The sequence below is a fragment of the Caballeronia sp. LZ065 genome (assembly GCF_031450975.1).
Lineage (GTDB): Bacteria > Pseudomonadota > Gammaproteobacteria > Burkholderiales > Burkholderiaceae > Caballeronia.
The window spans coordinates 2,947,967-3,051,549 of sequence record NZ_JARUXV010000001.1 but is presented as its reverse complement, the minus strand read 5'-3'; the positions used below and the strand labels follow the sequence as shown (position 1 = coordinate 3,051,549).

Below are 103,583 nucleotides of genomic sequence, written 5' to 3'. Positions count from 1 at the left end.
ACAGGACCGTGAAACGACTCCACGCCGATGATAGTGCGGATCACCCGTGTGAAAGTAGGTAATCGTCAGGCTCCTCATGCTACAAACAAAAACCCCACCTCATAAAGGTGGGGTTTTTGCGTTTTGTCTCTCACTAATAGTGAGAGCGTCGTGCTCTGGGTTGTAAGAAACGCTTGACAAGGGCGTGTTGTTACCCCATAATCGATAGTTCTCTGCGGAGGGGTGCCCGAGTGGCTAAAGGGGGCAGACTGTAAATCTGTTGGCTTACGCCTACGTTGGTTCGAATCCAACCTCCTCCACCAGAATTCAAGCGGTAAAGGAATCCAACCCTCGCGGGTGTAGCTCAATGGTAGAGCAGAAGCCTTCCAAGCTTATGACGAGGGTTCGATTCCCTTCACCCGCTCCAGTGTCGGTTTAGCAGTGCCCATGTGGCTCAGTGGTAGAGCACTCCCTTGGTAAGGGAGAGGTCGGCAGTTCGATCCTGCCCATGGGCACCAGCAGTATCTGTCCAGTAAGTTGCGCGCGGCGCAAGGTGCGAAAATCCTGTTAGGAGTCGAAAATGGCCAAAGGTAAATTCGAGCGGACCAAGCCGCACGTGAACGTGGGCACGATCGGTCACGTTGACCATGGCAAGACCACGCTGACGGCAGCGATCACGACGGTGCTGACGAAGAAGTTCGGCGGCGAAGCGAAGGCATACGACCAGATCGACGCGGCACCGGAAGAAAAGGCGCGCGGCATCACGATCAACACCGCGCACGTCGAGTACGAAACGGCTAACCGCCACTACGCACACGTCGACTGCCCGGGCCACGCTGACTATGTGAAGAACATGATCACGGGCGCCGCGCAGATGGACGGCGCGATCCTGGTGTGCTCGGCCGCTGACGGCCCGATGCCGCAAACGCGTGAGCACATCCTGCTGGCGCGTCAGGTCGGTGTGCCGTACATCATCGTGTTCCTGAACAAGTGCGACATGGTCGACGACGCCGAGCTGCTCGAGCTGGTCGAAATGGAAGTGCGCGAGCTTCTGTCGAAGTACGACTTCCCGGGCGACGACACGCCGATCGTGAAGGGTTCGGCCAAGCTGGCGCTGGAAGGCGACACGGGCGAGCTGGGCGAAGTGGCGATCATGAGCCTGGCCGACGCGCTGGACACGTACATCCCGACGCCGGAACGCGCCATTGACGGTTCGTTCCTGATGCCGGTGGAAGACGTGTTCTCGATCTCGGGTCGCGGCACGGTGGTGACGGGTCGTATCGAGCGTGGCGTCGTGAAGGTCGGCGAAGAAATCGAAATCATCGGCATCAAGGCGACGGTGAAGACGACGTGCACGGGCGTGGAAATGTTCCGCAAGCTGCTCGACCAGGGTCAGGCAGGCGACAACGTCGGTATCTTGCTGCGCGGCACGAAGCGTGAAGACGTGGAGCGTGGCCAGGTTCTGGCCAAGCCGGGTTCGATCACGCCGCACACGCACTTCACGGCTGAAGTGTACGTGCTGAGCAAGGACGAAGGCGGCCGTCACACGCCGTTCTTCAACAACTACCGTCCGCAGTTCTACTTCCGTACGACGGACGTGACGGGCTCGATCGAGCTGCCGAAGGACAAGGAAATGGTGATGCCGGGCGACAACGTTTCGATCACGGTCAAGCTGATCGCCCCGATCGCCATGGAAGAAGGTCTGCGTTTCGCTATCCGTGAAGGCGGTCGTACCGTCGGCGCCGGTGTCGTGGCGAAGATTATCGAGTAAGAGCCAGAAATCTTCTCGGTAGTTTGTGGTTTCGGAGTCGTCGGCTTTCGGCGACTCCAAATGGTTTAGGGGTATAGCTCAACTGGCAGAGCGTCGGTCTCCAAAACCGAAGGTTGGGGGTTCGATTCCCTCTGCCCCTGCCAAATTCTTGCGCCTCTTGGCGCTGTATTTAAGGTGTTATGGCGAATCCTTCCGTCGAAACTGTAAATACTTCCGGCGACAAGTTGATGTTGGTGGCTGGCGTATTGTTGGTCTTGGCCGGATTCGTGGGCTTCTTCTGGCTTTCTAGTCAAGAATGGTACTTCCGCGGAGCGGCTCTTGCTGTCGGCGTCATCGCGGGTGTCGCGGTCGGTCTTTTCTCTGCGCCGGGAAAGGGGTTCATCGCGTTCGCAAAGGACTCGTACAAGGAAGTCCGCAAGGTCGTGTGGCCTACTCGCAAAGAGGCAACGCAAACAACCTTGGTGGTCTTCGCATTTGTACTGATCATGGCCATATTCCTTTGGCTTAGCGACAAGTCGATCGAATGGGTGATTTTCTCGGCGATTCTGGGTTGGAAATGATATGAGCGATACTCCGACATCCCCGAGCGGAAAGCGTTGGTACGTTGTGCACGCCTACTCCGGTATGGAGAAGAGCGTGCAACGTGCGCTTCAGGAGCGCATCGATCGGGCAGGTATGCAGGATCAGTTCGGCCAGATCTTGGTGCCGACTGAGGAAGTGGTAGAAGTGAAGGGTGGCCACAAGTCGGTTACCGAACGTCGTTTCTTCCCGGGCTACGTCCTCGTCGAGATGGAAATGACGGACGAAACGTGGCATCTCGTCAAGAATACGGCGAAAGTCACCGGGTTCGTCGGCGGCGCACGCAATCGGCCCAGCCCGATCTCGCCGCGTGAAGTCGAAAAAATCATGTCGCAGATGCAGGAAGGTGTCGAGAAGCCGCGGCCGAAGACACTGTTCGAAGTGGGCGAAATGGTTCGGGTGAAGGAAGGTCCTTTCACCGACTTCAACGGCAACGTCGAGGAAGTCAACTACGAAAAGTCCAAGGTACGTGTCTCAGTGACCATTTTTGGACGATCGACGCCGGTCGAACTCGAGTTCGGCCAAGTCGAGAAGACTTGAAGCACATTCTCGCGCGTGACCTCATGGTCATCGCGCGATTCGCGCTTACAGCCCGCGTCATGGCTGTTGAGGAGCGTCAGTAGGCGTCGAGTCGAACGCGCGCTATCACTCACCGAACGCTCGCGCGTTCAGCAGAGGTTTTCAACATGGCAAAGAAAATCATCGGCTTTATCAAGCTGCAGATTCCTGCAGGTAAAGCCAACCCGTCGCCGCCGGTCGGTCCGGCACTGGGCCAGCGTGGCCTGAACATCATGGAGTTCTGCAAGGCGTTCAACGCGCAGACTCAAGGTATGGAGCCGGGTCTGCCGGTGCCGGTCGTCATCACGGCATTCGCGGACAAGAGCTTCACCTTCATCATGAAGACGCCGCCCGCTACCGTTCTGATCAAGAAGGCAGCAGCAGTGCAGAAGGGTTCGGCCAAGCCGCACACCGACAAAGTCGGTAACATCACCCGCGCTCAAGCGGAAGAAATCGCAAAGACGAAGATGCCGGATCTTACGGCAGCTGATCTGGACGCAGCCGTGCGCACGATCGCCGGCAGCGCGCGTTCGATGGGCATCACCGTGGAGGGCGTGTAAATGGCTAAGCTTTCTAAGCGCCTTCAGGCATTCGCAAGCAAGGTCGATCGTCAGAAGCTGTACGCGATCGACGACGCACTGGCTCTCGTGAAGGAATGCGCGAGCGCGAAGTTCGACGAGTCGATCGACGTTGCCGTGCAACTCGGCATCGACGCGAAGAAGTCGGACCAGGTTGTTCGCGGATCGGTGGTTCTGCCGGCCGGTACGGGCAAGTCGGTTCGCGTCGCGGTGTTTGCACAAGGCGACAAGGCCGAGCAGGCTCGCGCTGCTGGCGCGGACATCGTCGGCATGGAAGACCTGGCCGAGCAAGTCAAGGCCGGTAATCTGAATTTCGACATCGTGATCGCTTCGCCGGACACGATGCGCGTCGTCGGTACGCTGGGTCAGATCCTCGGCCCGCGCGGCCTGATGCCGAACCCGAAGGTCGGCACGGTCACGCCGGATGTGGCGCAAGCCGTCAAGAACGCAAAGGCTGGTCAAGTCCAGTTCCGCGTTGACAAGGCCGGTATCATTCATGGCACGATCGGTCGCGCGTCGTTCGAATCCGCGTCGCTGCGTCAGAACCTGGCCGCGCTGATCGAAGCGCTGCAAAAGGCAAAGCCGGCAACGAGCAAGGGTGTCTACCTGCGCAAGATCGCCGTGTCGAGCACGATGGGTGTCGGCGTTCGCGTGGATCAAGGCACGCTGGCGCAACAGTAAGAATGTCGGGCGCGGTCGGATGATCGCGCTGATAGAGGGCTTTGGGCGGTTGCAGGATTGCACTTTCGAATCTTGCGACCGGTTGTCAAAGACCGTTGGCGGCGATGCAGCAGGCAGGCATCGGCTTAATTCGAACCAACGCAGATGGCGAACCCGAAACAGTTTTGCAGTGGTTGAAGTCGGTTGTCGATCGTCTAACAGGATGGTCACCGATCGATCGAGATACTCCTAACAGTCGGACGCCGTTTTGAACGTGGTGCACCAGGGTTTGTGGCCCGAATGCATCGAATCTGGAGGTTTAACCGTGCCACTGAACAAAGAAGATAAGCAGGCAGTCGTCGCTGAAGTCGCCGCGGAAGTCGCGAAGGCTCAGACGATGGTGCTCGCTGAGTATCGTGGGATCACGGTTGGCGATCTGACCAAGCTGCGCGCGAAAGCGCGTGAGCAACAGGTGTATCTCCGCGTGTTGAAGAACACGCTGGCGCGTCGCGCCGTCGAAGGTACCCCGTTCGCTCCGCTGGCTGAGCAGATGACCGGTCCTCTGATCTACGGCATCTCGGAAGATGCCATTGCCGCTGCCAAGGTCGTCAATGACTTCGGCAAGAGCAATGACAAGTTGATCATCAAGGCTGGTTCCTACGAAGGCAAAGTGATGGACAAGGCAGGCGTGCAAGCGCTGGCCAGCATCCCGAGCCGCGAAGAACTGCTCTCCAAGCTGCTGTTCGTCATGCAGGCGCCTGTTTCCGGCTTTGCGCGCGCTCTCGCCGCGCTGGCTGAAAAGAAGCAGAGCGAAGCTGCGTAACGATCACGCTTGGGCGCTAGTCGCTTAAGTTAGGCAAAGCTAGATCGCTAACTCGATCCGAATTCAATCTAGGAGTATTTCACATGGCAATCGCAAAAGAAGACATCCTCGAAGCCGTTGGCTCGATGTCCGTTCTGGAACTGAACGAGCTGGTCAAGGCGTTCGAAGAGAAGTTTGGCGTGTCGGCAGCTGCTGTTGCAGTCGCTGGCCCGGCAGGTGCAGGCGGCGCTGCTGCAGTTGAAGAGCAAACTGAGTTCACCGTGAACCTCGTCGAAATCGGCGCGAACAAGGTTTCTGTGATTAAGGCTGTTCGCGAACTGACGGGTCTCGGCCTGAAGGAAGCGAAGGATCTGGTCGACGGCGCACCGAAGCCTGTCAAGGAAGCAGTTCCGAAGGCTGCCGCTGAAGAAGCGAAGAAGAAGCTGGAAGAAGCTGGCGCGAAAGCTGAAATCAAGTAAGTTTCAGCGCGCTATGCGAAGGCTGGCGGTTTTCCACCGCCGGCCTTTTTGTGCTTTGTGGGGACGCAGTTTTCGTGCTTGCCAGCAGGTACGAAAGTCCTCATAGAGGCCAAAGATGACAGTCGGATCGGTAGAGTTTTCCGGCAGTTTTCTTTGTCTTCTGAAGCGACTGCAGAAGGCAAGTTTGGTCGGGTAGCGGGAAACACAGGCATCCGCTGCCGTCAGCCAGCGGTTGGTAGCGGCCAACCACCAAGCTTCTAGATTCGCGCGTCCTCCCCGGACAGCTGCGCGGGTCTCAGTCGGTGAACACCGGGCGGTGACGCCGAGGTATCCCGCCTCGGCAACGCCCGCCGTGATTCGGAGATCGTATGCAATATTCCTTCACCGAGAAGAAGCGTATTCGCAAGAGTTTCGCGAAGCGCCCCATCGTTCACCAAGTTCCCTTCTTGCTGGCAACCCAGCTTGAATCATTCCAGACGTTTCTGCAAGCGGATACGTCCTCGTCGCAGCGCAAGGCAGAAGGCTTGCAGGCTGCGTTCAGCTCTGTCTTCCCGATCGTTTCGCACAACGGTTTCGCGCGGCTCGAGTTCGTCAGCTACATGCTGTCGCCGCCCGCCTTCAACATCAAGGAATGCCAGCAGCGTGGCCTGACGTACTGCTCGGCACTGCGCGCGAAAGTGCGCCTGGTCCTGCTCGACAAGGAATCGCCGAGCAAGCCCGTCGTCAAGGAAGTGAAAGAGCAGGAAGTCTACATGGGCGAAATTCCGCTCATGACGCCGACCGGCTCGTTCGTCATCAACGGTACCGAGCGCGTGATCGTCTCGCAGCTCCACCGTTCACCCGGCGTGTTCTTCGAGCACGACAAGGGCAAGACGCACAGCTCCGGCAAGCTGCTGTTCTCGGCGCGCATCATCCCTTACCGTGGTTCGTGGCTCGACTTCGAATTCGATCCGAAGGACGTGCTGTACTTCCGCGTCGACCGCCGTCGCAAGATGCCGGTCACGATCCTGCTGAAGGCCATCGGCCTGTCGCCGGAACAGATCCTCGCGAACTTCTTCGTCTTCGACAACTTCCAGTTGATGAGCGAAGGCGCGCAGATGGAATTCGTTCCCGAGCGTCTGCGCGGTGAAGTCGCGCGCTTCGACATTCAGGATCGCGAAGGCAACGTCATCGTCACGAAGGACAAGCGGATCAACGCGAAGCACATTCGCGACCTCGAAAACGCCAAGACGAAGTTCATCTCGGTGCCCGAGGACTATCTGCTCGGCCGCGTGCTGGCGAAGAACGTGATCGATCCGGAAACGGGCGAAGTGATCGCGAACGCCAACGAGGAAATCACCGAAACGGTCCTCGAAAAGCTGCGCGAAGCGAAGGTCAAGGACATCCAGACGCTCTACACGAACGACCTGGACCAGGGCCCGTACATCTCGTCGACGCTGCGTATCGACGAAACCGCGGACCGTATGGCCGCGCGTATCGCGATCTACCGCATGATGCGTCCGGGCGAGCCGCCGACCGAAGAAGCAGTCGAGGCGCTGTTCAACCGTCTGTTCTACAGCGAAGACGCTTACGACCTGTCGAAGGTCGGCCGCATGAAGTTCAACCGCCGCGTGGGCCGCGATGAAATCATTGGCCCGATGACGCTGCAGGACGACGACATCCTCGCGACCATCAAGATTCTCGTCGAGCTGCGCAACGGCAAGGGCGAAGTGGACGATATCGACCACTTGGGCAATCGTCGCGTGCGTTGCGTCGGCGAACTCGCGGAGAACCAGTTCCGTGCGGGTCTCGTGCGTGTCGAGCGCGCCGTGAAGGAACGTCTCGGCCAGGCAGAAAGCGAAAACCTGATGCCGCACGACCTGATCAACTCGAAGCCGATTTCGTCGGCCATTCGCGAGTTCTTCGGTTCGTCGCAGCTGTCGCAGTTCATGGACCAGACCAACCCGCTCTCGGAAATCACGCACAAGCGCCGTGTTTCCGCACTGGGCCCGGGCGGTCTGACGCGTGAGCGCGCAGGCTTCGAAGTCCGCGACGTGCACCCGACCCACTATGGCCGCGTGTGCCCGATCGAAACGCCGGAAGGTCCGAACATCGGCCTGATCAACTCGCTCGCGCTGTACGCGCACCTGAACGAATACGGCTTCCTCGAAACGCCGTATCGCAAGGTCACGGACAGTAAGGTGACGGATCAGATCGACTATCTGTCGGCGATCGAAGAAGGCCGTTACGTGATCGCCCAGGCGAACGCCGCGGTGGCCGAAGACGGCACGCTGACCGACGAACTCGTGTCGTCGCGTGAAGCCGGCGAAACGCTGATGGTCACGCCGGACCGCATCCAGTACATGGACGTGGCGCCGTCGCAGATCGTCTCGGTGGCGGCATCGCTGATTCCGTTCCTCGAGCACGACGACGCGAACCGCGCATTGATGGGTTCGAACATGCAGCGTCAGGCCGTGCCTTGCCTGCGTCCGGAGAAGCCGGTCGTCGGTACGGGCATCGAGCGCACCGTGGCGGTCGACTCGGGTACGACGGTTCAGGCACTGCGTGGCGGTGTAGTGGATTACGTCGACGCGGGCCGTATCGTGATCCGCGTGAACGACGATGAAGCCGTCGCCGGCGACGTCGGCGTGGACATCTACAACCTGATCAAGTACACGCGTTCGAACCAGAACACGAACATCAACCAGCGTCCGATCGCGAAGGTCGGCGACAAGGTTGCGCGCGGCGACGTGCTGGCCGACGGCGCCTCGACCGATCTGGGCGAGCTCGCGCTCGGCCAGAACATGCTGGTCGCGTTCATGCCGTGGAATGGCTACAACTTCGAAGACTCGATCCTGATCTCGGAAAAGGTCGTGGCGGATGACCGTTACACGTCGATCCACATCGAAGAACTGAACGTCGTGGCTCGCGACACGAAGCTCGGACCGGAAGAAATCACGCGGGACATCTCGAACCTGGCTGAAGTGCAGCTTGGCCGTCTCGACGAGTCGGGCATTGTGTACATCGGCGCGGAAGTCGAAGCGGGCGACGTGCTGGTCGGCAAGGTCACGCCGAAGGGCGAAACCCAGCTGACGCCGGAAGAAAAGCTGCTGCGCGCCATCTTCGGCGAGAAGGCCTCGGACGTGAAGGACACGTCGCTGCGCGTGCCGTCGGGCATGAGCGGCACCGTGATCGACGTGCAGGTGTTCACGCGCGAAGGCATCACGCGTGACAAGCGCGCGCAACAGATCATCGACGATGAACTGAAGCGTTATCGCCTCGACTTGAACGACCAGCTGCGCATCGTGGAAGGCGACGCGTTCTCGCGTCTCGCCCGCATGCTGAATGGCAAGGTCGCGAACGGCGGTCCGAAGAAGCTCGCGAAGGGCACGAAGATCGACCTCGCGTACCTCGAAGATCTCGACCACTACCACTGGTTCGACATCCGCCTCGCGGACGAAGAAGCAGCGGCACAGCTGGAAGCGATCAAGGACTCGATCGAGCAGAAGCGTCACCAGTTCGACCTCGCGTTCGAAGAGAAGCGCAAGAAGCTCACGCAAGGCGACGAACTGCCGCCGGGCGTGCTGAAGATGGTCAAGGTCTATCTCGCCGTGAAGCGTCGTCTGCAGCCTGGCGACAAGATGGCGGGCCGTCACGGCAACAAGGGTGTCGTGTCGAAGATCGTGCCGATCGAAGACATGCCGTACATGGCCGATGGCCGTCCGGCAGATGTGGTGCTGAATCCGCTCGGCGTGCCGTCGCGGATGAACGTGGGTCAGATTCTCGAAGTGCATCTGGGCTGGGCCGCGAAGGGTCTCGGCTGGCGTATCGGCGAGATGATGCAGCGTCAGGCGAAGATCGAAGAGATGCGTCAGTTCCTGACGAAGATCTACAACGAGTCGGGCCGCAAGGAAGAGCTGGAAAACTTCTCCGACGACGAGATCCTCGAACTGGCGAAGAACCTGCGCGAAGGCGTGCCGTTCGCGACCCCGGTGTTCGACGGCGCAACGGAAGACGAAATGTCGCGCGCGCTGGATCTGGCTTACCCGGACGACATCGCCACGAATCTCGGCATGACGCCTTCGAAGAACCAGGTCACGCTGTACGACGGCCGCACGGGCGAAGCATTCGAGCGCACGGTCACGGTTGGCTACATGCACTACCTGAAGCTGCACCACTTGGTCGACGACAAGATGCACGCGCGTTCGACCGGTCCGTACTCGCTCGTCACGCAGCAGCCGCTGGGTGGTAAGGCGCAGTTCGGTGGCCAGCGCTTCGGTGAGATGGAAGTGTGGGCACTCGAGGCGTATGGCGCGTCGTATGTGCTGCAGGAAATGCTGACGGTCAAGTCGGACGATGTGAACGGCCGGACCAAGGTTTATGAGAACCTCGTCAAGGGCGATCACGTGATCGACGCGGGCATGCCGGAATCCTTCAACGTGTTGGTGAAGGAAATCCGCTCGCTCGGCATCGACATCGATCTCGACCGCAACTAATCGGACTACGGAGAGAAAGCAATGAAAGCTCTGCTCGATCTATTCAAGCAAGTCCAACAAGAAGAAGTTTTTGATGCGATCAAGATCGGCCTCGCGTCGCCCGACAAGATTCGTTCTTGGTCGTTCGGCGAAGTGAAGAAGCCGGAGACCATCAACTACCGCACCTTCAAACCGGAGCGGGATGGCCTGTTCTGCGCGAAGATCTTTGGTCCGATCAAGGACTACGAGTGCCTGTGCGGCAAGTACAAGCGCCTCAAGCATCGCGGCGTGATCTGCGAGAAGTGCGGCGTCGAAGTGACGCTGGCGAAGGTGCGTCGTGAACGGATGGGCCATATCGAACTGGCCTCGCCGGTCGCGCACATCTGGTTCCTGAAGTCGCTGCCGTCGCGTCTGGGCATGGTGCTCGACATGACGCTGCGCGACATCGAGCGCGTGCTGTACTTCGAAGCGTATGTGGTGATCGATCCGGGCATGACGCCGCTGAAAGCGCGGCAGATCATGACGGAAGAGGATTACTACAACAAGGTCGAGGAATACGGCGACGAATTCCGTGCCGAAATGGGCGCGGAAGGCGTGCGTGAGCTGCTGCGCGCGATCAACATCGACGAACAGGTCGAGATGCTGCGCACGGAACTGAAGAACACCGGTTCCGAAGCGAAGATCAAGAAGTACGCGAAGCGCCTGAAGGTGCTCGAAGCTTTCCAGCGTTCGGGCATCAAGCCGGACTGGATGGTGCTCGAAGTGCTGCCGGTGCTGCCGCCGGAACTGCGTCCGCTCGTGCCGCTGGACGGCGGCCGTTTCGCGACGTCGGACCTGAACGACCTGTATCGCCGCGTGATCAACCGTAACAACCGGTTGAAGCGGCTGCTCGAGCTGAAGGCGCCTGAAATCATCGTCCGCAACGAAAAGCGGATGCTGCAGGAAGCCGTCGACTCGCTGCTCGACAACGGCCGTCGCGGCAAGGCGATGACCGGCGCGAACAAGCGTCCGCTGAAGTCGCTCGCCGACATGATCAAGGGTAAGGGCGGTCGCTTCCGTCAGAACCTGTTGGGTAAGCGCGTCGACTACTCGGGCCGTTCGGTGATCGTGGTCGGCCCGACGCTCAAGCTGCATCAGTGCGGCCTGCCGAAGCTGATGGCGCTCGAACTGTTCAAGCCGTTCATCTTCAACAAGCTGGAAGTGATGGGTGTTGCCACGACCATCAAGGCTGCGAAGAAGGAAGTCGAGAACCAGACGCCGGTGGTGTGGGACATTCTCGAAGAAGTCATTCGCGAACACCCGGTCATGCTGAACCGCGCGCCTACGCTTCACCGTCTTGGTATCCAGGCGTTCGAGCCGGTGCTGATCGAAGGCAAGGCCATCCAGCTGCACCCGCTCGTCTGCGCGGCGTTCAACGCCGACTTCGACGGTGACCAGATGGCCGTGCACGTGCCGCTGTCGCTGGAAGCGCAGATGGAAGCGCGCACGCTGATGCTGGCGTCGAACAACGTCCTGTTCCCGGCCAACGGCGATCCGTCGATCGTGCCGTCGCAGGATATCGTGCTCGGCCTGTACTACGCGTCGCGTGAAGCGATCAACGGCAAGGGTGAAGGCCTCACGTTCACGGACGTGTCGGAAGCCATCCGCGCGTACGAGAACAAGGAAGTCGAGCTGGCTTCGCGCGTCAACGTGCGTATCACCGAAATGGTGGCGAACGAAGACACGAGCGAAGGCGCGCCGGCGTTCGTGCCGAAGGTCTCGCTGTATGCGACCACGGTCGGACGTTCGATCCTGTCGGAAATCCTGCCGCCGGGCCTGCCGTTCACGGTGCTGAACAAGCCGCTGAAGAAGAAGCAGATTTCGCAGCTGATCAACACGGCGTTCCGCAAGTGCGGTCTGCGCGAAACGGTGATCTTCGCCGACCAGCTGATGCAGATGGGCTTCCGCCTGGCAACGCGCGCCGGTATCTCGATCTGCGTGGACGACATGCTCGTGCCGCCGCAGAAAGAGACCATCGTCGGCGACGCCGCGAAGAAGGTGAAGGAATACGACCGTCAGTACATGTCGGGTCTCGTCACCGCGCAGGAACGCTACAACAACGTGGTCGACATCTGGTCGAACACGTCGGAAGCGGTCGGCAAGGCGATGATGGAGCAACTCTCGACGGAGCCGGTAGTCGATCGCGACGGCAAGGACACGCGTCAGGAATCGTTCAACTCGATCTACATGATGGCCGACTCGGGCGCACGCGGTTCCGCGACGCAGATTCGTCAGCTGGCCGGTATGCGCGGCCTGATGGCGAAGCCGGACGGCTCCATTATCGAGACGCCGATTACCGCGAACTTCCGCGAAGGCCTGAACGTGTTGCAGTACTTCATCTCGACCCACGGCGCACGTAAGGGTCTGGCTGATACGGCACTGAAGACGGCGAACTCGGGTTACCTGACGCGTCGTCTGGTCGACGTGACGCAGGATCTGGTCGTGGTCGAAGAAGATTGCGGCACCTCGAACGGCGTGGCGATGAAGGCGCTGGTCGAAGGCGGTGAAGTCGTGGAAGCCCTGCGTGACCGGATTCTCGGTCGCGTCGCGGTGGCGGACGTCGTTAATCCGGAGACGCAAGAGACGCTGTACGCATCGGGCGATCTGCTCGACGAAGATGCAGTGGAAGAAATCGAGCGCCTGGGTATCGACGAAGTGCGCGTGCGCACGCCGCTGACCTGCGAAACGCGTTATGGCCTGTGCGCCTCGTGCTACGGCCGCGACCTCGGCCGCGGTTCGCGTGTGAACGTGGGTGAAGCTGTCGGCGTGATCGCGGCGCAGTCGATCGGCGAGCCGGGCACGCAGCTGACCATGCGGACGTTCCACATCGGTGGTGCGGCATCGCGTGCGGCGGTTGCTTCGACGGTGGAAGCGAAGTCGAACGGTACGGTGCGCTTCACGGCCACCATGCGTTACGTCACCAACGCGAAGGGCGAGCAGGTTGTCATTTCGCGTTCGGGCGAGGCGATCATTGCTGACGATTTCGGTCGTGAGCGTGAGCGTCACAAGGTGCCGTACGGCGCGACGCTGCTGCAACTCGACGGCGCGCAGATCAAGGCCGGCGCGCAACTCGCGCAATGGGACCCGTTGACGCGTCCGATCATCACCGAGTGGGGCGGTACGGTGAAGTTCGAAAACGTCGAGGAAGGCGTGACCGTGGCGAAGCAGATCGACGACGTGACCGGTCTTTCGACCCTGGTCGTGATCGACGTGAAGCGTCGCGGTTCGCAGGCTTCGAAGAGCGTGCGTCCGCAGGTGAAGCTGCTCGACGCGAACGGCGAGGAAGTGAAGATCCCGAACACCGAGCATTCGGTGCAGATCGGCTTCCAGGTCGGCGCACTGATCACCGTGAAGGATGGTCAGCAGGTGCAGGTCGGTGAAGTGCTGGCGCGTATCCCGGTTGAAGCGCAGAAGACGCGTGACATTACCGGTGGTCTGCCGCGCGTGGCCGAGCTGTTCGAAGCGCGCTCGCCGAAGGACGCCGGCATTCTGGCGGAAGTCACGGGCACGACGTCGTTCGGCAAGGACACGAAGGGCAAGCAGCGTCTCGTCATCACGGACCTCGAGGGCAATCAGCACGAGTTCCTGATCGCGAAGGAAAAGCAGGTGCTGGTGCACGATGGTCAGGTCGTCAACAAGGGCGAAATGATCGTCGACGGTCCTGCCGATCCGCACGACATCCTGCGTCTGCAGGGTATCGAAGCGCTGTCGCGCTACATCGTGGACGAAGTGCAGGACGTGTACCGTCTGCAGGGCGTGAAGATCAACGACAAGCACATTGAAGTGATCGTGCGTCAGATGCTGCGTCGTGTGCAGATCGTCGACAACGGCGATACGCGCTTCATCCCGGGCGAGCAGGTCGAGCGTTCGGACATGCTGGACGAGAACGACAGCATGGTCGCCGACGACAAGCGCCCGGCCTCGTACGACAACGTGCTGCTGGGTATCACGAAGGCTTCTCTGTCGACCGACTCGTTCATCTCGGCGGCGTCGTTCCAGGAAACGACCCGCGTGCTGACCGAAGCGGCGATCATGGGCAAGCGTGATGATCTGCGTGGCCTGAAGGAAAACGTGATCGTTGGCCGTCTGATTCCGGCCGGTACGGGTCTCGCGTTCCACAAGGCGCGCCGTGCGAAGGAGTCGTCGGATCGCGAGCGTTTCGACCAGATCGCAGCCGAAGAGTCGTTCGACTTCGGCACGCCGGAAACACCGGCGGCGGAACAGCAACCGCATACGAACGAGTAAGTCTCTCGCTCGTTGTCACATCAAACCGCCCGGTTCTTGCCGGGCGGTTTTTTTTCGCCCGAAGATTTCGCAGCGCCTCGTCCATTCGGCCAACGATGCTCGACGGGACTCGGAGCACGCCGATGCGTTGGTAGAATTCGTTATCTCTGTTTCGCCGTGCGCGCTTTCTCCATGTCCCGGTCGCTTGAAATACTCAACGAAATCTTCGGCTATCCCGCTTTTCGCGGACAACAGGCGGAGATCGTCGAGCATGTCGCGAACGGCGGCGACTCGCTCGTGCTGATGCCCACGGGCGGCGGCAAATCGCTCTGTTATCAGATTCCATCGCTGGTGCGGCGCGAGGCGGGCTTGGGCGCGGGTATCGTGGTGTCGCCGCTGATCGCGCTGATGCAGGATCAGGTGGCCGCCATGACCGAACTCGGCGTGCGTGCGGCGTATCTCAATTCCACGCTGTCGGGCGCCGAAGCCGCGGCCACGGAGCGCGCGCTGCGCAACGGCGAGATCGACCTGTTGTACGTGGCGCCGGAACGGCTGATGACGTCGCGCTTTCTCGACCTGCTCGACAGCGCGCCAGTCGGTCTGTTTGCCATCGACGAAGCGCACTGCGTGTCGCAGTGGGGGCACGATTTCCGGCCCGAGTACATCCAGCTGTCGGTGCTGCACGAGCGCTTCCCGAACGTGCCGCGCATCGCGCTCACGGCAACGGCGGACGCCATCACGCGCGATGAAATCGTGCACCGTCTCGCCCTGGATGAAGCACGCATCTTCGTGTCGAGCTTCGATCGGCCGAACATTCGCTACCGGATCGTCGAAAAGGACAATGCGCGCTCACAGTTGCTGGATTTCATCCGCGCCGAGCACACGAACAAGGACGGCACCACGGATGCGGGCGTCGTGTATTGCCTGTCGCGCCGCAAGGTCGAAGAGACGGCGGAATGGCTGAAGGGGCAGGGCCTCCACGCGTTGCCGTATCACGCGGGCATGGAGTTCGAGAAGCGCCAGCGTCATCAGGAAATGTTCCAGCGCGAAGAAGGCGTCGTCATGTGCGCGACGATCGCCTTCGGCATGGGCATCGACAAACCGGACGTTCGCTTCGTGGCGCATCTGGATTTGCCGAAGAGCGTCGAAGGCTACTATCAGGAGACCGGACGCGCCGGCCGCGATGGCATGCCTGCGAATGCCTGGATGGCGTATGGTCTCGGCGACGTCGTGCAGCAGCGCAAGATGATCGACGAGTCGGAGGCGGACGACGCTCACAAGCGCGTGCAGACCGGCAAGCTCGACGCCTTGCTGGGCCTGTGTGAAGTCGCGTCATGCCGGCGCGTGCGGCTGCTGGCGTACTTCGGCGAACACAGCACGCCGTGCGGCAACTGCGACACCTGTCTCGAGCCGCCCGCGTCCTTCGACGCCACCCGCGAGGCGCAGATGGCGCTGTCGTGCGTGTATCGCGCGCAGAGGGCGAGCGGCTTCCACTTCGGTGCGGGACATCTGATCGACATTCTGCGAGGCGTGCGCAGCGAAAAGGTGCTGCAGCGGGGGCACGAGAAACTCTCTACCTTTGGCTTGGGCGAAGCCCTTGCAGAGGCCGAATGGCGCGCGGTGTTCCGGCAACTCGTGGCGTTCGGCTACCTGGCCGTGGACCACGACGGCTTCGGCGCGCTCGTGTTGACCGACGCCAGCAAGCCGGTGCTCAAGGGCGAGGAGAGTGTCACGCTGCGCAAGTACGTGAAGCCTCCACGCAGCCGTCAAGGCTCCGCGCGGACCGGTGAACGCGCCGATCCCACTGCAGGCATGTCACCGCGCGAGAAGTCTTGTTGGGAGCGCCTGCGTGCCTGGCGGTCCGAGACGGCCAAAAGCGACGGCGTGCCGGCCTATGTCATCTTCCACGACGCAACCCTGGCGGAAATCGCTCGCAGCGACCCCGATACGATCGACGATCTTCGGCATATCCCCGGCATTGGCGTTCGCAAGCTGGAGCGCTTCGGTGACGAATTGCTCGATGTCATCAGCTCCGCCTGAGTCACGTCCTCTGAAAACCCCCCTGATTTCGGCGCAACGTATTGACCCGATTGGGATTTTCAGAATATCATGCTTGGTTCTCGTTTTCGGAATTCCTCTGGTGCCGCTCGCTGAACGGGCGCTCGGAGTGAAAACCATCGGCGAGAACACAAAAACGCGCAATTTTGTTCGCTTTGCCCGACTGGAATTGCGCTGATTCTGTTCATTTTTAGGATTAAACAATGCCAACCATCAATCAACTGGTTCGCAAAGGCCGCACGTCGGAAACGACGAAGAGCAAGTCGCCGGCCCTGCAGGACTGCCCGCAACGTCGTGGCGTGTGCACTCGCGTGTACACCACGACACCGAAGAAGCCGAACTCGGCACTTCGTAAAGTTGCCAAGGTTCGTCTGACGAACGGTTTCGAAGTCATCTCGTACATCGGCGGTGAAGGCCACAACCTGCAGGAGCACTCGGTCGTGCTGATTCGCGGCGGCCGTGTGAAGGACTTGCCGGGTGTGCGTTACCACATGGTTCGCGGCTCGCTGGATACCCAGGGCGTCAAGGATCGTAAGCAAGCTCGCTCGAAATACGGCGCGAAGCGTGCCAAGGCCGGCAAGTAAGCCGCTGGTCTGCTGCAGGACAATCAGGTCGCCGCAAGGCGGTTAAGGCGGTAGTGCCGGACATGCCGGTGCTGTCGAGTAAGTGGTCACCCGGCCAAGCTGGTTTAGTCGAAGAGATGGATCGGGTTTGTTGGTGGCCGCGGAGCTGGAAACTGCTCCAACTGAAAAAGTAAAGGAAGAATCATGCCGCGTCGTCGCGAAGTCCCCAAGCGGGAAGTGTTGCCGGATCCGAAGTTCGGTAACGTAGATGTAGCCAAGTTCATGAACGTGCTGATGCTCTCCGGCAAGAAGTCGGTTGCCGAGCGTATCGTGTACGGCGCTTTTGAACAGATCCAGACCAAGGGTGGCAAGGACCCGCTGGAAGTGTTCACGGTTGCGCTCAACAACGTGAAGCCGGTGGTCGAAGTGAAGAGCCGTCGCGTTGGTGGTGCCAACTATCAGGTTCCGGTCGAAGTGCGTCCCTCGCGTCGTATGGCATTGGCGATGCGTTGGTTGCGTGAAGCCGCGAAGAAGCGCAGCGAAAAGTCGATGGCCCTGCGTCTTGCAGGCGAACTCTCGGAAGCGGCCGAAGGCCGTGGCGGCGCAATGAAGAAGCGCGACGAAGTTCACCGCATGGCAGAGGCCAACAAGGCATTCTCGCACTTCCGTTTCTAAGCTCCCGCTCCAGGGCATAACGGAAAATCAGGGCGGGTGCGCTACTCCAGGCGCCTCGCCCGTTTGTCTTAGGACGCGGTCGGCAATTGGCCGTCGCGTCGACCCGAAAAAGGATCCAAAGTGGCTCGCAAGACACCTATCGAGCGCTACCGCAATATCGGTATTAGCGCTCACATCGACGCCGGCAAAACGACGACGACCGAGCGCATCCTGTTTTACACGGGCGTGAACCACAAGATTGGTGAAGTTCACGACGGCGCTGCAACGATGGACTGGATGGAGCAGGAGCAGGGGCGCGGCATCACGATCACGTCGGCTGCCACCACCGCTTTCTGGAAGGGCATGGGCGGCAACTATCCCGAGCACCGCATCAACATCATCGACACCCCGGGGCACGTCGACTTCACGATCGAAGTGGAACGCTCGATGCGCGTCCTCGACGGCGCGTGCATGGTCTACTGCGCAGTGGGCGGCGTGCAGCCCCAGTCGGAAACCGTGTGGCGCCAGGCGAACAAGTACAAGGTTCCCCGTCTCGCGTTCGTCAACAAGATGGACCGTACCGGCGCGAACTTCTTCAAGGTCTACGAGCAGCTGAAGACCCGCCTGAAGGCGAATCCGGTTCCCGTCGTCGTGCCGATCGGCGCAGAAGACACGTTCACCGGCGTGGTCGACCTGATCAAGATGAAGGCGATCATTTGGGATGAAGCATCCCAGGGCACCAAGTTCGACTACGTCGACATCCCGGCTGAACTCGTCGACACGTGCAACGAGTGGCGCGAGAAGATGATCGAATCGGCGGCTGAAGCCACCGAAGAGCTGATGGAAAAGTATCTCGGCGGCGAAGAGCTGAGCGAAGCGGAAATCGTCAAGGCGATCCGCGACCGGACCATCGCGTGCGAAATCCAGCCGATGCTGTGCGGCACCGCGTTCAAGAACAAGGGCGTGCAGCGCATGCTGGACGCCGTGATCGACTTCCTGCCGTCGCCGGTTGACATTCCGCCGGTTACGGGCGAACTCGAAAGCGGCGAGAAGGCACAGCGCCGTGCAGCCGACGACGAGAAGTTCTCGGCGCTCGCGTTCAAGATCATGACGGACCCGTTCGTCGGCCAGCTGATCTTCTTCCGCGTGTATTCGGGCATCGTGAATTCGGGTGACACCGTGCTGAACGCGACCAAGGACAAGAAGGAACGTCTTGGCCGTATTCTGCAGATGCACGCGAACCAGCGCGAAGAAATCAAGGAAGTGCGCGCGGGCGACATCGCGGCGGCAGTCGGCCTGAAGGAAGCGACCACGGGCGACACGCTGTGCGATCCGCAGCACCCGATCGTGCTCGAACGCATGATTTTTCCGGAGCCGGTGATCTCGCAGGCCGTCGAGCCGAAGACGAAGCCCGACCAGGAAAAAATGGGTCTGGCGCTGAACCGTCTGGCACAGGAAGATCCGTCGTTCCGCGTTCAAACGGACGAGGAATCGGGCCAAACCATTATTTCGGGCATGGGCGAGCTCCACCTGGAAATTCTGGTCGACCGCATGCGTCGTGAATTCGGCGTGGAAGCGACCGTCGGCAAGCCGCAGGTGGCTTACCGCGAAACGATCCGCAGCAAGGCTGAAGACGTCGACGGCAAGTTCGTCAAGCAGTCGGGTGGTCGCGGCCAGTACGGTCACGCGGTCATCACGCTCGAGCCGAACGAGCAGGGTAAGGGCTACGAGTTCCTGGACGAGATCAAGGGCGGCGTGATTCCGCGCGAATACATCCCGGCCGTGGACAAGGGTATCCAGGAAACGCTGAAGTCGGGCGTGCTGGCTGGCTTCCCGGTGGTGGACGTGAAGGTTCACCTGACGTTCGGTTCGTACCACGACGTGGACTCGAACGAAAACGCGTTCCGCATGGCCGGCTCGATGGCCTTCAAGGAAGCAATGCGCAAGGCAAGCCCGGTCATCCTCGAACCGATGATGGCCGTTGAAGTCGAAACGCCGGAAGACTACATGGGCAACGTGATGGGCGACCTGTCGGGCCGTCGCGGTATTGTCCAGGGCATGGAAGACATGATTGGCGGCGGCAAGATCGTTCGCGCCGAAGTGCCGCTGTCGGAAATGTTCGGCTACTCGACGTCGCTGCGTTCGCTGACGCAAGGCCGCGCAACGTACACGATGGAGTTCAAGCACTACGCCGAAGCTCCGCGTAACGTGTCCGAAGCGATCATCAACGCCAAGGGTAAGTAATACCCGCAAGTCATTCGGCGCAAAGCCACAAGCTTCAACCGACAAACAATCTCTGAAAGAAGGTAATCATGGCAAAAGGTAAATTCGAGCGGACCAAGCCGCACGTGAACGTGGGCACGATCGGTCACGTTGACCATGGCAAGACCACGCTGACGGCAGCGATCACGACGGTGCTGACGAAGAAGTTCGGCGGCGAAGCGAAGGCATACGACCAGATCGACGCGGCACCGGAAGAAAAGGCGCGCGGCATCACGATCAACACCGCGCACGTCGAGTACGAAACGGCTAACCGCCACTACGCACACGTCGACTGCCCGGGCCACGCTGACTATGTGAAGAACATGATCACGGGCGCCGCGCAGATGGACGGCGCGATCCTGGTGTGCTCGGCCGCTGACGGCCCGATGCCGCAAACGCGTGAGCACATCCTGCTGGCGCGTCAGGTCGGTGTGCCGTACATCATCGTGTTCCTGAACAAGTGCGACATGGTCGACGACGCCGAGCTGCTCGAGCTGGTCGAAATGGAAGTGCGCGAGCTTCTGTCGAAGTACGACTTCCCGGGCGACGACACGCCGATCGTGAAGGGTTCGGCCAAGCTGGCGCTGGAAGGCGACACGGGCGAGCTGGGCGAAGTGGCGATCATGAGCCTGGCCGACGCGCTGGACACGTACATCCCGACGCCGGAACGCGCCATTGACGGTTCGTTCCTGATGCCGGTGGAAGACGTGTTCTCGATCTCGGGTCGCGGCACGGTGGTGACGGGTCGTATCGAGCGTGGCGTCGTGAAGGTCGGCGAAGAAATCGAAATCATCGGCATCAAGGCGACGGTGAAGACGACGTGCACGGGCGTGGAAATGTTCCGCAAGCTGCTCGACCAGGGTCAGGCAGGCGACAACGTCGGTATCTTGCTGCGCGGCACGAAGCGTGAAGACGTGGAGCGTGGCCAGGTTCTGGCCAAGCCGGGTTCGATCACGCCGCACACGCACTTCACGGCTGAAGTGTACGTGCTGAGCAAGGACGAAGGCGGCCGTCACACGCCGTTCTTCAACAACTACCGTCCGCAGTTCTACTTCCGTACGACGGACGTGACGGGCTCGATCGAGCTGCCGAAGGACAAGGAAATGGTGATGCCGGGCGACAACGTTTCGATCACGGTCAAGCTGATCGCCCCGATCGCCATGGAAGAAGGTCTGCGTTTCGCTATCCGTGAAGGCGGTCGTACCGTCGGCGCCGGTGTCGTGGCGAAGATTATCGAGTAATATATCGGGCTTGCTCGATTTGAACTCGTAGTAAAGCAGTAACAGACCGGGACCGGATACGCGTCCTCCACGTGTGTCCGGTTCCACGCTCTTTTGCCAATCGGCGGTGCAAGACCGCCTCGCTCTTTCCAAGGAATTGTCATGCAGAACCAAAAAATCCGCATTCGCTTGAAGGCTTTCGACTATCGCCTGATCGATCAATCGGCAGCCGAAATCGTCGATACGGCGAAGCGGACTGGCGCAATCGTCCGTGGCCCGGTGCCGCTGCCGACGCGCATTCAACGTTTTGACATCCTGCGTTCGCCGCACGTCAACAAGACGTCGCGCGACCAGCTCGAAATCCGTACGCACCAGCGCCTGATGGACATCGTCGATCCGACGGACAAGACCGTCGACGCACTGATGAAGCTCGACCTTCCCGCTGGCGTCGACGTCGAAATCAAGCTGCAGTAAGTCTTAAAAAGCTCCGGCGGCGCGTTGTCATCTGAAAAAGGCCGCCGAGACGGAGCTAAGTCTTTGAATTGCTTGCGGGAATCGAAATGCCTTGTTATACTCCAAGGCTTTTCGCGCCTATCCGCACGAAAAATGCGTTTGAAAAGCCGCTCCAGTCTTCCGTGACGCAGGCGGCACTTGTAAATCAGCCCCGACCAATCGCAGTTGGGAATGGAGAAAACGATGAGCCTTGGACTCGTAGGTCGCAAGGTTGGTATGACCCGTATCTTCACGCCTGAAGGGGACTCGATCCCCGTCACCGTGCTGGACGTGTCGGACAACCGCGTGACGCAGATCAAGACCGTTGAAACGGATGGTTATACCGCCGTTCAGGTTGCATTCGGTACTCGCCGCGCATCGCGCGTGACGAGGCCGTTGGCGGGTCACCTCGCCAAAGCCGGCGTTCAAGCCGGTGAAATCCTCAAGGAATTCCCCGTCGATGCAGCCAAGGCAGGTGAACTGTCGAATGGCGCTGTCATCGCAGCGGATATTTTTGAAGTGGGCCAGAAGGTTGATGTGCAAGGCACGTCGATCGGTAAGGGCTACGCCGGCACGATCAAGCGCTACAACTTCGCATCCGGCCGTGCATCGCACGGTAACTCGCGTTCGCACAACGTTCCGGGTTCGATCGGTATGGCGCAGGATCCGGGTCGTGTATTCCCGGGCAAGCGCATGACGGGTCACCTCGGTGACGACACCGTCACGGTTCAAAACCTCGAAATCGCCCGCATCGACGCCGAGCGCAGCCTGCTGCTCGTCCGCGGCGCTGTTCCGGGTGCGAAGGGCGGCAAGGTCTTCGTGACCCCGGCCGTCAAGACGCGCGCTGTGAAAGGAGCGAAATAATGGAACTTAAGCTCCTGAATGCCAATGGTCAGGAAGGCGCTGGCGTGAACGCATCGGACGTCGTGTTCGGTCGCGATTACAACGAAGCCCTGATTCACCAGGTCGTCGTCGCCTATCAGGCGAACGCACGCAGCGGCAACCGCGCGCAGAAGGACCGCGAGCAGGTCAAGCACACCACGAAGAAGCCGTGGCGTCAAAAGGGTACGGGGCGCGCTCGTGCCGGTATGTCGTCGAGCCCGTTGTGGCGCGGCGGTGGCCGTATCTTCCCGAACTCGCCGGAAGAAAACTTCTCGCACAAGGTCAACAAGAAGATGCATCGCGCAGGTCTGCGCTCGATCTTCTCGCAGTTGGCTCGCGAAGGCCGTATCTCGGTGGTTGAAGAGTTCACGCTCGAAGCGCCGAAGACGAAGCTGCTGGCCGAAAAATTCAAGGCCATGGGTCTCGATTCCGTGTTGGTCATTACCGATACGGTCGACGAGAACCTGTACCTCGCGTCGCGCAACCTGGCCCACGTGGCCGTTGTCGAGCCGCGTTACGCCGACCCGCTTTCGCTGATCTACTTCAAGAAGATCCTGATCACGAAGGCTGCGGTCGCTCAGATCGAGGAGTTGCTGTCATGAGCGAAGTTCGCAAAAACGATCATCGTTTGATGCAAGTTCTGCTCGCGCCGGTGATCTCCGAAAAGGCGACGCTGGTTGCCGACAAGAACGAACAAGTCGTGTTCGAAGTCGCACCGGACGCCACGAAGCAGGAAGTCAAGGCTGCTGTCGAGCTGCTGTTCAAGGTCGAAGTCAATTCCGTCAATGTGCTCGTCACGAAAGGCAAGGCAAAGCGCTTTGGCCGTTTCAACGGCAAGCGCAAGGACGTGAAGAAGGCGTACGTCTGCCTGAAGCCCGGCCAGGAAATCAACTTTGAAGCGGAGGCCAAGTAATCATGGCAATCGTGAAAGTTAAGCCGACCTCGCCGGGTCGCCGCGCGATGGTCAAGATCGTCAACAAGGATCTGCATAAGGGCAAGCCGCACGCAGCGCTGCTCGACTCGCAATCCAAGTCGGCGGGCCGTAACAACAACGGCCGTATCACCACGCGTCACCAGGGCGGTGGTCACAAGCAGCAATACCGTATCGTCGATTTCCGTCGCAACAAGGACGGCATCGCGGCAAAGGTCGAGCGTCTCGAGTACGACCCGAACCGTAGCGCAAACATTGCGCTGGTTCTGTACGCAGACGGCGAGCGTCGCTACATCATCGCGCCGAAGGGCGTGGCGGTCGGCACGCAGCTGATGTCCGGTTCGGAAGCGCCGATCCGCGCGGGTAACACCCTGCCGATCCGCAACATCCCGGTCGGTACGACGATTCACTGCATCGAAATGCTGCCGGGCAAGGGCGCGCAGATGGCGCGTTCGGCTGGTACGTCGGCCATGCTGCTGGCTCGTGAAGGCGTGTACGCACAAGTGCGTCTGCGCTCGGGCGAAATCCGCCGCGTGCACGTCGAGTGCCGCGCGACGATCGGTGAAGTGGGCAACGAAGAGCACAGCCTCCGTCAAATCGGCAAGGCAGGCGCGAACCGCTGGCGCGGTATCCGTCCGACGGTGCGCGGCGTTGCAATGAACCCGGTCGATCACCCGCACGGCGGTGGTGAAGGCAAGACGGCTGCAGGTCGCGATCCGGTGAGCCCGTGGGGTACGCCGACGAAGGGCTATCGCACCCGTAGCAACAAGCGCACGACGACGATGATCGTCCAGCGCCGTCACAAGCGTTAAGGAGTAGGCAATGACACGTTCTGCTAAAAAAGGTCCGTTCTGCGACGCTCATTTGCTGAAGAAGGTTGAGTCGGCTGCATCGACGCGTGACAAGAAGCCGATCAAGACCTGGTCGCGTCGTTCGACGATTCTGCCGGACTTCATCGGTCTGACGATCGCTGTTCACAACGGCCGTCAACACGTTCCGGTGTATGTCACGGAAAACATGGTCGGCCACAAGCTTGGCGAGTTCGCACTGACCCGTACGTTCAAGGGTCACGCAGCCGACAAGAAGGCCAAGAAATAAGGGGCTATCAAGATGGAAGTGAAGGCAATTCATCGCGGTGCCCGCATCTCGGCGCAGAAAACGCGCCTTGTGGCTGACCAGATCCGTGGTCTGCCGGTCGACAAGGCGCTGAACGTTCTGACGTTCTCGCCGAAGAAGGCGGCGGGTATCGTCAAGAAGGTCGTGCTGTCTGCGATCGCGAATGCGGAACACAACGAAGGCGCTGATATCGACGAGCTCAAGATCACGAGCATCTTCGTCGACAAGGCTGCTTCGCTAAAGCGTTTCACCGCACGCGCTAAGGGTCGCGGTAATCGCATCGAGAAGCAATCCTGTCACATCACTGTGACGGTCGGGAATTAAGGAGCCATACGATGGGACAGAAAATTCATCCGACTGGCTTCCGTTTGGCCGTCAGCCGCAATTGGGCTTCGCGCTGGTACGCGAATAACAACAATTTCGCGGCGATGTTGCAGGAAGACATCGGTGTTCGTGAATATCTGAAGAAGAAGCTGAAGAACGCTTCGGTCGGCCGCGTCGTCATCGAGCGTCCGGCGAAGAATGCGCGCATCACGATTTACAGCTCGCGTCCGGGCGTCGTCATCGGTAAGAAGGGTGAAGACATCGAACTGCTGAAGTCCGAGCTGCAAAAGCGCATGGGCGTTCCGGTTCACGTCAACATCGAAGAAATCCGCAAGCCGGAGACGGATGCTCAGCTCATCGCTGATTCGATCACGCAACAGCTCGAGCGCCGGATCATGTTCCGCCGCGCGATGAAGCGCGCGATGCAGAACGCGATGCGTCTCGGTGCCCAGGGCATCAAGATCATGAGCGCGGGTCGTCTGAACGGTATCGAAATCGCTCGTACCGAGTGGTATCGCGAAGGTCGCGTGCCCCTCCATACGCTGCGTGCGGATATCGACTACGCAACGTCGGAAGCGAAGACGACGTACGGCATCATCGGCGTGAAGGTGTGGGTCTACAAGGGCGACACCTTGGGCCGCAACGAAGCGCCGGTCGTGGAAGAAGCGGCGGAAGAAAAGCGTCCGCGCCGCAACGCACGTCCGGGTGGCGACCGCCGTCCGCGCCGTGACGGTGAAGGCGCTCCGGCTGGCGCGCGTCGCGGTGCACCCCGTCGCGCTGGCGGTGACGCGAAGACTGGAGAATAACGATGCTGCAACCGAAACGCAGAAAGTATCGCAAAGAGCAGAAGGGTCGTAACACCGGCAAGGCGACGCGCGGCAACGCAGTGTCGTTTGGTGAATTCGGTCTGAAGGCTATCGGTCGCGGCCGTTTGACCGCCCGTCAGATCGAAGCTGCGCGTCGTGCGATGACGCGTCACATCAAGCGTGGTGGCCGGATCTGGATCCGTATTTTCCCGGACAAGCCGATTTCGCAAAAGCCGGCCGAAGTGCGTATGGGTAACGGTAAGGGTAACCCGGAGTACTACGTCGCTGAAATTCAACCGGGCAAGATGCTGTACGAAATGGACGGTGTCACCGAAGAACTGGCGCGCGAAGCGTTCCGTCTGGCTGCAGCCAAGCTGCCGCTCAAGACGTACTTCGTCGTGCGTCAGCTCGGCGCCTAAGGAGTAAATGATGAAGGCATCTGAACTTCACCAGAAAGACCAGGCCGCGCTCAACAAAGAGCTGTCGGACCTGCTGAAGGCGCAATTCGGCCTGCGCATGCAACTCGCGACCCAGCAGCTCACCAACACGAGCCAGCTGAAGAAGGTCCGTCGCGACATCGCGCGTGTGCGCACCGTCATGACTGAGAAGGCGAACCAGAAATGAACGACAGCGTAAAAACCTCGCTCAAGCGGACTCTGGTCGGCAAGGTCGTCAGCAACAAGATGGACAAGACGGTTACCGTGCTGGTCGAGCACCGCGTGAAGCATCCGATCTACGGCAAGTACGTCGTGCGCTCCAAGAAATACCACGCGCATGATGACGCGAACACGTACAACGAAGGCGATCTCGTCGAAATCCAGGAAACTCGTCCGATTTCGAAGACGAAGGCCTGGGTTGTGTCGAAGCTGGTTGAAGCCGCTCGCGTGATCTGAAGCCGATTCTCGGCGATGCTGTAATTAGTTGTATCGCAGTAAGTTTCGCTTGCAAGACCGAGATTGTTTGTTATAATCTCGGTCTTCCCTCTTTGTGGGAGCCCCGTCGCGGGCGAAATTGGTGGGGGAAGCCGGCTTGGGCGCCAGCCTGAGTCGACAGATTCACCGGATTGCGATGGCGGGTTTCGTCTGCCGTTGCTGCCTGTTCTAACCCAAGCAGCCATTTGGCTGACGGGACCAAGACTGACCGGCTGCGCCATGGTGGTGCAATCGGATTAAGTTGGGAAAGATAAACCATGATCCAGACCGAAACTCGGCTTGAAGTGGCCGACAACACGGGTGCGCGTGAAGTCATGTGCATCAAGGTGCTCGGCGGCTCGAAGCGTCGTTACGCAAGCATTGGCGACATCATCAAGGTGACCGTCAAGGAAGCGACGCCGCGCGGACGCGTGAAAAAGGGCGAAATCTATAACGCCGTGGTCGTTCGTACGGCCAAGGGCGTGCGTCGCCAGGATGGCTCGCTCATCAAGTTCGACGGCAATGCCGCCGTTCTGCTGAACACGAAGCTCGAGCCGATCGGAACGCGTATTTTCGGGCCGGTTACGCGTGAACTGCGTAGCGAACGATTCATGAAGATCGTTTCGCTCGCGCCGGAAGTGCTGTAAGGAGTCGCGATGAACAAGATTCGCAAGGGTGACGAAGTCATCGTCACAGCTGGCAAAGACAAGGGCAAGCGCGGTACCGTGCTGGTCGTTGCGGAAGACCGTGTCACCGTCGAGGGCATCAATCTCGTCAAGAAGCACGTGAAGCCGAACCCGATGAAGGGAACGACGGGCGGCGTGGAAGCCAAGTCGATGCCGCTGCATATTTCGAACGTCGCTCTAATCGACGCGAATGGCAAGGCGTCACGCGTAGGCATCAAGGTCGAAGACGGCAAGAAGGTTCGCTTCTTGAAGTCGACGGGCGCCACGCTCAACGCCTGACGCGGAGTTAAAAAATGGCTCGTCTGCAAGAGATTTACAAAGAAAAGGTTGTGCCGCAACTGGTGGAAAAGTTCGGCTACAAGTCCATCATGGAAGTGCCGCGCATCACCAAGATCACCCTGAACATGGGCCTTGGCGAAGCCGTCGCTGACAAGAAGATCATCGAAAACGCCGTGGGCGACCTGACGAAGATTGCCGGCCAGAAGCCGGTCATCACGAAGGCGCGCAAGGCAATCGCAGGCTTCAAGATTCGTCAGGGCTACCCGATCGGCGCGATGGTCACGCTGCGCGGCCAAGCGATGTACGAATTCCTCGACCGTTTCGTGACCGTTGCGCTGCCCCGTGTGCGCGACTTCCGTGGCGTGTCGGGCCGTGCATTCGACGGTCGTGGCAACTACAACATCGGTGTGAAAGAGCAGATCATTTTCCCCGAAATCGACTACGACAAGATCGACGCGCTGCGTGGGCTGAACATCAGCATCACGACTACCGCGAAGACTGACGATGAAGCAAAGGCGCTGCTCGCCGGCTTCAAGTTCCCGTTCAGAAACTGAGGTTACCGTGGCTAAACTGGCACTGATCGAACGTGAAAAGAAGCGCGCGCGCCTGGCAGCCAAGTACGCTCCGAAGCGTGCTGAGCTGAAGGCTGTGATCGACGACGCAAGCAAGTCGGACGAAGAGCGTTACTTTGCACGTCTGGCGCTGCAACAACTGCCGCGTAATTCGAACCCCACTCGCAAGCGTAACCGCTGCGCGATCACGGGTCGTCCGCGTGGCACGTTCCGTAAGTTCGGACTCGCACGCGGCAAGATTCGTGAAATCGCTTTCCGCGGCGAAATCCCTGGCCTGACCAAGGCGAGCTGGTAATAGGAGAAACATAAATGAGCATGAGTGATCCTATCGCCGATATGCTGACTCGCATCCGCAATGCGCAGATGGTTGAGAAGGTTTCGGTGACTATGCCCTCGTCGAAAGTCAAGGTTGCGATTGCGCAGGTTTTGAAGGACGAAGGTTATATCGACGATTTCGCGGTGAAGGCTGAAGGCGCGAAAATCGAATTGAATATCGCGTTGAAGTACTACGCTGGTCGCCCGGTCATCGAACGCCTCGAGCGCGTTTCGAAGCCTGGCCTGCGCGTGTACCGCGGTCGCAACGACATTCCGCAGGTCATGAACGGCCTCGGTGTTGCAATCGTGTCGACGCCGAAGGGTGTGATGACCGACCGCAAGGCGCGCCAGACCGGCGTCGGCGGCGAAGTCATCTGCTACGTCGCTTAACGCCTAAGGAGAAGAAACATGTCTCGAGTAGGTAAGAGCCCGATCGTGCTGCCGCAAGGCACCGAAGTGGCCGTCAAGGGCGACGTCATCACCGTTAAGGGCCCGCTCGGTACCGTTTCGCAGCCGGCCAACAAGCTGGTGAGCCTGACGAACGAGAACGGCACGCTGCAACTCGCTCCGACGAACGAGAGCCGCGAAGCAAACGCGATGTCCGGCACGATGCGCGCCCTGGTGGCGAACATGGTGCAGGGCGTCACCAAGGGTTTCGAGCGCAAGCTGACGCTGGTTGGCGTCGGTTATCGTGCGCAAGCGCAAGGCGACAAGCTGAACCTGTCGCTGGGTTTCTCGCACCCCGTGGTGCACCAGATGCCGGAAGGCGTCAAGGCCGAGACCCCGTCGCAGACCGAAATCGTGATCAAGGGGATCGACAAGCAGAAAGTCGGACAGACCGCGGCGGAAGTGCGCGGATATCGTCCGCCGGAGCCTTACAAAGGCAAGGGCGTGCGCTATTCCGACGAGGTCGTGATCCTCAAAGAAACGAAGAAGAAGTAAGGGTGCGCAATCATGGATAAGACTCAATCTCGCCTGCGCCGCGCTCGTCAGACGCGTGTCAAGATCGCTGAGCTGCAGGTTCCGCGTCTGGCCGTGCATCGCACGAACACGCATATCTACGCGCAAGTGTTCTCGGCATGCGGCACGAAGGTCGTGGCAAGCGCCTCGACGCTGGAAGCTGAAGTGCGTGCCGAACTGGCCGACAAGTCGGGCAAGGGCGGCAACGTCAACGCCGCGACCTTGATCGGCAAGCGTATCGCCGAAAAGGCCAAGGCAGCCGGCATCGAATCCGTCGCCTTTGACCGCTCGGGTTTCCGCTACCACGGCCGCGTGAAGGCGCTGGCTGATGCGGCGCGTGAAGCCGGGCTCAAGTTCTAAGGGAAGAATTCGTCATGGCAAAGATGCAAGCGAAAGTTCAGGCTGACGAACGCGACGACGGCCTGCGCGAAAAAATGATTTCGGTCAACCGCGTGACCAAGGTCGTGAAGGGTGGCCGGATTCTCGGCTTCGCCGCACTGACCGTGGTTGGCGACGGTGATGGCCGCGTCGGCATGGGCAAGGGCAAGGCAAAGGAAGTTCCGGTTGCCGTTCAGAAGGCAATGGAACAAGCCCGCCGAAACATGTTCAAGGTGCCCCTGAAGAACGGCACGCTGCAACACGAAGTGCACGGCAAGCACGGCGCCTCGGCAGTCCTCCTCGCTCCGGCGAAGGACGGTACTGGCGTGATCGCTGGTGGCCCGATGCGCGCAGTGTTCGACGTGATGGGCGTGCAAAACGTCGTGGCCAAGAGCCACGGTTCGACGAACCCGTACAACCTCGTTCGTGCAACGCTGGACGGTCTGCGCAAGCAGTCCACGCCGGCTGACATTGCGGCGAAGCGCGGTAAGTCCGTCGAAGACATTCTGGGCTAAGGTGGTCACCATGTCTGATAAAACTGTCAAGGTTCAGCTCGTGAAGAGCCTGATCGGGACCCGCGAAACGCACCGCGCTACGGTGCGTGGCCTCGGCCTGCGTCGCCTGAACTCGGTTTCCGAGTTGCAGGACACGCCGGCAGTGCGCGGGATGATCAACAAGGTCTCGTACCTCGTTAAGGTCATCGCCTGAGCGCGACCTACGGATCCAAGGAGTTGAACATGGAATTGAATAACCTGAAGCCGGCAGCAGGCGCGAAGAACGCAAAGCGTCGCGTCGGTCGCGGCATCGGTTCGGGCCTGGGCAAGACGGCAGGTCGCGGCCACAAGGGTCAGAAATCGCGTTCGGGCGGCTTTCACAAGGTCGGCTTCGAAGGCGGTCAGATGCCTCTGCAACGCCGTTTGCCGAAGCGTGGCTTCACCTCGCTGACGAAGGAATTCGTCGGTGAAGTGCGCCTCACCGATCTCGAAAAGCTGCCGGTCGACGAAATCGATCTTCTGGCGCTGAAGCAAGCAGGTCTGCTCGGCGAGCTCATCAAGAGCGCGAAGATCATCAAGACCGGCGAGATCACCCGCAAGGTTACGGTGAAGGGCCTGATGGCAACGAAGGGCGCTCGCGCTGCAATCGAAGCCGCTGGCGGCTCGTTCGCCGAGTAACGCGCTTTCGCCTTTACTGGCACTAGCATCGGAGAAGGTTCTTGGCTAACAGCCCGAGTCTCGCAAAAACCGGTCGAAGCGCGGCGAAATTTGGCGATTTGCGCCGGCGGGCAGTGTTCCTGCTGCTGGCGTTGATCGTCTACCGCATTGGTGCGCATATTCCGGTTCCTGGCATCGATCCGGACCAACTGGCGAAGTTGTTCCAAAGCCAGTCAGGCGGCATCCTCGGCATGTTCAACATGTTCTCGGGTGGCGCGCTGTCACGGTTCACGATCTTTGCGTTGGGCATCATGCCCTACATCTCGTCGTCGATCATCATGCAGTTGCTGTCGATCGTTTCGCCGCAGATGGAGGCGCTGAAGAAGGAAGGGCAGGCGGGGCAACGGAAGATTACGCAGTACACGCGGATCTTCACCGTGGTGCTCGCGACCTTCCAGGCGTTCGGTATCGCGGTTGCGCTGGAAAATCAGCCGGGCCTGGTACTCGACCCGGGCATGGTGTTTAGGCTGACGACGGTCGTCACGCTGGTGACGGGCACGATGTTCCTGATGTGGCTCGGTGAGCAGATCACGGAACGCGGTCTTGGCAACGGTATTTCGATCATCATCTTCGGCGGTATTGCGGCGGGTTTCCCGAACGCAATCGGTGGCTTGTTCGAGCTGGTTCGCACCGGTTCGATGAGCATCATCTCGGCGATCATCATCGTCGTGCTGATCGCGGCGGTCACGTATCTGGTCGTGTTCATCGAACGCGGTCAGCGCAAGATCCTCGTGAACTATGCGAAGCGCCAGGTCGGTAACAAGATTTACGGCGGACAGTCGTCCCATCTGCCGCTGAAATTGAACATGTCGGGTGTGATTCCGCCGATCTTTGCGTCGTCGATCATCCTCTTCCCGGCAACCATCCTGAACTGGTTCAGTTCGGGTTCGCGCACCGGCTGGTTCGCGAACACGTTGCACAACGTGGCCGAGGCCCTGAAGCCTGGTCAACCTGTGTATGTGCTGCTGTATGCGTTGGCGATCGTCTTCTTCTGCTTCTTCTACACCGCTCTGGTGTTCAACAGCCGGGAGACCGCTGACAACTTGAAGAAAAGCGGTGCATTCGTTCCGGGTATCCGTCCGGGCGATCAGACTGCACGATATATCGACCGCATCCTCACGCGTCTGACGCTGGCGGGCGCGATCTACATCGTATTCGTGTGCCTGCTGCCTGAGTTTCTGGTGTTGCGCTGGAACGTGCCGTTTTATTTTGGTGGAACGTCGCTGCTGATCATTGTCGTCGTCACGATGGACTTCATGGCTCAGGTGCAGTCGTACGTTATGTCGCAACAATATGAATCGCTGCTCAAGAAGGCGAACTTCAAGGGTGGCAACGTCCCGATGCGTTGATTTGGACCATGGCCAAAGACGATGTTATCCAGATGCAGGGTGAGGTCATCGAAAACCTCCCCAACGCTACTTTCCGGGTGAAATTGGAAAATGGCCATGTCGTCTTGGGTCATATTTCCGGAAGAATGCGGATGCACTACATCCGCATTCTTCCGGGCGACAAGGTTACGGTTGAATTGACGCCTTACGATCTGTCTCGTGCACGGATCGTGTTCCGGGCGAAGTGATTTGAAAAAAGGGTAATATCATGAAAGTGATGGCATCGGTTAAGCGCATTTGCCGCAATTGCAAGATCATCAAGCGCAAGGGCGTTGTGCGCGTGATTTGCAGCTCTGATCCGCGCCACAAACAGCGTCAAGGCTGAACGCCGCGCTTTTGCTTGCGCTTTTTGTTTGAGGAAAAACAATGGCTCGTATCGCAGGGGTTAACATCCCGAATCACCAGCATACCGAGATCGGCCTGACGGCAATCTTCGGCATCGGTCGCACGCGTTCGCGTGGCATCTGCACCTCCGCTGGTGTTGAATTTTCGAAGAAGGTCAAGGACCTCACTGACGCAGACCTCGAAAAGCTGCGTGACGAAGTGGGCAAGTTCATCGTCGAAGGCGACCTGCGTCGTGAAGTGACGATGAACATCAAGCGCCTGATGGACTTGGGTTGCTACCGCGGCATGCGCCATCGCAAGGGTCTGCCCCTGCGTGGCCAGCGTACGCGCACGAATGCCCGTACGCGCAAGGGTCCGCGTCGTGCAGCGCAATCGCTGAAGAAGTAAGCGGAACTGACAGTTACAGGAAAACGTAATGGCTAAGGCTTCGAACAACTCCGCGGCGCAACGCGTTCGCAAGAAGGTCAAGAAGAACGTCGCCGAGGGCGTGGTTCACGTTCACGCGTCGTTCAACAACACCATTATCACGATCACCGACCGTCAAGGTAATGCGCTGGCATGGGCAACCTCCGGTGGTCAGGGCTTCAAGGGTTCGCGTAAATCGACCCCGTTTGCAGCCCAGGTCGCAGCCGAATCGGCAGGCCGTGTGGCAATGGAATACGGCGTGAAGAATCTCGAAGTGCGGATCAAGGGCCCCGGTCCTGGCCGTGAATCGGCGGTGCGCGCGTTGCATGGTCTTGGCATCAAGATCACCGCGATCTCCGATGTGACGCCGGTTCCGCACAACGGTTGCCGTCCGCCGAAGCGCCGTCGTATCTAAGTCGACGACGCGACCGCATGTTTCCTGTCGATGCGCGAGTATCGGCGGGTTTCGTGCGTTATGAAGTTTTGACTAAGCCCACCGTTCGACCCAAAGGGTTCGGACTAGCGCAGATGGACGTTGCAACTGACGTCTGCGTGATCAATTTTTAAGGATGCAAAGTGGCACGCTATACCGGTCCCAAAGCCAAGCTGTCCCGCCGTGAAGGCACTGATCTGTTCCTGAAGAGCGCACGCCGTTCGCTCGCCGACAAGTGCAAGCTCGACAGCAAGCCCGGCCAGCATGGCCGCACCTCGGGCGCGCGTACGTCCGACTACGGCACCCAGTTGCGCGAAAAGCAGAAAGTGAAGCGTATTTACGGCGTGCTGGAACGTCAGTTCCGCCGCTACTTCGCTGAAGCCGATCGCCGCAAGGGCCCGACGGGCGAAAACCTGCTGCAGTTGCTCGAGTCGCGTCTCGATAACGTGGTGTATCGCATGGGCTTCGGCTCGACGCGCGCAGAAGCACGTCAGCTCGTCAGCCACAAGTCGATCATGGTGAACGGCCAGGTCGCCAACATCCCGTCGCTGCAAGTCAAGTCGGGCGACGTCGTGTCCGTGCGCGAACAATCGCGCAAGCAGGCCCGTATCGTCGAAGCCCTCTCGCTTGCAGAGCAAGGCGGTATGGCGAGCTGGGTCTCGGTCGATGCAAAGAAGTTCGAAGGCACGTTCAAGTCGATGCCCGAGCGTAGCGACATCGCCGGTGACATCAACGAAAGCCTGATCGTCGAATTGTATTCGCGTTAATCGCGGCGGTAACGGATGGACAGCCGGGGAGCCTGATTGCTCGTGGCAAGAGGTGGCCTCGGCTGTTTATTTTCAGGTTGTCACCGGTCAGCCTTATCGGTGTAACGAGCCGAGGGTATTGAAAAGGAAAACCTATGCAAACCAGTTTGTTGAAGCCCAAGATCATTGCAGTTGAATCGCTTGGTGAGAACCACGCGAAAGTGGTTATGGAGCCGTTCGAACGCGGCTATGGCCACACCTTGGGTAATGCGCTTCGGCGTGTGCTGCTGTCGTCGATGATCGGCTACGCGCCGACCGAAGTGACGATCGCAGGCGTCGTGCACGAATACTCGACGCTCGACGGTGTGCAAGAGGATGTGGTCAACCTGCTGTTGAACCTGAAGGGTGTGGTCTTCAAGCTGCATAACCGCGACGAAGTCACGGTCACGCTGCGCAAGGAAGGCGAAGGCCTTGTTACGGCCGGGGACATCGAGCTCGCGCACGACTGCGAGGTCATCAATCCCGGGCACGTGATTGCGCACCTTTCGAAGGGCGGCAAGCTCGACGTGCAGATCAAGATCGAGAAGGGCCGCGGGTATGTGCCGGGCAACGTGCGCCGCTACGGCGAAGAGTCGGCCAAGATCATCGGCCGCATTGTGCTGGACGCTTCGTTCTCGCCGGTTCGCCGCGTGAGCTACGCAGTGGAAAGCGCGCGTGTCGAGCAGCGTACCGACCTCGACAAGCTCGTCATGAACATCGAAACCAATGGCGTGATCTCGCCGGAAGAAGCGATCCGCCAGTCGGCCCGCATTCTGGTCGATCAGCTGTCGGTGTTCGCCGCGCTGGAAGGCACGGAAGCGGCTGCGGAAGCACCGTCGCGTGCACCGCAGATCGATCCGATCCTGCTGCGTCCGGTCGACGACCTCGAACTCACGGTTCGTTCGGCGAACTGCCTCAAGGCCGAGAACATCTACTACATCGGCGACCTGATCCAGCGCACGGAAAACGAGCTGCTGAAGACGCCGAACCTGGGCCGCAAGTCGCTGAACGAAATCAAGGAAGTTCTGGCTTCGCGTGGTCTGACGCTCGGCATGAAGCTCGAAAACTGGCCGCCGGCTGGTCTCGACAAGTAAGAACGAAGTCTCAAGCGTTACTGGCAAGGACGCGGATTTCCTTTAAAATCCGCGTCTTGCTTTTTTGTTCGACCGGCCCGTGCACCCCATTCGATTTCTCGGGGCGCAATAGAAGAGCTGGCTCTAAACTCGTTAAGGAACTCAAATGCGTCATAAGCATGGTCTGCGGAAACTGAACCGCACGAGCAGCCATCGTCTGGCAATGCTCCGCAATATGTCGAATTCGCTCATCGAGCACGAAGTCATCAAGACGACGCTCCCGAAGGCCAAGGAACTGCGCAAGGTCGTCGAGCCCCTCATCACGCTGGGCAAGAAGCCGTCGCTTGCGAACCGTCGCCTGGCGTTCAATCGCCTGCGCGATCGCGATTCGGTCACGAAGCTGTTCGACGTGCTCGGCCCGCGCTACGCAAGCCGTCCGGGCGGCTACCTCAGCATCCTGAAGTTCGGTTTCCGCGTCGGCGACAACGCACCGATGGCACTGGTCCAGCTGATGGATCGTCCGGAAGTCGAAGAAGCGGACGACGTGCAAGAAGCCGAATAAGTTTCGCTGCAGCATGTATTCACGAAAAGGCCAGGCTCGCAGCTTGGCCTTTTTGCTTTTCGGCGGCGTCCTTCGGGGCTGCTTCCTTCCGGCTGCGGCGTTTCAGCGCGCCGGACGTTCGAGGTGAGCCTTCCCCCTCGATGCTACGATACGCAAGATGCCGCGCCGCCGTCCTGGAGTTGCCGAGTGAACGTTCCCGTTGTGTTGATGCTGTCCACGCTGCCCGATGCAGCCGCCGCGGACACGCTCGCGCAAGCAGCGCTCGAAGCGCGCCTCGCGGCGTGCGTGACGAACCTGGGCGCCGTGGCCTCGCACTATCATTGGAAGGGTGCGTTGGAAACCGCGCACGAGGTTCAGTTGCTGTTCAAGACGAGCGTCGCGCGGGCGGACGAACTGCAGCGCTTCGTGAGCGCCCGACATCCTTATGAAACACCCGAAATCCTCATCTGGCAGGTGGATGCATCGCCGGATTATGGCCATTGGGTCACCGCAGAAACGCAGCGCCCTATTCATGTTTGAGCTTCCTCGTTTTGTCGCGCGCCGGATCCTCGCCGCGTTCCTGCTTCTCACCGCGTTCGTGTTGCTGTCGGCAGGCGCTCACGCCGCCGACGACTTCCTCGATCCCTCCGTCGCCTTCAAGTTCAGCGCGTCTGAAAAGCCCGGTGAGGTTGACGTGCGCTACAAGATCGCGGACGGCTACTACATGTATCGCGAGCGGTTCGCGTTCGCAGTGAAGAGCGGCGGCGCGACCATCGGCGCAGCACAACTGCCGCCAGGAAAAGTCCACTTCGATCAGACGTTCAACAAGGACGTCGAGACCTATCGCGGCGAGTTGTTGATCCGCATTCCCGTCACGCAAGCGAAGGCGCCATTCGAACTCGCAGTGACTTCACAGGGATGCGCGGACCAGGGCATTTGTTATCCGCCGATGGAGAAGACGTATCGCGTGAAGGGCGATGCTCTCCAGCCGGTCGCAACGGTTAGCACACCGTCCACGGACACCCACACGTCGTGGTTCGAACGCGCGACAAGCGCCGACTATGCGCAGTCCATGCTGGAGGGCGGCGGCTTCTTCACGGTCGTCGGCTTGTACTTCTTGGCGGGCACGGTGCTGAGCCTCCTGCCGTGCTCGTATCCAATGATCCCGATCCTCTCCGCGATCATCGTCGGCGAGGGCGCGCGCGTAACGCGGACGCGCGGATTCACGCTGTCGGTGTCGTATGTGATCGGCATGGCGCTCGTCTATACCGTGCTCGGCATCGCGGCCGCGCTGGTCGGCCAAGGTCTCGGCGCGTGGCTGCAAAATCCATGGGTGCTCGGCGCGTTTGGCGTGCTGCTCGCGGCCTTTGCCGTGGCGCTCATCTCCGGAATGGACATCGCGCTGCCCGAACGCTGGCAGAGCGGCGTGAATCAGGCGTCGCAAAAGCGCAGCGGCGGCAAGTTCGCCGCCGTGGCGGTCATGGGCGCGCTGTCGGCGCTGGTCGTCGGCGCGTGCATGACGGCGCCGTTGTTCGCCGTGCTCGCCTTCATCGCGCATACGGGCAACGCGCTGCTCGGCGGCGCGGCGCTGTTCGCGATGGGCATCGGGCTCGGCGTGCCCTTGCTCGTGATCGGGCTCGGCGCGGGTTCCATCCTGCCGCGCGCCGGCGTCTGGATGGACGGCGTGAAGGTGTTCTTCGGTGTCGTGCTGCTGGCGGCTGCGCTGTGGATCGTCTGGCCGGTGCTCGGCGGTTCCGTGCAGATGCTGCTGGCCGCATTGTGGCTGTTGATTGCGGCGGCGGCGCTCGGACTGTTTTCACCGGGCGGAAGCGCGCCTATCGGCATCTGGAAGCGACTCGGACGCGGCCTGGGCGCGGCGTTGGCGATCTGGGCAGCCTCGCTGATCGTGGGGCTCGCCGCCGGTTCGACCGATCCCTTGCGCCCGCTCGCCGTACTGGCCGCGCGAGGCGACGCTTCAGCGGCAGCGAGCGCCCAGACGCCAGGACCGGTCTTCGCGCCCGTGCGTTCGTCGGCGCAACTGGACACGGCGGTGAAAGCGGCGGCGCGGCCCGCCATGCTCGATTTCTATGCCGACTGGTGCGTGTCCTGCAAGGAAATGGAGAAGCTGACCTTCTCCGATGCCCGCGTGCAGGCGCGCCTCGCACAGCTCAATCTGCTGCGGGCCGACGTGACCGCCAACAACGCCGACGATCAGACCCTGCTCAAGCGCTTCGGTCTGTTCGGGCCACCGGGCATCATCTTCTTCGACGCACAAGGCAACGAAGTCGCACGCGTGGTTGGCTACGAATCGGCGGACACGTTCCTGAAGAGTCTCGACAAGCTCGCTCCGACAAACGGTTAAAAAAGAAGGGCGATGCCGTCAAGCATCGCCCTTCGTTCATCGCGTCAGCACAGCGTCAGCGTTATTTCGATGCCCGCAGAATCCTCGCCGCATCGAGCGCGAAGTAGGTCAGCACGCCATCGGCGCCTGCGCGCTTGAACGCGAGCAGTGCTTCCATCATCACCTTGTCGTGGTCGATCCAGCCGTTCTGCGCGGCGGCCTTGATCATCGCGTACTCGCCGCTCACCTGATACGCATACGTCGGGAAGCGGAACTCGTCCTTCACGCGCCGCACGATATCCAGATACGGCATGCCCGGCTTGACCATCACCATGTCCGCGCCTTCCTCGATGTCCATGCGCACTTCGCGCATGGCTTCGTCGGTGTTGGCCGGATCCATCTGATACGTCATCTTGTTGCTCTTGCCGAGATTCGCCGCCGAGCCGACGGCATCACGGAACGGACCATAGAACGCCGACGCGTACTTCGCCGCGTAGGCCATGATGCGCGTGTGAATGTGGCCATCGCTTTCGAGCATCTCGCGAATCGCGCCGATCCGGCCGTCCATCATGTCCGACGGCGCCACGATGTCCACGCCCGCCTCAGCCTGCGTGCGCGCCTGCTCGACGAGAATCTCGCTGGTCTCGTCGTTCTTCACATAGCCTTCTTCGTCGAGCACGCCGTCCTGGCCGTGGCTCGTGTACGGGTCCAGCGCGACGTCGGTGAGCACGCCGAGCATCGGGAAGTTCTTTTTCAGCTCGCGGACGGCGCGCGGGATCAGACCTTCGGGATTGGTGGCTTCGCGGCCGTCGGGCGTCTTGAGCGACGGCTCGATCGCCGGAAACAGCGAAAGCACTGGCACGCCCAGTTCGACGCATTGCTCCGCGACCTTCATCAGCAGGTCGACGGACGTGCGTTCGACGCCCGGCATCGACGGCACGGCCTGACGCTCGTTCGCGCCTTCAACGATGAAAACGGGATAGATGAGGTCGTTCGTGGTGAGGATGTTCTCGCGCATCAAACGGCGCGAGAAGTCATCGCGGCGCATGCGGCGCGGGCGATGATGGGGATAGAAGCTCATGTTCTTGACTCGAGTGAGTGATCTGCAGAGGATGCCAAAAAGCGACTTCGAAAACGTGTAAATCCTTGTCAAACAAGCACTTGGGCAGGTCTGAAACCGTTCCTGGTCGATGGTATATCATACCGATCGAGCGAGGCGCTTGTCGCTGGACTCCCCGCTTCTCCTCCCTGAGCGGGCGCCTGTCGGAATTCGATCAGGCTGTTAACCCGCCGTCATGCGGCGGGTTTTTTTATGTTCCGGCGTGCTGCCGATCCTTCATTCAGGCGTGCTTTCCTGCGCGTTCTCGCCCGCTTCCTTGGGCGTCAGCCAGCTTTCGATCAGTTCATGCGCTTCATCGAGGCCGGTGCGCTTGAGCGCGGAGAACAACTGGACGCTCAACTCGCCGCGATACCCTGCGTCCCGATACTCCGCGAATGATTTCTTGGTCGCGCGCAGCGTGTTGATCATCTCCTGTCGCGTCAATTTGTCGCATTTCGTGAGCAGGGCGTGGATCGGCTTTCCGGTGGGCGCAAACCAGTCGATCATGATGCGATCCAGCTCGGTCAACGGCCGGCGCGAGTCCATCATCAGGATCATGCCGCGCAGCTGCGCGCGGCTCTGCAGATAGGTGGAAAGCAGACGCTGCCAGTGTTCCTTCGCGGCACCGGGCACTTCGGCATAACCGTAGCCGGGAAGATCGACCAGATAGGCGGCCGGCGCGTCCTGCGGCCCGATGGCGAAGTAATTGATATGCTGCGTGCGCCCGGGCGTCTTGCTCGCGAAGGCGAGCCGCTTCTGGTTGCACAGGATGTTGATGGCCGTCGATTTCCCGGCGTTCGAGCGTCCGCCGAAGGCGATTTCGGGCTGCGGCGTGGGCGGCAGATCGCGCAGATGATTGACGGTGGTGAAGAAGCGGGATTGGTGAAGCAGGAATGACATGGGCGGGTTCCATCGAAGAAGCTGCGAAAACCAAAGCCTTGAGAACCCGGCAAATACTGGGCATGCCCCGACTGGCGTCTTTGCGTGCAGCGGGTTATTGTACAATACGACGGATTTTTGAAGATCAGCACGGGCACGCAAGACCCAAGCCGCAAGCGGCACCCACAGCTTTGTATGGGATCGGAGCGAGACACATTGGAGGCGTTCTGGCGCCTCATCGTTCGGCGAGTTCGGGACTCTTGCGGCGACCATTGATCGCCGTCGTTTTTTGCAGAACCTCACATTCTCACAAGACGAAAAACAGGGTACGCGAATGAACCGACTGTACAGGTCTCTGGTGGTGATTCGGGCAGCGGCGGCTTTCGGTGCAGGTTTGAGTGGTCTGGCGGTATCGATGTCAGTGAACGCGGCCGAGCCCGCGCAGCCGGCCAAGCCGGATGCCACGAGGGGGCAGGCCATCGCCACGCAGGTGTGCGCGGCATGTCACGGGGCAGACGGCAACAGCGCCGGCGCGGCGTTCCCGAAGCTCGCGGGGCAGCACGCCGAGTACATCGTCAAGCAGTTGAAGGATTACAAGACGCAGCCGGGCGCAAAGGCGCCGGCGCGTAACAATCCGATCATGGCGGGCATAGCGGGCGCGCTGTCGGATCAGGACATGTTGAACGTCGCAGCCTACTTCTCGCAACAGAAGGCCAAGCCCAATTACGCGCGAGACAAGAACGATGTCGCGCTGGGTCAGAAGATCTATCGCGGCGGTATTGCGGACAAGGGCGTACCGGCCTGCGCCGCGTGTCACGGCGCCACGGGCATGGGCATTCCGGTGCAGTATCCGCGGCTGTCGTGGCAGTGGGGCGATTACACGGTTGCGCAGTTGAATGCGTTCGCATCGGGACAACGCGCCAACAGCGAGCCCATGCACCAGATCTCCTCGCGCCTGAATGAAGCGGAGATGAAGGCAGTAGCCGACTATATCGCCGGGTTGCATTGATCGCGATGAGCAGTAGCACAACCAGCGCACTATAAAAACGCAGCAGTCAGCGTCCAGCGGTTCCCAGCGCGCATAACGGGAATCGCCCATACTACGAAGCCGGTCCCGGACACGTCCGAGAAGACCGGCGCGAAAACAAGAAAAAGGGTGGGACGTCGGTCGGATCGACCGTCAGCGTCTCCACCCTTTTTTGCTGTCCAGCCGGAGTTTGAATGAGCGTCACCACATCGGGAATGCAGTCGAAGTCGAGTCGCCGCGCCGTCAGGCATTTCGTCGAACTCGTGAGTTCGATGCGCTTCGCCATCGCCTTGCTGGTCATCCTGGCCATCGCGAGCATCATCGGCACCGTGCTCACGCAGGACGACCCGTATCCCAACTACGTCAATCAGTTCGGTCCGTTCTGGGCGGACATCTTCCGCGGCCTCAGCATCTACACCGTGTACAGCGCATGGTGGTTCATGCTGATCCTGATCTTCCTCGTGATCTCGGTGTCGCTGTGCGTGATCCGCAACGGCCCGAAGATGATTGCGGACCTCAAGAGCTGGAAAGATCGCGTACATGAAGGCGGCCTGCGCGCGTTTCATCACAAGGGCGAATTCGCGGTGTCCGCGGATCGCGCGCACACCGCGGCCACGCTCGAACGCCTCTCGGCGAAGATGGGCTACCGCACCGTCACGCGCCAGACCGACACGGGCGCCACGCTCATCGCCGGCAAGCGCGGCGCGATGACGAAGATCGGCTACATTTCAGCGCACCTCGCGATCGTGGTGATCTGTCTCGGCGGCCTGCTCGACAGCAACCTGCCCATCCGCCTGCAAATGTGGATGTTCAACAAGTCGCCGATCAACAGCAACGCCGTCATCAACGACATTCCCCCCGAGCATCGCCTGTCCACGTCGAACCCGACCTTCCGTGGCTACGCGTGGGTGCCGGAAGGGCAGTATGTCGGCACGGCCATCCTGAACCAGCCGGAAGGCTCGGTCATCCAGGACCTGCCGTTCTCCATCCAGCTGAACAAGTTCATCGTCGATTACTACTCGACCGGCATGCCGAAGCTGTTCGCCAGCGACATCGTCGTGATCGATCACAAGACGGGCAAGCGCATCCCGGCGCGCGTCGAAGTGAACAAGCCCTTTACCTACGACGGCATCTCGATCTACCAGTCGAGCTTCCAGGACGGCGGCTCGAAGCTCGACATGACCGCATGGCCGATGACCGGCAGCAGCGCCAAGACCGAGCCGTTCACGGGTACGATCGGCGGCACGGCGCCTATCGGCACGCAGTTCAAGGCCGCCCAGGGCGAAACGGTCGAGTTCACCGACTTCCGCGCCATCAACGTCGAGAACATGACGGACGGCAACGGCGCACCGGACGCGCGTGGCGTTGGCAAGAAGGAAACCTTGCGCGATGCCTTCGACGAACGCCTGGGTTCCGGCGCGAAGACTTCCCGGCCGACCGACCTGCGCAACATCGGTCCTTCGGTGCAATACAAGGTGCGCGGCACCGACGGCCAGGCGCGCGAGTACAGCAACTACATGCTTCCGGTCGATGTCAGCGGTCAGCAGATGTTTCTTGCCGGCATGCGTCTGAGCCCGAACGATCCGTTCCGCTACCTGCGGATTCCCGCCGACGAGCAGGGCACGGTCAAGCAATGGATGGACTTGCGCGCGGCGCTCGCGAATCCGGCGACGCGTACCGAGGCGGCGCACCGCTTCGCACTGCGTTCGGTGCCGCAGGAAAATGTCGAGTTGCAGAAGCATCTGGAGGAAAGCGCGATTCGCGTGCTGAACCTGTTCGCGGGCGCGGATGAATCGGGCAAGGCTGCTGAGAATCCGCAGATGATTGGCGGCTTTCAGAGCATCGCGGGGTTCATCGACAAATCGGTGCCGAAGACCGAACAAGAGAAAGCCGCGGGCCTGCTAATGCGCATGCTCGAAGGCGCGATGTGGGACGTCTGGCAGATTTCGCGCGAGCAGAACGGCCAGCCCGCCGCGAAAGTGGACGAGAAGAACAGCGCGTTCATACAGTCTTCGCTCAATGCGCTTTCCGACAGCTTTCTGTACGGTTCTCCGGTCTTTCTGCAACTGGACACCTTCAAGCAGGTGCAAGCTTCGGTATTCCAGTTGACGCGCGCGCCGGGTAAAAATCTGGTGTATCTTGGCAGCCTTCTGCTGGTAGTCGGCATTTTCTCGATGTTCTACGTGCGCGAACGGCGCTTGTGGTTCTGGCTCAAAGACTCAGGACAAGGCGGCGCCAGCGTGCTGATGGCGATGTCCACGGCGCGCCGCACGTTCGACTTCGAGAAGGAATTCGTGCAGACGCGCGCGCGGATTGCCGCCGCGCTCGACGCCCAACCCGCCGCGCCGGCTGACGCGGCCCCGCCATCGGATGCGTCCGGGCATTCGCAATCCGAGTCATCGAACTCGGAAGTTTCAACACGGTAAGATCATGGACCTCACACAGTCTTCCTCCCACGCCCCTCTCAAAACCGATCGTCCCGCTTCGGGTCTCCCCGATGTCGCCGCTTTCGACGATCGCCCGTTTCTCCGCAGGCTCACCGTCATCGACTGGCTGTTTGCGCTCGCCATGGTCGCGGGCGCGGGTTTCGCGCTGAACCGCTATCACGCGCACATGGACGTGTATGACATGGCGGTGCTGGTCGCCGCCGTGCCGACCTTCGTCACGCTCGGCTGGCGCTGGAAACCGGTGCGTCTGCTGATCGCGATGATCGCGGTGATGTCGCTGTTTTCCATCCAGCTGTATCAACACGACCTCGCGCGCGCCGACACCAACTTCTTCCTCAAGTATTTCCTGTCGAGTCAGTCGGCGATCCTGTGGATGAGCGCGCTGTTCGTGCTGGCGACGGTGTTCTACTGGATCGGCCTCGTGACGCGCTCGCAGACGGGCGGCGCGATCGGTTCGCGCATGACCTGGTTCGCGGTGCTGATGGGCTTCACCGGGCTGATGGTGCGCTGGTACGAGTCGTACCTGATCGGCACGGATGTCGGCCACATTCCCATCTCGAACCTGTACGAAGTGTTCGTGCTGTTCTGCCTGATCACGGCGCTGTTCTACCTTTACTACGAACAGCATTATTCGACGCGGCAAATGGGCGCATTCGTGCTGCTCGTGATCAGCGCGGCGGTGGGCTTCCTGATGTGGTATTCGATCGCCCGCGACGCGCAGCAGATCCAGCCGCTCGTGCCCGCGCTGCAAAGCTGGTGGATGAAGATCCACGTGCCGGCGAACTTCATCGGCTACGGCAGCTTCGCGCTGTCGGCGATGGTGTCGGTGGCCTATCTCGCCAAGCAACGCGGCTTCCTGGCAGACCGCCTGCCGCCGCTCGAAGTGCTCGACGACGTGATGTACAAGTCGATCGCCGTCGGCTTCGCGTTCTTCACCATCGCGACGATTCTTGGCGCGCTGTGGGCCGCGGAAGCCTGGGGCGGCTACTGGAGCTGGGACCCGAAGGAAACCTGGGCGCTGATCGTCTGGCTGAACTACGCGGCCTGGCTGCACATGCGCCTGATGAAGGGCCTGCGCGGCGCCGCAGCCGCGTGGTGGGCGCTGACGGGTCTGGTCGTCACGACGTTCGCGTTCCTCGGCGTGAACATGTTCCTGTCCGGCCTGCACAGCTACGGCAAGCTCTGATCGGTCGTGCCGTGAAGCGAGAGAAAAACCGCCATGCATCCTGCTGGCGGTTTTTTTATGCGACGCTGGAATACGGGCATCCGAACTGCTGTTTCACCGTATATGAATGCATGGGCTGCGTGACATCGCGGCCGCTCAGGAGCAATCGGGATGGGAATCAAACGAAACCGCAGTCTTTATGGCGACGACATCGCGCGGCATGAAATCACGCCGCAAGCGGTCTTCGAGAACCGGCGGCGCGTGCTGCGCTCGATCGGCGCATTCGCCGCAACGGGCCTAGCCGGCATGAGTGGTGTCGCGCACGCGACGCTTACATCGCCCGATGCGCGCGGCCAGAAACTTGCCGCGACGACCAATGCGAAGTTCGTCGCGCTCGACAAGGCCACCCCGTTCAAGGACATCACGAGCTACAACAACTTCTACGAGTTCGGCACCGACAAGGGCGATCCCGCCGAACATGCGGGCACGCTGCGTCCGCGGCCGTGGAAGGTGTCAGTGGAAGGGGCGATCAAGAACCCGAAGGTGTACGACATCGACGACCTGCTAAAGCTCGCGCCGCTCGAAGAGCGCGTGTACCGGCTGCGCTGCGTGGAAGGCTGGTCGATGGTGGTTCCGTGGATCGGTGTGTCGCTCTCGGAACTCATCAAGCGCGCCGAGCCGACGGGCAACGCGAAGTACGTGCAGTTCATCACGCTGGCGGATCCGTCGCAGATGCCGGGTCTCTCGACGCCGATCCTCGAATGGCCGTACTCCGAGGGCCTGCGCATGGACGAGGCGATGAACCCGCTCACGTTGCTGACCGTCGGCCTGTATGGACAGGTCTTGCCGAACCAGAACGGCGCGCCGGTGCGCGTCGTCGTGCCGTGGAAGTACGGCTTCAAGAGTGCGAAGTCGCTGGTGAAGATCCGCTTCGTCGAGCAGCAGCCGGCCACGAGCTGGAATCTCTACGCGCCGAGCGAATATGGCTTCTACTCGAACGTGAATCCGAACGTCGATCATCCGCGCTGGAGCCAGGCCACCGAGCGGCGCATTGGCGAGGACGGGTTCTTCACGCCCAAGCGCAAAACGCTCATGTTCAACGGCTACGGCGATCAGGTCGCCTCGCTGTACACGGGCATGGACCTGAAGAAGAACTTCTGAACGATGTCGTCCGCTTCCCAGATCAAGAACACGCGCGCTGCGACCGGGCCGAGATGGATCGTGCCGGTCAAGGTCGTCGTGTTCGTCGCGATGCTGTTTCCGCTCGCGCGCCTGATCGTGCTCGGCGTGACCGGCGGACTGGGCGCGAATCCGATCGAGTTCATCACGCGCTCGACCGGACTCTGGACGCTCGTGTATCTGTGCATCACGCTGGCGGTCACGCCGCTGCGGCGGCTCACCGGCGTCGCGGCGCTGCTGCGTTTCCGGCGCATGATCGGCCTGTACGCGTTCTTCTTCGCCGTGCTGCATTTCACGACCTACATCTGGTTCGACAAATGGTTCGATGTCGCCGAGATGTTGAAGGACGTTGGCAAGCGGCCGTTCATCACGGTGGGCTTCGCGGCGTTCGTGCTGTTGATCCCGCTCGCGGCCACGTCGCCGAAAGCGATGGTGCGCAAGCTCGGGCGCCGCTGGCAGGCGTTGCACCGGATCATTTATCTGGTCGCCACACTCGCCATCCTGCATTTCTGGTGGATGAAGGCGGGCAAGCACGACCTCGAATTGCCGAAGATTTACGGCGCGATCGTGATCGTGCTGCTTGGCTGGCGTGTGATCGCGTGGCTCCGTACGCGCTACTGGCGCGCATAAAAAAGCGATGCCTCGGCATCGCTTTTCATCGCTTGGCGCTATCGGCCTTCAGTCCGGAAGAATCGATTCACCGGCAAACAACTGCTTCACCTCTTCCCGCTCGCGCACGAGACGTGCGCGTTCGCCGTCGACCATGATCTCGGCGGCGCGCGGACGCGTGTTGTAGTTCGAGCTCATCACGAAGCCATACGCACCCGCCGAGCAAATCGCGAGCAGGTCGCCCGGCACGAGCGCCAGTTCGCGGTCGCGCCCAAGCCAGTCGCCGCTTTCGCAGACCGGACCGACGACGTCGTAGGTCTGCGCGGCGGCGTCGCGCTTCACGACCGGCACGATGCGGTGAAACGCCTCGTACATCGCGGGGCGCGCGAGATCGTTCATGGCTGCGTCGACGATGGCGAAGTTCTTTTCCTCGCCCGGCTTCAGATACTCGACCCGCGTGAGCAGCACCCCCGCATTGCCGACGAGCGAACGCCCCGGCTCGAAGTACACTTCGCGCGCGCCATGGCCGCGCTTCTCGATGTGATCGAGCAGCGTCTTCACGAAGTCGCCGATGGCCGGCGGGGTTTCATCGTCATAGGTGATGCCGAGCCCGCCGCCGACGTCGACATGGCGAATGTGCATGCCGTCGGCTTCGATCTGCTCGACGAGTTCGAGCAGCTTGTCGAGCGCGTCGAGATACGGGCTGATCTCGGTGATCTGCGAGCCGATATGGCAGTCGATGCCGACGACATCGAGATGCTCCATCGCCCGCGCCTGCGCGTAAGTGGCGCGGGCGTCGCTGAAGGCCACGCCGAACTTGTTCGACTTGAGACCGGTGGAGATGTACGGATGCGTCTTCGCATCGACATCCGGATTCACGCGCAGCGACACGGGCGCCTTCTTGCCGAGCGACTTCGCCACGTCGTTCAGCGCATGGAGTTCGGGAATCGATTCGACGTTGAAGCACTTCACGCCGGCTTCCAGCCCTTCGCGCATTTCTGCCGCCGACTTGCCGACGCCCGAAAACACGGTGTCTTCCGCGCGGCCGCCCGCCGCGATCACGCGCGCGAGTTCGCCCGACGACACGATGTCGAAGCCCGCGCCCATGCGTGCGAACACGTTCAACACGGCAAGATTGCTGTTGGCCTTGACGGCGACGTGGACGGTTGCGTTGCGTCCCGTGCAGGCATCGGCGTAGGCGCGATAGGCTTGCGTCAGCGCGTCGCGCGAATAGACATACAGCGGCGTGCCGAACTGTTCCGCGAGCGACGCGGCTGAGACGCCTTCGGCGTGCAGCACGCCGTCGACGTAATGGAATGCGGAATCACTCATGCGTGGAATCGAAAATGCGCCCGAAGGCCGGGTGTCAGGGCAGAGTCAGTATGCGGACGATGCGGCTTTCGGCGCCGAGGCAGCGCCGGACTTCAGATCCGTCTCCGGCGAGAGCGAGAGCGGCTCGCCCGACGTGTCCGGCACGGTGCCGCGACGCGCTGCGCTTTCACTGTCCGGAGTCACGTCCGAAGGCGGGGTATTCTGGAGATCGTCGGGACGTTGCGGCAGCGGCGGCACGGCGGGCATATACAGCGGACCGCGTTGACCACACCCGCCGAGCGCCAATGTGGCAGCGGCTCCAATGCTCAAAGCCGCTACAATCGCGCTCATCCTGAATACGACTCGCATGACCGTCCCTATACGATTAATCGCCGGAGTTTAGCATGACAGACCAGGAATACCTGACCTTGGCGGAGGCTGCGCTGAGCGCCATCGAGCGCGCAGTCGACGAGGCCGACGTCGACATCGAATTCGAACGCAGCGGCAATGTGCTGACGCTCGAATTCGAGAACCGCACGAAGGTGATCGTCAATTTGCAGCCGCCGAAGCACGAGATCTGGCTGGCCGCGAAAGCCGGCGGCTTTCACTACAAATACGTCGATGGCGCGTGGCGCGACACGCGCGACAACAGCGAATTCTTCGCGACGCTGAGCACGTATTCGAGCGAGCAGGCGGGCGAACCGATCCGCTTCAAGCCATAAAAAAACGAGCGGGTCTTGCGATCCGCTCGCTTCGTGAATGGCAAGGGCGCGCTACTGCCCCTTGAACAGATTCATGATGTCCTGCTTCTCCTGTTCGCCCACTTCGGGCGCGGGCGCAGTCACGCCGGACACGCCTTCCTGCGGCGGCGCCTGGCTCACGCCGACCGTCGCGATGAAGCCGTGTCCCGGCGTCATGTCGTCGAAGTACAGCTCGCCGCCGAGCGACGTGACATCGGGCGGCATCATCGGCTTGTACTCGGGCACGCCCTTCAGCGCACGGCCCATGTATTCCATCCAGACCGGCAACGCGAGACCGCCGCCGGTTTCCTTGTCGCCCAGGCTGCGCGGGTTGTCATAGCCGATCCACGCAATCGCCACCAGCGAGCGTTGATAGCCGGCGAACCAGGCGTCGCGCGAATCGTTGGTCGTGCCGGTCTTGCCGCCGAGATCGGTGCGCTTCAGCTGATTCGTCTTCGCCCCGGTGCCGCGCTGCGCGACGCTCTGCAACAGGCTGTTCATCACGTACGCGTTGCGCGGCGTGATGGCGAGCGGCGCGCTCTGCTGCGCAATGAGCGGCTGCGGATGCGAGACGACGCGGCCATACGGGTCCGTGATATCGGCGATCAGATACGGATTCACGCGATAGCCGCCGTTCGCGAAGACCGCATAGCCGGCGGCCATCTGCAACGGCGTGACGAGTCCCGCGCCGAGCGCCATCGGCAGGTAGGCGGGATTGCGGTCGGCGTCGAAGCCGAAGCGCGTGATGTAGTTCTGCGCGTACTTGGTGCCGATGTGATTGAGGATGCGGATCGACACCATGTTCTTCGAGCGCTGCAACGCCGAGCGCATGGTCATCGGGCCGTCGAAACCGCCGCCGTAGTTCTTGGGCTCCCACGCCTGTCCGCCGGTTTCGGCGGCGCTGAAGAAGAGCGGGCCGTCGTTGATGATGGTCGCGGGCGACAGGCCCTTTTCGAGCGAAGCGGAATAGATAAATGGCTTGAAGCTCGAACCCGGCTGACGCCAGGCCTGCGTCACATGGTTGAACTTGTTCTTGTTGAAGTCGAAGCCGCCGACCAGCGCGCGGATCGCGCCGTCCTGCGGCACCATCGAGATCAGCGCGCCTTCCACTTGCGGCAGTTGCGTGATGGTCCAGTCGCCGTCGTCGTCCTTCATGAGGCGCACGATAGCGCCCGGACGAACGCGCGCGTTCGGCTGTGCGCGCGTGCTCAGCGCGAACTGCACGAAGCGCAGGTCGGCGCCGCTGATGGTCACCGTGTTGCCGTCGAGAAAGCTTGCCTTCACTTCCTTCGGACTCGCCGACGTCACCACCGCCGCAACGATCTCGCCGTTGTCCGGATGCTCGGCGAGGGCGTCGTCGATGGCCTGCTCGCGATCGTCCGGATTGGCCGGCAAGTCGATGTAGCCTTCCGGCCCGCGATAGCCGTGACGATGCTCGTAGTCCATCAGGCCGCGGCGCACCGCGCGATAGGCGGCGTCCTGGTCGGCGGAATCGATCGTGGTCACGACGTTCAGGCCGCGCGTATAGGCTTCCTCGCGATATTGCGCATACATCATCTGACGCACCATTTCCGCGACGTATTCGGCATGCACGCTGAATTCGCGGCCTTGCCCCTTGACCACCAGCGGCTGGGCGAGGGCCTGGTCGTACTGGTCGCGCGTAATGAAGCCCAGCTCCAGCATGCGCTGCAGAATGTACTCCTGACGCACCTTGGCGCGCTTTGGATTGACGACCGGGTTGTAGGCCGACGGCGCCTTCGGCAGGCCCGCGAGCATCGCGGCTTCGGCGAGCGAAATGTCCTTCAGGTCCTTGCCAAAATAAACCCGCGCCGCGCTGGCGAAACCATAAGCGCGCTGCCCGAGATAGATCTGATTCATATAGACCTCGAGAATCTGATCCTTCGTCAGCGCGCGCTCGATCTTGTACGCGAGCAGCATCTCGTAGATCTTGCGGGTGTAGGTCTTTTCGCTCGACAGGAAGAAGTTGCGCGCGACCTGCATGGTGATGGTGCTCGCGCCCTGCGAAGCATGGCCGTTGGTCAGCGCGACCGTGCCCGCGCGCACGATGCCGGTGAGATCGACGCCGCCGTGATCGTAGAAGCGCGCGTCCTCGATGGCGAGCACGGCTTTCTTCAGGTGATCGGGCACGTCCTGGATGCGCACGACGCGCCGCCGCTCCTCGCCGAATTCGCCGATCAGCACGTGATCCGCCGTATAGATGCGCAGCGGCACTTTGGGCTTGTAGTCCGTCAGGGCTTCGAGCGAAGGCAGGTTCGGCAGCGCAACGACGAGCGCGTAACCGAACACCAGACCCGCGCAGACGACGAGCGCGAACATGCTGATGCAGAAGCCCAGCAGCAGCCGCGCCCACCATGGGCGCCTGGCTTTCTTGTGCCCCTCGGGCGGCGTGGATGACGGGTTGTTCGGGGAAGAGGATTGCATGGCACCACCAGAAACAGTGACGCGATTATAGCCGCCCGCATTCGGGACTTTTCTGGACGCTTACAGCGCCGCTGGCCGTGACGCTCGCCCGCTGCTGTCTTTGACGATACGCGCGATCACCTGCGGAAGCACCTCCTAATCGTGCGCGCTGGCCGTTCGGCTGAATGTTCGCCGTCGTCCCTGCTCGCGACAATTCTTCCACCTCAGGCGCTCGAACGGTTCGGGCGCGCAAGCGAATGGAAGGAGCAGGACATGGGCAAGGAAAGCGCGCTGCGCGGCACGATGTTGACGGTGACGCGGCGCTATGCGGCGGGTATCGACGTAGGCGAGGACGGCGTGCGTCTCGTGGTCATGAGCAAACGGTTGCGGGCGAATGCGGCGGTGTGCGTGGAGCAGCTTGCGTTCGTGCCGCTGCCCTCGGGCGCGGTGATCGAAGGTGATTTCATCGACCGCGCGGCGATCGTCCTGGCCTTGCGCGAGGCCTTCACGTGCCTGCCGAGTGGCGGCGCGTGGCGGGCGCTGCGTTGCGCGATGGGTTTGCCCGCGGCGGCTACGATCACCACGCAGGTGCCGCTTGCTCGTCTGATCGATGCACGCGAGCCCTTGCCTGCGGGCGCGGGCGGCGACCCGCACGGCGTGCTCGAACCGGCGGTGCTCGCGGAGGCCGAACGCGCGACGGGCGTCGAACGCGCGGCGCTTGCAGTGGACTGGTCGGTGCAGACCGGCGAGGACGGCCAGGCGCAGGTGTCGATCGCGGCGACGGCGCGGCGGCACGTCGAAGCGCGTGTCGAGGCGGCGGCGGAAGCGGGCGTCGCACTGTCGGCCATCGACGGCGAACCGGCTGCCGCATTGCGGGCCATGCGTCACGTGGGCTCGGTCGAGCTCGATGAAGACGCGCGCTATATGGTCTGCTGGCTGGAGAGCACCGGACTGCATGGCTGGCTCGTCGGCGCGCGGGGTGTCGAGAACGAGGCGCGCTATCCCGCGCTCGAACATCGCAGCATGGCCGAAGCGCTGCAGGATCTGGCCGGTGACGGGCTACCGCTCGACTGCATTTACGCGGGCGGCCGGATCGAGCTCCTGGGTCATGCGGGTCTGGCGCTGCCGGTCCTGGGCAAGAGCCTGGGCTGCCCCGCGTTGCCGTTCGAGGCCGCTCCGTATTGCAACGGCGCGGCGGCGATCGTCGCCGCGCACCGGCATTCGCCGCGCTTCGCGGCCGCGTTCGGACTTGCGCTGCGCGAGGTGATGCAATGAGCGCCGCCATGCTGGACGGATTCAATCTGCTGCCGTATCGGGCGCGGCGGCGTCGCGAGGTAAAGCGCCGGCGGCTCGCGTTGCTGGCGGCGGCGAGCATCGCGGGGTGCGCCGCCGTGGGTGTGGTCGCGGGTCGCGATGCTTTCGAGCAGGCGCGGCTGACCGAACGCCGCGCGGCGCTGGAGGCTTCGCTGTTGGCATCGAGCGCGCCGGTCGACGAGCATGCCCGGCTGGTGCGCGCCGCCGAGGAGCGACGGCGCGCGCGTGAGAGCGCCCAGCCGCTGGCCGCGCCGCGCGAACGCTTTCTCGCGCTGCTGGATGCGCTCGCCGACGTACCGGCGCAAACCGGGGTGGCGCTGCAACGCGTCTCGCAGCGGGCGAGCGAGGTCGAACTCGCGGCGCGCGCGCCCGATTCGCAGGCGGCGGCGCGCTGGCTCAAGCGGCTGGAACAGGTGCGCGGGGTGGAGACGGTGGAGGTTGTCGAGATGAAGCGGCGCACTGTTGTGGCCAAGCGAGGTCTCCGTGGGGCGGCAGTGCCGCCGTCCGACGGTGCGGAACATTACGAGTTCGTCGCGCTCGTGCGTTACGAGTCGGACCGTTCCAGCCGTGAGGACGCTTCGCGTCGTGCCCGGCCGGTACTCACGGCGGGCCGTCCGGGCGCGCAAGGGAGGCGCCCATGAACGCGGTGCCCATGAATCGCTTGTTGCACCGGGATCCGCGCCGGAGTACGCGCGGGGCTGCCATGCTGCTGCGGCCGCTCGATGCCTGGTCGCCTATCCGGCTGGCGGCAAGCGCGCTCGCGCTGGCTCTGCTCGTTGGCACAGCGGGCGCGTGTGCGTGGCGGATGTCGGATCCGGGCGGACTCGGACTCGCACGCGTCGAGTTGACGGCGGCGCAAACCCGCGAGCACGAAGTCAGGCGCATCAAGGAAGAGTTGCCTGGTTTGAAGGCGCGCGCGCTTTCGGCTCGCCTGCAGCCGGAGCACTGGAGCCCGGCGGATGCCCTGCGTGCTGTCGTGGAACTGGCGGCGCAGAGCGGGCTGCGCGACGTGTCGATCGAGCCGGGCGCGCGTGCGGGCGCCGGAACGGAAGCGCCGCCGGTCGAGTCCGGGCGGGCGCTCAAGCTTCGCGCAGAGGGATCCTTTAACGAGATTCACCGTTTCCTGGAGTCGCTCGCCGGTTTGCCGCGACTGGTGGTGCCCGAAGGGGCACAGATCAGGCAGCCCGCCGGCACGCGCCCATCGGACGGACTCGCGAACGGACTCGCGAACGGACTCGCGGTCGAGGCGTCCCTCCGGGTGTACGAGAATCAGCCCGGGATTCCGCTGGCCGTCGCGGCGCCGCGCACCGGTTCGTTCGTCATCGATCCTTTTGGCGGCGGGGATGCGCTTGCCCAGGGCGGCGATATCCTGTTGGTGGGCACGCTGGTCGGCACCCGGCGCGCGATGGCGCTCCTGCAAAGCGGCAACGATGTCGGCGGGTATGCGCCGGGGCAGAAGATCGGCGCTGAACGGCTCGCGCGCGTCGTGCCGCGTGGGGTGGAACTCCAGCGCGACCGTGGCCCGGCCCGGAAACTGACGCTGGCGGAGGATCGCAAGTGAGCCCGCGCATGCAGTTCTCACGCGCCCTTGCCAGGCCGGTCCTTGCCGCCGCGGCAGCGGCGTGCCTGTTCGCGCAGGCTTCGTTTGCCGTGGAAAGCGCCGAAGCGGCCGTCGCGCCGCTGCCGCCGCTACCGGCCTCGTTCGACGAGTTGACCACGGAGCAGGCGGCGACCGATGCAAGCTCACCGTCTGCACAGTCGATTTCGGATGTGCCCGAGGGTAAGCCTGTCGCCGAACCTCCGGCCGCGCCCGACACTGCACTTGAAGGACCGCCGGTGCCGTTGCGGCCCGTCGAGCGCCTGAGCGACGCCGATCCGCTTCCCGGCGGCGACGGCAAGACCATCACGCTCGATCTGAAGAACGCCGAACTGCGCGCCACCCTGCATACCTTCGCGCAGTTCACTGGACTGAACATCGTCGCGAGCGAGAAGGTGCGCGGTCAGGTTTCAATGAATCTCGCCGGCGTGCCGTGGCGGCGCGCGTTCGATACGCTGCTCGAAGTCAACGGTCTCGCGATGGAACAGCACGGCAACGTGATCTGGGTCGCGCCGCTGGCCGAACTCGCAGCGCGGGAAAAGCAGCGCTACGAGGCGCACGCGCGCGCCGCCGACCTGGAACCGCTCGCCAGCCGTACGTTCGTACTGCGCTATGCGCGCGCCGAGGACATGCGCAAAACGCTGAGCGGCTCCGGCAGCCAGCGCGTCTTGTCCAAGCGCGGCTCCGCCATGGCCGACGCGCGCACCAACCTGCTGTTCGTCACCGATCTCGATGCGCGCGTGCGGCAGATCGCGGATCTCCTCGCGTTGATCGACAAGCCGACGCCGCAAGTGATGATCGAAGCGAAGATCGTCGAAGGCGAGGCCGGGCTGTCGCGCAATCTCGGCGTCAAACTGAACATCGCGCCGCAGAACGATCCGGCGAGCGGTTTCGCGGGCGGCAAGGATGGTGTGGTATACGATTTGTCGGCGGGACCGCTCAATGGCTTCGACGCCGCCACGGCCGGGCTCACCCTGTTCGTCGCGCAGGCAACTCGGCTGCTCAATCTGGAACTGAGTGCGCTCGAGGCGGAAGGGCGCGGGCATATCGTCTCGCGGCCACGCGTGGTCACGGCGGACCGGGTCAAGTCGATCGTCGAGCAGGGCATGGAAGTGCCGTATCAGGCGAAGGTGGGCAACGGCATGTCGGGCGTGCAGTTCCGGCGCGCCACGCTCAAACTGGAGGTCGAGCCGCAGATCACGCCGCACGGGCACGTCATTCTCGATCTCGACATCACGAAAGACAGCTTGGGCGAGCAGACCGCGAACGGGCCGGCAATCCATACGAAGCATGTCCAGACGCGCGTCGAAGTGGAAAATGGCGGCACGGTGGCGATCGGCGGCATTTATTCCGACGACGAACGCGACGACGCGACCGGCGTGCCGGGACTGTCGAAGCTGCCGGTGATCGGCTGGCTGTTCCGTCATGAGGCCCGGCGCCGCTCGAAAAGCGAGCTGGTCATCCTGATCACGCCGCATGTCATCGCGAGCGGCGGATGAGCGCCGGATGAGCCTCCATACGCGCCGAACCCGCGCCGAACCCGCGCCGAACCCGCGCCGAACCCGCGCCGAACCCGCGCCGAACCCGCGCCGAACCCGCGCCACGGCTGGCGCGACTCGACAAAGCGGGCGGTTTGCCCTTAAGCTGCCGCACGAACAAATTGCATTGGACTGGAAGGAAAACGAGTTGCAGGAAGGGCACGCGAACGCGAACATCTTTTTCGTCGGACTCATGGGAGCGGGTAAAACCACCGTGGGCCGTGCGGTTGCGCGCCGTCTGCAGCGCTCGTTCATCGACTCGGATCACGAGATCGAAGCACGCACGGGGGCGCGCATTCCAGTGATCTGGGAACTGGAAGGTGAAACCGGTTTTCGGCAGCGCGAGGCAAATGTCATCGACGAACTGTCGCAGCGCAGCGGCATCGTCCTGGCCACGGGCGGCGGCGCCGTGCTGCACCCCGAAAATCGCGAACATCTGAAGAATCGCGGCATCGTCATTTATCTGCGCGCCAATCCGCACGATCTCTGGCAACGCACCCGGCGCGACAAGAACCGTCCGCTGCTCCAGACCGAGGACCCGCGCGGCAAGCTCGAAGCGCTGTTTCAGTCGCGCGATCCGCTCTATCATGAAACCGCTCATTTCGTCGTCGAGACCGGGCGGCCGACCGTCAACGCGCTCGTCAACATGGTCCTGATGCAACTGGAGGTCGCCGGCGTCGTCAGGTCGGCTCAGTCATAATGTCCGCCATGAATTCCCCAATCATTACTGTCAGCGTCGAACTGGGCGAGCGCGCCTATCCCATCCACATCGGTGCGGGCCTGATCGGCCGCACGGAGTTGTTTGCGCCGCATATCAAGGGCGCATCGGTTGCCATCGTCACCAACTCCACCGTGGATCCCCTCTACGGCGAGCAGTTGCGCGCGGCTCTCGCGCCGCTCGGCAAGAAGGTGACCACCGTCGTGTTGCCTGACGGCGAGGCGCACAAGAACTGGGAAACGCTCAACCTGATCTTCGACGCGCTGCTGACCGAGCGCGCCGACCGCAAGACCACGCTGATCGCGCTCGGCGGCGGCGTCGTGGGCGACATGACCGGGTTCGCCGCCGCCAGCTACATGCGCGGCGTACCGTTCATCCAGGTGCCAACCACCCTGCTTTCACAAGTGGATTCGTCGGTGGGCGGCAAGACCGGCATCAATCATCCGCTCGGCAAGAACATGATTGGCGCGTTTTATCAGCCGCAGGCCGTGATCGCCGACATCGGCGCGCTGCGCTCGCTGCCGGAACGCGAGATGGCGGCGGGCATCGCGGAAGTCATCAAGACCGCCGCGATCGCGGACGCCGCGTTCTTCGAATGGATCGAAGCGAACGTCGGCGCGCTCAACCGTCGCGACCTCGACGCGCTCGCGCACGCCGTCAAGCGTTCGTGCGAGATCAAGGCATCGGTCGTCGCGTCGGACGAACGCGAAGGCGGGCAACGCGCCATTCTCAACTTCGGCCACACGTTTGGTCACGCCATCGAAGCCGGCCTGGGCTACGGCGAATGGCTGCACGGCGAGGCCGTCGGCTGCGGCATGGTGATGGCGGCGGATCTTTCCGTGCGGCTCGGCCGGCTCGATGAAGCCGCACGCCAGCGTCTGGTGCGCGTGATCGAGGCGGCGAAACTGCCCGTCAAGGCGCCGAAGCTCGGCGCGGACCGCTACGTCGACTTGATGAAGGTCGACAAGAAAGCCGAAGCCGGCGAGATCAAGTTCATCTTGCTGACCCGCTTTGGCGCCACCGAGATCACCAGCGCGCCGGACGGGACCGTGCGTGAAACCCTCGCGGCCAGCGTCTGATCCACGCGAGCGGCGGCGAGAATCAAGACGATGCGGAGCAGCCGGTGAGCGAACAAGAATTGAATCTTCCGGCGAGCGCGCCTTCGTCGCTGGCACTCGAAGCGCATCTCGCGCCATACGCCGCGCACTCGTCGCGGTCGCGCGGACGGCGCTTCGCCGAGACGCCACCCGCCGCGCGCACCGAGTTCCAGCGCGACCGCGACCGCATCGTGCATTCCACCGCGTTCCGCCGGCTCGAATACAAGACGCAGGTGTTCGTCAATCACGAAGGCGACCTGTTCCGCACGCGTCTCACGCACAGCCTCGAAGTGGCGCAGATCGCGCGCTCGGTCGCACGCAATCTGCGGCTCAATGAAGATCTCGTCGAAGCCATTTCGCTGGCGCACGATCTCGGCCATACGCCGTTCGGGCATGCCGGACAGGACGCGCTGAATGAATGCATGCGCGATCACGGCGGCTTCGAACACAATCTGCAGAGCCTTGCCGTTGTCGACCAGCTGGAAGAACACTACGGCGCGTTCAACGGCCTGAACCTCTGCTTCGAAACGCGCGAAGGCATTCTCAAGCATTGTTCGCGTGACAACGCCCGCAAGCTCGGCGATCTCGGCGAACGCTTCCTGACCGGCAAGCAGCCGTCGCTGGAAGCGCAGATCGCCAATGTCGCCGATGAAATCGCCTACAACAATCACGATGTCGATGACGGCCTGCGCTCCGGCCTCATCACGCTCGAACAGCTGTCCGAGGTGAGTCTCTGGCATACGCATTTCGACGCCGCGCGCGCTGAGTATCCAAACATCGAAGGGCGCAGGCTGATTCACGAGACGATCCGCCGGATCATCAATACGCTGATCGTCGACCTGATCGATGCCACGAGCCGCAATCTGCAACGCGTGATGCCGCAATCGCTCGACGACGTCCGCGCGGCGCCCGCGCTCGTTGCGCACAGCGACGAGGTCGCCGCGCAAGCCGCGCAGCTCAAGCGCTTTCTGTTCAAGAACCTGTACCGGCACTATCGCGTGATGCGCATGGCCAACAAGGCCCGGCGCGTCGTGACGGGCCTCTTCGAAGCCTTCACCGAAGACCCGCGTCTGCTGCCGCCGTCCTATCAGGCACGCGAGCCGGTGGCCGAGGAATCGGCGAATGACACGCCCGCCGTCAGCCGCGACAGCGCCCAGGCGCGGCTCATCTCGCATTACATCGCCGGCATGACCGACCGCTATGCCTTGAAAGAGTATCAACGCCTGTTTGTCATGGACAACAACTAATATCGCGCGTTTCAAAGCGCGAACCTGTCACAAAGGAGACTCATCGATGAGCTGCAAGCCCTTGTTCCGCACGATCTCGGCCGCGGCCGTTCTGGCCTTCGGCGCCAGCACCGCGGCGCATGCCGCCACCGAAATCCAGTTCTGGCACGCGATGGAAGCCGCGCTCGGCGAGCGCGTGAACGACATCGCCAACGATTTCAACAAGTCGCAGAGCGACTACAAGATCGTCCCCGTATTCAAGGGCACCTATGACCAGGCGCTCGCGGCGGGCATCGCGGCGTATCGCAGCGGCAACGCGCCGGCCATTCTGCAGGTCTACGAAGTCGGCACCGCCACGATGATGCAGGCGAAGAAGGCGGTCATTCCGGTGTACGACGTCTTCAAGCAAGCCGGCGTGCCGCTGGACGAGAAAGCCTTCGTGCCGACCATCTCCGGCTACTACAGCGACGCGAAGACCGGCCATCTGCTCTCGATGCCCTTCAACAGCTCGACGCCCGTGTTGTACTACAACAAGGACGCGTTCAAGAAGGCCGGTCTCGATCCGAACCAGCCGCCCAAGACCTGGGCCGACGTCGAAGCGGACGCGAAGAAGCTGAAGGCGGCCGGTTACTCGTGCGGCTACTCGTCCGGCTGGCAAAGCTGGATCCAGCTCGAAAACTACAGCGCGTGGCATGCGGCGCCGTTCGCGACGAAGAACAACGGCTTCGACGGCCTCGACGCGAAGCTCGAATTCAACAAGCCCTTGCAGGTGGCGCACATCCGGTTCCTGCAGAACATGGCGAAGGAAGGCACCTTCACGTATGTCGGCCGCAAGGACGAGCCGGTGTCGAAGTTCTATAGCGGCGACTGCGGCATCATCACGAATTCGTCGGGCTCGCGCGCGACCATCGCGAAGTTCGCCAAGTTCGACTACGGCGTCGGCATGATGCCCTATGACGCGAACGTTAAGGGCGCGCCGCAGAACGCGATCATCGGCGGCGCGAGCCTGTGGGTGTTGTCGGGCAAGGACCCGGCCGTGTACAAGGGCGTCGCGAAGTTCCTCGCGTATCTGTCCACGCCGGAAGTCGCCGCGAAGTGGCATCAGGACACGGGTTATTTGCCGGTCACTCAGGCCGCCTACGAACTCACGCAGAAGCAGGGCTTCTATGCGAAGAACCCGGGAGCGGACATCGCGATCAAGCAGATGTTGAACAAGCCGCCGCTGCCATACACGAAGGGCCTGCGTCTCGGCAACATGCCGCAGATCCGCACCATCGTCGATGAAGAACTGGAGCAGGTCTGGGCGGAGAAGAAGACACCGCAACAGGCGCTCGACGCTGCGGTTTCACGCGGCGACGAACTGCTGACCCGCTTCGAAAAGGCTGGCAACTAAGCACGTGCAAGCATGTGCGCCCGCGCGCGTCGCGGGCGCCTTCGTTCAGGACACACCGCATGGAAAAACGGTCTCGTTTCGATACGAGCGTGTTGCCGTATCTGCTCGTCGCTCCTCAGCTCGCCATAACCGCGCTGTTCTTTCTGTGGCCGGCGGGCGAAGCGCTCTGGCAGGCCACGCAGAGCCAGGATGCGTTCGGCACGTCGAGCGAATTCGTCGGGCTGGCGAATTTCAAGCAACTGTTCGCGGATCCGCTGTATCTGTCCTCGTTCAACACGACGATGATCTTCTGCGCGCTCGTCACCGTGTCGGGCCTCGTGATCTCGCTGTTGCTCGCGGCCTGCGCGGATCGCGTGACGCGCGGCGCGAAGGCGTACCAGACGCTGCTGATCTGGCCGTATGCGGTCGCGCCCGCCATCGCCGCCGTGCTCTGGTCGTTCCTGTTCAATCCAAGTATCGGGCTTGTCACCTATGCGCTGGCGAAGCAGGGCATCCAGTGGAATCACGCGCTCAACGGCACGCAGGCCATGTTCCTCGTCGTGCTCGCCTCGGTCTGGAAACAGGTGAGCTACAACTTCCTGTTCTTCTATGCCGGCCTGCAGGCGATTCCGCAATCTTTGATCGAAGCGGCGGCCATCGACGGCGCCGGTCCCGTGCGACGCTTCTTCGGCATCGCGCTGCCGCTGCTGTCGCCAACGAGCTTTTTCCTGCTCGTCGTGAACCTCGTCTATGCGTTCTTCGACACCTTTCCGGTCATCGACGCGGCCACCGGCGGCGGACCCGCGCAATCCACCAAGACGCTGATCTACAAGATCTTCGCGGAAGGCTTCCAGGGACTCGACATCGGCAGCTCGGGCGCGCAGTCGGTCGTGCTGATGGTGATCGTCATCGTGCTGACCGTAGTGCAGTTCCGCTTCGTTGAACGCAGGGTGCAATACTCATGATCGAGAACCGTCGCGGCTTCGATATCTTCTGTCACGCGGTGCTGCTGGCAGGCGTCGTGCTGATCGTGTTTCCGGTGTATGTGGCGTTCTGCGCCGCCACGATGAACTCGAAGGAAGTCTTCAGCGTGCCGCTCTCGCTCGTGCCGAGCACGCATCTGTTCGAGAACATCGCGCATGTCTGGACCTATGGCAGCGGCAACGCCGCCGCGCCGTTCGGACTCATGCTGCTGAACAGCCTCGTGATGGCGCTTGTGATCTCCATCGGCAAGATCGCAGTGTCGATCGTCTCGGCCTATGCGATCGTGTTCTTCCGCTTTCCGCTGAAGAACCTCGCGTTCTGGCTCATCTTCATCACGCTGATGCTGCCCGTCGAAGTGCGCATCTTTCCGACCGTGCAGGTCGTGTCGTCGATGCATCTGTCGAACACGTATGCCGGCCTCACGCTGCCGCTGATCGCGTCGGCGACCGCGACTTTCCTGTTCCGGCAGTTCTTCATGACGCTGCCCGACGAGTTGATGGAGGCCGCGCGCATCGACGGCGCCGGACCGCTGCGCTTCTTCTGGGACGTCGTGCTGCCGCTCTCGAAGACGAACATCGCGGCGCTCTTCGTCATCACGTTCATCTACGGCTGGAACCAGTATCTCTGGCCGATTCTCATCACCAACGAAGTATCGCTGCAGACGGCGGTGGTCGGCATCAAGAGCATGATCGCATCGGGCGACACCGCGACCGAATGGCATCTCGTGATGACCGCGACGCTGCTCGCGATGCTGCCGCCGCTCGCCGTCGTGCTGACGATGCAGCGCTGGTTCGTGCGCGGCCTCGTCGACGCCGAAAAATAACCGGAGACTCTGGATAGATGGCTGCGCTGAATCTCAAGGGCGTGAAGAAGACCTACGACGGCTCGCAGTACGTGCTGCATGGCATCGACGTGGCGATCGAGGACGGCGAGTTCGTCGTGATGGTGGGCCCGTCGGGCTGCGGCAAGTCCACGCTGCTGCGCATGGTGGCGGGGCTGGAGAGCGTCTCGGAAGGCGCGATCGAAATCGGCGGCAAGGTCGTGAACAAGCTGGAGCCGAAGGATCGCGACATCGCGATGGTGTTCCAGAACTACGCGCTCTATCCGCACATGAGCGTGGCGCAGAACATGGCGTATGCGCTGAAGATCGGCGGCGCGGACCGGCAGACGATCGACGCCCGCGTCGCCAACGCCGCGCGCATTCTTGAACTCGATCATCTGCTCGCGCGCAAGCCGCGCGAACTGTCGGGCGGACAGCGGCAGCGCGTCGCGATGGGCCGCGCGATCGTGCGTGAACCGGCGGTGTTCCTGTTCGACGAACCCTTGTCCAATCTCGACGCCAAGCTGCGCGTGCAGATGCGCCTCGAGATTCAGCGCCTGCACGCGCGTCTCGCGACCACGAGCCTCTATGTCACGCACGATCAGATCGAAGCGATGACGCTCGCGCAACGCGTCATCGTGATGAACAAGGGTCATGCCGAGCAAATCGGCGCGCCGACGGAAGTCTACGAGCGGCCGGCGACGGTGTTCGTCGCGAGCTTCATCGGCTCGCCCGCGATGAATCTGCTCGAAGGGCGCCTTGCGGACGACGGCGCGACGTTCCATGTGGCCGGCGACGGACCTGCTCTGCCTGTGTCGGGGGCGAACGGCGTCACGCGCGATATGCACGGGCGCGAGTGGACGATCGGCATTCGTCCCGAGCACATGACGCCTGGCATCGAAGGCGTGCCGAGTGCAACGCTGGAAGTCGATTCGGCGGAACTGCTCGGTGCCGACAATCTGGCGCACGGCAAGTGGGGCAAGCACGATGTGGCGGCGCGGCTGCCGCATGAGCATCGGCCGCGGCGCGGCGAGCAGCTTGCGCTGTCGCTGCCGGCGCGCCATCTGCATTTCTTCGATGCAGCGACCGGGCGGCGTGCCAATTGAAGATGCATATGAAGGAGCGACGATGAGAACCTGGCCTTATCCCGCGATCGTCGCGCATCGCGGCGGCGGCAAGCTTGCGCCGGAGAACACGCTGGAAGCCATCGACGTCGGCGCGCGTTACGGACACCGGATGATTGAGTTCGACGCGAAGCTTTCCGCCGACGACATCGTCTTTCTGCTGCACGACGACGAAGTCGATCGCACGTCGAACGGCCATGGCGCGGCGCAGGCCCTGAGCTTTGCGCAGTTGCAGACGCTCGACGCGGGCGCGTGGTTCGGCGCGACATTCGCGCACGCGCGCATGCCGACGCTCGCTCAGGTTCATGAGCGCTGCGTACGTCATGGACTGGCGGCCAATATCGAGATCAAGCCGAGCGCGGGCCGCGAAGTGCGAACCGGCGAGATCGTGGCGCGCGAGGCGGCGAGCCTGTGGGCGGACGTCGAACCGGCGCCGCTGTTGTCGTCGTTCTCTTATGCAGCGCTCGAGGCCGCGCGCGATGCTGCGCCGGACCTTCCGCGCGGGATGCTATATGAGCGTGTGCCGCCGGACTGGCGCGCGCAGACGGCAGCGCTTGCGTGCGTATCGGTGCATGCGAACCATCGCGCGCTGGATGAGGTGCTTGTCGCGCAGATCAAGGATGCCGGACTGCGCATCCTCGCCTACACCGTCAACGATCCGGCGCGTGCGCGCCTGCTCGCGCAATGGGGCGTCGACGCGATCTGTACGGATCGCATCGACATCATTGGCGCAGATTTTCTGGAAATGGCGTCGGACTAGACGGTCAACGCGCGCGGGCGAGCAGAATGCCCGCGACCAAGGCGAGGCCGCCGACCAGCGCGATTGTCTGCCAAGGTTTTTCGTGCAAATAGGCGTCGGCGTCTTCGAGCACGACGCCCGCGCGCTGACGCAGCACGGCATGAGTATCGTTGAGGCGCGCACGGGCGCTGTCGAGCCGGTCGCTGATCTGCGCGCGCAACGCGGCGGCGTCGGCGGACGTGCCCTCAGACAGTGCGCTTTCCAGTTCGCTCAGCAGCGAGCGCAGTTCCGAACCGATATCCTCGGCCGCTTCACGGCCATGCCGTGCCATGCGGCGAGCCCGGCGGCTGGTCGTGGTCCATGAATCTCCGATGGCGTCACGCGTGTTGGGAAGTGCGTTCATAGATCGCTCCGTCGATGGATGAGTCGTGGATAGCCCGCCCTTGAATCAGCGGGAAAAACCCATAACTGAGCAAGTTCGGTGCCGGTATTCATGAATCGTTGACGGGACGCCTTGGTCGCGCCCGGCCAGACATGGTACATGCACGGGGCACGTAAGATGTGCAAGCGATGCAATCCATCGAAGGTCACATTTACAAGCATTGCGCGAATAAAAACGCCGACATGTGCAAACATGCCGGCGTTATCTTTGTTAATGCGTATTCGCTTCTATCTTTTCAATCTCGCGTACGCAAGCTTATGTTTTTCAGAAGCGGTATCCCACGCGCAAATACGTCACGATCGGATTGAGCGTGATTTTGGCCTGTGATTGCACATTGAGCGTACCCACTGGCGTTTGCGCTGCCGTGCTGAGCTTGGCGGTTGCCTTCATCGGAATGAACGAGACTGAAAATCCGGCGAACCAGTGTTCCGTGAAGTTGTAGGTTGCACCGACGTTAAAGACGGGCGCCCAAGAACTATCCGTGTCGACGCTGGTCGGACCATGCAGGACCGAGCCTTCGAACTGGTCATTGGTAATCTTGGCGTCGGTGAACCAGGTGCGCGTCACGCCAATGCCGACGAACGGGCGAAACTTCGCCTGAGGAGCATTGAAAAAGTATTTGAAGAGCAACGTCGGGCTCCACTGCTTCGCGCTGCCAAGCTTGCCGTAGCGCGAGAGAGAACCGGTGCCTTCGAGATCGAACGTGGGCGGAATGCCCATCTCGAGTTCCGCAGCGATGTGATCGGTTGCGAAGTAGCCGAACGTGAAACCAGCGGTATCAGCGCTTGAAATGCCGGCGCCCGTGCCGGGAACATCGATATTGACGGGAGATCCGCCTACACTTGTTTCTTTGAGCGGACCGCTGCTGTCTTGCGGGGCAAAATGAAACCAGCCTCCAGTGACATAGAAGGATCCGGCTGATTGCGCATGCGCCGCTGTGGACACACACGCCAATGCCGCGATCCCCGTGATGACCTGTTTTATTTTCAATTTGTGCTCCTCCGAAAAAGCACGCTCATTATGAACACAACATTTCAAAGTAACCATAGCGGCGCCGTAGAGCATTTTCCCTAGGGCACAGAGCGGCTTCGGAGCCTCGTTGCACGGCATTTGCATGGCTTTTGCACATGTTGCCGGAATGGCTCCCAAGGACCCCACCCGGGTAACACAAACGCGACCAACGGAATATCCAGAATGGCACGGCTTGCACGACTCTACGTTCCCGAACAGCCGCAGCATGTCATCCTGCGTGGTCTCGACCAGCAGCCCGCCTTCGTTGACGACCAGGACTATGAGCTCTTCATCGACTGCCTGAGAACGGCTTCGCGTGATCATCACCTCTCCATTCACGCCTATGCACTGATGCCGCAGGCGGTGCATCTGCTGGTCACGCCGCGCGACGAAGCCAGCTTGCCAAAAGCGATGCAGGCAGTCGGACGTCGTTACGTGGCGCACTTCAATCGACGTTACATGCGACGCGGCACGCTCTGGGAAGGCCGCTATCGGGCGACCGTCATCGAGGGCGACCGTTACTTCCTGCTTGCTACACGCGTCGTCGAGATGGCGCCGGTACGCGCGCAACTCGTCGCGGCGCCGCAAGACTACAAGTGGTCGAGCTTCCGTCATCACATCGGCCTCACGCTCGATGGGCTGATCACCGACCATCCGCTGTTCTGGTCGCTCGGCAACACGCCTTTCGAACGCCAGCACGCCTACAAGGAACTGTGCGAACAACCGCTCGACGAACGCGAAACCACGCGTCTGTTGCAAGCGACACTCAAGGGCTGGGTGCTCGGCAGCGATTCCTATCGGGAATGGGCCGCGCGGGCGGCCAATCGCCGGGTGTCGCCGTTGCCGCGCGGCCGTCCGCGCAAGGTTCGCGAAACTCCACAGGCCCAATAACGGCCCGACCATGCAAAGCTGAAGTAAAAAAAACGAAACGGCGTCTCGGATTTCAACCAGATGCCGTTTTTTCTTGTACATTTTCAATGTGGCCCCAAATAAATAGGGCAGATGTGCACCATAACGATAATAGGTGTCAGACCAACACATTTTGTTTGCCATCTTTTTGATTCGTCGCGTATATTTCGATTTCCGGCGATTGCCGCGGTGCAGCGTGCCGCGCACGACCGTGCAGTGCGACCTGATTCGTTGAAACAAAACCGTCGCACAGCAACAAGAAAATGGTTCAACGGCCGCGTCAGTCGGCCCCTCACAGTAGAGACGGTGTCCCCATGAACGATCATCAGCAACCGGCAGTCGGTTCGCTTCCCGCCGCGCAGGGCATGTACGACCCTGCCAACGAGCATGACGCCTGCGGCGTCGGCTTCGTCGCCCATATCAAAGGGAAAAAGAGCCACGAGATCATTCAGCAGGGTCTCAAGATTCTCGAGAATCTGGACCACCGCGGCGCAGTGGGCGCCGATCCGCTGATGGGCGACGGCGCCGGCATCCTGATCCAGGTGCCGGACGGTTTCTATCGCGAGGAAATGGCCAAGCAGGGCGTGACGTTGCCGCCGGCCGGCGAATATGGCGTTGGCATGATCTTCCTGCCGAAGGAACATGCGTCGCGTCTCGCGTGCGAACAGGAACTCGAGCGCACCGTGAAGGCAGAAGGACAGGTGGTGCTCGGCTGGCGCGACGTCCCCGTCGACTCCACCATGCCCATCTCGCCCACCGTGAAGGCCACCGAGCCGCTGATTCGCCAGATCTTCATCGGGCGCGGCAAGGACATCGTCGTGACGGACGCGCTCGAGCGCAAGCTGTACATCATCCGCAAGACGGCGAGCCACCGCATCCAGGCGCTCAAGCTCAAGCACGGCAAGGAATACTTCGTGCCGTCGGTGTCGTCGCGTACCGTGGTCTACAAGGGGCTGCTGCTCGCGGGTCAGGTCGGCGTGTATTACCGCGACCTGCAGGACGAGCGCGTCGTCTCGGCGCTGGCGCTCGTGCACCAGCGTTTCTCGACCAACACCTTCCCGGCGTGGGAGCTCGCGCACCCGTACCGCATGATCGCGCACAACGGTGAAATCAACACCGTGAAGGGCAACGTCAACTGGCTGAACGCGCGTACCGGCGCGATCGCCTCGCACGTGCTCGGCGACGACCTGCCGAAGCTCTGGCCGCTGATCTATCCGGGCCAGTCGGACACGGCTTCGTTCGACAACTGTCTCGAACTGCTCGTGATGGCCGGCTACCCGCTCGTCCACGCGATGATGATGATGATCCCGGAAGCGTGGGAACAGCACACGCTGATGGACGACAACCGCCGTGCGTTCTACGAGTATCACGCCGCGATGATGGAACCGTGGGACGGTCCCGCCGCGATCGCGTTCACCGATGGCCGTCAGATCGGCGCGACGCTGGATCGTAACGGCCTGCGTCCGGCGCGCTATCTCGTCACCGACGACGACCTCGTGATCCTCGCCTCGGAGTCGGGCGTGCTGCCGATTCCCGAATCGAAGATCGTTCAGAAGTGGCGCCTGCAGCCGGGCAAGATGTTCCTGATCGACATGGAGCAGGGCCGCATCATCCAGGACAAGGAACTCAAGGACAACCTCGCGAACGCCAAGCCGTACAAGAGCTGGATCGAGGCCGTGCGCATCAAGCTCGACGAAATCGAGCCGAAGGCCGAGGACGTCGAGACGCAACGTCGCGAAGCCGCCGTGCTGCTGGACCGCCAGCAGGCGTTCGGCTACACGCAGGAAGACCTCAAGTTCCTGATGGCGCCGATGGCGCAATCGGGCGAGGAAGCCATCGGCTCGATGGGCAATGACTCGCCGCTGGCGGTCATGTCCAACAAGAACAAGACGCTGTACAACTACTTCAAGCAGTTGTTCGCGCAGGTGACGAACCCGCCGATCGACCCGATCCGCGAGAACATGGTGATGTCGCTCGTGTCGTTCATCGGCCCGAAGCCGAACCTGCTCGACACGACGAACATCAACCCGACGATGCGCCTCGAAGTGTCGCAGCCCGTGCTCGACTTCAAGGACATCGCGAAGATCCGCGCCATCGACCAGTACACCGGCGGCAAATTCAGCTCGTACGAACTGAACATCTGCTATCCGGTTGCGTGGGGCAAGGAAGGCATCGAGGCGCGCATCGCCTCGCTGTGCGCGGAAGCCGTGGACGCCGTCAAGTCGGGCTACAACATCCTGATCGTGTCGGACCGTCGCGCGGACCGTGACAACGTCGCGATCCCGGCGCTGCTCGCCACCTCGGCGATTCACTCGCATCTCGTCGCGCACGGCTTGCGCACGAGCACGGGTCTGGTCGTCGAAACCGGCTCGGCGCGCGAGACGCATCACTTCGCGCTGCTCGCGGGCTACGGCGCGGAAGCCGTGCACCCGTACCTCGCGCTGGAGACGCTCGCCAACATGGCCGACGGCCTGAAGGGCGACCTCTCGGCCGAGAAAGTCATCTACAACTTCACGAAGGCGGTCGGCAAGGGCCTGCTCAAGGTGATGTCGAAGATGGGCATCTCGACGTACATGTCCTATACCGGCGCGCAGATCTTCGAAGGCGTGGGCCTGTCGGCGGAGCTGGTCGAAAAGTACTTCAAGGGCACGGCGTCGAAGGTCGGCGGCATCGGCATCTTCGAAGTGGCCGAGGAAGCGATTCGCCTGCATCGCGACGCGTTCGGCGACAACCCGGTCCTCGCCACCATGCTCGACGCGGGCGGCGAGTACGCGTACCGCGTGCGCGGCGAAGAGCACATGTGGACGCCGGATGCCATCGCCAAGCTGCAACACTCGGCGCGCAGCAACTCGTACCAGACGTACAAGGAATACGCGCACATCATCAACGACCAGACGAAGCGTCACATGACGTTCCGTGGTCTGTTCGAGTTCAAGGTCGACCCGGCCAAGGCAATTCCGCTCGAAGAAGTCGAATCGGCGAAGGACATCGTCAAGCGCTTCGCGACCGGCGCCATGTCGCTCGGCTCGATCAGCACGGAAGCGCACGCCACGCTGGCGGTCGCGATGAACCGGATCGGCGGCAAGTCGAACACCGGTGAAGGCGGCGAGGATGAAACGCGCTATCGCAACGAACTGCGCGGCATTCCGATCAAGAACGGCGACACGCTGCAATCGATCATCGGCAAGGAAGTCGTCAGCGACATCCCGCTGAAGGAAGGCGATTCGCTGCGCTCGAAGATCAAGCAGGTCGCGTCGGGCCGCTTCGGCGTGACGGCGGAGTATCTCGCGTCGGCGGACCAGATCCAGATCAAGATGGCGCAGGGCGCGAAGCCTGGCGAAGGCGGCCAGTTGCCGGGCCACAAGGTGTCGGACTACATCGGCAAGCTGCGTTACTCGGTGCCGGGCGTCGGCCTCATTTCGCCGCCGCCGCACCACGACATCTATTCGATCGAAGACCTCGCGCAGCTGATTCACGATCTGAAGAACGTCAACTCCGGTTCGAGCATTTCGGTGAAGCTGGTGTCCGAAGTGGGCGTCGGCACGGTGGCGGCAGGCGTCGCGAAGGCGAAGGCGGATCACGTCGTGATCGCGGGCCATGATGGCGGCACGGGCGCGTCGCCGCTGTCGTCGCTCAAGCATGCGGGCACGCCGTGGGAACTCGGCCTCGCTGAAACGCAGCAGACCCTGGTGCTGAACCGTCTGCGCGGCCGTATCCGCGTGCAGGCCGACGGCCAGATGAAGACCGGCCGCGACGTCGTGATCGGCGCGCTGCTCGGCGCGGACGAGTTCGGCTTCGCGACGGCGCCGCTGGTCGTCGAAGGCTGCATCATGATGCGCAAGTGCCATCTGAACACGTGCCCGGTCGGCGTCGCGACGCAGGATCCGGTGCTGCGCGCGAAGTTCTCCGGCCAGCCGGAACATGTCGTCAACTTCTTCTTCTTCGTGGCCGAGGAAGTGCGCGAAATCATGGCGCAATTTGGCATCCGCAAGTTCGACGACCTGATCGGCCGCGCCGAACTGCTCGACACGAAGAAGAGCGTCGATCACTGGAAGGCCAAGGGTCTCGACTTCTCGCGCGTGTTCTACCAAGTGCCGGTGGAAGCCGAAGTCGCGCGCAAGCATGTGGACACGCAGGACCACGGTCTGGACAAGGCGCTCGATCACATTCTGATCGAGAAGTCGAAGGCGGCCATCGAGAAGGGTGAGCATGTGTCGTTCATCCAGCCGGTGCGCAACGTGAACCGTACGGTCGGCGCCATGCTGTCCGGCACGATCGCGAAGAAGCACGGCCACGACGGCCTGCCCGACGATTCCATCCACATCCAGCTGAAGGGCACGGCGGGTCAGAGCTTCGGCGCGTTCCTCGCGAAGGGCGTGACGCTGGATCTGGTCGGCGACGGCAACGACTACGTCGGCAAGGGTCTCTCGGGCGGACGCATCATCATTCGCCCGACCAACGATTTCCGCGGCAAGTCCGAGGAAAACATCATCTGCGGCAACACGGTGATGTACGGCGCGATCGAAGGCGAAGCGTATTTCCGCGGCGTCGCGGGCGAGCGCTTCTGCGTGCGCAACTCAGGCGCGACGGCGGTTGTCGAGGGCACGGGCGACCACGGCTGCGAATACATGACCGGCGGCACGGTGGTCGTGCTCGGCGAGACCGGCCGTAACTTCGCGGCGGGCATGTCGGGCGGCATCGCGTTCGTGTACGACCCGGATGGCAGCTTCGCGGGCAAGTGCAACAAGTCGATGGTCGCGCTCGATCCGGTGCTGCAGCAGGCCGAACAGGAGCGCACGGTGGATCGAGCGCTGTGGCACGCCGGCAAGACCGACGAAGCGTTGCTGAAGGGGCTGATCGAGCGTCACTTCCAGTTCACCGGCTCGCCGCGCGCGAAGGCCTTGCTTGAAAACTGGGACGCGTCGCGCCGCCAGTTCGTCAAGATCTTCCCGACGGAGTACAAGCGCGCACTGGCTGAAATTGGCGCGAAGAAGTCGAAGGACGCCATCGCGGCATGATGCCTCGTTCACACAGAAACAAGCGCGCTCTGCCGCCAAGACGTCAGAGCGCGTGATCCTCACCAAATACAGAGAAAGAAATGGGCAAGGCAACCGGTTTTCTCGAGTTCGAACGCCAGCACGAGGCGTACGAAGCACCGCTGACCCGCGTCAAGCACTACAAGGAATTTGTTGCAGCGCTGACCGATGAAGACGCGAAGGTTCAGGGCGCGCGCTGCATGGACTGCGGCATTCCGTTCTGCAACAACGGCTGTCCGGTCAACAACATCATTCCGGACTTTAACGATCTGGTGTTCCAGCAGGACTGGAAGAGCGCGATCAACGTGCTGCATTCCACCAACAACTTCCCGGAGTTCACGGGCCGCATCTGCCCGGCGCCGTGCGAATCGGCGTGTACGCTGGGCATCAACGACGATCCGGTCGGCATCAAGTCGATCGAGCACGCGATTATCGACAAGGCCTTCGCCGAAGGCTGGGTCGTGTCGCAACCGCCGAAGCACAAGACGGGCAAGAAGGTTGCCGTGGTCGGTTCCGGTCCCGCGGGACTCGCCGCCGCGCAGCAACTGGGGCGCGCGGGGCATGACGTCGTCGTGTTCGAGAAGAACGACCGCATCGGCGGCCTGCTGCGCTACGGTATCCCTGACTTCAAGCTGGAGAAGTGGCTGATCGACCGCCGCATGCGCCAGATGGAAGCGGAAGGCGTGTCGTTCCGCACCAATGTGTTCATCGGCAAGGAAGCGATGCCGGAGTACATCGCCAACACGGCGAAGGAAACCATCACGCCGGACGAGCTGAAGGAACAGTTCGATGCCGTGGTGATCGCCGGCGGTTCGGAAACGCCGCGTGATCTGCCGGTGCCGGGCCGCGAGCTCCAGGGCATCTACTACGCGATGGAATTCCTGCCGCAGCAGAACAAGGTCAATGCGGGCGACAAGGTCCCGGACCAGCTGCTGGCCAAGGGCAAGCATGTGGTCGTGATCGGCGGCGGCGATACGGGTTCCGATTGTGTCGGCACGTCGAACCGGCATGGCGCGAAGGGCGTGACGCAGTTCGAACTGCTGGCGCAACCGCCTGAAGAAGAGAACAAGCCGCTCGTGTGGCCGTACTGGCCGATCAAACTGCGCACGTCTTCGTCGCACGAAGAGGGCTGCGAGCGTGACTGGTCGGTGGCGACGAAGCGCTTCGAAGGCAAGAACGGCAAGGTCGAGAAGCTGATTGCGGTGCGCGTCGAGTGGAAGGGCGGCAAGATGCAGGAAGTGCCGGGTTCGGAGTTCGAGATGAAGGCCGATCTCGTGCTGCTCGCGATGGGCTTTACGCAGCCGGTGTCGCCGGTGCTGGAAGCGTTCGGCGTCGAGAAAGATGCGCGCGGCAATGTGCGTGCTTTGACCGAAGGCGACAAAGCGTATTACACGTCGGTGGACAAGGTGTTCACGGCGGGCGATATGCGGCGCGGCCAGTCGCTGGTGGTGTGGGCGATTCGCGAAGGACGCCAGTGCGCGCGATCGGTCGATGCGTTCCTGATGGGGAGCAGTGAGCTGCCGCGGTAAAGGCTTGAGTTGGCAGGCTTGAGAAAAGGCGGATGGTCGAAAGGCTGTTCGCCTTTTTGGTTTTCAGGCGATGCCGACAATTGCAGTGAAGCTCAGCTTGAGGTCGTCCAACCGTGCCGATGCGACGCGCGTTCAGTTCCAGATTTTCAGATCACTGACGCGCAGCAAGCCTTGACCGTAGCGCAGCAGCGCGATACCGAGCGAATGCTCGTCGCATTCGGACACAATCTGGCCGTCGTCAGCGAGGCGCGCGGCGCATTTTGTCGAGTGAAACCCGGCGCGGACCACGCAGGAGGGCGGACACGTCGGAGTCGTATGAGACGCGCATGAGCGTTGCGCCAGCATCTTCAAGCCGCCAGCCCCCCATCGTTTGCCGGAGCCAGACCGTGACGCAATCGCCGTCCGGTTCGAGCAACGGCATGGAGAGCCGCACCGTGTCGCCGTCTCGTCCTATCTCAAGTTCGGAGCACCGCGACTCGGACAGGAGTCGCTTCACGGCATCGGGTGATTCAGGCCGCACGTTCAACATCGTTCAAAAGCTGGAGTTCCATCCATCGCCTCAATGAGAGCAGGACTGGACAGTCTGGATTCAGCGACACAGCCCAAACCGACCCATCCCACACATAAGAAAAAACCGCACCGGCGATCCCTCACCGATGCGGTCTTCGCGACACGCTCGACACCGAAAACCCCGCCTCAAGCCTCCGCCATCATCCTCTCGATCTCGATCTTGTAGTCATGGAACATCGCGACCGACTCGCGATGCGCGACGCTTAAAATCGCCGCCTTCGGCAGCTTCTCCAGCACCGTGTTGTAGATGTGCAGTTCGTTTTCCGCGTCGAGCGCGCTGGTGGCTTCGTCAAGGAACAGGAAATCCGGCTTGTGCAGCAGCACGCGCGCCGCGGCCAGGCGTTGCTGCTCGCCCGGCGACAGGCTCCGCGCCCAATGCGCACTTTCTTCGAGCCGATCCACATACGACCCGAGATTGCAAAGACGCAGCGCCTCGCGGGTTTCTTCGTCGCTGAACGTGCCGCCCGGCGACGGATACGCCAGCGCCGCACGCAGCGTGCCGATCGGCAGATAGCTCACTTGCGGGATGAACATCATCTTCGCGTCGACGGGCGCGTCGATGGTGCCGTCGCCGAACGGCCACAGGCCCGCGAGCGCCCGCATCAACGTGCTCTTGCCCGATCCCGATGGCCCGACGACCAGCCAGCGCGAGCCCGGCTCCACCGACACGTTCGCCACCCGCGACAACGGCGTGCCGTTCGGCAGCGCGAGCGTGAGATCCTGGGTCGTGAGCGAGGGCGTGCTCGTGTAGTGCAGGTTGATGCCGCCGCGCTCGGTGGCCGGCGAGTTTTCCTCGCGGATATGCGTGGAGCGCATCACGCGCTTGAATTCACGCAGACGATTCACCGTGGCGCGCCATTCGACCAAGGTCGAATAACTGTTGATGAACCAGGAAAACGAATCGCTGACCGTGCCGAACGCCGATGAAATCTGCATCAGCACGCCAAACGAGAACGCGCCCGCGAAGTAGCGCGGTGCCGCGACCATGATCGGAAAGATGATGGCGATCTGGCCATAGAAGCTCAGCACGAAGGTCATGCGCTTCGTGTACTTCATGATCAGCCACCAGTTGTCGCGAATGCGCTGGAAGATGGACTTGGCGTTTGCCGTTTCGGTCGTGATGCCGTCGTAGAAGGCGATCTGCTCGGCGTTCTCGCGCACACGGATCAGTCCGAAGCGAAAGTCCGCCTCCACCTTCTGCTGCTGGTAATTGATCGACACCAGCGGATGCCCGACCTTCTGGATGATCAGCGAGCCCAGGATCGCGTACAGCGCGGCGGCCCAGACCATGTAGCCCGGAATCGTGATCGGCGTGGCGCCGAGCGAGAAGGTCAGCGCGCCTGCGAGGGTCCACAGGATGGTGATGAAGGTGACCAGCGTGACGAGCGTCGAGAGCAGGTCGAGCGAAAGTGAAAGCGTCGTGGTCGCGAAGGATTGCAGGTCGTCGCTGATACGCTGGTCAGGGTTGTCGGCGAGCCGGTCGCGTTCGATACGGTAGAACGCCTTTTCGCCGAACCATTGTTCGAGATACTTGTTCGTCAGCCATTGACGCCAGCGGAACGCCAGCATCTGCCGCAGATATCGTCCGTACACCGCGAGCAGGATGTACGCGAAGGCGAGGCCGGTGAAGATCAGCAGCAGGTGGGGGAAATCCTTGACGTTCTTGTTCTGCAGCGCGTTGTAGAAGTCCGCGTTCCAGCTGTTGAGCCGCACGTTGATCCACACGACCGTCATGTTGATCGCGATGATCGCCACGAGCAGGCCCCACGCGAAGCCGCGTTCCTCGGAAACCCAATAGGGCTTGATGAGGCTCCACGCCGAGACTTCGTCGGCTTTCTGCTGAGTATTTTCGGTACGGGTGTCGATCATGAGCTTCCTGCCGATGCGCCCTTGGGGCGGCGATTGTTGCGTGGTCGCGCGACGGGCTTGCTGCGCGGTGCGGCCGGCTGCGGCCTGGCCTTGTCTTCCGGGCAGCCAGTTTCGGGCCTGCAAATTGTTCCGGGTCTGCCTTAATGCTCACTTAATTTCGCGCGCGCGCCAGCTGAACCATGTTCGCGGCATTGTGCCAGAGTGCCGCTGCGCAGGAAAAAAGCAGGGCGCAATCCCGGTTTGCAGCGCATTCGCCTTTCATGGTCTAATGACCTTCGACGAAACAGGGGTGCTTCGCATGCATCGACGGCCGGAACCGGCCCTCACGCAGCGAGGCTGAGAGAGACCCTTTGCACCCGATCCGGGTAATACCGGCGAGGGAAGTTTCCGGAGAACGCGCGACACCCGCGCCATTCCTCCAGTTTCTTCCGCACCTTGTCTTTTTCCGTCCGGCGCGCATTCGCAGCCGGGCCGGTCTCTCCACCCATGTCGTCCTTGTGATGTGCCGCAGCGCCTGCACAGACGGATCGGGCCATTCTGCCTTTCTCCTTCTGATGCAGCGTCAAGCATAGGCCTCGTATGCGCGCTTCATATGCCGTGCCGGCCGATAGGAGACATCGAATTGAACAGAATCCATCAGACCGCCGGCCCCCAGGCGGATTTCGCCGTGATTGGCGGCGGGCTCGTCGGCCGGCTCGTGGCCTGGCAGCTCGCGGGCGCGGGGCATCAAGTGAGTCTTTTCGAGCGCGGCGACGCGCTCGGCACGCAGTCGGCCGCCTGGGTGGCCGCCGCGATGCTGGCGCCGCTCGCCGAGGCCGCCAGCGCGGAACCGCTCGTGGTCGGGCTCGGCGCGGCATCGCTCGAACGCTGGCCGGGGCTCATCGCGCAGTTGCCCGAGCCGGTCTTCTTCCAGCGCAACGGTACGCTCGTCGTCTGGCATGGCGCGGATCGCGCCGAGGCGCCCTTGCTCGAACGCCGGTTGCGCGCCAACTCGCCCGCCGGCTTGCTCGACGGCGGCTTCATCAAGCTGGCCGGCGCCCAGGTCGCGCAGGCGGAACCGGCGCTCGGCTCGCGTTTCGTGCAAGGCTGGCTGCTGCCGAACGAAGGTCAACTCGATAACCGCCAGGCGCTCGCCGCATTGGCCGCCGGACTCGCGGCGCGCGGCGTGCGCACGCACTGGAACACCTGCGTCGATGCCATGCCCGACGCGCGCTGGATCATCGATTGCCGCGGCCTTGGCGGCAAGCCCGCCTGGCCCGCGCTGCGCGGGATTCGCGGCGAGGTGGCGCGGGTGCACGCGCCGGGCATCGGGCTGTCGCGGCCGGTGCGGCTGCTGCATCCGCGCTATCCGCTCTATATCGCGCCGAAGCAGGACGATCTGTACGTCATCGGCGCGACTGAAGTCGAAGGCGAGGACATGTCGCCGGTGAGCGTGCGGTCCGCGCTCGAACTGCTGAGCGCCGCGTTCGCCGTGCATCCGGGTTTTGGCGAGGCGCGCATCCTCGAACTCAACGCCCACTGCCGGCCGACCTTGCCGGATCACCGGCCAGCCATCGTCTGGGACGGAGCGCGGACCGTGCGCGTGAATGGGCTGTATCGGCACGGCTTCATGATCGCGCCCGAAGTCGCGGACACCGCGTGCCGGCTGGCGGAAGCCCTCATCGCCGGCGAAGTGGCCAGCCACGCGAGCTTCGACGAACATCGTCACGCCGCGCGCTGGCCGGAACTGCTGCACGCCGCCGCTGTCTCCACGCCGGCGCTGTCGCACTAGACAAGAGACGAAAGCCATGAACATCCACATCAATCAGCGCGCCTTTGAGCTGCCCGACGCCGCCACCGTGGGCGAGGCGCTTGCCGCGTTCGGCGCGAGGCCGCCGTTCGCGGTCGCGCTCAACGGCCAGTTCGTCGCGCGTGGCGAGCACGCCATCCGTACGCTTTCCGCCGGCGACCGGCTCGACGTCGTGTCGCCCGTCGCGGGCGGCTGAGTCGCATGACGCAACTCGAAGAATCGAAGGATCCCATCATGACCACACAGACCGCCGACGTGCTCACGCTCTACGGCCAGTCCTTCCCGAGCCGGCTCTTGCTCGGCACGTCGCGTTATCCGTCGCTGCAATCGCTGTCGGATGCCATCGACGCCGCGCGTCCCGGCATGGTGACCGTCGCGCTGCGGCGGCAGTCCGAGACCGGCGAGGCCGGCTTCTTCGACGTCCTCAAGCGTCACGGCGTCGCGCTGCTGCCGAACACGGCGGGCTGCCAGAGCGTCGACGAAGTGCTGACCACGGCCTGCATGGCCCGCGAAGTGTTCGAGACGCCTTGGATCAAGCTTGAACTGATCGGCGACGACTACACCTTGCAGCCCGATCCGATTGGCCTGGTCGAGGCGGCGTCGAAGCTGATCCGCGACGGCTTCAAGGTGCTGCCATATTGCACGGAAGACCTCGTGATCGGCCGGCGCCTGCTCGACGCGGGCTGCGAGGCGCTGATGCCATGGGGCGCGCCGATCGGCACCGGTCGCGGCGTGACCAATCCGTACGGGCTGCGCACGTTGCGCGAGCGTCTGCCGGACGTGCCGCTGATCGTCGATGCCGGGCTCGGCGTGCCGTCGCACGCCAGTCAGGTGATGGAATGGGGCTTCGACGGCGTGTTGCTCAACACGGCGGTGTCTCAGGCGACCTTTCCGCCGCAGATGGCGCGGGCGTTTGCGCTGGGCGTGGAGGCGGGGCGCACCGCGTTTCTCGCCGGACCGATGGCCGAGCGCGACAGCGCGCAGGCGAGCACGCCGGTGGTCGGCATGCCGTTCTGGCATCAGGAAGGAGGTGCGGCATGAGTCTCCTGAACCGCGAAGTGTTCTGGCCGCCGGCGGATGAATTGGTCGAGGTCGCGGAACGTATCCGCGCCCGGCTCGGCGACTGGCCCGTTGCCGAAACGCGCTGGCGCATTTGCCTGACCGCGCCCGAAACGCCGCAGGCGAACGACCTGATCGTGTTCACCGAGGCGCGCGACGCCGACGCCGAGCGCCTGACGAAGCAGGGCGCGACCGTGCTCGACGCCCATGACGAGCGCACGGTGCTGCGCCGGGGCGGCGAGCGTTTCGCACTGGAAGGCGCGCGCAGCGATGACTGGCTCGCGGCGCTTGCCGCATTCCTCGATTGCAACTTCGAGCCGCACGACGCGCTGGTGCTCGCGCTCGCGTGGCGCGCCGGCGACGAGGCGCGCGCTGACGCATGGCCCGTCGATTTCGCCATGTTCCCGCGCGTCGCCGACTTGCCGTCCGCGCCGGAAGGGGGCTTTGCGCCGTGTCCGGAGCGGCTCGGGTTGTATCCGGTGCTGCCGGATGCCGCCTGGGTCGAGCGAGTGCTCGATCTCGGCGTGCGCACCGCGCAACTGCGCCGCAAGTCGACCGCTGCCGACACGCCCGCCGTGCTGCGCGAAGAGATCTCGCGGTCGGTCGAAGCGGGGCGCCGGCACGGCGCGCAGTTGTTCATCAATGATCACTGGCGCGAAGCGATCGCGGCGGGCGCATACGGCGTGCATCTCGGGCAGGAAGACGTGCAGACGGCGGATCTGCACGCGATCGCGCGGGCCGGCGTGCGGCTCGGCCTGTCCACGCACGGCTACTACGAGATGCTGCGCGCGCTGCATTTTCGTCCGAGCTATCTGGCGCTCGGCGCTGTGTTCGCGACCACGACCAAGGTCATGCCGACCCAACCGCAGGGCCTGGCGCGGCTCGCGCGCTACGTGCAATTGCTGTCGGGCCGCGTGCCGCTGGTGGCGATCGGCGGGATCGATGCCCGGGCGATGCCGGGCGTGCTCGCGACGGGCGTCGGCAGCGGCGCGGTGGTGCGTGCCGTCACTGAAGCGCCGGACACGGCCGCAGCAATTTCGACATTGCAACAAATGTTTGACGGTCAACCATGAAAACTCTCAAAAAGGCGGAAGTAACGCCCTAGGCAAAGCACCGATTGCGCGCAGGCCCTATAATTCGGCCTCTTGCGTCAACGGAATCTCTTACCCAGTGCCTGCTTCTTCCGAGACTCTGCTGGAGCTGCGCGACGTCGATTTCGGCTACGGCGACCGGCTCGTTCTATCGAACCTGAACATGCGTTTCACGCGTGGGCAGGTGGTCGCCGTCATGGGCGGCTCGGGTTGCGGCAAGACCACGACCTTGCGTCTGATCGGCGGCCTCGTGAAGGCGAGCCGCGGTCAGGTGATGTTCGGCAATCAGGACGTCGGCGCGCAGACGCGCGAAGGCCTGTATGCGCTGCGTCGCAAGATGGGCATGCTGTTCCAGTTCGGCGCGCTGTTCACGGACCAGACCGTGTTCGAAAATGTCGCGTTCGCGCTGCGCGAGCACACGGATCTCCCGGAAGATCTGATCCGCGACCTCGTGCTGATGAAGCTGAACGCGGTCGGCCTGCGCGGCGCCCGCGACCTCGCGCCGTCCGAGATTTCCGGCGGCATGGCGCGGCGCGTGGCGCTGGCGCGCGCCATCGCGCTGGATCCCCAGTTGATGATGTACGACGAGCCCTTCGCCGGTCTCGATCCCATCTCGCTCGGCATCACGGCGCAACTCATCCGCACGCTTAACGACGCCCTCGGCGCCACGTCCATTCTGGTCACGCACGACGTGCCGGAATCCTTCGCCATCGCCGACTACGTGTATTTCATCGCGAACGGCGGCATTCACGCCGAAGGCACGCCGGCACAACTGCGGGCGTCGCAAGACCCGACCGTGCGCCAGTTCATCGACGGCACGCCGGACGGCCCGTTCAAGTTCCACTACGCGAGCACCTCGCTCGCTGAGGATTTCGGCATCGGAGGGCGCGCATGATCAGCGCAATCGGACGCTGGGTGCTGGACGGCTTCGGCACCACGGGCTACGCCATGCGCATGTTCGCGCGGCTCGTGCTCGAATTCTTCCCGCTGCTGCGCCGTCCCCGCCTCGTCACGAAACAGATCCACTTCGTCGGCAATTATTCGCTTGTCATCATCGCGGTGTCGGGCTTGTTCGTCGGTTTCGTGCTCGGCTTGCAGGGCTATTACACGCTGAGCCGCTACGGGTCCGAACAGGCGCTCGGCCTGCTCGTCGCGCTGTCGCTGGTGCGCGAACTCGGTCCGGTCGTGACCGCGTTGCTGTTTGCCGGACGCGCGGGCACATCGCTGACGGCGGAAATCGGCTTGATGAAGGCCGGCGAGCAACTCACGGCCATGGAAATGATGGCCGTCGACCCGCTACGGGTCGTCGTGGCGCCGCGGCTGTGGGCGGGCATCATCGCCATGCCGGTGCTCGCGGCCATTTTCAGCGCAGTGGGCATCATCGGCGGCTACGTGGTCGGCGTGATGCTGATCGGCGTGGATCCGGGCGCGTTCTGGTCGCAAATGCAAAGCGGCGTGGATGTCTGGCGCGACGTCGGCAACGGCGTCATCAAGAGTGTGGTGTTCGGTTTCGCGGTGACGTTCATCGCGCTGTTCCAGGGTTACGAAGCGAGGCCGACGCCGGAAGGCGTGTCGCGCGCAACGACGAAAACCGTCGTGTATGCGTCGCTGGCCGTGCTCGGGCTCGATTTCCTGCTGACCGCGCTGATGTTCAGCTAGCGAACCCGGTGCCAGGCGCCGGATCCGGCGCGGGCGTTGTGAAGGCCATAGACCGTCACGCGCCATCTGCGAAAAGATTCTCTTTGGGAAGACGATGAAAAAGACTGCTCTCGACTTTTGGGTCGGCCTGTTCGTGGTGCTCGGTTTCGTAGCGCTGCTGTTTCTCGCGCTGAAGGCGGGCAACATGAGTTCCCTGTCGTTCCAGCAAACCTATGCGGTCAAACTCAAGTTCGACAACATCGGCGGACTGAAGCCGCGCGCGCCGGTCAAGAGCGCGGGCGTGACCGTGGGACGAGTCGGCAGCATCGGCTTCGACCAGAACACCTACCAGGCCGTGGTCACCATCGACATCGACAAGCAGTATCAGTTTCCGAAGGACTCGTCGGCGAAGATCCTGACCTCGGGACTGCTCGGCGAGCAGTACATCGGCCTCGATCCGGGCGGCGACGACCAGATGCTCAAGAACGGCGACACCATCACGATGACGCAGTCCGCCGTGGTGCTCGAAAACCTGATCGGCCAGTTCCTCTATAACAAGGCGGCGGATTCCGGCGCATCGAAGGCGCCTGCTGCTCCGGCGCCCGCTGCACCGGCCTTCCCGGGCGCGGCGAGCGCAATGGGTGCTTCGGGTGCTTCGGGTGGTTCGGCTGCATCGGGCGCGGCTCAATAAGGAGAAGAACATGCAGGCCATGGGAATGCGGTGCGCGGCGATGATCGCGTGCGCAGCGGCACTCGGCGGATGTGCCACCGTGACGACGCCCAGCAAGGGCGATCCGTTCGAGAGCTACAACCGCACGATGTTCACGGTCAACGACACAGTCGACCGCTACGCGCTGAAGCCGGTGGCGAAGGGCTACGTGTGGGCGGTGCCGGAGCCGGTGCGCAACAGCGTGACCAACTTCTTTTCGAACATCGGCGACGTGTACATCGCCGCCAATAATCTCCTGCAATTGAAGATCGCGGACGGCGTGTCGGACATCATGCGCGTCGCCATCAATACGCTGTTCGGCGTCGGCGGCCTGTTCGACGTCGCGACCATCGCGAAGCTGCCGAAGCACTCCGGCGATTTCGGCCTGACCATGGGCCATTACGGCGTGCCGCCGGGTCCTTATGTCGTGCTGCCGTTGCTCGGCCCGAGCACTGTGCGCGATTCCGCCGGCCTGGTGGTGGATTACTTCGGCAATCCGCTGACCTACGTGAGCCCGGATTCGGTGAGCTGGGCGCTGTACGGCGTGAACCTCATCAACACGCGAGCAAACCTGCTGGACGTCTCGGACCTCCTGGCAGACGCCGCCCTCGACAAATACACGTTCGTGCGCAACACGTACTTGCAGCGCCGCCAGTTCCTGATCACCGGAGGCGACAACAGCACGCCCGACTACAGCGAAACGCCGCCGCCGAACTACTCCGACAGCGAAGGCGCAGCCGCCGCGGCGGGGGCGTCGGAAACGGCCGCGCCCACCGAGCCCGCTTCACCGGCAGCGGAGGGCGCCGCGCCGGCATCAGGCACGGCGGCTGCGCCTGCACCGGCGAGCGGAGCCAATGGCACGGTCCCCGGCAACCAGTACGTGCCGCCGCGCGCGCCGCCCGGCTTCCCCTCGTTCCGCTTGCGTTGAGCGGTGATCTGCTAACGCGCGGTAACATAGCTGACGACATTTCTTACGATTTGGAGCACGCCTCGCCTGAACTCGATCCCGGCGGCGCGCTCAAACTGAAGCCTCTATCTCTGCAGGGTTTGCGATGAAAAAACTATTGCTTCTTCCCCTTTTCGCCCTATTCGCGACTTTCTGTGGTTCGGCGTCGGCGCAGTCGGTGGATGCGAATTCGCCGGAACAGCTGATCAAGACCGTGACCACGCAAGTGCTCGATGAACTCAAGTCCGACAAGCAGATCCAGTCGGGCAACATCAACGAGATCACCAAGCTCGTCAATGAAAAGATCCTGCCGTACACGGATTTCACGCGCACCACGCGTCTCGTGATGGGTCGCAACTGGAACTCGGCTACGCCGGAGCAGCAGAAGCAGATCGTCGAGCAGTTCAAGATGCTGCTGATCCGCACCTACGCGGGCGCGCTGGCGCAAGTGCGCAACCAGACCATCCAGTACAAGCCGTTCCGCGCGTCGCCGGAAGATACCGATGTCGTGGTCCGCTCGGTCGTGATGAACAACGGTCAACCGGTCGAACTGGACTACCGCCTGTACAAGACACCGCAAGGCTGGCGCCTGTATGACATCAACGTGCTCGGCGCATGGCTGATCCAGGCGTATCAGCAGCAGTTCAACGAGCAGATCCAGCAGCATGGCGTGGGCGGCCTGTTGCAGTTCCTCACGCAGCGCAATCAGCAACTCGCGAGCGGCAAGGCATCGTGAGCACGCCGGTTACGGGCGGCCGTTTCCAGACGGCCGCGTCGCTGACGCACGACAGCGCGAAAGCCGCGCTCGAAGCCGGCCTGTCGCGCATCGCGGCGGGCGCGAGCGAGGTGGATTGCGCACCGCTCACGCAGTTCGATTCCTCCGCGCTCGCCGTGCTGCTCGCATGGCAGCGCGCGGCATCCGCGCGTGGCGCCGCGTTCGGCGTCGTCAATCTTCCCTCCGGGCTCGAGAGTCTCGCGCGAGCCTATGGCGTCGATACGCTTCTCTCCTTCCGACATTGATCCTGCACTGACACGGCAGGCGGCTGCATCTGCCGCTGCGTTCACGCCAGCAGGATCGCCGCAAGGTCGGCTCAAGCCGCTTTGCCCTATAATCAAACGTTTTTTCGGGCATCGCCCCGGCCCTCTTTATGCGAGCCGGCAGGAGCGGACCCGGAAGCGCCATCCCCGCACAAATCGAGGCGCGGCCGAACGTGGCCCGCGCACAGTCCATGTCAGCGATAGAAATCCGAAACGTCAGGAAGCGCTACAAGGAGCTCCAGGCGCTCAAAGGCGTGAGCCTCACGGTCGAAGAGGGCGAGTTCTTCGGCCTGCTCGGCCCGAACGGCGCGGGCAAAACCACCTTGATCAGCATCCTGGCCGGCCTTGCCCGTGCCGATAGCGGCACGATCTCCGTGCGCGGACACGACGTCGTCAGCGACTTTCGCGCGGCGCGCCGCGCGCTGGGCGTCGTGCCGCAGGAACTCGTGTTCGATCCTTTTTTCACCGTCCGCGAGTCGCTGCGGATCCAGTCGGGCTACTTCGGCCTGCGCCGCAACGACGACTGGATCGATGAAGTGATGGCCAATCTCGATCTCACCGAGAAAGCCGACGTCAACACCCGCGCGCTGTCGGGCGGCATGAAACGCCGCGTGCTGGTGGCGCAGGCGCTGGTGCACCGGCCGCCGGTGATCGTTCTCGACGAGCCCACCGCCGGCGTCGACGTCGAATTGCGCCAGACGCTCTGGAAATTCATCTCGCGCCTGAATCGCGAAGGTCACACCATCGTGCTGACCACGCATTACCTGGAAGAAGCCGAATCCCTGTGCGACCGCCTCGCGATGCTGCGGCGTGGCGAAGTCGTCGCGCTGGAACGCACGAGCGCTCTGTTGCAGCGCTTTGCCGGCATGCAGCTGTATCTGCGTCTGGCGAACGGCCCGTTGCCCGCCGAACTGCGTGCGCTCGAAGTGGATCCGCAGGCCGTGTCCGGCGCTCAGCATCTGCTGCGGCTCACGAGCTACGACGACGTCGAGCCGATCCTCGCCAAATGCCGCGCGGCAGGCTGCACCTTCGACGAAATCGAAGTGCGCAAGGCGGATCTCGAAGACGTGTTCATGCAGGTGATGAACGGGCCTGAAGTGGTCGAGGGACTGTCATGAGCGGTTTCCAGACGTTGTTCTACAAGGAGCTGCTGCGCTTCTGGAAGGTGTCGTTCCAGACCGTGCTGGCGCCGGTGGTGACGGCGCTCCTGTACCTGACCATCTTCGGTCATGCGTTGTCGGGGCACGTGCAGGTGTATCCGGGCGTGGGCTACACGAGCTTCCTCGTGCCCGGTCTCGTGATGATGAGCGTGTTGCAGAACGCGTTCGCCAACAGCTCGTCCTCGCTGATCCAGTCGAAGATCACCGGCAATCTGGTGTTCGTGCTGCTGCCGCCCATCGCGCACTGGGAGATGTTCTTCGCCTATGTGCTGGCGTCGGTGGCGCGCGGCCTGTGCGTCGGGCTGGGCGTGTTCATCGTGACGATATGGTTCATCCCGATGTCTTTTTCCGCGCCGTTCTACATCATTGCGTTCGCGGTGCTCGGCTCGGGCATTCTCGGCACGCTGGGGTTGATCGCGGGCATCTGGGCTGACAAGTTCGACCATCTGTCCGCGTTTCAAAACTTCCTGATCATGCCGCTCACGTTTCTTTCCGGCGTGTTCTACTCGACGCATTCGCTGCCGCCGCTGTGGCGCGCGGTGTCGCATCTGAACCCGTTCTTCTACATGATCGACGGCTTTCGCTACGGCTTCTTCGGCGTGTCGGACGTGAATCCGCTGGTGAGCCTGTGCATCGTCGGCGCATTCCTGGCCGCGCTGGCATTGATCGCCGTGCGCATGCTCGCGAGCGGCTTCAAGCTGCGTCATTAAATTCAAGGAGACTTTCATGCAACCGACTCCGGAGCAGGTGAAAGGCTATATCGCAGCCGGTCTCGCCTGCCAGCATCTCGAAGTGGAGGGCGACGGCCAGCACTTCTTCGCGACCATCGTGAGCGACGCGTTCGCCGGCAAGCGGCCGATCGCACGCCATCAACTCGTTTATGCCGCGCTCGGCGAGCGCATGCGCGAGGAAATTCACGCGCTCAGCATGAAGACGCTCACGCCCGAAGAGTGGCAAGCGGCCTGAACCGGGCCGGCATCGCCGGCAGATACACGCAGACATAGGCAGTAGACAGTGCGAATCATCAAAGACAACCGCGGCGTCGAAAGCGGCTCCGCAGCAGGCAGCTCGGTCGAAGGACACGTCATCATGGATAAACTGGTCATCACGGGAGGCGCCAAGCTTTCCGGCGAAATCACTGTTTCGGGCGCCAAGAACGCGGCGCTGCCGATTCTTTGCGCTTGCCTGCTCACCGCGGACGACGTTCATTTGTCGAACGTGCCGAACCTGCAGGACGTGCGCACCACGCTCAAGCTGCTCAAGCAGATGGGCGTGCAGTCGGAAGTGTCCGCGGACGGCCGCGTGACGCTCAATGCATCGAAGGTCGACAATCTCGTCGCGCCGTATGAACTCGTGAAGACGATGCGCGCGTCGATCCTCGTGCTCGGGCCGCTGGTCGCGCGCTTCGGCGAAGCGAAGGTGTCGTTGCCGGGCGGCTGCGCGATCGGCGCGCGTCCGGTCGATCAGCACATCAAGGGCCTGCAGGCGATGGGCGCCGAGATCAACATCGAGCACGGCTTCATCGAAGCGCGCGCAAAGCGTTTGAAAGGCGCGCGCATCGTCACCGACATGATCACCGTGACCGGCACCGAGAACCTGCTGATGGCAGCGGTCCTCGCCGACGGCGAGACGGTGATCGAGAACGCCGCGCGCGAACCCGAAGTGAGCGACCTCGCGCACCTGCTTGTGAAGATGGGCGCGAAGATCGACGGCATCGGCACCGACCGGCTCGTGATCCAGGGCGTCGAGAAACTGCACGGCGCGAAGCATGCGGTCGTGCCGGACCGCATCGAAGCGGGCACGTTCCTGTGCGCGGTCGCGGCGGCGGGCGGCGATGTCACGCTGCGTCACGTCCGGCCGCAACTGCTCGACGCCGTGACAGCCAAGCTGCGCGAGGCGGGCGTGAACATCGAGGAAGGCGACGACTGGATGCGCGTGCGCATGGCGAAGCGCGCCGAAGCCGTGAATATCCGCACCTCCGAATACCCGGCGTTCCCGACCGACATGCAGGCGCAGTTCATGGCGCTCAACACGATCGCCAACGGCACCTCGCAAGTGGTCGAGACGATCTTCGAAAACCGCTTCATGCACGTGCAGGAACTGAACCGCCTGGGCGCGAGCATCACCATCGACGGCAACACGGCGCTGGTCGCCGGCGTCGAGAAGCTGTCCGGCGCGAAGGTCATGGCAACGGACCTGCGGGCCTCGGCCAGCCTCGTGATCGCGGCGATGTGCGCGGACGGCGAAACGCTGATCGACCGCATCTACCATCTGGACCGCGGTTACGACCGCATGGAAGCGAAGCTGACGGCGGTCGGCGCGAATGTGCGCCGCATCGCGGGCAGCGGAGGCGAACAATGAGTTCGTTGCCGCAGACGTCGTCGTCGCTGGCGGCGAGCGCGCCGCTGACGCTCGCCTTGTCGAAAGGGCGTATCTTCGAAGAGACGCTGCCGCTGCTGGCGGCGGCCGGCGTGCAGGTGGCCGAGGATCCGGAAAGTTCGCGCAAGCTCATTCTGCCGACCACCAACCCGAATCTGCGCGTCATCATCGTGCGCGCGACCGATGTCCCCACCTACGTCGAATACGGCGCGGCGGACTTCGGCGTGGCGGGCAAGGACGTGCTGATCGAGCATGGCGGTGGCGGCCTGTATCAGCCGGTGGATCTCGATATCGCGCGTTGCCGGATGTCGGTCGCGGTCAAGGCCGGGTTCGACTACGCGAGCGCAGTGCGCCAGGGCGCGCGCCTGCGGGTCGCAACGAAGTACACCGAGACGGCGCGGCAGCATTTCGCGTCGAAGGGCGTGCACGTGGACCTGATCAAGCTGTACGGCTCCATGGAACTGGCGCCGCTGGTCGGTTTGGCCGATGCGATCGTCGACCTGGTCAGCTCGGGCGGCACGCTCAAGGCGAACAATCTGGTCGAGGTGGAGGAGATCATGCAGATTTCGTCGCGCCTCGTCGTGAATCAGGCGGCGCTGAAACTCAAGCGTGCGGCGCTGAAGCCGTACCTCGACGCGTTCGAGCGCGCCACCGGCGGGTCAGGCAATTAGGCGGGCCGCACGCGCGGCGCGCCATCAGCAAAACGGAAAACCGGCATGTCCATCAAGATTCGCAAACTCGATTCCAGCACCGACGGCTTTCAACAGGCGCTGCGCGCGGTGCTCGCCTTCGAGGCCAGTGAAGACGAAGCGATCGAGCGCTCGGTCGCGCAGATCCTCGCCGATGTGAAGGCGCGCGGCGACGAAGCCGTGCTCGACTACACCCAGCGTTTCGACCGCCTGAAGGCGGACAGCGTGGCTGCGCTCGAACTGCCGTTCGCCGAGATGGAAGCCGCGCTCGAAGGGCTCGAACCGAAGCGCCGCGCGGCGCTCGAAGCGGCGGCGGCGCGTGTGCGCGGCTATCACGAGAAGCAGCGTATCGAGTGCGGCAGCCATAGCTGGCATTACACCGAGGCCGACGGCACCGTGCTCGGCCAGAAGGTCACGCCGCTCGACCGCGCGGGCATCTACGTGCCGGGCGGCAAGGCGGCGTATCCGTCGTCGGTGCTGATGAACGCCATTCCGGCGCGCGTCGCGGGCGTGAAGGAAATCGTCATGGTCGTGCCGACGCCCGACGGCGTGAAGAATCCGCTCGTGCTCGCGGCTGCGCTGCTGGGCGGCGTGGATCGCGTGTTCACGATCGGCGGCGCGCAGGCCGTGGCCGCGCTCGCCTACGGCACGAAGACCGTGCCGGCAGTCGACAAGATCTGCGGCCCGGGCAATGCCTACGTGGCGTCGGCGAAGCGGCGCGTCTTCGGCACGGTCGGCATCGACATGATCGCGGGACCGTCTGAAATTCTCGTGATCTGCGACGCCACCACGGACCCTCGCTGGGTCGCGATGGACCTGTTCTCGCAAGCCGAACACGACGAACTCGCGCAATCCATCCTGCTGTGTCCGGACGAGGCGTTCATCCGCCGCGTCGAGGAAGCGATCATCGAACTGCTGCCGGCGATGCCGCGCCGCGACGTCATCCAGCGTTCGCTGGAAGACCGAGGCGCGCTCATCAAGGTGAAGGACATGGCCGAAGCGTGCGCGATCGCGAACGACATCGCGCCGGAACACCTGGAAATCTCCGCGCTCGATCCGCATCAATGGGCCGCGCAGATCCACAACGCGGGCGCGATGTTCCTCGGCCGCTACACGAGCGAGAGCCTGGGCGACTACTGCGCCGGACCGAATCATGTGTTGCCCACGTCGCGCACGGCGCGCTTCTCGTCACCGCTCGGCGTGTACGATTTCATGAAGCGTTCGAGCGTGATCGAAGTCAGCGCGGACGGTGCGCAGACGCTTGGCGAGATCGCCGCCGAACTGGCTTACGGCGAAGGCTTGCAGGCGCATGCGCGCAGCGCGGAATTCCGGATGAAGAACGTCGGCTGATCGAGGCCGGCCCACTGAACGAGGCAACCTGAGAGTTGCCGTCTGACCGGCGAGAGAGACGCTGGAACAACATGACCACAGCACAAGACATCATTCGTCCCGACGTCCTCGCGATGGGGAGCTATCCGGTGCCCGACGCCACGGGCCTCATCAAGCTCGACGCGATGGAAAATCCCTGGACGCTGCCGGAGAGTCTCGCGAAGGCGCTGGGCGAGCATCTCGCCGGCGTCGCGCTGAACCGCTATCCGGCGCCGCGTCCCGCCGACCTGCTCGCGAAGATCAAGCGCACGATGCAGGTGCCCGATGCCTGCGACGTGCTGCTCGGCAACGGGTCGGACGAACTCATCAGCATGATGTCGGTGGCGTGCTCGAAGCCGGGCGCGAAGATCGTCGCACCGGTGCCGGGCTTCGTCATGTACGAGATGTCGGCGAAGTTCGCGCATCTCGACTTCATCGGCGTGCCGCTGAAGGCGGACTTCACGCTCGACGCCGACGCGCTGATCGCTGCCATCGAGGCGCACGCGCCCGCGCTGGTGTACCTCGCGTACCCGAACAATCCGACCGGCACGCTCTACGACGACGCCGACATCGAGCGCGTGATCGCGGCGGCGAGCCGGAGTCTCGTCGTGATCGACGAGGCTTATCAGCCGTTCGCGGAGAAAAGCTGGATGCCGCGCGCGGCGGAGTTCGGCAACGTGGTCGTGATGCGCACCGTGTCGAAGCTGGGGCTCGCGGGCATCCGTCTGGGCTACATGGCGGCGCGTCCCGGCTGGATCATGCAGTTCGACAAGGTGCGCCCGCCGTACAACATCAACGTGCTGACGCAGGCGACCGCCGCCTTCCTGCTCGATCACCTCGACGTGCTCGACGCCCAGGCCGCCGAACTGCGCCGCCAGCGCGCGACGCTCGCGACGGAAGTCGCCGCCTTGCCCGGCATGACGGTTTTTCCGAGCGCCGGCAACTTTCTGCTGGTGCGCGTGCCGGATGCCGCGGTGGCTTTCGAAACCCTTCTGACTTCGCGGGTTTTGATCAAAAACGTGGGTAAAATGCACCCGTTGCTGGCAAATTGCGTGCGTTTGACGGTCGGAACGGCCGAAGAGAACGCGCACATGGTTGCGGCGCTCAAGAAGCTCGCCCCGCTCGCACCGAACTAACCCTCACATTCGATCAGTCTCAAGGAATCACCATGCGCATTGCGGAAGTCGTTCGCAACACCAGCGAAACGCAGATCCGTGTGAAGCTCGATCTGGACGGCACCGGCAAGCAGAAGCTCGCCACCGGCGTCCCGTTCCTCGATCACATGCTCGACCAGATTGCCCGTCACGGGCTCATCGATCTCGACATCGAAGCGCATGGCGACCTCCATATCGACGACCACCATACGGTGGAAGACACCGGCATCACGCTCGGGCAGGCGGTGGCGAAGGCCATCGGCGACCGCAAGGGCATTCGCCGCTACGGTCATTCCTACGTGCCGCTGGACGAGGCGCTGTCGCGCGTCGTCATCGACTTCTCCGGCCGGCCGGGTCTCGAGTTCCACGTGCCGTTCACGCGCGCGCGCATCGGCACTTTCGACGTCGATCTCACCATAGAATTCTTCCGCGGCTTCGTGAATCACGCGGGCGTCACGCTGCATATCGACAACCTGCGCGGCCTCAACACGCACCATCAGGTCGAGACCGTATTCAAGGCCTTCGGCCGCGCGCTGCGCATGGCCGTGGAACTGGACGAACGCGCGGCGGGGCAGATTCCGTCGACCAAGGGCAGTCTCTAAGCGATCACGCTGTCCCGGAGCGCGCGCCGCGACCACGATGGATCTGTTCAAGTCGTTCATCTCGTTGCTCGCGCTGATCAATCCGATCGGCGCGATACCGTTTTTTCTGAGCCTGACCTCGCAGCAATCCGATATCGAGCGGCGCAACACCATCCGTGTCGCGTCCATTTCGGTGTTCTGCGTGATTGCGGTGACGGCGCTGCTCGGCCAGCAGATCATCGCGTTCTTCGGTATTTCGGTCGGATCGTTCGAAGTGGGCGGCGGCATCATCATGCTGCTCATGGCGATCAGCATGTTGAACGCGCAGGTCGGCAACGCGCGTTCAACACCCGAAGAACGCATGGAAGCTGAGGAGCGCAACAACATCGCGGTCGTGCCGCTCGCCATTCCGCTGCTCACCGGGCCCGGCTCGATCAGCACGGTGATCGTTTATGCTGCCAATGCGCAGCACTGGTACGACCGCTTCGGACTGGTCTTGCTGGGCGCGATCATCGCGGGGCTGTGCTTCGGCGCGCTGAATCTCGCGGAGCCCATCGCGCGCTGGGTCGGACGCACCGGAATCAATATCGGGACGCGTCTCATGGGTTTGATGTTGTCCGCGCTGGCGGTGGAGTTCATCGTCAACGGTCTGAAGGCTCTGATGCCATCTTTGAAATGAAAACTTCGATTGCGATTGTTGATTACGGAATGGGCAACCTGCGCTCGGTCTACCAGGCGCTGAAAAAGGCGGCTCCCGAAGCGGAGGTGGCGATCGTCGCTCAGCCGGAAGGCATTCGCACGGCGGATCGCGTGGTGCTGCCGGGGCAGGGTGCGATGCGCGACTGCATGGCGCATCTGGGCGAATCCGGTTTGCAGGAAGCCGTGCTGCAGGCGGCACGCGAAAAGCCGATGCTCGGCGTGTGCGTCGGCGAGCAGATGCTGTTCGACTGGAGCGAGGAAGGCGATACGAAGGGCCTGGGGCTGCTGCCGGGCAAGGTCGTGCGCTTCCAGCTGGAAGGCCAGTTGCAGGACGACGGCTCGCGCTTCAAGGTGCCGCAGATGGGCTGGAACCGCGTGCGCCAGACGCAGCGGCATCCGCTGTGGGACGGCGTCGCGGACGGCGCGTTCTTCTATTTCGTGCACAGCTACCACGTGGTGCCGGCGAATCCGGCGCATACGTCGGGCGAAACGGTCTACGGCGCGGCGTTCACGTCGGCGGTGGCGCGCGACAACCTGTTCGCCACACAGTTTCACCCCGAGAAGAGCGCGGAGGCGGGCTTGCGCGTGTATCGGAACTTCGTCCACTGGAACCCGTAAAACCGTGCATACGCTTGCGTTTTCGCGTATTGCTACGAGCGCATGACCGCTGCAAGACTTGTACTACACTAGCGAGACGGCGCGCGGGGCAGGCCTCGCGGAGGCAACCGCCCGGTGCCGTTTTGATCAACTCCACCCAGAAGATACGCGATACCTATGCTGCTCATTCCGGCCATCGATCTCAAGGACGGTCAGTGCGTGCGCCTCAAGCAGGGCGATATGGACCAGGCGACCATTTTTTCAGAAGATCCAGCGGCCATGGCCCGACATTGGGTCGATCGCGGCGCACGGCGGCTTCATCTCGTCGATCTGAACGGCGCGTTCGCAGGCAAGCCGCGTAACGGCGACGCGATTCGCGCCATCGTCGATGAAGTCGGCGGCCAGATCCCCGTGCAGTTGGGCGGCGGCATTCGCGATCTCGAAACCATCGAGCGCTATCTGGACGACGGCCTGGCCTATGTGATCATCGGCACGGCGGCGGTGAAGAACCCCGGGTTCCTGCGCGATGCCTGCAGCGCGTTCGGCGGACATATCATCGTCGGGCTCGACGCCAAGGACGGCAAGGTTGCCACCGACGGCTGGAGCAAGCTCACCGGTCACGAAGTCGTCGATCTCGCGCGCAAGTTCGAGGACTATGGCTGCGAGTCGATCATCTACACCGACATCGGCCGCGACGGCATGCTTCAGGGCATCAATATCGACGCCACCGTGCGGCTCGCGCAGTCCGTCAAGATTCCGGTGATCGCGAGCGGCGGGCTGTCGAACCTCGCGGACATCGAATCGCTTTGCGGCGTCGAGTCGGAGGGCATCGAAGGCGTGATCTGCGGCCGTGCGATCTACTCCGGCGACCTCGACTTCCAGTCGGCCCAGACGCGCGCCGACGCGCTGCGCGAGGCCGACGGCGTCTGAAGCCGCTGCAGCGCGGACATGTTGAGAAGCGCATCGGGCGGCGCGAGCCGCCCTCACTTCGTACCGAACCAGTAGTGGCAGAACATGGCTCTCGCTAAACGCATCATTCCCTGTCTCGACGTGACCGCGGGCCGCGTCGTGAAGGGCGTCAACTTCGTCGAGCTTCGCGACGCCGGCGACCCCGTCGAAATCGCGCGCCGTTACGACGATCAAGGCGCCGACGAACTCACCTTTCTCGACATCACCGCCACCTCGGACCAGCGCGACCTGATCCTGCCGATCATCGAGGCCGTCGCGTCCCAGGTGTTCATTCCGCTGACCGTCGGCGGCGGCGTGCGCGCCGTGGAAGACGTGCGGCGCCTGCTCAATGCCGGCGCGGACAAGATCAGCATGAACTCGTCGGCGGTCGCGAACCCGCAGCTCGTGCGCGACGCCTCGGACAAGCACGGCTCGCAGTGCATCGTGGTCGCCATCGACGCCAAGCGCGTGTCGGCGGAAGGCGAGCCGTCGCGCTGGGAAGTCTTCACGCACGGCGGCCGCAAGGCGACCGGCATCGACGCGATCGAATGGGCGCGCAAGATGGCCGAGTTCGGCGCGGGCGAAATTCTCCTGACCAGCATGGACCGCGACGGCACCAAGTCCGGCTTCGATCTCGCATTGACGCGCGCCGTCTCGGACGCGGTGCCGGTGCCGGTGATCGCGTCGGGCGGCGTCGGTTCGCTCCAGCATCTCGCGGACGGCGTCGTTCAAGGTCACGCAGACGCCGTGCTGGCCGCGAGCATCTTCCACTACGGCGAGCACACGGTCGGCGAAGCGAAGCGCTTCATGGCCGGGCAGGGCATCGCGGTGAGGACCTGAAGCATGACCGAACAAGCCAGCTGGCTCGACCACGTCAAGTGGGACGCGAACGGCCTCGTGCCGGTGATCGCGCAGGAAGCCTCGACCAACGACGTGCTGATGTTCGCGTGGATGAACCGCGAGGCGCTCGCGAAGACCATCGAACTCAAGCGCGCGGTGTATTTCTCGCGCTCGCGCCAGCGCCTGTGGTTCAAGGGCGAGGAATCCGGACACGTGCAGCACGTCCACGATGTGCGGCTCGATTGCGACGAAGACGTCGTGCTGCTCAAGGTCGAGCAGGTATCGGGCATTGCGTGCCACACCGGCCGTCATTCCTGTTTTTTCCAGAAATTCGAAGGCACGGCGGACAGCGGCGAGTGGGTTGCCGTCGAGCCCGTGCTGAAAGACCCTGAACGCATCTACAAATGACGCAAGCCACCACGCTGGACACTTTGTTGCGCCTTGCCGCCATCATCGACGGCCGCAAGGGCGGCGATCCGGAACAATCCTACGTTTCGCGACTCTTTCACAAAGGTGACGACGCGGTCCTGAAGAAGATCGGCGAGGAAGCGACGGAAGTCGTGCTCGCCGCGAAGGACGCACGTCATGGCGGCGCGCCGAAGGCGCTCGTCAGCGAAGTCGCCGATTTGTGGTTTCATTGTCTCGTGATGCTGTCGCACTTCGATCTGAGCCCCGCCGACGTGATCGCGGAACTGGAGCGGCGCGAAGGTTTGTCGGGGATCGAGGAGAAGGCGCTGCGCAAGTCGCGCGAGCGCGAGCAGAGCGGCGGCTGACGAGCTTTTCGCCTTGATGCGAAGGAGGGCAAGCATGAACCGGCCTTATGAACCGTATCCGCCGCCTGTCGTGCAGGATTCGAGCGATCCGCGCAACACGCGCACCTTCACCCACGTGCTGTATGCGCTGTACGCCGTCTACTGGCTGACAGGCGGGCTGACCGGCCTGATCGCCATCATTCTCAACTACATCAAGCGCGGCGACGCCGCCGGCACGCCGTACGAAGATCACTTCACCTGGCAGATCCGTACATTCTGGTGGGCGTTGCTCGGCCATGTGATCGGCCTCGTGACGATCTGGATCGGCGTCGGCTTCCTGATTCTTGCCGCGGTCAGCATCTGGACGCTCTATCGCGTCGTGAAGGGCTGGCTGTTTCTCTACGAAAACAAGACGATCGAACCGCGTGCGTGGTTCTGATCCCCGGGACATTCATGAGCCAAGACAACTGTATTTTCTGCAAGATTGCTTCGGGCCAGTTGCCGAGCACGAAACTCTATGAAGACGACGAATTCGTCGCCTTCAACGACATCAATCCGGCGGCGCCGGTCCATGTACTGGTGATTCCGCGGAAACATATCGAGACACTTTCGCACTGCACGGAAAGCGACACCCCGCTGCTTGGTAGAATGGTGAGTCTCGTCGGACGGTTGGCGAAAGACTTGGGCGTGGCCTATACGGGCGGCGAAACCGGCTTTCGCACGGTCATCAATACCGGGCCGGGCGGCGGTCAGGAGGTGTATCACATCCATGCGCATCTGCTGGCGGGCGACCGTCCGTGGCGCAGGATGGGATAAAAGCTGAAAGGTTTGTTGGCTTTCTCCTTTCCAATGAAATATTGGGCGAGCAAAATCGATATTTGATGCAGAGGCGACTTGCCTCTGCACGGGCTGAAAGGCCGACCTTCCGTCGCGGAATCCCAATCGGGGCGGAATCACGGAGAGTTTTCATTCATGGGTTCGTTGAGCATTTGGCATTGGTTGATCGTTTTGTTGATCGTGGCGCTGGTCTTCGGCACGAAGAAGTTGCGCAATATCGGCGGCGATCTGGGCGGCGCGGTAAAGGGCTTCAAGGAAGGCATGCGCGAGAACGAGACGACTGCCACTCCGGCCGACCAGCGCGAACTGCCGCGTAACGGCGCGGTGGACGTCGAAGCGAAGGACAAGTCCCGTTCGGGCGACTACCGTTAATTGCCGGTAATCCGTCCGCCGACCGCAACTCTTCACAACTCGTTCAATGCTCGATCTCGGTCTGACAAAAATGGCGGTCATCGGCGTCGTGGCGCTGGTGGTCCTCGGGCCGGAACGCCTGCCTGGCGTGGCTCGCACCGCGGGCGCGCTGTTCGGGCGCGCGCAACGCTACATCAACGACGTCAAGTCGGAAGTCGTGCGCGAGATGGAACTCGACGAACTCAAGAAGATGCGCACCGAGTTCGAGACGGCGGCGTCCAACGTCGAAACGTCGATCAATGAGAATCTGAAGCGCCACGAAACCGAACTCAACGACGCATGGAATCAAGGCACGTCGGTCGCGCCGAGCATCGCGGGCGGCGCGGAGGAAGCGGTGGACATGGCGTCGGCCGCATCGGACAAGCCCTGGGCGCGGTCGTCGTCCACTTCCAGCACGGCGAAGCGCAAGAACTGGCGCGTCAAGCAGGGCGCGATCCCCAACTGGTATAAACGCACCACTGCGCATCGCACGCGCGTGCAATCGGGCGCGGCGCGCGTTGCCCGCCATACGCCGGCCACCCTGCGCCGGCCGACGAAGTTCTTCTGAGTGCCACACTTCCTTCACTGATGACTCCAACCGAGGGCGGCGTGAGCGACCCGCAAGACACAAAGCAAGAGCCCGTCGAAGAGACGTTCATTTCCCACCTGGTCGAATTGCGTGACCGGATCATTCGCGCGGGCGCATCGGTCATCGTCGTGTTCATCGGGCTGGTGTACTGGGCGCCGGACATCTTCCGGCTGCTGGCGCGCCCGCTGATGCAGAACCTGCCGCGCGACGGCAAGATGATCGTCACCGACGTCACCGGCTCGTTCTTCGTGCCGATGAAGGTGACTATGCTCGTGGCCTTCGTCATTGCCTTGCCGTTCGTGCTGTACCAGATCTGGGCTTTCGTCGCGCCGGGTCTTTACCAGCACGAGAAGAAGCTGGTCGCGCCGCTCGTGTTCAGCAGCTACTCGCTGTTCCTGTGCGGCATGGCGTTCGCGTACTTCGTCGTGTTCCCGACCATCTTCCGCGTGATGGCGCATTACAACGCGCCGCTCGGCGCGGAAATGACGACGGATATCGACAACTATCTGAGCTTCGTGCTGACCATGTTCCTCGCATTCGGCGTGACCTTCGAGGTGCCGATCGTCGTGGTGCTGCTTGCGCGCATGGGCGTCGTGTCGATTCAGAAGCTCAAGCAGATTCGCCCTTACGTGATCGTCGCGGCGTTCGTCATTTCGGCGGTGGTCACGCCACCCGACGTGTTCTCGCAACTGATCCTCGCCATTCCGCTCGTGATTCTTTACGAAGCCGGCATCATTGCGGCGCGGATCGTGATCGGCAAGGATGGCGTCAAGAAGGACGAAGCGGCAACGGAATAGTCGCAGCGGTGCGGCTGATTGTCGCGTCCCACGCTTTCGAGCAAATAAAAAGGCAGCTTCGATCGAAGCTGCCTTTTTGCTATCTGCTATTCGGACGCGACGCCGCTTACTCGTCGTTCTGATCGCCCTGATCGTCTTCCGGCATCTGCGGCGCGCGCGGCGGCGCGGGGCGCTTGCCGATCATCACGTTGAGATCCAGTTCCTTGTTCTTGCGCATCAGGTGAACCTTCACCGAGGTACCCGGCTTGATCTGCGCGACAACGTTGAGCAGGCGCGTGGTGTCGGTGATCGTGTCGTCGTTGATGGACACGAGGATGTCGCCCGGCTTGATGCCGGCCTTGTCAGCCGGGCCGCCTTGCAGCACGCCCGCGACGATCGCACCGGCTTTCTGATCCAACCCGAACGATTCGGCGATCTCCGGAGTCACGTCCTGCGGCTCCACGCCGATCCAGCCGCGTGTGACGCTGCCCGTCGTGATGATGCTTTCGAGCACGCTGCGCGCCGTCGACACCGGAATGGCGAAGCCGATGCCGAGCGAACCGCCGCTGCGCGAGTAGATTGCGGTGTTGATGCCGAGCAGGTTGCCGTTGACGTCGACGAGCGCGCCGCCGGAATTGCCCGGGTTGATGGCCGCGTCGGTCTGGATGAAGTTCTCGAACGTGTTGATGCCGAGGTGATTGCGGCCGAGCGCGCTGACGATGCCCATGGTGACCGTCTGCCCGACGCCGAACGGATTGCCGATCGCCAGCACGACGTCGCCGACGCGCGTCTGGTCCATGCGGCCCAGCGTGATGGACGGCAGGTTGGTCATGTTGATCTTCAGCACCGCGAGATCGGTTTCCGGATCGACGCCGATCACCTTCGCGCTGGACGTGCGGCCATCGGCGAGCGCGACCTCGATTTGATCCGCGCCGTCGACGACATGCTGGTTCGTTAGAATGTAACCTTCCGAGCTGACGATGACACCTGAGCCGAGATTCGACGCCGGCGGCTCGTCACTCTTGCGTTTGTTCTTGTCGCCGAAGAAATAGCGGAACAGCGGGTCTTTCGCGCGCGGGTCGGGCGGCAGGTTGCCGTCCTTGCTGGAGAACACGTTCACGACGGCCGGCATCGCCTTCTGCGCGCCTTCCGAATAGGACGATTGAACGGGGCGTGAGCCGATGCTCGGCGCCACTTCCTGCAACGCGACGATCGGCTCGGCAAGCTGCTTGCCGAACTGGCCCTGGCGCTGAAGCCACTGCGGTTTCAAGGTCGCAATGATGAACATCAGGGCCAAAAGCACGGTGACCGCTTGGGCAAAAAATAGCCAGAAGCGTCTAAGCATTTGAAGGGATAGAGGATTTCATGGATCGGATCGAACTCGAATTGTATCTGAACAATCTGCTGGAAATCGGCCGCTTCAAGGACTATTGCCCGAACGGTCTGCAGGTTGAAGGCACGCGCCGCGTGCAGAAGATCGCGACCGGCGTGACGGCCTCGCTGGCGTTCCTCGAAGCCGCGCTGGAATGGGGCGCCGACGCCGTGCTCGTGCATCACGGTTACTTCTGGCGCAACGAGGCGCCGCAGATCACGGGGCGCAAGCATCGCAGGTTGCGCACGCTGATCGCCAACGACCTCAACTTGTTCGCTTATCACCTGCCGCTCGATTCGCATCCGGAACTCGGCAACAATGCGCAGATCGGCGCGCGGCTCGGCTTGATCGCGGACAACCGTTTCGCCGATCAGGATCTGGGCTGGATCGCGACACTCCCGATGCCGCTCTCGCTCGAGCACTTCAGCGCGATGGTCGAGAATGCGCTCGGCCGCAAGCCGCTCGTATTCGGCGACACGGACCGCGAACTGCGCCGCGTGGCATGGTGCACCGGCGGCGCGCAAGGCTATTTCGACGCAGCCATCGCGGCCGGCGCCGACGTGTATCTGAGCGGCGAGGTCTCCGAGCAGACCATGCACACGGCAGTGGAATCGGGCGTTGCTTATGTCGGCGCGGGTCATCACGCCACCGAGCGTTTTGGCGTGCAGGCGCTGGGCGCGCACCTTTCCGAGCAGTTCGATATCGGGCATCTTTTTATCGACATCGATAACCCGGTTTAATGCGCCATTAAGTCGCAGCGTCGATTATTTTTGCTTGCAACCGCCTTAACAGCCTTAAAAGAATGCTTCACGAGATTGCGCGGAAAACGTGGGGAAAACCCTGAAGCATCAATTACTTCGAGTGATTTTTGCTAGTCAGCCCTTGTAAATGCCAAGTCCATTCGCGCACACTAACGGCGGAACACTGATGTGACGGTATAAATCCAACTCAGAAGTGGGGCGTGTGATGCGAGACAAGGATGAGAAACGCGTCGACGGCGGCCGCCGTACCTGGCTGATTGCGACGACCGTAGCGGGTGGTGTCGGAGGTGTGGCAACGCTCGTGCCCTTCGTGGGTTCGTTTGCTCCATCGGAGAAGGCCAAGGCGGCGGGCGCGCCCGTCGAGGTCGATATCAGCGGACTCAAGCCGGGCGAGATGATGACGGTTGCCTGGCGCGGCAAGCCGGTGTGGATCCTCAACCGCACCGACGAGATGCTTGCGGACATCAAGAAGGCCGACAACGAAGTGGCCGACCCGAAGTCCAAGATGGAATTCTCGATGCCGTTGCCGGAGTACTGCAACAACGAGTATCGGTCCCGTGCCGATCGCAAGAACATTCTCGTGGCGGTCGCCGTGTGCACCCATCTGGGCTGCACGCCGACGCCACGCTTCCAGGAAGGTGCCCAACCCAATCTCCCCGATAACTGGCCGGGCGGTTTCCTCTGCCCGTGTCACGGCTCCACGTATGACCTGGCGGGCCGCGTCTTCAAAAACAAGCCTGCGCCGCAGAACCTGGACATTCCCCCGTTCATGTTCACTTCCGCGACGCAACTCGTGATCGGCAAGGACGAAAAGGGAGAGGCGTAAATGGCGACCGCAGACAAGGAAGTGGAGACGACGGGCCTGATCGGCTGGATCGACCGTCGGTTTCCGCTGACCTCCACGTGGAAGAAGCACGTTTCAGAATACTACGCACCGAAGAACTTCAACTTTTGGTACTTCTTCGGCTCGCTTGCCATGCTGGTGCTGGTGAACCAGATCGTCACCGGCATCTTCCTGACGATGAACTACAAGCCCGATGCGACGCTCGCGTTCGCATCGGTCGAGTACATCATGCGCGAAGTGCCATGGGGCTGGCTGATCCGCTACATGCACTCCACAGGCGCGTCGATGTTCTTCGTCGTCGTCTACCTGCACATGTTCCGCGGGCTGATGTACGGCTCGTACCGCAAGCCGCGCGAACTCGTGTGGATCTTCGGCTGCGCCATCTTCCTGTGTCTGATGGCCGAGGCGTTTTTCGGCTACCTGCTGCCGTGGGGGCAGATGTCGTTCTGGGGCGCGCAGGTGATCGTGAACCTGTTCTCGGCGATTCCGTTCATCGGGCCGGACCTGTCGCTGTGGATTCGCGGCGATTACGTCGTCTCCGACGTCACGCTGAACCGCTTCTTCGCGTTCCACGTCATCGCGATTCCGCTGGTGCTGCTCGGGCTGGTGGTCGCGCATCTGGTGGCGCTGCATGAAGTGGGCTCGAACAATCCGGACGGCGTCGAGATCAAGGCGAAGAAAGACGCGAACGGCATTCCCCTCGACGGCATTCCGTTTCACCCGTACTACTCCGTGCACGACTTCATGGGCGTGAGCGTGTTCCTGCTGATTTTCGCGGCGATCATTTTCTTCGCGCCGGAAATGGGCGGATATTTCCTCGAAGCGAATAACTTCGTGCCGGCCAATCCGTTGCAAACGCCGCCGGAAATCGCGCCGGTCTGGTACTTCACGGCGTTCTACGCGATGCTGCGCGCGACCACGGATCCGTTCAAGATCGTGCTGATGATCGTGATCGCGGTGCTCGGCCTGCTCGCGTTGCTGAAGGCGCGCGGCAAGTGGCGGCTCGGCCTGCCGGTGCTCGCGGTCCTCATGCTGATCTTCATGGCGCTGACAGAATCGAAATTCTGGGGCGTGGTGGTGATGGGCGCCGCGGTGGTGTCGCTGTTCTTCCTGCCGTGGCTGGACCGCAGTCCGGTCAAGTCGATCCGCTATCGTCCGCTGTTCCATAAGGTTTTCTACGGGATCTTCGTGTTCGCCTTCCTGCTGCTGGGCTTCCTGGGAACGCGACCGCCATCGCCCGCCGCGACGCTGATCGCGCAGATCTGCGCACTGATCTACTTCGCGTTTTTCCTCGGCATGCCGTTCTGGACGCCGCGCGGCAAATTCAAGACGCCGCCGGAGCGAGTGCACTACCACCCTCACTGAGCTCACGTCCGGAGACGAATACGATGAAAAAATGGCTCTCTACACTATCGATGATCGGTGCGGTGCTGTTTGCGTTCGGCACGGTAACGACGGCGCATGCCGAGGAAGGCACCGTCCTCGACCGCGCGCCGGACAGCTCCGACAACCTCGCGTCCTTGCAGCATGGCGCTCAAATCTTTGTAAACTACTGCCTGAATTGCCATAGCGCGACGCTGATGCGGTACAACCGCCTGACGGACATCGGCCTCAGCCCGGCGCAAATTCAGGAAAATCTGCTCTTCACGACGGACAAGGTCGGCAATACCATGTCCATTGCGATGCGTCCGGATGACGCGAAAGCGTGGCTCGGCGCGGCGCCGCCGGATTTGTCGGTGGAGGCGCGGGCGCGCGGCAAGGACTGGCTGTACACGTATCTGCGGAGCTTCTACCGTGATCCGACCCGGCCGACCGGCTGGAACAATCTCGTGTATGAGAATGTCGGCATGCCCCATGTGTTGTGGACGTTGCAAGGCATCCGGGACGCCAAGTTCGAGACCGATACGGACGAGCACACCGGCGAAAAGCTAAGAAGATTCGTGGGTTACACTCAGGTTACACCGGGCGCCATGTCGTCCGTAGATTATGATTCTGCTGTTGCCGATCTCGTTTCGTACATGTCGTGGATGTCGGAACCTGCGCAGCAGACGCGCAAGCGGCTCGGCGTCTGGGTTCTGCTGTTCCTGGCGCTCTTGAGTTTCCTCGCGTGGCGCCTGAACGCGGCATACTGGAAAGATATCAAATAGCGCGCCTTCAACGGCGTGGGTCGGCCCGACGGCGTTTTCTCAGGAAATGCCGCGGCCGGCCCTTCGAGTTTACTGAAGGAACTTTAAAAACATGATGGTTCTGTATTCCGGCACTACTTGCCCGTTCTCCCAGCGCTGCCGGCTGGTGTTGTTCGAAAAGGGCATGGATTTCGAGATTCGCGACGTTGACCTGTTCAACAAGCCGGAAGACATCGCGGTGATGAATCCGTATGGCCAGGTGCCGATCCTCGTCGAGCGGGACCTGATCCTGTACGAGTCGAATATCATCAACGAATATATCGACGAGCGTTTTCCGCATCCGCAGCTGATGCCCGCGGACCCCGTGCAGCGCGCACGTGCGCGGCTGTTCCTGCTCAATTTCGAGAAAGAGTTGTTCGTGCACGTCGGGACGCTCGAGAACGAGAAGGGCAAGGCCGCCGAGAAGAACCACGAGAAGGCGCGCAGCGCCATCCGCGACCGTCTCACGCAACTCGCGCCGATCTTCCTGAAGAACAAGTACATGCTGGGCGAAGAATTCTCGATGCTCGACGTCGCGATCGCGCCCTTGTTGTGGCGCCTGGATCACTACGGCATCGAGCTGTCGAAGAATGCGGCGCCGTTGATGAAGTATGCCGAGCGGATCTTCAGCCGACCGGCTTATATTGAAGCGCTGACGCCTTCCGAAAAGGTGATGCGTCGCTAGTCTGAGAGCGTTGGGACGCGGCGGCGCGCATTGTGCGGCGCGGCGCTCCCGGCGGAGGAAAGTTGATGCAAGAGATTTCCACCAAGCCTTATCTGCTGCGCGCGCTGTACGAATGGTGCACGGATAACGGGTTCACTCCGCACATCGCGGTGCGGGTTGACGCGGCCACGCGCGTGCCGCGGCAGTTCGTCCGCAATGACGAGATCGTGTTGAACGTCAGCTTCGAGGCGACGAGCCAGTTGCAGATGGGCAATGAATGGATCGAGTTCAGCGCGCGGTTTTCGGGCAAGTCGCACAAGATCGAAGTGCAGGTGGCGAATGTGCTCGCCATTTATGCACGAGAGAATGGACAGGGCATGGCGTTCCCGGTTGAGCCGGCGGCGCATCCTGGCGCGGAGCCGGTCGGTGCGCCGCTTGCGCCGCTTGCGCCGCGTCCTGCCGAGCGCGCTCCCCACCAGGTCGAGGAATCGCCCGGCGAGGCTGCCGAAACCGCACGTGAAGAGCCGCAGTCCGGGCTCGAAGAAGACGCGTCGAAATCGCCGGTGAGGTCCCACCTCAAAGTCGTCAAATGAAGTAGAATCTCGTCCTTCGCCGGCTTAGCTCATCAGGTAGAGCGCTTGACTTGTAATCATGAGGTGGCGGGTTCGAGTCCTGCAGCCGGCACCAAGTCTGTCGACGGGTCGTGTGAAGTCCACACGACCCGTTTGCTTTAAGTGAGGCAGATCGAAGCAGGCAGTTTTGGTCGATAAGAAAGTTCGAATTTCTTGTTGACAGACTTCAAAACGTTGTTCATAATCTCGTCTCTCTGCTGCTGATGCAGCGACGCAAGACGGAAGTGCAGTGATTCTGTTCTGCGATGTGCTCTTTAAAAACTAACAGCCGATAAGTGTGGGCGCTTGAT

General features: G+C 62.3%; 111 protein-coding genes, 5 tRNA genes and 1 riboswitch. Of the genes, 106 read left to right on the top strand and 10 right to left on the bottom strand.

Features of this window, described 5'->3' with window-relative positions:
* Positions 1–216 precede the first annotated feature (216 nt).
* The 49 genes from QCE63_RS14140 (at position 217) to dsbD (ending at position 38,075) form a co-directional block, all read left to right on the top strand.
* Positions 217–302: transfer RNA gene (locus QCE63_RS14140), tRNA-Tyr, on the top strand.
* 30 nt (positions 303–332) lie between these two features.
* A tRNA-Gly gene (locus QCE63_RS14135) sits at positions 333–406 on the top strand.
* A gap of 16 nt (positions 407–422) precedes the next feature.
* Positions 423–497, top strand: a tRNA-Thr gene (locus tag QCE63_RS14130).
* A gap of 62 nt (positions 498–559) precedes the next feature.
* Positions 560–1,750, top strand: coding sequence for an elongation factor Tu (tuf, locus tag QCE63_RS14125; protein ID WP_309833608.1), 1,191 nt, complete (start codon positions 560–562; stop codon positions 1,748–1,750).
* 67 nt (positions 1,751–1,817) lie between these two features.
* Positions 1,818–1,893, top strand: a tRNA-Trp gene (locus tag QCE63_RS14120).
* 36 nt (positions 1,894–1,929) lie between these two features.
* Positions 1,930–2,310, top strand: coding sequence for a preprotein translocase subunit SecE (gene secE / locus QCE63_RS14115; protein ID WP_309833620.1), 381 nt, complete (start codon positions 1,930–1,932; stop codon positions 2,308–2,310).
* A 1-nt stretch (position 2,311) separates the two neighbouring features.
* Positions 2,312–2,869 carry a transcription termination/antitermination protein NusG gene (nusG, locus tag QCE63_RS14110; RefSeq protein ID WP_050454953.1) on the top strand — a complete coding sequence of 186 codons (558 nt, stop codon included), beginning with the start codon at positions 2,312–2,314 and terminating at the stop codon, positions 2,867–2,869.
* Positions 2,870–3,015: 146 nt separating this feature from the next.
* Entirely contained in the window at positions 3,016–3,447 is a 432-nt protein-coding gene (gene rplK / locus QCE63_RS14105) for a 50S ribosomal protein L11 (protein ID WP_061163555.1), read from the top strand.
* The gene (gene rplA / locus QCE63_RS14100; protein WP_309833619.1) at positions 3,448–4,146 is read left to right on the top strand and encodes a 50S ribosomal protein L1; all 699 of its coding nucleotides are present in this window, start codon (positions 3,448–3,450) and stop codon (positions 4,144–4,146) included.
* Positions 4,147–4,450: 304 nt separating this feature from the next.
* Positions 4,451–4,948 carry a 50S ribosomal protein L10 gene (gene rplJ / locus QCE63_RS14095; RefSeq protein WP_309833617.1) on the top strand — a complete coding sequence of 166 codons (498 nt, stop codon included), beginning with the start codon at positions 4,451–4,453 and terminating at the stop codon, positions 4,946–4,948.
* 83 nt (positions 4,949–5,031) lie between these two features.
* A complete protein-coding gene (gene rplL / locus QCE63_RS14090) occupies positions 5,032–5,406 on the top strand; it encodes a 50S ribosomal protein L7/L12 (RefSeq protein WP_309833616.1) in 375 nt (124 codons plus the stop codon).
* A 368-nt stretch (positions 5,407–5,774) separates the two neighbouring features.
* The gene (gene rpoB, locus QCE63_RS14085) at positions 5,775–9,881 is read left to right on the top strand and encodes a DNA-directed RNA polymerase subunit beta (RefSeq protein WP_309833615.1); all 4,107 of its coding nucleotides are present in this window, start codon (positions 5,775–5,777) and stop codon (positions 9,879–9,881) included.
* 21 nt (positions 9,882–9,902) lie between these two features.
* Complete coding sequence (gene rpoC, locus QCE63_RS14080; protein WP_309833614.1) at positions 9,903–14,144, top strand: DNA-directed RNA polymerase subunit beta'; 4,242 nt, start codon at positions 9,903–9,905, stop codon at positions 14,142–14,144.
* Positions 14,145–14,315: 171 nt separating this feature from the next.
* Positions 14,316–16,163, top strand: a complete 1,848-nt coding sequence (recQ, locus tag QCE63_RS14075) for a DNA helicase RecQ (protein WP_309833613.1) — start codon at positions 14,316–14,318, stop codon at positions 16,161–16,163.
* Positions 16,164–16,384: 221 nt separating this feature from the next.
* The gene (gene rpsL / locus QCE63_RS14070) at positions 16,385–16,765 is read left to right on the top strand and encodes a 30S ribosomal protein S12 (protein WP_006053290.1); all 381 of its coding nucleotides are present in this window, start codon (positions 16,385–16,387) and stop codon (positions 16,763–16,765) included.
* A 183-nt stretch (positions 16,766–16,948) separates the two neighbouring features.
* Entirely contained in the window at positions 16,949–17,419 is a 471-nt protein-coding gene (rpsG, locus tag QCE63_RS14065; protein ID WP_006053291.1) for a 30S ribosomal protein S7, read from the top strand.
* Between the two features lie 120 nt (positions 17,420–17,539).
* Positions 17,540–19,642, top strand: a complete 2,103-nt coding sequence (fusA, locus tag QCE63_RS14060; RefSeq protein ID WP_309833610.1) for an elongation factor G — start codon at positions 17,540–17,542, stop codon at positions 19,640–19,642.
* Between the two features lie 68 nt (positions 19,643–19,710).
* The gene (gene tuf, locus QCE63_RS14055) at positions 19,711–20,901 is read left to right on the top strand and encodes an elongation factor Tu (RefSeq protein ID WP_309833608.1); all 1,191 of its coding nucleotides are present in this window, start codon (positions 19,711–19,713) and stop codon (positions 20,899–20,901) included.
* Positions 20,902–21,042: 141 nt separating this feature from the next.
* Positions 21,043–21,354: a 30S ribosomal protein S10 gene (rpsJ, locus tag QCE63_RS14050; RefSeq protein WP_006998489.1), complete on the top strand. Its 312-nt coding sequence runs from the start codon at positions 21,043–21,045 to the stop codon at positions 21,352–21,354.
* Between the two features lie 222 nt (positions 21,355–21,576).
* Entirely contained in the window at positions 21,577–22,236 is a 660-nt protein-coding gene (rplC, locus tag QCE63_RS14045) for a 50S ribosomal protein L3 (RefSeq protein ID WP_309833607.1), read from the top strand.
* Complete coding sequence (rplD, locus tag QCE63_RS14040) at positions 22,236–22,856, top strand: 50S ribosomal protein L4 (protein WP_309833606.1); 621 nt, start codon at positions 22,236–22,238, stop codon at positions 22,854–22,856. Before rplC ends, rplD begins: the two co-directional genes overlap by 1 nt.
* Positions 22,853–23,167 (top strand): 50S ribosomal protein L23, encoded by a 315-nt coding sequence (rplW, locus tag QCE63_RS14035; RefSeq protein WP_035967599.1) that lies wholly within the window; start codon positions 22,853–22,855, stop codon positions 23,165–23,167. Before rplD ends, rplW begins: the two co-directional genes overlap by 4 nt.
* Before the next feature lie 2 nt (positions 23,168–23,169).
* A complete protein-coding gene (gene rplB, locus QCE63_RS14030) occupies positions 23,170–23,997 on the top strand; it encodes a 50S ribosomal protein L2 (RefSeq protein WP_309833604.1) in 828 nt (275 codons plus the stop codon).
* A gap of 10 nt (positions 23,998–24,007) precedes the next feature.
* The gene (rpsS, locus tag QCE63_RS14025; RefSeq protein ID WP_035967602.1) at positions 24,008–24,283 is read left to right on the top strand and encodes a 30S ribosomal protein S19; all 276 of its coding nucleotides are present in this window, start codon (positions 24,008–24,010) and stop codon (positions 24,281–24,283) included.
* A gap of 12 nt (positions 24,284–24,295) precedes the next feature.
* Complete coding sequence (gene rplV, locus QCE63_RS14020; RefSeq protein WP_309833602.1) at positions 24,296–24,625, top strand: 50S ribosomal protein L22; 330 nt, start codon at positions 24,296–24,298, stop codon at positions 24,623–24,625.
* A gap of 11 nt (positions 24,626–24,636) precedes the next feature.
* Entirely contained in the window at positions 24,637–25,431 is a 795-nt protein-coding gene (gene rpsC / locus QCE63_RS14015; RefSeq protein ID WP_309833599.1) for a 30S ribosomal protein S3, read from the top strand.
* A gap of 2 nt (positions 25,432–25,433) precedes the next feature.
* Positions 25,434–25,850, top strand: a complete 417-nt coding sequence (gene rplP / locus QCE63_RS14010; RefSeq protein WP_309810379.1) for a 50S ribosomal protein L16 — start codon at positions 25,434–25,436, stop codon at positions 25,848–25,850.
* A 10-nt stretch (positions 25,851–25,860) separates the two neighbouring features.
* The gene (gene rpmC, locus QCE63_RS14005) at positions 25,861–26,055 is read left to right on the top strand and encodes a 50S ribosomal protein L29 (protein ID WP_309811713.1); all 195 of its coding nucleotides are present in this window, start codon (positions 25,861–25,863) and stop codon (positions 26,053–26,055) included.
* A complete protein-coding gene (rpsQ, locus tag QCE63_RS14000; protein WP_008343854.1) occupies positions 26,052–26,324 on the top strand; it encodes a 30S ribosomal protein S17 in 273 nt (90 codons plus the stop codon). The genes rpmC and rpsQ overlap by 4 nt, the downstream gene beginning before the upstream one ends.
* Before the next feature lie 296 nt (positions 26,325–26,620).
* On the top strand, positions 26,621–26,989 hold the full coding sequence (gene rplN / locus QCE63_RS13995) for a 50S ribosomal protein L14 (RefSeq protein ID WP_006998478.1): 369 nt from the start codon (positions 26,621–26,623) through the stop codon (positions 26,987–26,989).
* A gap of 9 nt (positions 26,990–26,998) precedes the next feature.
* A complete protein-coding gene (gene rplX / locus QCE63_RS13990; RefSeq protein WP_309810373.1) occupies positions 26,999–27,307 on the top strand; it encodes a 50S ribosomal protein L24 in 309 nt (102 codons plus the stop codon).
* A 14-nt stretch (positions 27,308–27,321) separates the two neighbouring features.
* On the top strand, positions 27,322–27,861 hold the full coding sequence (gene rplE, locus QCE63_RS13985; RefSeq protein WP_087049859.1) for a 50S ribosomal protein L5: 540 nt from the start codon (positions 27,322–27,324) through the stop codon (positions 27,859–27,861).
* A 7-nt stretch (positions 27,862–27,868) separates the two neighbouring features.
* Positions 27,869–28,174, top strand: a complete 306-nt coding sequence (gene rpsN / locus QCE63_RS13980; protein WP_016346471.1) for a 30S ribosomal protein S14 — start codon at positions 27,869–27,871, stop codon at positions 28,172–28,174.
* Positions 28,175–28,188: 14 nt separating this feature from the next.
* Positions 28,189–28,584 carry a 30S ribosomal protein S8 gene (rpsH, locus tag QCE63_RS13975; protein WP_309833597.1) on the top strand — a complete coding sequence of 132 codons (396 nt, stop codon included), beginning with the start codon at positions 28,189–28,191 and terminating at the stop codon, positions 28,582–28,584.
* A gap of 18 nt (positions 28,585–28,602) precedes the next feature.
* Positions 28,603–29,136: a 50S ribosomal protein L6 gene (gene rplF, locus QCE63_RS13970; protein ID WP_309833596.1), complete on the top strand. Its 534-nt coding sequence runs from the start codon at positions 28,603–28,605 to the stop codon at positions 29,134–29,136.
* Between the two features lie 12 nt (positions 29,137–29,148).
* On the top strand, positions 29,149–29,514 hold the full coding sequence (gene rplR, locus QCE63_RS13965) for a 50S ribosomal protein L18 (RefSeq protein WP_061179115.1): 366 nt from the start codon (positions 29,149–29,151) through the stop codon (positions 29,512–29,514).
* A gap of 14 nt (positions 29,515–29,528) precedes the next feature.
* Complete coding sequence (gene rpsE / locus QCE63_RS13960; RefSeq protein ID WP_061170928.1) at positions 29,529–30,047, top strand: 30S ribosomal protein S5; 519 nt, start codon at positions 29,529–29,531, stop codon at positions 30,045–30,047.
* A 10-nt stretch (positions 30,048–30,057) separates the two neighbouring features.
* Entirely contained in the window at positions 30,058–30,240 is a 183-nt protein-coding gene (gene rpmD / locus QCE63_RS13955; RefSeq protein ID WP_187609328.1) for a 50S ribosomal protein L30, read from the top strand.
* A 29-nt stretch (positions 30,241–30,269) separates the two neighbouring features.
* Complete coding sequence (gene rplO / locus QCE63_RS13950; RefSeq protein ID WP_309833592.1) at positions 30,270–30,704, top strand: 50S ribosomal protein L15; 435 nt, start codon at positions 30,270–30,272, stop codon at positions 30,702–30,704.
* Positions 30,705–30,745: 41 nt separating this feature from the next.
* A complete protein-coding gene (gene secY / locus QCE63_RS13945; protein ID WP_309833590.1) occupies positions 30,746–32,092 on the top strand; it encodes a preprotein translocase subunit SecY in 1,347 nt (448 codons plus the stop codon).
* 8 nt (positions 32,093–32,100) lie between these two features.
* Positions 32,101–32,319, top strand: a complete 219-nt coding sequence (gene infA, locus QCE63_RS13940; RefSeq protein ID WP_049654198.1) for a translation initiation factor IF-1 — start codon at positions 32,101–32,103, stop codon at positions 32,317–32,319.
* Positions 32,320–32,339: 20 nt separating this feature from the next.
* Entirely contained in the window at positions 32,340–32,456 is a 117-nt protein-coding gene (gene rpmJ / locus QCE63_RS13935; protein WP_004199844.1) for a 50S ribosomal protein L36, read from the top strand.
* A gap of 41 nt (positions 32,457–32,497) precedes the next feature.
* Positions 32,498–32,863: a 30S ribosomal protein S13 gene (gene rpsM / locus QCE63_RS13930; protein WP_309833588.1), complete on the top strand. Its 366-nt coding sequence runs from the start codon at positions 32,498–32,500 to the stop codon at positions 32,861–32,863.
* Positions 32,864–32,891: 28 nt separating this feature from the next.
* The gene (gene rpsK / locus QCE63_RS13925) at positions 32,892–33,296 is read left to right on the top strand and encodes a 30S ribosomal protein S11 (protein WP_006052224.1); all 405 of its coding nucleotides are present in this window, start codon (positions 32,892–32,894) and stop codon (positions 33,294–33,296) included.
* Between the two features lie 161 nt (positions 33,297–33,457).
* Positions 33,458–34,081 (top strand): 30S ribosomal protein S4, encoded by a 624-nt coding sequence (gene rpsD, locus QCE63_RS13920; RefSeq protein WP_309810351.1) that lies wholly within the window; start codon positions 33,458–33,460, stop codon positions 34,079–34,081.
* Positions 34,082–34,215: 134 nt separating this feature from the next.
* On the top strand, positions 34,216–35,193 hold the full coding sequence (locus QCE63_RS13915) for a DNA-directed RNA polymerase subunit alpha (RefSeq protein WP_309833587.1): 978 nt from the start codon (positions 34,216–34,218) through the stop codon (positions 35,191–35,193).
* Positions 35,194–35,338: 145 nt separating this feature from the next.
* The gene (gene rplQ / locus QCE63_RS13910; protein ID WP_309833585.1) at positions 35,339–35,734 is read left to right on the top strand and encodes a 50S ribosomal protein L17; all 396 of its coding nucleotides are present in this window, start codon (positions 35,339–35,341) and stop codon (positions 35,732–35,734) included.
* 186 nt (positions 35,735–35,920) lie between these two features.
* Positions 35,921–36,253: a divalent-cation tolerance protein CutA gene (gene cutA / locus QCE63_RS13905; protein WP_309833584.1), complete on the top strand. Its 333-nt coding sequence runs from the start codon at positions 35,921–35,923 to the stop codon at positions 36,251–36,253.
* On the top strand, positions 36,246–38,075 hold the full coding sequence (gene dsbD / locus QCE63_RS13900) for a protein-disulfide reductase DsbD (protein ID WP_309833583.1): 1,830 nt from the start codon (positions 36,246–36,248) through the stop codon (positions 38,073–38,075). Before cutA ends, dsbD begins: the two co-directional genes overlap by 8 nt.
* Before the next feature lie 61 nt (positions 38,076–38,136).
* Here the strand turns inward: dsbD and hemB are convergent, their stop codons facing one another.
* Complete coding sequence (hemB, locus tag QCE63_RS13895) at positions 38,137–39,135, bottom strand: porphobilinogen synthase (protein ID WP_309833581.1); 999 nt, start codon at positions 39,133–39,135, stop codon at positions 38,137–38,139.
* A gap of 255 nt (positions 39,136–39,390) precedes the next feature.
* The gene (gene yihA, locus QCE63_RS13890) at positions 39,391–40,053 is read right to left on the bottom strand and encodes a ribosome biogenesis GTP-binding protein YihA/YsxC (RefSeq protein ID WP_309833579.1); all 663 of its coding nucleotides are present in this window, start codon (positions 40,051–40,053) and stop codon (positions 39,391–39,393) included.
* 313 nt (positions 40,054–40,366) lie between these two features.
* Here yihA and QCE63_RS13885 point away from each other — a divergent pair, with 313 nt between their 5' ends.
* From QCE63_RS13885 to msrQ, 5 genes are all read left to right on the top strand, one after another.
* Complete coding sequence (locus QCE63_RS13885) at positions 40,367–41,041, top strand: c-type cytochrome (protein WP_309833578.1); 675 nt, start codon at positions 40,367–40,369, stop codon at positions 41,039–41,041.
* Between the two features lie 212 nt (positions 41,042–41,253).
* The gene (locus QCE63_RS13880; protein ID WP_309833577.1) at positions 41,254–43,485 is read left to right on the top strand and encodes a cytochrome c biogenesis protein ResB; all 2,232 of its coding nucleotides are present in this window, start codon (positions 41,254–41,256) and stop codon (positions 43,483–43,485) included.
* A gap of 4 nt (positions 43,486–43,489) precedes the next feature.
* Positions 43,490–44,692 (top strand): c-type cytochrome biogenesis protein CcsB, encoded by a 1,203-nt coding sequence (gene ccsB / locus QCE63_RS13875; RefSeq protein ID WP_309833576.1) that lies wholly within the window; start codon positions 43,490–43,492, stop codon positions 44,690–44,692.
* A 150-nt stretch (positions 44,693–44,842) separates the two neighbouring features.
* Positions 44,843–45,832 (top strand): protein-methionine-sulfoxide reductase catalytic subunit MsrP, encoded by a 990-nt coding sequence (gene msrP, locus QCE63_RS13870; RefSeq protein WP_309833575.1) that lies wholly within the window; start codon positions 44,843–44,845, stop codon positions 45,830–45,832.
* Between the two features lie 3 nt (positions 45,833–45,835).
* Entirely contained in the window at positions 45,836–46,480 is a 645-nt protein-coding gene (msrQ, locus tag QCE63_RS13865; protein WP_309833573.1) for a protein-methionine-sulfoxide reductase heme-binding subunit MsrQ, read from the top strand.
* A 48-nt stretch (positions 46,481–46,528) separates the two neighbouring features.
* Here the strand turns inward: msrQ and lysA are convergent, their stop codons facing one another.
* Positions 46,529–47,791, bottom strand: coding sequence for a diaminopimelate decarboxylase (lysA, locus tag QCE63_RS13860; protein WP_309833571.1), 1,263 nt, complete (start codon positions 47,789–47,791; stop codon positions 46,529–46,531).
* Between the two features lie 45 nt (positions 47,792–47,836).
* The gene (locus tag QCE63_RS13855; protein ID WP_309833570.1) at positions 47,837–48,139 is read right to left on the bottom strand and encodes an LPS translocon maturation chaperone LptM; all 303 of its coding nucleotides are present in this window, start codon (positions 48,137–48,139) and stop codon (positions 47,837–47,839) included.
* A 35-nt stretch (positions 48,140–48,174) separates the two neighbouring features.
* Between QCE63_RS13855 and cyaY the strand changes: the two genes are divergently transcribed.
* Entirely contained in the window at positions 48,175–48,492 is a 318-nt protein-coding gene (gene cyaY / locus QCE63_RS13850) for an iron donor protein CyaY (RefSeq protein WP_309833569.1), read from the top strand.
* 51 nt (positions 48,493–48,543) lie between these two features.
* Here the strand turns inward: cyaY and QCE63_RS13845 are convergent, their stop codons facing one another.
* Positions 48,544–50,952 carry a penicillin-binding protein 1A gene (locus tag QCE63_RS13845; RefSeq protein ID WP_309833568.1) on the bottom strand — a complete coding sequence of 803 codons (2,409 nt, stop codon included), beginning with the start codon at positions 50,950–50,952 and terminating at the stop codon, positions 48,544–48,546.
* Between the two features lie 252 nt (positions 50,953–51,204).
* Between QCE63_RS13845 and pilM the strand changes: the two genes are divergently transcribed.
* From pilM to ugpQ, 12 genes are all read left to right on the top strand, one after another.
* The gene (gene pilM / locus QCE63_RS13840) at positions 51,205–52,206 is read left to right on the top strand and encodes a pilus assembly protein PilM (RefSeq protein ID WP_309833567.1); all 1,002 of its coding nucleotides are present in this window, start codon (positions 51,205–51,207) and stop codon (positions 52,204–52,206) included.
* The gene (locus QCE63_RS13835; protein ID WP_309833565.1) at positions 52,203–52,886 is read left to right on the top strand and encodes a PilN domain-containing protein; all 684 of its coding nucleotides are present in this window, start codon (positions 52,203–52,205) and stop codon (positions 52,884–52,886) included. Before pilM ends, QCE63_RS13835 begins: the two co-directional genes overlap by 4 nt.
* Positions 52,883–53,806: a hypothetical protein gene (locus QCE63_RS13830; protein WP_309833563.1), complete on the top strand. Its 924-nt coding sequence runs from the start codon at positions 52,883–52,885 to the stop codon at positions 53,804–53,806. Before QCE63_RS13835 ends, QCE63_RS13830 begins: the two co-directional genes overlap by 4 nt.
* An 8-nt stretch (positions 53,807–53,814) precedes the next feature.
* Complete coding sequence (locus QCE63_RS13825) at positions 53,815–55,341, top strand: type IV pilus secretin PilQ (protein WP_309833821.1); 1,527 nt, start codon at positions 53,815–53,817, stop codon at positions 55,339–55,341.
* Positions 55,342–55,573: 232 nt separating this feature from the next.
* Entirely contained in the window at positions 55,574–56,080 is a 507-nt protein-coding gene (locus QCE63_RS13820) for a shikimate kinase (protein WP_404990124.1), read from the top strand.
* Positions 56,081–56,100: 20 nt separating this feature from the next.
* Positions 56,101–57,177, top strand: coding sequence for a 3-dehydroquinate synthase (aroB, locus tag QCE63_RS13815; protein ID WP_309833818.1), 1,077 nt, complete (start codon positions 56,101–56,103; stop codon positions 57,175–57,177).
* Positions 57,178–57,221: 44 nt separating this feature from the next.
* Positions 57,222–58,442, top strand: coding sequence for a deoxyguanosinetriphosphate triphosphohydrolase (locus QCE63_RS13810; protein ID WP_309833562.1), 1,221 nt, complete (start codon positions 57,222–57,224; stop codon positions 58,440–58,442).
* A 46-nt stretch (positions 58,443–58,488) separates the two neighbouring features.
* Entirely contained in the window at positions 58,489–59,814 is a 1,326-nt protein-coding gene (gene ugpB / locus QCE63_RS13805; protein ID WP_309833561.1) for a sn-glycerol-3-phosphate ABC transporter substrate-binding protein UgpB, read from the top strand.
* A 59-nt stretch (positions 59,815–59,873) separates the two neighbouring features.
* On the top strand, positions 59,874–60,758 hold the full coding sequence (ugpA, locus tag QCE63_RS13800; protein WP_309833560.1) for a sn-glycerol-3-phosphate ABC transporter permease UgpA: 885 nt from the start codon (positions 59,874–59,876) through the stop codon (positions 60,756–60,758).
* A complete protein-coding gene (ugpE, locus tag QCE63_RS13795) occupies positions 60,755–61,600 on the top strand; it encodes a sn-glycerol-3-phosphate ABC transporter permease UgpE (protein ID WP_309833559.1) in 846 nt (281 codons plus the stop codon). The genes ugpA and ugpE overlap by 4 nt, the downstream gene beginning before the upstream one ends.
* 17 nt (positions 61,601–61,617) lie before the next feature.
* Positions 61,618–62,703, top strand: a complete 1,086-nt coding sequence (locus QCE63_RS13790) for a sn-glycerol-3-phosphate import ATP-binding protein UgpC (RefSeq protein WP_309833558.1) — start codon at positions 61,618–61,620, stop codon at positions 62,701–62,703.
* A gap of 22 nt (positions 62,704–62,725) precedes the next feature.
* Entirely contained in the window at positions 62,726–63,481 is a 756-nt protein-coding gene (gene ugpQ, locus QCE63_RS13785) for a glycerophosphodiester phosphodiesterase (RefSeq protein WP_309833556.1), read from the top strand.
* Between the two features lie 4 nt (positions 63,482–63,485).
* Here ugpQ and QCE63_RS13780 read toward each other — a convergent pair whose 3' ends face one another.
* Together QCE63_RS13780 and QCE63_RS13775 are read right to left on the bottom strand one after the other, a co-directional pair.
* Positions 63,486–63,863 (bottom strand): DUF883 family protein, encoded by a 378-nt coding sequence (locus QCE63_RS13780; protein WP_309833555.1) that lies wholly within the window; start codon positions 63,861–63,863, stop codon positions 63,486–63,488.
* Positions 63,864–64,166: 303 nt separating this feature from the next.
* On the bottom strand, positions 64,167–64,892 hold the full coding sequence (locus QCE63_RS13775) for an OmpW family outer membrane protein (protein WP_309833817.1): 726 nt from the start codon (positions 64,890–64,892) through the stop codon (positions 64,167–64,169).
* 204 nt (positions 64,893–65,096) lie between these two features.
* Between QCE63_RS13775 and QCE63_RS13770 the strand changes: the two genes are divergently transcribed.
* The 3 genes from QCE63_RS13770 (at position 65,097) to QCE63_RS13760 (ending at position 72,387) form a co-directional block, all read left to right on the top strand.
* Complete coding sequence (locus QCE63_RS13770; RefSeq protein WP_309833553.1) at positions 65,097–65,804, top strand: transposase; 708 nt, start codon at positions 65,097–65,099, stop codon at positions 65,802–65,804.
* Positions 65,805–66,136: 332 nt separating this feature from the next.
* Positions 66,137–70,840: a glutamate synthase-related protein gene (locus QCE63_RS13765; protein ID WP_309833552.1), complete on the top strand. Its 4,704-nt coding sequence runs from the start codon at positions 66,137–66,139 to the stop codon at positions 70,838–70,840.
* 80 nt (positions 70,841–70,920) lie between these two features.
* Positions 70,921–72,387 carry a glutamate synthase subunit beta gene (locus tag QCE63_RS13760; protein ID WP_309833551.1) on the top strand — a complete coding sequence of 489 codons (1,467 nt, stop codon included), beginning with the start codon at positions 70,921–70,923 and terminating at the stop codon, positions 72,385–72,387.
* Positions 72,388–72,625: 238 nt separating this feature from the next.
* Here the strand turns inward: QCE63_RS13760 and QCE63_RS36845 are convergent, their stop codons facing one another.
* Together QCE63_RS36845 and QCE63_RS13755 are read right to left on the bottom strand one after the other, a co-directional pair.
* Positions 72,626–72,808, bottom strand: coding sequence for a DUF1828 domain-containing protein (locus tag QCE63_RS36845; protein ID WP_404990107.1), 183 nt, complete (start codon positions 72,806–72,808; stop codon positions 72,626–72,628).
* Positions 72,809–73,083: 275 nt separating this feature from the next.
* The gene (locus QCE63_RS13755) at positions 73,084–74,826 is read right to left on the bottom strand and encodes an ABC transporter ATP-binding protein/permease (protein WP_309833550.1); all 1,743 of its coding nucleotides are present in this window, start codon (positions 74,824–74,826) and stop codon (positions 73,084–73,086) included.
* 275 nt (positions 74,827–75,101) lie between these two features.
* Positions 75,102–75,226: riboswitch (TPP riboswitch) on the top strand.
* 222 nt (positions 75,227–75,448) lie between these two features.
* Between QCE63_RS13755 and QCE63_RS13750 the strand changes: the two genes are divergently transcribed.
* From QCE63_RS13750 to tatC, 29 genes are all read left to right on the top strand, one after another.
* Positions 75,449–76,597, top strand: a complete 1,149-nt coding sequence (locus QCE63_RS13750) for an FAD-dependent oxidoreductase (protein ID WP_309833549.1) — start codon at positions 75,449–75,451, stop codon at positions 76,595–76,597.
* A gap of 16 nt (positions 76,598–76,613) precedes the next feature.
* The gene (thiS, locus tag QCE63_RS13745; RefSeq protein WP_309833547.1) at positions 76,614–76,811 is read left to right on the top strand and encodes a sulfur carrier protein ThiS; all 198 of its coding nucleotides are present in this window, start codon (positions 76,614–76,616) and stop codon (positions 76,809–76,811) included.
* A 38-nt stretch (positions 76,812–76,849) separates the two neighbouring features.
* Positions 76,850–77,656 carry a thiazole synthase gene (locus tag QCE63_RS13740; RefSeq protein ID WP_309833545.1) on the top strand — a complete coding sequence of 269 codons (807 nt, stop codon included), beginning with the start codon at positions 76,850–76,852 and terminating at the stop codon, positions 77,654–77,656.
* Entirely contained in the window at positions 77,653–78,747 is a 1,095-nt protein-coding gene (gene thiE, locus QCE63_RS13735; protein WP_309833544.1) for a thiamine phosphate synthase, read from the top strand. The genes QCE63_RS13740 and thiE overlap by 4 nt, the downstream gene beginning before the upstream one ends.
* Before the next feature lie 97 nt (positions 78,748–78,844).
* Positions 78,845–79,660, top strand: a complete 816-nt coding sequence (locus QCE63_RS13730; protein WP_309833543.1) for an ABC transporter ATP-binding protein — start codon at positions 78,845–78,847, stop codon at positions 79,658–79,660.
* Positions 79,657–80,424, top strand: a complete 768-nt coding sequence (gene mlaE / locus QCE63_RS13725) for a lipid asymmetry maintenance ABC transporter permease subunit MlaE (RefSeq protein WP_309833542.1) — start codon at positions 79,657–79,659, stop codon at positions 80,422–80,424. The genes QCE63_RS13730 and mlaE overlap by 4 nt, the downstream gene beginning before the upstream one ends.
* A 94-nt stretch (positions 80,425–80,518) precedes the next feature.
* A complete protein-coding gene (gene mlaD, locus QCE63_RS13720; protein ID WP_309833541.1) occupies positions 80,519–81,094 on the top strand; it encodes an outer membrane lipid asymmetry maintenance protein MlaD in 576 nt (191 codons plus the stop codon).
* Between the two features lie 10 nt (positions 81,095–81,104).
* Positions 81,105–82,040, top strand: a complete 936-nt coding sequence (locus QCE63_RS13715; protein ID WP_309833540.1) for a VacJ family lipoprotein — start codon at positions 81,105–81,107, stop codon at positions 82,038–82,040.
* Positions 82,041–82,164: 124 nt separating this feature from the next.
* Positions 82,165–82,794 (top strand): ABC transporter substrate-binding protein, encoded by a 630-nt coding sequence (locus tag QCE63_RS13710; RefSeq protein WP_309833539.1) that lies wholly within the window; start codon positions 82,165–82,167, stop codon positions 82,792–82,794.
* The gene (locus QCE63_RS13705) at positions 82,791–83,078 is read left to right on the top strand and encodes an STAS domain-containing protein (RefSeq protein WP_309833538.1); all 288 of its coding nucleotides are present in this window, start codon (positions 82,791–82,793) and stop codon (positions 83,076–83,078) included. Before QCE63_RS13710 ends, QCE63_RS13705 begins: the two co-directional genes overlap by 4 nt.
* Positions 83,079–83,287: 209 nt before the next feature.
* A complete protein-coding gene (locus tag QCE63_RS13700; protein WP_309833536.1) occupies positions 83,288–84,214 on the top strand; it encodes an ABC transporter ATP-binding protein in 927 nt (308 codons plus the stop codon).
* The gene (locus QCE63_RS13695; protein WP_309833534.1) at positions 84,211–84,966 is read left to right on the top strand and encodes an ABC transporter permease; all 756 of its coding nucleotides are present in this window, start codon (positions 84,211–84,213) and stop codon (positions 84,964–84,966) included. Before QCE63_RS13700 ends, QCE63_RS13695 begins: the two co-directional genes overlap by 4 nt.
* Positions 84,967–84,982: 16 nt before the next feature.
* Positions 84,983–85,222 (top strand): BolA family protein, encoded by a 240-nt coding sequence (locus QCE63_RS13690; protein WP_309810225.1) that lies wholly within the window; start codon positions 84,983–84,985, stop codon positions 85,220–85,222.
* Positions 85,223–85,345: 123 nt separating this feature from the next.
* Entirely contained in the window at positions 85,346–86,617 is a 1,272-nt protein-coding gene (murA, locus tag QCE63_RS13685; protein ID WP_309833533.1) for a UDP-N-acetylglucosamine 1-carboxyvinyltransferase, read from the top strand.
* Positions 86,614–87,306: an ATP phosphoribosyltransferase gene (hisG, locus tag QCE63_RS13680; RefSeq protein ID WP_309810219.1), complete on the top strand. Its 693-nt coding sequence runs from the start codon at positions 86,614–86,616 to the stop codon at positions 87,304–87,306. Before murA ends, hisG begins: the two co-directional genes overlap by 4 nt.
* A 45-nt stretch (positions 87,307–87,351) precedes the next feature.
* A complete protein-coding gene (gene hisD / locus QCE63_RS13675) occupies positions 87,352–88,674 on the top strand; it encodes a histidinol dehydrogenase (protein ID WP_309833531.1) in 1,323 nt (440 codons plus the stop codon).
* Positions 88,675–88,745: 71 nt separating this feature from the next.
* Entirely contained in the window at positions 88,746–89,828 is a 1,083-nt protein-coding gene (gene hisC, locus QCE63_RS13670) for a histidinol-phosphate transaminase (RefSeq protein ID WP_309833530.1), read from the top strand.
* 32 nt (positions 89,829–89,860) lie between these two features.
* Positions 89,861–90,448: an imidazoleglycerol-phosphate dehydratase HisB gene (gene hisB / locus QCE63_RS13665; RefSeq protein ID WP_309810210.1), complete on the top strand. Its 588-nt coding sequence runs from the start codon at positions 89,861–89,863 to the stop codon at positions 90,446–90,448.
* A 37-nt stretch (positions 90,449–90,485) separates the two neighbouring features.
* Positions 90,486–91,106: a YchE family NAAT transporter gene (locus tag QCE63_RS13660; protein ID WP_309833529.1), complete on the top strand. Its 621-nt coding sequence runs from the start codon at positions 90,486–90,488 to the stop codon at positions 91,104–91,106.
* Positions 91,103–91,744: an imidazole glycerol phosphate synthase subunit HisH gene (hisH, locus tag QCE63_RS13655; protein ID WP_309833528.1), complete on the top strand. Its 642-nt coding sequence runs from the start codon at positions 91,103–91,105 to the stop codon at positions 91,742–91,744. Before QCE63_RS13660 ends, hisH begins: the two co-directional genes overlap by 4 nt.
* Positions 91,745–91,900: 156 nt before the next feature.
* A complete protein-coding gene (gene hisA, locus QCE63_RS13650) occupies positions 91,901–92,653 on the top strand; it encodes a 1-(5-phosphoribosyl)-5-[(5-phosphoribosylamino)methylideneamino]imidazole-4-carboxamide isomerase (RefSeq protein WP_309833527.1) in 753 nt (250 codons plus the stop codon).
* Between the two features lie 84 nt (positions 92,654–92,737).
* Positions 92,738–93,511: an imidazole glycerol phosphate synthase subunit HisF gene (gene hisF / locus QCE63_RS13645; RefSeq protein WP_309833525.1), complete on the top strand. Its 774-nt coding sequence runs from the start codon at positions 92,738–92,740 to the stop codon at positions 93,509–93,511.
* Positions 93,512–93,514: 3 nt separating this feature from the next.
* Positions 93,515–93,919 carry a phosphoribosyl-AMP cyclohydrolase gene (hisI, locus tag QCE63_RS13640; protein ID WP_309833523.1) on the top strand — a complete coding sequence of 135 codons (405 nt, stop codon included), beginning with the start codon at positions 93,515–93,517 and terminating at the stop codon, positions 93,917–93,919.
* Positions 93,916–94,284, top strand: a complete 369-nt coding sequence (locus QCE63_RS13635; RefSeq protein ID WP_309833522.1) for a phosphoribosyl-ATP diphosphatase — start codon at positions 93,916–93,918, stop codon at positions 94,282–94,284. The genes hisI and QCE63_RS13635 overlap by 4 nt, the downstream gene beginning before the upstream one ends.
* Before the next feature lie 34 nt (positions 94,285–94,318).
* A complete protein-coding gene (locus QCE63_RS13630) occupies positions 94,319–94,702 on the top strand; it encodes a hypothetical protein (RefSeq protein ID WP_309833521.1) in 384 nt (127 codons plus the stop codon).
* A gap of 14 nt (positions 94,703–94,716) precedes the next feature.
* Complete coding sequence (locus QCE63_RS13625) at positions 94,717–95,079, top strand: histidine triad nucleotide-binding protein (protein WP_309833519.1); 363 nt, start codon at positions 94,717–94,719, stop codon at positions 95,077–95,079.
* Positions 95,080–95,235: 156 nt separating this feature from the next.
* On the top strand, positions 95,236–95,472 hold the full coding sequence (gene tatA / locus QCE63_RS13620) for a Sec-independent protein translocase subunit TatA (RefSeq protein WP_309833816.1): 237 nt from the start codon (positions 95,236–95,238) through the stop codon (positions 95,470–95,472).
* A 46-nt stretch (positions 95,473–95,518) separates the two neighbouring features.
* The gene (gene tatB, locus QCE63_RS13615; RefSeq protein WP_309833518.1) at positions 95,519–96,058 is read left to right on the top strand and encodes a Sec-independent protein translocase protein TatB; all 540 of its coding nucleotides are present in this window, start codon (positions 95,519–95,521) and stop codon (positions 96,056–96,058) included.
* A gap of 41 nt (positions 96,059–96,099) precedes the next feature.
* The gene (gene tatC, locus QCE63_RS13610; protein ID WP_309833517.1) at positions 96,100–96,876 is read left to right on the top strand and encodes a twin-arginine translocase subunit TatC; all 777 of its coding nucleotides are present in this window, start codon (positions 96,100–96,102) and stop codon (positions 96,874–96,876) included.
* Between the two features lie 106 nt (positions 96,877–96,982).
* On the opposite strand, the gene QCE63_RS13605 is transcribed toward tatC, so the two are convergent.
* Positions 96,983–98,200: a Do family serine endopeptidase gene (locus QCE63_RS13605; protein WP_309833515.1), complete on the bottom strand. Its 1,218-nt coding sequence runs from the start codon at positions 98,198–98,200 to the stop codon at positions 96,983–96,985.
* Between the two features lie 20 nt (positions 98,201–98,220).
* On the opposite strand from QCE63_RS13605, the gene QCE63_RS13600 reads away from it, so the two are divergent.
* The 7 genes from QCE63_RS13600 to QCE63_RS13570 all read left to right on the top strand — a co-directional run bounded on the left by QCE63_RS13600 (position 98,221) and on the right by QCE63_RS13570 (position 103,348).
* Entirely contained in the window at positions 98,221–98,967 is a 747-nt protein-coding gene (locus tag QCE63_RS13600; RefSeq protein ID WP_309833513.1) for a Nif3-like dinuclear metal center hexameric protein, read from the top strand.
* Positions 98,968–99,193: 226 nt separating this feature from the next.
* A complete protein-coding gene (gene petA / locus QCE63_RS13595) occupies positions 99,194–99,814 on the top strand; it encodes a ubiquinol-cytochrome c reductase iron-sulfur subunit (protein ID WP_309833512.1) in 621 nt (206 codons plus the stop codon).
* The gene (locus QCE63_RS13590; RefSeq protein WP_309833510.1) at positions 99,815–101,197 is read left to right on the top strand and encodes a cytochrome bc complex cytochrome b subunit; all 1,383 of its coding nucleotides are present in this window, start codon (positions 99,815–99,817) and stop codon (positions 101,195–101,197) included.
* Positions 101,198–101,220: 23 nt separating this feature from the next.
* Positions 101,221–101,979, top strand: a complete 759-nt coding sequence (locus QCE63_RS13585) for a cytochrome c1 (protein WP_309833508.1) — start codon at positions 101,221–101,223, stop codon at positions 101,977–101,979.
* 91 nt (positions 101,980–102,070) lie between these two features.
* Positions 102,071–102,682: a glutathione S-transferase N-terminal domain-containing protein gene (locus tag QCE63_RS13580; RefSeq protein WP_008344155.1), complete on the top strand. Its 612-nt coding sequence runs from the start codon at positions 102,071–102,073 to the stop codon at positions 102,680–102,682.
* 65 nt (positions 102,683–102,747) lie between these two features.
* Positions 102,748–103,254: a ClpXP protease specificity-enhancing factor gene (locus tag QCE63_RS13575; protein ID WP_309833506.1), complete on the top strand. Its 507-nt coding sequence runs from the start codon at positions 102,748–102,750 to the stop codon at positions 103,252–103,254.
* An 18-nt stretch (positions 103,255–103,272) separates the two neighbouring features.
* Positions 103,273–103,348, top strand: a tRNA-Thr gene (locus QCE63_RS13570).
* Positions 103,349–103,583: the final 235 nt, after the last annotated feature.

What these genes read in the sequence shown, in the direction of transcription:
- tuf (WP_309833608.1), top strand. Translation starts at nt 560, where the DNA reads ATGGCCAAAGGTAAATTCGAGCGGACCAAGCCGCACGTGAACGTGGGC.
- secE (WP_309833620.1), top strand. Translation starts at nt 1,930, where the DNA reads ATGGCGAATCCTTCCGTCGAAACTGTAAATACTTCCGGCGACAAGTTG.
- nusG (WP_050454953.1), top strand. Translation starts at nt 2,312, where the DNA reads ATGAGCGATACTCCGACATCCCCGAGCGGAAAGCGTTGGTACGTTGTG.
- rplK (WP_061163555.1), top strand. Translation starts at nt 3,016, where the DNA reads ATGGCAAAGAAAATCATCGGCTTTATCAAGCTGCAGATTCCTGCAGGT.
- rplA (WP_309833619.1), top strand. Translation starts at nt 3,448, where the DNA reads ATGGCTAAGCTTTCTAAGCGCCTTCAGGCATTCGCAAGCAAGGTCGAT.
- rplL (WP_309833616.1), top strand. Translation starts at nt 5,032, where the DNA reads ATGGCAATCGCAAAAGAAGACATCCTCGAAGCCGTTGGCTCGATGTCC.
- rpoB (WP_309833615.1), top strand. Translation starts at nt 5,775, where the DNA reads ATGCAATATTCCTTCACCGAGAAGAAGCGTATTCGCAAGAGTTTCGCG.
- rpoC (WP_309833614.1), top strand. Translation starts at nt 9,903, where the DNA reads ATGAAAGCTCTGCTCGATCTATTCAAGCAAGTCCAACAAGAAGAAGTT.
- recQ (WP_309833613.1), top strand. Translation starts at nt 14,316, where the DNA reads ATGTCCCGGTCGCTTGAAATACTCAACGAAATCTTCGGCTATCCCGCT.
- rpsL (WP_006053290.1), top strand. Translation starts at nt 16,385, where the DNA reads ATGCCAACCATCAATCAACTGGTTCGCAAAGGCCGCACGTCGGAAACG.
- rpsG (WP_006053291.1), top strand. Translation starts at nt 16,949, where the DNA reads ATGCCGCGTCGTCGCGAAGTCCCCAAGCGGGAAGTGTTGCCGGATCCG.
- tuf (WP_309833608.1), top strand. Translation starts at nt 19,711, where the DNA reads ATGGCAAAAGGTAAATTCGAGCGGACCAAGCCGCACGTGAACGTGGGC.
- rpsJ (WP_006998489.1), top strand. Translation starts at nt 21,043, where the DNA reads ATGCAGAACCAAAAAATCCGCATTCGCTTGAAGGCTTTCGACTATCGC.
- rplC (WP_309833607.1), top strand. Translation starts at nt 21,577, where the DNA reads ATGAGCCTTGGACTCGTAGGTCGCAAGGTTGGTATGACCCGTATCTTC.
- rplD (WP_309833606.1), top strand. Translation starts at nt 22,236, where the DNA reads ATGGAACTTAAGCTCCTGAATGCCAATGGTCAGGAAGGCGCTGGCGTG.
- rplW (WP_035967599.1), top strand. Translation starts at nt 22,853, where the DNA reads ATGAGCGAAGTTCGCAAAAACGATCATCGTTTGATGCAAGTTCTGCTC.
- rplB (WP_309833604.1), top strand. Translation starts at nt 23,170, where the DNA reads ATGGCAATCGTGAAAGTTAAGCCGACCTCGCCGGGTCGCCGCGCGATG.
- rpsS (WP_035967602.1), top strand. Translation starts at nt 24,008, where the DNA reads ATGACACGTTCTGCTAAAAAAGGTCCGTTCTGCGACGCTCATTTGCTG.
- rplV (WP_309833602.1), top strand. Translation starts at nt 24,296, where the DNA reads ATGGAAGTGAAGGCAATTCATCGCGGTGCCCGCATCTCGGCGCAGAAA.
- rpsC (WP_309833599.1), top strand. Translation starts at nt 24,637, where the DNA reads ATGGGACAGAAAATTCATCCGACTGGCTTCCGTTTGGCCGTCAGCCGC.
- rplP (WP_309810379.1), top strand. Translation starts at nt 25,434, where the DNA reads ATGCTGCAACCGAAACGCAGAAAGTATCGCAAAGAGCAGAAGGGTCGT.
- rpmC (WP_309811713.1), top strand. Translation starts at nt 25,861, where the DNA reads ATGAAGGCATCTGAACTTCACCAGAAAGACCAGGCCGCGCTCAACAAA.
- rpsQ (WP_008343854.1), top strand. Translation starts at nt 26,052, where the DNA reads ATGAACGACAGCGTAAAAACCTCGCTCAAGCGGACTCTGGTCGGCAAG.
- rplN (WP_006998478.1), top strand. Translation starts at nt 26,621, where the DNA reads ATGATCCAGACCGAAACTCGGCTTGAAGTGGCCGACAACACGGGTGCG.
- rplX (WP_309810373.1), top strand. Translation starts at nt 26,999, where the DNA reads ATGAACAAGATTCGCAAGGGTGACGAAGTCATCGTCACAGCTGGCAAA.
- rplE (WP_087049859.1), top strand. Translation starts at nt 27,322, where the DNA reads ATGGCTCGTCTGCAAGAGATTTACAAAGAAAAGGTTGTGCCGCAACTG.
- rpsH (WP_309833597.1), top strand. Translation starts at nt 28,189, where the DNA reads ATGAGCATGAGTGATCCTATCGCCGATATGCTGACTCGCATCCGCAAT.
- rplF (WP_309833596.1), top strand. Translation starts at nt 28,603, where the DNA reads ATGTCTCGAGTAGGTAAGAGCCCGATCGTGCTGCCGCAAGGCACCGAA.
- rplR (WP_061179115.1), top strand. Translation starts at nt 29,149, where the DNA reads ATGGATAAGACTCAATCTCGCCTGCGCCGCGCTCGTCAGACGCGTGTC.
- rpsE (WP_061170928.1), top strand. Translation starts at nt 29,529, where the DNA reads ATGGCAAAGATGCAAGCGAAAGTTCAGGCTGACGAACGCGACGACGGC.
- rpmD (WP_187609328.1), top strand. Translation starts at nt 30,058, where the DNA reads ATGTCTGATAAAACTGTCAAGGTTCAGCTCGTGAAGAGCCTGATCGGG.
- rplO (WP_309833592.1), top strand. Translation starts at nt 30,270, where the DNA reads ATGGAATTGAATAACCTGAAGCCGGCAGCAGGCGCGAAGAACGCAAAG.
- infA (WP_049654198.1), top strand. Translation starts at nt 32,101, where the DNA reads ATGGCCAAAGACGATGTTATCCAGATGCAGGGTGAGGTCATCGAAAAC.
- rpmJ (WP_004199844.1), top strand. Translation starts at nt 32,340, where the DNA reads ATGAAAGTGATGGCATCGGTTAAGCGCATTTGCCGCAATTGCAAGATC.
- rpsM (WP_309833588.1), top strand. Translation starts at nt 32,498, where the DNA reads ATGGCTCGTATCGCAGGGGTTAACATCCCGAATCACCAGCATACCGAG.
- rpsK (WP_006052224.1), top strand. Translation starts at nt 32,892, where the DNA reads ATGGCTAAGGCTTCGAACAACTCCGCGGCGCAACGCGTTCGCAAGAAG.
- QCE63_RS13915 (WP_309833587.1), top strand. Translation starts at nt 34,216, where the DNA reads ATGCAAACCAGTTTGTTGAAGCCCAAGATCATTGCAGTTGAATCGCTT.
- rplQ (WP_309833585.1), top strand. Translation starts at nt 35,339, where the DNA reads ATGCGTCATAAGCATGGTCTGCGGAAACTGAACCGCACGAGCAGCCAT.
- dsbD (WP_309833583.1), top strand. Translation starts at nt 36,246, where the DNA reads ATGTTTGAGCTTCCTCGTTTTGTCGCGCGCCGGATCCTCGCCGCGTTC.
- hemB (WP_309833581.1), bottom strand. Translation starts at nt 39,135, where the DNA reads ATGAGCTTCTATCCCCATCATCGCCCGCGCCGCATGCGCCGCGATGAC.
- yihA (WP_309833579.1), bottom strand. Translation starts at nt 40,053, where the DNA reads ATGTCATTCCTGCTTCACCAATCCCGCTTCTTCACCACCGTCAATCAT.
- QCE63_RS13885 (WP_309833578.1), top strand. Translation starts at nt 40,367, where the DNA reads ATGAACCGACTGTACAGGTCTCTGGTGGTGATTCGGGCAGCGGCGGCT.
- QCE63_RS13880 (WP_309833577.1), top strand. Translation starts at nt 41,254, where the DNA reads ATGAGCGTCACCACATCGGGAATGCAGTCGAAGTCGAGTCGCCGCGCC.
- ccsB (WP_309833576.1), top strand. Translation starts at nt 43,490, where the DNA reads ATGGACCTCACACAGTCTTCCTCCCACGCCCCTCTCAAAACCGATCGT.
- msrP (WP_309833575.1), top strand. Translation starts at nt 44,843, where the DNA reads ATGGGAATCAAACGAAACCGCAGTCTTTATGGCGACGACATCGCGCGG.
- msrQ (WP_309833573.1), top strand. Translation starts at nt 45,836, where the DNA reads ATGTCGTCCGCTTCCCAGATCAAGAACACGCGCGCTGCGACCGGGCCG.
- lysA (WP_309833571.1), bottom strand. Translation starts at nt 47,791, where the DNA reads ATGAGTGATTCCGCATTCCATTACGTCGACGGCGTGCTGCACGCCGAA.
- QCE63_RS13855 (WP_309833570.1), bottom strand. Translation starts at nt 48,139, where the DNA reads ATGCGAGTCGTATTCAGGATGAGCGCGATTGTAGCGGCTTTGAGCATT.
- cyaY (WP_309833569.1), top strand. Translation starts at nt 48,175, where the DNA reads ATGACAGACCAGGAATACCTGACCTTGGCGGAGGCTGCGCTGAGCGCC.
- QCE63_RS13845 (WP_309833568.1), bottom strand. Translation starts at nt 50,952, where the DNA reads ATGCAATCCTCTTCCCCGAACAACCCGTCATCCACGCCGCCCGAGGGG.
- pilM (WP_309833567.1), top strand. Translation starts at nt 51,205, where the DNA reads ATGGGCAAGGAAAGCGCGCTGCGCGGCACGATGTTGACGGTGACGCGG.
- QCE63_RS13835 (WP_309833565.1), top strand. Translation starts at nt 52,203, where the DNA reads ATGAGCGCCGCCATGCTGGACGGATTCAATCTGCTGCCGTATCGGGCG.
- QCE63_RS13830 (WP_309833563.1), top strand. Translation starts at nt 52,883, where the DNA reads ATGAACGCGGTGCCCATGAATCGCTTGTTGCACCGGGATCCGCGCCGG.
- QCE63_RS13825 (WP_309833821.1), top strand. Translation starts at nt 53,815, where the DNA reads ATGCAGTTCTCACGCGCCCTTGCCAGGCCGGTCCTTGCCGCCGCGGCA.
- QCE63_RS13820 (WP_404990124.1), top strand. Translation starts at nt 55,574, where the DNA reads ATGGGAGCGGGTAAAACCACCGTGGGCCGTGCGGTTGCGCGCCGTCTG.
- ugpB (WP_309833561.1), top strand. Translation starts at nt 58,489, where the DNA reads ATGAGCTGCAAGCCCTTGTTCCGCACGATCTCGGCCGCGGCCGTTCTG.
- ugpA (WP_309833560.1), top strand. Translation starts at nt 59,874, where the DNA reads ATGGAAAAACGGTCTCGTTTCGATACGAGCGTGTTGCCGTATCTGCTC.
- ugpE (WP_309833559.1), top strand. Translation starts at nt 60,755, where the DNA reads ATGATCGAGAACCGTCGCGGCTTCGATATCTTCTGTCACGCGGTGCTG.
- QCE63_RS13790 (WP_309833558.1), top strand. Translation starts at nt 61,618, where the DNA reads ATGGCTGCGCTGAATCTCAAGGGCGTGAAGAAGACCTACGACGGCTCG.
- ugpQ (WP_309833556.1), top strand. Translation starts at nt 62,726, where the DNA reads ATGAGAACCTGGCCTTATCCCGCGATCGTCGCGCATCGCGGCGGCGGC.
- QCE63_RS13780 (WP_309833555.1), bottom strand. Translation starts at nt 63,863, where the DNA reads ATGAACGCACTTCCCAACACGCGTGACGCCATCGGAGATTCATGGACC.
- QCE63_RS13770 (WP_309833553.1), top strand. Translation starts at nt 65,097, where the DNA reads ATGGCACGGCTTGCACGACTCTACGTTCCCGAACAGCCGCAGCATGTC.
- QCE63_RS13765 (WP_309833552.1), top strand. Translation starts at nt 66,137, where the DNA reads ATGAACGATCATCAGCAACCGGCAGTCGGTTCGCTTCCCGCCGCGCAG.
- QCE63_RS13760 (WP_309833551.1), top strand. Translation starts at nt 70,921, where the DNA reads ATGGGCAAGGCAACCGGTTTTCTCGAGTTCGAACGCCAGCACGAGGCG.
- QCE63_RS36845 (WP_404990107.1), bottom strand. Translation starts at nt 72,808, where the DNA reads ATGCCGTTGCTCGAACCGGACGGCGATTGCGTCACGGTCTGGCTCCGG.
- QCE63_RS13755 (WP_309833550.1), bottom strand. Translation starts at nt 74,826, where the DNA reads ATGATCGACACCCGTACCGAAAATACTCAGCAGAAAGCCGACGAAGTC.
- thiS (WP_309833547.1), top strand. Translation starts at nt 76,614, where the DNA reads ATGAACATCCACATCAATCAGCGCGCCTTTGAGCTGCCCGACGCCGCC.
- QCE63_RS13740 (WP_309833545.1), top strand. Translation starts at nt 76,850, where the DNA reads ATGACCACACAGACCGCCGACGTGCTCACGCTCTACGGCCAGTCCTTC.
- thiE (WP_309833544.1), top strand. Translation starts at nt 77,653, where the DNA reads ATGAGTCTCCTGAACCGCGAAGTGTTCTGGCCGCCGGCGGATGAATTG.
- mlaE (WP_309833542.1), top strand. Translation starts at nt 79,657, where the DNA reads ATGATCAGCGCAATCGGACGCTGGGTGCTGGACGGCTTCGGCACCACG.
- mlaD (WP_309833541.1), top strand. Translation starts at nt 80,519, where the DNA reads ATGAAAAAGACTGCTCTCGACTTTTGGGTCGGCCTGTTCGTGGTGCTC.
- QCE63_RS13715 (WP_309833540.1), top strand. Translation starts at nt 81,105, where the DNA reads ATGCAGGCCATGGGAATGCGGTGCGCGGCGATGATCGCGTGCGCAGCG.
- QCE63_RS13710 (WP_309833539.1), top strand. Translation starts at nt 82,165, where the DNA reads ATGAAAAAACTATTGCTTCTTCCCCTTTTCGCCCTATTCGCGACTTTC.
- QCE63_RS13700 (WP_309833536.1), top strand. Translation starts at nt 83,288, where the DNA reads ATGTCAGCGATAGAAATCCGAAACGTCAGGAAGCGCTACAAGGAGCTC.
- QCE63_RS13695 (WP_309833534.1), top strand. Translation starts at nt 84,211, where the DNA reads ATGAGCGGTTTCCAGACGTTGTTCTACAAGGAGCTGCTGCGCTTCTGG.
- QCE63_RS13690 (WP_309810225.1), top strand. Translation starts at nt 84,983, where the DNA reads ATGCAACCGACTCCGGAGCAGGTGAAAGGCTATATCGCAGCCGGTCTC.
- murA (WP_309833533.1), top strand. Translation starts at nt 85,346, where the DNA reads ATGGATAAACTGGTCATCACGGGAGGCGCCAAGCTTTCCGGCGAAATC.
- hisG (WP_309810219.1), top strand. Translation starts at nt 86,614, where the DNA reads ATGAGTTCGTTGCCGCAGACGTCGTCGTCGCTGGCGGCGAGCGCGCCG.
- hisD (WP_309833531.1), top strand. Translation starts at nt 87,352, where the DNA reads ATGTCCATCAAGATTCGCAAACTCGATTCCAGCACCGACGGCTTTCAA.
- hisC (WP_309833530.1), top strand. Translation starts at nt 88,746, where the DNA reads ATGACCACAGCACAAGACATCATTCGTCCCGACGTCCTCGCGATGGGG.
- hisB (WP_309810210.1), top strand. Translation starts at nt 89,861, where the DNA reads ATGCGCATTGCGGAAGTCGTTCGCAACACCAGCGAAACGCAGATCCGT.
- QCE63_RS13660 (WP_309833529.1), top strand. Translation starts at nt 90,486, where the DNA reads ATGGATCTGTTCAAGTCGTTCATCTCGTTGCTCGCGCTGATCAATCCG.
- hisH (WP_309833528.1), top strand. Translation starts at nt 91,103, where the DNA reads ATGAAAACTTCGATTGCGATTGTTGATTACGGAATGGGCAACCTGCGC.
- hisA (WP_309833527.1), top strand. Translation starts at nt 91,901, where the DNA reads ATGCTGCTCATTCCGGCCATCGATCTCAAGGACGGTCAGTGCGTGCGC.
- hisF (WP_309833525.1), top strand. Translation starts at nt 92,738, where the DNA reads ATGGCTCTCGCTAAACGCATCATTCCCTGTCTCGACGTGACCGCGGGC.
- hisI (WP_309833523.1), top strand. Translation starts at nt 93,515, where the DNA reads ATGACCGAACAAGCCAGCTGGCTCGACCACGTCAAGTGGGACGCGAAC.
- QCE63_RS13635 (WP_309833522.1), top strand. Translation starts at nt 93,916, where the DNA reads ATGACGCAAGCCACCACGCTGGACACTTTGTTGCGCCTTGCCGCCATC.
- QCE63_RS13630 (WP_309833521.1), top strand. Translation starts at nt 94,319, where the DNA reads ATGAACCGGCCTTATGAACCGTATCCGCCGCCTGTCGTGCAGGATTCG.
- QCE63_RS13625 (WP_309833519.1), top strand. Translation starts at nt 94,717, where the DNA reads ATGAGCCAAGACAACTGTATTTTCTGCAAGATTGCTTCGGGCCAGTTG.
- tatA (WP_309833816.1), top strand. Translation starts at nt 95,236, where the DNA reads ATGGGTTCGTTGAGCATTTGGCATTGGTTGATCGTTTTGTTGATCGTG.
- tatB (WP_309833518.1), top strand. Translation starts at nt 95,519, where the DNA reads ATGCTCGATCTCGGTCTGACAAAAATGGCGGTCATCGGCGTCGTGGCG.
- QCE63_RS13605 (WP_309833515.1), bottom strand. Translation starts at nt 98,200, where the DNA reads ATGCTTAGACGCTTCTGGCTATTTTTTGCCCAAGCGGTCACCGTGCTT.
- QCE63_RS13600 (WP_309833513.1), top strand. Translation starts at nt 98,221, where the DNA reads ATGGATCGGATCGAACTCGAATTGTATCTGAACAATCTGCTGGAAATC.
- petA (WP_309833512.1), top strand. Translation starts at nt 99,194, where the DNA reads ATGCGAGACAAGGATGAGAAACGCGTCGACGGCGGCCGCCGTACCTGG.
- QCE63_RS13590 (WP_309833510.1), top strand. Translation starts at nt 99,815, where the DNA reads ATGGCGACCGCAGACAAGGAAGTGGAGACGACGGGCCTGATCGGCTGG.
- QCE63_RS13585 (WP_309833508.1), top strand. Translation starts at nt 101,221, where the DNA reads ATGAAAAAATGGCTCTCTACACTATCGATGATCGGTGCGGTGCTGTTT.
- QCE63_RS13580 (WP_008344155.1), top strand. Translation starts at nt 102,071, where the DNA reads ATGATGGTTCTGTATTCCGGCACTACTTGCCCGTTCTCCCAGCGCTGC.
- QCE63_RS13575 (WP_309833506.1), top strand. Translation starts at nt 102,748, where the DNA reads ATGCAAGAGATTTCCACCAAGCCTTATCTGCTGCGCGCGCTGTACGAA.